This window comes from Billgrantia lactosivorans (assembly GCF_003254665.1).
GTDB lineage: Bacteria > Pseudomonadota > Gammaproteobacteria > Pseudomonadales > Halomonadaceae > Halomonas > Halomonas lactosivorans.
The window spans coordinates 1-108,958 of sequence record NZ_QHGY01000011.1 but is presented as its reverse complement, the minus strand read 5'-3'; the positions used below and the strand labels follow the sequence as shown (position 1 = coordinate 108,958).

Here is a 108,958-nt window from a genome sequence, read left to right as displayed (position 1 = left end):
CAGGCGCCCGGTACCACGCCCATGACAGGCGCCCGGTACCACGCCCATGACAGGCGCCCGGTACCGCGCTCACTTTCAACAGGTGCCGCGCCAAGGACAACGGCGCAGGCGGCAGAAGCCAAGAGAGGAGCGATACACCGCAGCTGTGCCAACGATAACAATGCCCAAGGGCAAGGAGGCACTCATGAGCCTGATGGACATGATCCAGCGCTGGTTCGGCGGCAAGCCCGCCCCACCGAAGGCCGCGTCTGGCAGCGCCAGAACCGCCGCCACGCAGAGCACGCCCCGTACGCCGCCTCCCGCGGCCAACCCCTCGACAACGACGACACAGGGGAGTCGATCCACCATGAGCCACCACAGCGTCCACATCCATCCCGCCGTCGACGACGGCGTCAAGCGCGGCAGCGACAGCTTCACCGGTGGCAAGCTCCACTGCCACTGCCCCAGCGACAAGGTCGAGGTGACGGTCGACGCCCAGTGCGCCCACAACCACGTCTGCGGCTGCACCAAGTGCTGGAAGCCTGAAGGTGCGCTGTTCTCGATGGTTGCCGTGGTGCCCCGCGACAAGCTGCGGGTCACCGCCCACGAGGAGAAGCTCCATGTGGTCGATCCCGCGGCCGCCATCCAGCGTCATGCCTGCAAGGAGTGCGGCGTGCACATGTACGGCCGTATCGAGAACACCGGCCATCCCTTCCACGGGCTCGACTTCATCCACACCGAACTGTCCCGCGATGAGGGCTGGGCCGGCCCCGAGTTCGCCGCCTTCGTCTCGTCGATCATCGAGTCCGGTGCCGACCCGGAGAACATGGGCGCGGTGCGCTCGCGGCTCCAGGAGCTGGGCCTGCCGCCCTACGACTGCCTCTCGCCGCCGCTGATGGACGCCATCGCCACGCACACCGCCAAGGCCAAGGGGGTGCTCTGAGCGGGATGGGGGCGCCATCTCCCAGCCAGGCACCATGGGCCCGCCGAGCGCGGGCCCATGGCGTCGCGACACCCGCCGGCCGGGCCGAGACCTCAGTCGGCCAGGTAGGCCAGGGCACCTGCCGCCATGGCCTCGATGCCGGTCCGGATGGTCCGCTCGTTGCCCGGAAAGTAGTAGGGCGAGTGCGGCATCTCCAGGTGACGCATCTTCTCCCCTACGCTGGCCCCCGGAGTCGCTTGCCAGCGATCCTCGGGCGTGGCGCCGATGAACCAGTAGACGCAGGGGATGTCGCCGCCACCGAACCCGCCGGCACCGGCATTGCCGAAGAAGGGGAAGTCCTCGCTGCCGTTGAGCCGCGGCATCGCATAGAGGCATGCCTCGCCGAAGTATCGCGCATGGGCCTGGCGCACACGGGCAACCGCCGTCGGGTCGTTGTGCAGGGCGATGGTCTCGTTGAGCACGCGAAACGTCGGCGGCTTCGGCGAGCGTCCGGCCTCGCACTCGGCGCGCACGATGCGCTCGATGGCGGTTACCACCTGGCGGTGGAGGGCGTCGTCGAAGCTGCGGATGTTGATCTCGAGTTCCGCCGAATGCGGGATGATGTTGGCCTGGGTGCCCGCCTGCAGCTTGCCGACCGTGACCACCACCGTCTCCTCCGGCGGCACCTCGCGGGCGACGATGGTCTGCAGGCGGGTCACCACATGGGCGGCGATCACCACCGGGTCCACCGTCTGGGCGGGCATGGAGCCGTGGCCACCGGCGCCGTGAAGGGTCACCGCCAGGTTGGTGCACGCGGCCATGGCGCTGCCGGCAATGTGACCGACCGTACCCGCCAGTGCCGGCATGTTGTGCTGCCCCAGGATCACGTCCGGGCGGGCGAAGCGCGCATAGAGGCCGTCGTCGAGCATCGCCCTGGCGCCGCCGAAGATCTCCTCGGCGGGCTGGCAGACCAGCATCAGGGTGCCGCGCCAGCGCTCGATGAGCGCCGCCATCACGCCGGCGGCACCCACCAGGCAGCTGCTGTGCAGGTCATGACCGCAGGCATGCATCAGCGGGACGGCATCGCCCCCCTCCGGGGTGGCGGTTTCCCGGCTGGCGAACTCGAGTCCGGTCTCCTCCCGGATAGGCAGTGCGTCCATGTCGCCACGCAGCATCACGGTGGGCCCCTCGCCGTTGCGCAGCAGCGCCACCACACCGGTGCCGCCGACGCCACGCGTCACCTCATAGCCCAGCTCCTCGAGAACGGTCGCGAGTCGCTCGCTGGTGCGGTGCTCCTGGAAGGGCAGCTCGGGATGCCGGTGCAGCTGGCGATAGAGCGCCTGGACCTCCTCGAAGCCTGCCTCCACCTGGGTGCGGATCAGACCCGCGAGGTCCGGTGCGGGAGATAACGTCGTCATCGTGGTCTCCATGGCGATTCAGTGACTGGGGGCGTTGGATACCGGGGGGCCGCTGCGGGCGGGCCTGGACACCCCCTGCCAGGCCGCCACCAGGCCGACGTTCAGCAGCATCGCCCACACGCCGGCATGCCAGCCCAGCGGCGAGTGCCACACGAACTCCATCAGCAGGTAGGCCAGGCTCCCCGCCAGGGCGCCGGCCATCACGCTGGCGCGACGCAGGCTCGGCAGGAACAGCGCGCCGATGACCATCGGCAGGAGCTGCACGATCAGCCCGTAGGCGCCGAGCAGCAGCAGCACCAGCGAGGCGGGATTGGCCAGGGCGAACAGGTAGGCCACCAGCGACAGGCCCAGCACGCTCCAGCGCGTCACGCTGACCGTGGCCCGCTCGCTGGCGCCCCTCATCACGGTGGGCCCGAGCACGTCGCGCACCAGCACGATGGCCGCGGTATGCGCCAGGTTGGCCCCGGTGGACATGGCCGCCGCCAGCGCGCCGGAGAGCATCAGGCCGATGACCCAGGGCGAGAAGTCGGCCACATCGATGACCATGCGCAGCAGTACGGTGTCGGCACGTGCCAGCGGCTGGTCGGCAAAGACGAGGATACCGGCGAAGCCGATGAACAGCAGCGGCACCAGCAGGTAGGCGTAGAGCGGATAGAAGACGCTGACCTTGCGCAGCGTCCTGCCGCTGTCGGCGGAGTAGAACTTCATGAACAGATGCGGCCACATGGCGCCGCCGAAGGCGCTGACCAGCACCGCCGTGCTGAAGTAGCCCCACTGCATGCCGTTGGCCCCCGGCATGGTGAGGTATTCCGGCGCAGCCTGCTGAAGCTGAGCGAACATCTCGCCGACCCCGCCATAGAGGCGCTCGGGGATGGCCAGCCCGAGGAACCAGGCGATGACGATCATCATGATGCCCTGGACCAGGTTGGTCCAGCCGATACCGCTCAGGCCGCTGCAGAACACGTAGGCCGCGACCACAACGAAGGCCAGCAGGGCACCCAGCCAGAAGGGGATCAGGCCGTCGGTGGCGGCCTGGAACAGCAGGCCGGCCCCGGCGATCTGGATGGTCAGGTAGGGAACCAGGGCGAGCACGCCGATCCCCCCGGCCAGCATGCCCAGCGGCTTGCTGCGGTAGTGGTCGGCGATCATGTCGCCCTGGGTCAGGTAGCCCTTCTCGCGGCCCAGCTCAGCAACTCGAGGCCCCAGCGCCCAGATGGTGATCGGAATCAGCGCCAGGTAGGCAAGGATGTAGAAGGCCGGCGAGCCGTGCTGGTAGGCCCAGCCCGGCGCGCCGAGAAAGGCGAAGGCGGAGAAGATCTCGGCGCCGAGGATGAAGAACAGGATCACCACGCCGACGTGACGTCCACCGGCCACGTAGCCCTCCAGGCTGGAGCTCGACTGGCCGCGCGCACGCAGCCCCACCCACAGCACCATGGCAAGGTAGGCCAGGGTGATGCCGACGACGATCAGCGAGTCACTCATGGCGGCCCCCTCCGTGGCGCACCACGTAGGCCACCCACATGCCGGCGAACAGCACCAGCATCCACAGGGCGTACCAGAAGAACAGGAAGGGAAGCCCCAGCACGGTGGGCTCGATGCGATTGGCGATCAGGGCGCCGGGCCAGATCATGGCCAGGGTGCATAGCGCGAAGTGCAGCCCCGTCAGGAGATGATAGGTCTTGGTCATGGGTCGTCCGGCTCGCCGTGGCGAGTCTTGTTATGGATTGTGACTTGACTATGGTCCAGGCTGAGCGATAGAAAAAATATCAATATTGGATTTCAGCCATATCGGCTCGGCATGGGCCAATGGAGGCCCCGCATGGAATTTCGTCAGCTTCACTACTTCGTCGCCGTGGTGGAGGAGGGCTCGATCTCGGCGGCGAGCCGCCGGGTGCATGTGGCCCAGCCCGCGCTGACCCGCCAGATCCGCCTGCTGGAGGAGGATCTCGACACACGGCTGTTCGATCGCCATGCCCGGGGCATGCGGCTGACGGTGGCCGGCCAGGCGCTCTACGAGGAGGCACAGGAACTGCTCGACCGGCGCACCCGGCTCAGGACACGCCTGTCGGCACTGGGACAGGGGGTGATCGGCAAGGTCAGCCTGGGCGTGACGGTGACCCACCTGTGGGTGCCGGACGTGGCAGGGCTGCTTGGACGCTATCGCGACCGCTATCCCCAGGTCGCCTTCGAGGTCTTCCCGCTGCTCTCGGGGCCGCAGCTGGATCGCCTGCGGGAAGGCAGCCTGGATGCCGGCATTCTCTACCTCGACGAAAGCGGCCCACCGGGGCTCGAGACCCGCCTGCTGCAGCACGACCACCTGATCCTCGCCGTGCCGGAAGCCTCGCGCTGGGCACACGAGCCACCAGCGACCCTCCCCGAGCTGACCGATGCCGACTTCGTGTGGGGCTTCCGTAGCGCCTCACCGGTCTATTTCGACCGCATCCAGGCCCATTTCCAGCGTCTCGACTTCCACCCCCGGGTGGTGCAGTACGGCGCCGACAACATCGCCATCCTGAGCATGGTAGCCGCGGGCCTGGGCATCGCCATCCTGCCGGCGGCCAGCAGCTGCCATCCCATGCCGGGCATCCGCTTCGTGAGCCTGCCGGAACTCGACGCCTGCGACATGCCGCTGTGGTTCGCCTGGCGGCCGGACAACGACTCGCCGGCACTCGGCAACCTGATCGCTCTGGTCGAGAGCTTCGACGCGCCCGCCGACACGGCCGGATAGCCTCCTGCTAGCCCGGCACCCCCAGCGCGGCAAACAGCTCGGCGAGCCCCGCCTCCCGGCGCCTGGCCTGCAGCAGCTCGGCATCCTCCACCGCGAAGCGTCCCGAGCCGGCGCGCAGGTACGTCTTGCCGCTCGTGGGGTCGACGAAGCGGACCTCCGGCACCTTGGCGAGGCACTGCTTGAGGAAGGTGCAGTTGTTGGCCACCGCGAGCACGTCGCCGCCGGGATAGACCTCCGCCGGGCACGTCGCCGCGGTGTTGATCTTCTTGTAGCGCTCGATGTCGACCAGGCCCTGCGGGTCCAGGATGTGGAGGACCTCACGGGTGCCGTGGGCGATGACCTCGGGCGGGGTATGCCTGGGCACGCTGTTGTCGAGAAACACGTACTTGAAGCGCGGTCGCGGGCTGTCCAGCCACTTGAAGAACACCCTGGGCATGCCGTCGTAGGCCTCCACGCAGTGCCCCAGGAAGTCCGACACCGCCTTGTAGCGCCCGCGCTCCAGCCCCCGCTGCCAGCCCCGCTCCACCGTGGCCTCCGGCGGGGTGATGACGAAGTACATGTGCATGGTGGAGACGTACTTGGCATAGGTGCCATCCAGCAATTGCGGCACCGTCTCCGACGAGAAGCTGTCGAAGCGAAAGCGGTCGATCAGCAGATGGGGAATGGTGCGATCCCGCTGCGCCTTGTCGCGGATGTAGCGGTCCAGCTTGGCGTCGATCAGCTTGACCTCCTTGCCCGCCAGGCGACCGGCATACTTGTAGGCTTCTGCCAACGCCTCATAGTCGAGCAGCAGGCGACGCCAGATATCGGGAGTGATGGTGCCGTACCGATCCGATGGCAGGCCCAGGTCCTGCAGCGTATGTCTCAGCAGGTGGCGCAGGGAGCTCTTGCCGGCCGCCGAGGCGCCCTTGAGGCTGACCAGGATCGGCTCGTCGGCAAGCGGCACCCTATCGTAGCCCTCCCGGTCGATAGCCCGCTCGACGTGCGGCGCCAGCAGGTGGCCGATCAGGCGGCTGCCGTAGTCGTTGCCGGCATGCCGGATGATCAATCGCGCCAGCACCTCGCGATCCAACCCGATATGGCCCTGGACCGCGGCAATCGAACTCAGCACCCGGTAGGCACTCTTGTAGACGGCCTGCTCCTGCTCGTCCTGGGCCGCCAGCCCCCTCTGCTTGATGGCCTGGATGGCATCGTGGTGACGCTCCTCCAGCGAGCGGCGATCCGGTGGCCGCGGCGGAGCGGGCCGCCTGCCCAGCCAACGCCCCAGCAAGGAGACGGGTTCGGGATCACCCGCCTCCGGTTCCGGGGCGAAGGCCTCCGCCAGGATCTCCTCCGCCCTGCCCCGTATCGACGCGCAGAGTCGGTCGAATGCCTGCTGGAATGCCGGCAGCTGGGGAGTGAGGTAGTCGGCCAGGATCCTGAGCACGATGCGGCGAAAGTTGTGCCCCAGCACCTCTTCCTGCTCGCCTTCGTGCACCAGGATGTCGGCGGTGACCCGCACGATCAGCTCGTGCAGCACCAGGCGCTCGGCGCGGAACGCGACCAGCTCCTCCTCCTCGAGCCCGGTGAGCACCCGCAGCTCAGGGATCTCGGCCAGGCGGGAGGAGACGTTCTCGGGACGATGAATGGTCTCCAGGGGCCGGTAGCGCCTGGGCAGGTCGGCCTCGAGGCCGGGGTTCCACGCCGAGTACTCGGCAGCCTCTCGATCAGGCATGGGCGCGACCCTCGTGCGGCGGTGTCGGGGGGCCGTCGTGCGGCGGTCATGCCCCGACATTGACCGAATTAGCCCCGCGGGGCAATCACGGCTTTTCCCCGGTGGCGAGAGCCCCGCGCCGCCGGGCCGGCGCCCAGGGCCGATGCAGGGCCAGGTATGCCGCGCCGCCGATCGCCACGCCCCAGAAGGCCGAGCCCAGGCCGAACAGGCTCATGCCCGACGCGGTGGCCAGGAAGGTGATGATCGAGGCCTCGAGATGCTCCTTCTCGGCGGCCGCCGCGCCGAGGTTGCCGCTGATGGCGCCGATCAGCGCCAGCCCCGCCAGCAGGGCGACGAAGGTCACCGGCAGCGAGGTGAACAGCAGCACGATGCTGCCCGAGAACAGCGCGCCGAGCAGATAGAAGCCGCCGTTGGCCACGCCGGCCACGTAGCGCTTGTCGGGGTCGGGATGGGCCGCCTTGCCGGTGCAGATGGCGGCGGTGATGGCCGCCACCACGGTGGTGATGCCGCCGAACAGCGCCATCGGCAGCGACACCAGGCTGGTGACGGTGAGGATCGGCCGCGCCTGGGTGGTGTAGCCGGCGCCGCGCAGGATCGCCATGCCCGGCAGGAACTGACCGGTGAGGCTGACCAGCGCCAGCGGCAGTGCCAGGCTCAGGGTGGCGCTCAGCGTCCACTCGGGGCGAATCGGTACGGGCGAGGCCAACTGCCACGACACGCCCGCCAGGCTGGCGCCTTCCAGCCCCACCGCCAGCACGATCCCCACCAGCAGCAACAGCACCAGGAAGTAGCGCGGGAAAAGCCGCTTGAACCCCAGGTAGGCGGCGAGCATGCCCAGTGCCAGCAGCGGCGACTCCTCCAGCGAGGTGAACACGCCGACGCCGAACTGGAACAGGATGCCGGCCATCATCGCCGCGGCGATGCCGGGCGGGATCAGCGCGACGATGCGGTCGAAGGAGCCGCTCACGCCGACCGCGAAGACGATCAGTGCCGCGGTGAGATAGGCACCCACGGCCTCGTTCAGCGACAGCTCGGGAAATAGCGTGACCAGCAGCGCCGTGCCGGGCGCCGACCAGGCGGTGACCACCGGCACCCTGAGCCACAGGCTCAGACCGATGCCCGACACCGCGGCACCGATGGAGATCGCCCACACCCAGGAACTCATCATCTGGGGGGAGATCTCCGCGCTCTGGGCGGCCTGGAAGAAGATCGCCAGCGGGCCGGCGTAGGAGATCAGCACGGCGATGAAGCCGGCGGTGATCGCGGGTAGGGAAGCATCCTTGAGTAGCGACATGGTCAATGGCCTTGGCGATTGTCAGTCAGCAGTAAAAAAGGCCTGAGCCAATGCCGCTCTCAGGCCAAGGAGGATCCTGCGTCGAGGGTCAGCGCGCCGAGGCGGCCGCCTCGCGCGAGGTGGAGGAGTCACGGGAGAAGTCGAAGTCGCGGAACTCCACCAGCATGGAGAGGCCGGCCCCCAGCACCAGCGCCCAGAAGGAAGAACCGATACCGAGGATCTGGATCCCCGAGACGGCGATCAGGAAGGAGAACATCGCCCCCACCTCATGCTTGCCGGAGAAGGTCATGTGCATGGCCGAACCGATCACCCGCAGCAGCGCCAGCCCGGCGACGATGGCGATGAAGTAGCTCGGCATCGCCTCGATCAGGCTGAACACGAAGCCGTAGAAGGGCGCGGCCGTGACGAAGATGATGCCGACGATCACCGCCGCCACCCAGCGCTTGTCGTGGCTGCCGGCCTCCGGCCCCGAGCAGATCCCGGTCATCGGCGCGGCGATGCAGGTGCTGTGCAGGTTGAAGAAGGCCGAGACCATGGTGCCGAAGCCCCCCAGTGCGGTGATCGCATTGGCCGGCGCGCTCTTGTAGCCCATGCCCTTGACCAGCCCCACCCCGGCGGGCGTCTCCATGCCGACGAGAATCAGTGCCAGCGGCAGGCCATAGGCCAGGAAGGCTTCCAGGGTGAAGGCGGGCATGATGAACTCGGGCAGCTTGAAGGAGAACGTCACGCTCGAGAAATCGGCGCCGGAGAGCGCCATGTAGCCGACGCCCACCAGCAGCGTGACCACCAGCGGCGGCACCCGGCGCAGGTAGCGCGCGGCGAAGAAGAAGGAGAGGATCATGATCGTCGCCGGCACCAAGGCATTCTGCAGCGGCATCACCATGTTGGTGCCGAACTTGAGCAGGATGCCCGCCACCATGCCCATGACGATGGGCATCGGGATCAAGCGCATCACCAGGCTCATCCACCCCGCCAGGCCCACCACCAGCGCGATGGCGCCCGCCATCAGCGTGGCGCCCAGCGCCTCGTTGAGCCCCACCAGGGGAATGATCGCGGCGAACAGCAGCGCGCCGGGAATCGAGTTGGCCATCGGCAGCGGCAGCCGGTAGTAGGCCGGCAGGAACAGCCCGAACAGGCCGTTGATCAACAGGTAGCTGATCACCCACAGCAGGGTGAACTCCTGGGGGAGCCCCGCCGCGGTGCCGGCGCTGATGTGGATGACACCGGCGCTGAGGCCGAAGATCCCGGCCACCACGCCGGCGCTCAGGTTGTCGGCGTTGAGATCACGAAGGAAGTCGCGTGGCGCCGTGGCGAGGCCGGCGCCCTTCTCGATATGTTTCACGTTGTGCTCCAGGGGATTTTTTATGATTGAAGTCATGGTGCGAGTAGAGAAGCTGTGGCGTGCGGCCGGTCAGCCGCTGTCACCGCCTGCCACCGGCAGCACGCTGCCGGTGATGTAACCGGCCTCGCGCGAGGCCAGGAACAGGATCGGGCCGGCCTGCTCGTCGAGGGTGCCGTAGCGCCCCATGAAGCTGGTGGCCTTGGTCTGGTCGACCAGTTGCTGATACCACGCCTGCTCCTGCTCGCTGGGCTCGGCCGCGTTGCGGGGTATCACCCGCGGCGGCGCCTCGGTGCCGCCGGGGGCGGTGGCGTTGACGCGGATGCCGTACTCGGCGTACTCGAAGGCCAGCGCCACGGTCATGGCGTTGACGCCGCCCTTGGCCGCGGCGTAGGGCACCCGGTTGATGCCGCGGGTGGCCACCGAGGAGACGTTGACGATGTTGCCCCTCGAGGCCAGCAGGTAGGGCAGCGCCGCGCGACAGCACCACAGGGTGGGAAACAGCGAGCGCCGCACCTCGGCCTCGATCTGCTCGGGCGTGTAGTGGGCGTAGGGCTGGGCCCAGATGGTGCCGCCGACGTTGTTGACCAGCACGTCGAGCCGGCCGTAGTGCTCCTGCACCTGACGCATCACGCCCTCGGCGCCCTCCCAGGTTTCCAGGTCGGCCATCAGCGCGATCGCCTCGAGGCCCGTCTCGCGCAACTCGGCCGCCACCCGTTCGACGTGCTCGGCACGGTCCACTAGCGCCAGCCGGGCGCCCTCGGCGCCGGCCCGCTCGGCGACGCGCCGGCCGATGCCCTGGGCGGCGCCGGTAATCACCATCACCTGCTCGGCAAAACGCGCGCTCATGCCACCGCCTCCTTCTTCGCCGCTTCCGGCGCCAGGCTCGGGGTGAACTTCTCGTAGTGGAAGCTGGCCGGCGAGATGCCCTGCTCGCGGAAGTGGGTGAGTACCGCATCGACCATCGCCGGCGGCCCGCACAGATAGACGTCGACGTCGCCGTCATGCAGCAGCTCGGGGGCCATGTGGTGGGTCACGTAGCCCTTGCGCATGTGCTCGCTCGCCGCGTCGGCCACCACCGTGGTGTAGGCGAAGTCGGGCAGCGCCTCGACGAAGGCATCGAGCTCCTCGAGCTTGACCAGGTGATCGTCGACGTTCACGCCGTAGAGCAGGCGCACCGGCCGGTCGCAGCCGCGCGCCTGCAGCTGGCGCAGCATGGCCAGGAACGGCGCCAGGCCGGTGCCGCCGGCCAGCATCAGCACGGGGCGCTCGACCTCGCGCAGGTAGAAGCTGCCCATCGGCCCAGTCAGGGACAGTGCATCCCCGGGCTTGGCCGCCCCGGTCAGGTAGCCGCTCATCAGGCCATTGGGCACGTTGCGGATGAGGAAGCTCGCGCGTCGCTCGCCGGGCAGCGAGCTGAACGAGTAGGAGCGGGCCTCGTCGCTGCCCGGCACCTGGATGTTGACGTACTGCCCCGGCAGGAAAGTGAGCCCCTCGCCTTCGTCGAGATCGACAACGAGCTCGAAGCTGTCCTCGGAGAGGCGCGCGACTTCGGCGACCCGGCCGGGGAACTCGCCGACGCCGGTCTTGCACAGGGTCGAGGCCACCGGCACCTGCACCACGCAGTCCGACGACGGCACCATCTGGCAGGTCAGCACCTTGCCTTCGGCGGCCTCCTCGTCGGAGAGCGCCTCGTCGATGTACTCGTCGCCCAGGTCGAAGGCCCCCTGCTCGCAGGTGCCCTTGCAGGTGCCGCAGACGCCGTCGGAGCAGTCCATCGGCAGGTTGACCTTGTGGCGATAGGCGGCATCGAGCACCGTTTCACCGGCCTTGCAGCTGATGAAACGGGTCACGCCGTCTTCGAAGTTGAGGGCTATGGTGTAGCTCATGCTCGTCTCCTCCCACCGGGATCTCGGTCGCTCAGACGTGGTAGATGTCGATGACCTGGTGGATGTAGTCGTTGTTCAGCACCACCTTCTTGCAGGTGATCAGCGGCGCGTCGCCGCTCACGTCCAGGGTGTAGAAGGAGGTGCCGAAGTAGGCCTGGGTCTGCTGGTAACGATGGCTCAGGGTGTGCCAGTTGAAGCGCAGCTCGACCGTGTCGCCCTGCTGCGAGAGCACCTCCAGGTTGGTGACCTGGTGGGTGGTGCGCGGCTCGGGGATGCTGGTCGCCCCGGAGCGCTCGGTCTTGATGCGGTAGACGCGGTCCTCGAGCCCCTCGCGGTTGGGGTAGTAGATCAGCGAGATCTCGCTCTGCGGGTCCTCGGTCAGCCGGTCGTCGTCGTCCCAGGCCGGCATCCAGAAGACCACGTCCTTGTGGTAGCAGGTCAGCCACTCGTCCCACTGGCGGTCGTCGAGCAGGCGGGCTTCACGGTGTACGAAGGCCTGGATGGCCAGATAATCGATGCTCATGGTGCCCTCCTCAGCATGCGCGTGTTTCAGCAGGCGTGGTGGCGATGAACTGGCTGCGCTCTTTCTCGATGGCGCGCAGCATCTCCTCGACCCAGTGCTTGTGGTGCAACACATAGAGCCCCTCGTCCTCGGGCGAGGCGCCGCTGAGCAGCGGCTTCATGTCGATGGCACGGGCGTTGTCGTCGGCGCCCTCGATCCACTGCCTGGCGCCGCGGGAGAGATCGTTCCACTCGGCGTCGAGGCCGGCGTAGCCGTTCTGGCAGGCGCGGAACTCCTCCAGGTCGTCGGGCGTGCCCATGCCGCTGACGTTGAAGAAGTCCTCGTACTGGCGGATGCGCAGGGCTCGGTTCTCGGCGGACTCGCCCTTGGGCGCGAAGCAGTAGATGGTGACCTCGCTCTTGTCCACGGCGAGCGGCCGGATCACGCGGATCTGGGTGGAGAACTGGTCCATCAGGTAGACGTTGGGGTAGAGGCAGAGATTGCGCGTCTGGTTGACGATGGCGTCGGCGCGCGCCTCGCCGAGCTCCTGCTCGATGCGCTCGCGCTGGGAGTAGACCGGACGCACCTCGGGGTTGAGCAGGCGCGTCCACAGCATCATGTGGCCATTCTCATAGGAGTAGAAACCGCCCATGCTCTTCGACCAGCCGTTGGCGTCCACCGCCTTGGTGCCCCCGGCGTCGTAGTTGCGCCGCTCCATGGTCGAGGCGTAGTTCCAGTGCACGGTGCTGACGTGGTAGCCGTCGGCCCCGTTCTCGGCGCCCAGCTTCCAGTTGCCGTTGAAGGTGTAGGAGGAGGTGCCGCGCAGGATCTCGATGCCCTCCGGCGCCTGGTCGACGATGTTGTCGATGATCTTGGTGGTCTCGCCGAGGTACTCGGTGAGCGGGGCGACGTCGGCGCTGAGGCTGCCGAACAGGAAGCCGCGATAGCTCTCGAAGCGCGCCACGCGCTTGAGGTCGTGGGAGCCCTCCTGCTTGAAGCCCTCCGGGTAGGCGCCGGTCTTCTCGTTCTTGGCCTTGAGCAGCTTGCCGTCGTTCTTGAACGACCAGCCGTGGAACGGGCAGGTGAAGGTGCCCTTGTTGCCGCGCTTCTTGCGGCACAGGGTGGCGCCGCGGTGGGCACAGGCGTTGATCAGCGCGTGCAGCTCGCCCTGCTTGTCGCGGGTGATGATCACCGGCTGGCGGCCCATGGTGACGGTCATGTAGTCGCCCGGCTCGGCGACCTGGCTCTCGTGGGCCAGGAACAGCCAGTTGCCCTCGAAGATGTGCTTCATCTCCAGTTCGAAGAAGGCCGGGTCGGTGAACATGCTGCGGTGGCAGCGGAAGATACCGTTCTCGGGGTCGTCGACGACGGCGCCGCGAACACGCTTCTCGAGATGGTCAAGCTGTGCGGTCATGGCTCCAACTCCTCGTTGCTCTTGTCTGGGTCGTGCGGCTCCCCTACCCGCCGGCCCGGGGCCGGCAGGCGGAGCTGCATGTTGGGATGGGGTCGGCTAGCGGCGGGCGCTCAGACCTCGGCGGTACCGGCCAGTTGGCTGGCCTGGTCCGCGGCGTCTTCCAGGGCCCGCGGACGCTTGTGGCGGACCTGCAGCTCGGCAGCCTCGGTGCGCGCCAGCTCGATGTCGAAGACCACCTCGGAGAACGGGCCGTCCAGCTCGCGCCTGGCGATCTCGGCCGGGTCCTCGATGCGGTTTGCCGGAACGACCAGCTCCTCGCGGGTGGCGAAGGCGAAGTCGTCGAAGGTGTAGGGGTCGCCGGCCAGGTTGATCTGGGTGGTCAGGTGGCGATGCCCCGGCGCGGAAATGAAGAAGTGGATGTGCGCCGGGCGCTGGCCGTGGCGGCCCAAGGCCTTGAGCACCTGGTCGGTGGGGGCGCCTTCCGGCACGCCGTAGCCGGAGGGGATGATGCTGCGCGCGGCATAGCGGCCCTGCGCATCGGTGACGATGGTGCGGCGCAGGTTGTATGCGCTCTGGGACTTGTCGAAGAAGGAGTAGCCGCCCTTGGAGTCGGCGTGCCAGATCTCGACCTTGGCGCCGGCCACCGGCTTGCCGTCGACGTCGCGCACCTGGCCGGTCAACCACATGGTTTCACCGTCCGGGTCCTGGCCGTCGTCCATGCGCGCGAAGCCCTCGGCCACCGGCGCACCGGCCACGTAGAGCGGGCCCTCGATGGTGCGCGGCGTACCGCCGTTGCGCTTGGCCTCGGCGTCGATGGCATCCTGGCGCATGTCGAGGTAGTGGTCGAAGCCGAGCCCCGGCGAGAGCAGGCCGAACTGGGTCTGGCCGCCCAGCGCATTGAGCAGGCTGACGGTCGACCAGTACTCCTCCGGGGTGACGTCGAAGTCGTCGATCAGCCGGTACAGGTCGGAGAGCAGGCGATGCATGATCTGCTTGGCGCGGTGGTTGCCGCCCTGCTCGTCGAAGCCGGACACGGCCTTCAGGAAGTTCTGCACCTCGGGAGTCTCGAAGATCTTCACGGTCATGGGTCATTCCTCGTTGTCGTTGGTTGCCCTACGGGGCTGGCGTGATGGTTGGTGAATCAGCTGTCGTCGTCGCGAATGGACGAGGGATGGCGGCACAACGGCTTGACGCCGATCTCCATCCACGGGAAGAGCGGCAGGCCCGCGACGATCTCCTGCAACTCGGCGTTGTCGCGCACGTCGAAGATGCTGACGTTGGCGTAGCTGCCGGCGACCCGCCACAGGTGGCGCCACTTGCCCTGGCGCTGAAGCTCCTGGGCGTACGCCTTCTCGCGCGCCTTGATCGCGGCGGCCTCCTCGGCCGGCATCGATGGCGGCAGCTTCACGGTCATTTCCACTTGGAACAGCATGGGGGGCGTCCTCCGGTTACTTGCGCGCGTAGTGCGCCAGCTTGTCTTCATCCAGGGCGATACCGAGCCCCGGCCCCGTGGGCAGCGTGACGCCGAACTCGCCGTAGGCGAGGGGCTCGGCGACGATGTCGTCCTTGAGCAGCAGCGGACCGAACATCTCGCTGCCCCAGGCCAGCTCGGGCAGCGTGGCCCAGGCGTGCAGCGAGGCGGCGGTGCCGATGCTGCCCTCGAGCAGGGTGCCGCCGTAGAGGCCGATGCCGGCCGCTCGGGCAACCTGGGCCAGCGCCAGGGCGCCGCGCGGGCCGCCGGCCTTGGCGATCTTCAGCGCATAGGCGCCGCTGAAGCCGGCCGCGGCCAGGGCGAAGCCGTCGCGGGCGTCGGCCACCGCCTCGTCGGCCAGCATCGGCACCTCGAAGCGGTTCGCCAGGCGCACCAGGCCCGCATGTTCGCGGGCGGGAATCGGCTGCTCGATCAGGTCGATGCCGGCGGCCTGCAGCGCGGCGATGCCGCGCACGGCGGCACTCTCGTCCCAGGCCTGATTGACGTCGACCCTGACGCTTGCCCGCTCGCCCAGCGCCTGCTTGATCGCGGCCACGTGGCGCACATCGTCGTCCACGGCGTTGGCACCGATCTTGAGCTTGAAGTCGCCGTGGCGGCGCTGCTCAAGGCGCTGGAAGGCCTCGTCGATGTCGCGGGCGGTATCGCCGCTGGCCAGGGTCCACAGCACCGGCAGGTGGTCGTGGCGCGCGCCGCCGAGCAGTTCGGCCATGGGCAGGCCCAGACGCTTGCCCTGGGCGTCGAGCAGCGCGGTCTCCAGCGCCGACTTGGCGATGGCGTTACCGCGGGCATGGCGATCGAGCCGGGCCCGCAGCGCGGCGACGGCGCCCGCCGGCTGGCCGATCAGCAGCGGTGCCAGGTAGCTGTCGATGTTGCGCTTGATGCTCTCGGGACTCTCGGGGCCGTAGGCGAGCCCGCCGATGGTGGTGCCCTCGCCCAGCCCCTCGACGCCATCGGAGTCGCGCAGACGCACGATGACCAGCGTCTGGCAGGCCATGGTGGTCATGGAGAGCTTATGGGGGCGGATGGTCGGCAGGTCGACCAGCAGCGTTTCAATGGTTTCGATCACGGATGACATGCGCGCTCCGGCGGTTCGGTGTTTCGATACCTTGGCAGTCTGCTTGCCCCGGCGCGGCCGAACCAATATCGTTTAGGTCGCTAGCCATACCCTGGAGGTATCATGGAGCTTCGACATCTGCGCTATTTCTGCGTCGTGGCGGAGGAGCTGAACCTGACCCGCGCGGCGGCCAAGCTGCACATGGCACAGCCGCCGTTATCTCGTCAGATCAAGCAGTTGGAGGAAGAGATCGGGACCGAGCTGTTCGAGCGGAGCGCACGCGGATTGCGCCTGACGCCGGCGGGTCAGTTCTTCCATGAGCATACCCTGCAGATAATGGACAAGCTCGACACCACCGTCGCCGCGACCCAGCGCCTGGCCCGCAGCAAGCGCGTGATCTTCGGCATCGGCTTCGTTCCATCGGTGTTCTATGGGCAGTTGCCGCTGCTGGTGCGCGGTTTACGACAAAAGGATAATGTCGAGCTGGTGCTGGCCGAGCTGACCACCGTGCAGCAGGTGAAGGCGCTCAAGAGCGGGCGCATCGACATGGGCTTCGGCCGCATGCGCATCGACGACCCCGACGTGGAACAGGAGAACCTGTTCGACGAACCGCTGATGGCCGCGCTGCCCGAAGGCCACCCGTTGGCCGAGACCACGCCGACCCTGGCCCAGCTCGCCGAATATCCGCTGGTGCTGTTCCCGGCCCAGCCGCGCCCCAGCCTGGCGGATATCACCCTCGGGCTGTTCCGCCGCCGCGGGCTCAAGGTCAGCGTGGCGCAGGAGGCCAACGAGCTGCAGACCGCGCTCGGCCTGGTCGCCTCGGGCCTGGGCATCACCCTGGTGCCGGAGCAGGTCAAGCGCGTCCGTCGCGACGGCATCGTCTACGTCTACCTGGCCGACCCGGGCCTGACCTCGCCGGTGATCTGCAGCCGGCGCAAGGGCGAGGCGCCCTCGCCGATCATGCAAGAGGCCAACGCCATCCTCGAGGTGCTGGTGGAGAATCGCCGCAGCGGGCGCTATCCCTAGGCGTCCCCCTGGGGCGCCGGCCGCGCTGGTGCCCGCACGCGCCGCCGCTCCACGAAGCCGCTACTGGGGCGTGGCCACGGCCAGGCACGACGCCCGGTTGCCGTGGCGCGACAGCACCCGGAATTCATCCAGCGCCAGGTCGGCGGCGTCGAGCTGCGCCTTGAAGACGTCCTCGTAGGTCACGCGGCCGAAGTCGATGCTGGTGAGCCGCTTGAGCAGGGGCTTGAGGCGCTCCATCGTGGGCGAAGGGCGCAGCTGGATCGTCTGGGTGAAATAGAGCTGCCCGCCCGGCGCCAGCAGCCCGGCGCTGTGGCGCAAGGCCCGCTCGGGCTCGGGCAGCAGCATGAAGCTGGCGGAGAAGTAGACCGCATCGTAGGGGCCACCTTCGTGATCGTAGATGGACTCGAGACGCACCTCGGCGCGCCCGGCCAGAGCAGAGTCATGCAGCCGCTTGCGGGCGCGCGCGACGTAATCGGCGTCGATGTCGATACCGACGATGCGCAGCTCCTTGCGCTCGACCGCCGCGGCGTTGGCCAGCAGCGCGCCGGCGGTGCCGATGCCCACGTCGAGCAGTGCCGCCCCCGCGGGCACCCGCGCGAGCACTTCGGCATACCAGCGGGCGGTGAGCCTGAGGATCAGGGTGTCGTAGAGGATGCCTCTCATTGGCTCAGCCTATCATGTCTCGTTGGCGGGAAGTCGTCCCGGCGCGCACGCAGGGTTTGACCAAGGTCGGGTTGTGATGCGGCTGCCGGAGCGAAACCATAGCGAACTAACGTACGCGTACCGCACACGACAGCCAAACGGAACCGAACATGAGTGAACCCTGCGCAATCGTCACCGGCGGCGCCCGCAATATCGGCCAGGCGATCGCCCTGCGCCTGCAACAGGACGGTTATCGCACCATCGTGCTGGACATTGTCGAGCCGGAGGCCGAGTCGCTCAGGGCCGACGCCCGCCGGGTCGACCTCGCCGAGGTGGAAGCCACCCAGGCGGTGCTCGCGGAGATCGTCGAGAGCCACAGCGTGGATTGCCTGGTCAATAACGTGGGAATCGTCGCGCCGGCGCTGCTCGACGACACGCGGGTGGAGGACTTCGACCGCCTGATGCACCTCAACGTGCGCTCGGCGCTGGTCTGCACCCAGGCCCTGCTGCCGGGCATGCGTGAACGGCGCCACGGTCGTATCGTGATCAACGCCAGCCGCGTGGTGCTGGGCAAGGAGGCGCGCAGCCTCTACAGCGCGACCAAGGGCGCGTTGCAGTCCATGGCCCGCACCTGGGCGCTGGAGCTGGCCGGCGACGGCATCACCGTCAACTGCGTCGCCCCCGGCCCCATCGCCACCAGCGCCTTCTGGGAGAACAACCCGCCGGACTCCGAGCGCGCGCGGCGCATCATCGACAACATCCCCGCGCGGCGCATGGGCCAACCCGAGGACGTGGCCCAGGCGGTGAGCTTCTTCTGCGATGCGCGCAGCGGCTTCGTCACCGGCCAGACCCTGTTCGTCTGCGGCGGCGTCAGCGTCGGCTGAGTGCCCTAGACGATACCGCGTCGGCGCAGCTCCGCGATCTGTTCGGCATCCTTGCCGAGCAGTCGCGCCAGCACGGCCTCGGTATCCTCGCCCAGCGCCGGCGGCGCCTTGCGGTACTCGATGCGAGAGCGCGAATACTTGATCGGATTGGCCACGCCGGGCACCGGTCCGTGGCGCGACTCCAGGTCGACCTTCATCTCGCGCGCCTTGACCTGGGGGTCGTCGAACACCTGGGCGATGTTCTGGATCGGCCCGCAGGGCACCGCGATCTCGCCCAGCAGCGCCATCCATTCGGCGGCGGTGCGGCGGCGCGTGATCTCGACCATGATCGGCACCAGCTCGAGGCGGTGGCGCACCCGCGCCGGATTGGTGGCGAAGCGCGGCTCCTCGGCCAGTTCGGGCCGCTCCACCGCCCGGCAGAAGCGCTGGAACTGGCCGTCGTTGCCGATGGCAATGATCACCTTCTCGCCGTCGGCGGTGGGAAACGGCTGGTAGGGCACCAGATTGGGATGGTACTCGCCGGTGCGGGTGGGTGGCGTGCCGCTGCAGAAATAGTTCTGCGCCTGGTTGGCCAGCCAGCTCACCTGCACGTCGAGCAGGGCCATGTCGATGTACTGCCCTTCGCCGGTCAGGTGGCGATGGTGCAGCGCGCCGAGGATGGCGATGGCGGCGTTCATGCCGGTGGTCAGGTCCGCCACCGCCATGCCGACCCGCTGCGGGCCGGCGCCCGGTTCGCCGTCGGCCGCCCCGGTGATGCTCATCAGCCCGCCCTGGGCCTGGATCAGGTAGTCGTAGCCGGCCATGGCGGCCATCGGCCCGGTCTGGCCGAAGCCGGTGATCGAGCAGTAGATCAGCCCGGGGTTGATGGCCTCGAGGGTGGCGTAGTCGAGCCCCTTGCGCGCCAGGCCGCCGCTCTTGAAGTTCTCCACCAGGATGTCGCTCTCGGCGGCCAGCGCGCGGACCAGCGCCTGGCCCTCGGGCTTGCCGATGTCGACGGTGACGGAGTGCTTGCCGCGGTTGGCCGACAGGTAATAGGCCGACTCGCGGGTCTCCTTGCCGTCGCGATCCTTGAGCCAGGGCGGCCCCCAGTGGCGCGTGTCGTCGCCACTCGTCGGGCGCTCGATCTTGATCACCTCCGCGCCCATGTCGGCGAGTGTCTGGGTGCACCAGGGGCCGGCCATCACGCGGCTCAGGTCGAGCACCCGCAGGCCGGTCAGCGGTCCTGCCATGTCATCGTCTCCGCTTGCTTTGGTGGTGCCCGTGCGCGGTGCTCAAGGCGTCTCCTGGGTCGTGTCGCTGCGCGCGGACTGATGACGCGCAGCGAAATAGCGATACAGCGCCAGCAGGATGGAGCCCAGCGTCAGGGCGATGAAGAACCAGGTGATCGGGCCGCGCACGAAGATCGACAGGTCGTTGCCGCCGATCAGCAGCGAGCGGCGCAGGTTGTCCTCGAACATCGGCCCCAGGATGAAGCCGATCAGGAACGGGGCGGCGGGAATGGCGGCGCGGTTGAAGACATAGCCCAGCACGCCGAAGCCCAGCATCAGCCACACGTCGAAGGTGTCGTTGTTCACCGCGTAGGCACCGTAGACGCAGAACATCAGCACGATGGGAAAGAGGATCTCCTTGGGAATGTCGGCGATCAGCGAGAAGTACTTGATGGCACCGTTACCCACCGCCAGCAGCACCAGCGAGCTGAACATGATGCCCATGAACAGCGCGTAGATCAGCGGCAGGTTCTCCTGGAACATGACCGGACCGGGCGTGAGCCCATGCACCATGAAGGCGCCGAGGATGATGGCGGTGATCACGTCGCCGGGAATGCCCAGCGACAGCAGCGGGATCATGGTCGCCCCCGCCACCCCGTTGTTGCCGGATTCGGAGGCCGCCACGCCCTCGACCTCGCCCTTGCCGAAATTGGCCTTGTTGGGCGAACGCCGGCGGGCATCGCTGTAGGAGATGAAGGCTGCCGCGGTCGCGCCGGTGCCGGGGATCGCCCCGATGATCACGCCGATCAGGCTGCCGCGGATGATGGTCTTCAGGCTTCGTTTCATCTCGGCGAGGGTCACGCTGGCGCCGCTTGCCTTGGCCTTGATGTGCGGCAGCGCCTTCTTGCGGTAGAACTCGATGATCTCGGGGATGGCGAACAGCCCGATGAGCAACGGGATGAACGAGATCGAGTCCATCAGGTTGTAGTTGCCGAAGGTCAGCCGCTGCGAGCCATAGACCTCGTCCAGCCCCACCAGCGAGAGCAGGAGGCCGCACAATGCGGCCAGCAGGCCCTTGATCATCGAGCCACTGGCCAGCGAGATGATGATGGTCAGCGAGAAGCAGATCAGCCAGAAGAATTCGGGGGCGCCGAAGTTCAGGGCAATCTTGGCCAAATAGGCGGCAAAGAAGATCAGCGCGATGTTGGAAATGAAGTCGGCGATCACCGAGGAGTAGAGCGCCATCTTGAGCGCCTTCTTGGCGTGCCCCTGCTGGGCCATCGGGTAGCCGTCGAGCAGGGTGCAGGCCGACGCGGGCGAACCGGGCGTGCGGATCAGGATGGCGGTGATCGAGCCACCGTACATGCCCCCCTTGTAGATCCCCACCAGCAACAGGATGGCGGCGACCGGCTCCATGGAAAAGGTGAAGGGCAGCGCCAGTGCCACCGCCATGGTGGCGGTCAGGCCGGGGATGGACCCCACCACCACGCCGATCACGACCCCCAGCGCAATGGCCAGGAAATTCTCCGGCTGGAGGAAGAGTTGCAGGACTTCCGAAGCGATATCCATACGTCAGCTAGCACCAGGAAAAGCGATCAGAACGGCATCAGCGGCAGCGGCACGTTCATGACCTTGACGAAGAGGAAGGTGACCACGACAGGGAAGACGATGGCCAGGCCATAGACCCACCAGGTGCGCACCGGATGGGCGACGAACAGCAGCAGCGTGGCGAGGATACCGCTGATCACCGCGCCCAGCGCCTCGAACAGCGCCACATAGACCACCAGCGCCGTCACCATCAGGGCAAAGCGCCGCCGTGGCCCCTTCTCGATGCGTCGGCCGTCCTCCTTGTCGCTGTTGTCGACCAGCAGCCCCTGCACGATCAGCAGCAGGGAAAAGCCGAGCAGCAGCCAGCCCACGATGCGCGGCAGCCAGCGCGGCGACATCATGGCACTCTCGAGGATCGGTGGCTCGCCGATGTAGTTGGGCACCAGATAGAACAACAGAATGGCGGAAGCGATCAGTGACACGACGCCGGCCAGGACGTCGCCCCGGTCGCGTATCGGCCCGACGCGCTTGTGAACGGGTGTCGTCATCACCACCTCCCTGGAAAAACAGGTGAGGCGAGGACATCGCCCTCGCCTCACCGCTGGTTGGAACAGTCAAGGCGTTACTGGCTGATATCCGCCTGGTCGGCGACGTCCTGCCAGCGCTCCACCTCCTCGGCGATGAACTGCTTGAACTCCTCGCCGGCGACCTGGCCGGGCTCGGCGCCCAGCTGCTCGGCGAAGTCGAGGAACTCCTCGCGCTGCATCACGGTATCGAGGGCCTCGCGCATGGCGTCCTGCGCCTCCTGCGGGAAGGATTCGTGGGCGATCAGGCCGAACCAGGCGGTAGTGACGAACTGATCCAGATTATGGTCGCCGACTTCGCTCAGCGTCGGCACGTCCGGCAGGTGCTCGGAACGCTCGGCGGAGGTGACGGCCAGGGCCTTCAGGTCGCCGGAGTTGATGTGCGACAGCACGGTCGGCATGTTCTCGAACGACACGTCGACGTCGCCGCCCAGCAGGGCCGGCAGCGCCGCGCCGCTGCCGGCGAACGGCACGGCCGTCATGTTGGTCTCGGTCAGGGTCTTGAACAGCTCGCCCGACATGTGGATCGAACTGCCCACCCCGCTATGGCTGAACGTCATGTTTTCCTGCTTGGCCGCCTCGACGAACTCCTCCACGCTATCGTAGGGGCTGTCCGCCGGCACTACCATCACGTTGGGGATATCGATCAGGTTCTGCAGGAAGACGAAGTCCTCGACCGGATCGTAGGCCAGGTCGGGATAGATCGCCGCGCCGATGGTGTGGCCAGGGGAGGCCATCAGGATGGTGTGATCGGCGTCGCGGCCACCGCGCGCCAGGCGGCCGGTGGCCACCGTGGAGCCCGCGCCCGGCCGGTTCTCCACCACCACGTTGGTGTCCAGTTCCTCCTGCAGCAGGTCGGCGACGCGGCGCGAGAGCACGTCGGTGGTGCCGCCCGGGGCATAGGGGACGACGAGACGGACGTCGTCGGTCGGCCACTCATCGGCCTGGGCCGTCGATACGGACACTGCCAGAGCCAGACCACCGCTGCATGCGGCCAGGCATGCCGTTTTCCATAAGCTAGTCATCACGCCACCTCATTGTAGTCGGTCCAATTGTTCGCCAAGCGTACATATATTCGCACTGTCAGCGAGAGTACTGTGTTTCAGGCGGCGTCCCAAACCCGACCTTAGTCTTAGCCTGGCAGTCGGCTTCTGCCATGAAAAAGCCCGGGCCAACCACCGGGACCCGGGCAAGGAGGAAGCTTGGGACGGCAGCCCTATTCCAGCGACTCGTAGGGCAGCCCGACGTAATTCTCGGCGATGGTCTTGAGGCCCGCTTGTGACGAGGCGAGGTAGTCGAGCTCGGCCTGCTGCATGCGGGTCTCGAAATCCTCCTCGTCGGAGAACTTGTGCAGCAGCGAGGTCATCCACCAGGAGAAGCGCTCGGCCTTCCAGATGCGCTTGAGGCAGGTCCGTGAGTAGTTGGGGATCAGATCGGTGCGGCCCTCGTGGTAGACCTTGACCATCAGCCGGTAGAGCGTGTTGACGTCGCTCGCCGCCAGGTTGAGGCCCTTGGCGCCGGTGGGCGGCACGATGTGGGCGGCGTCGCCGACCAGGAACAGCTTGCCGTACTGCATCGGCTCGACCACGAAGCTGCGCAGCGGGGCGATGCTCTTCTCGATCGAAGGGCCGGTGACCAGCTTGGCGGCGACCTCTTCGGGCAGGCGACGCTTGAGCTCCTCCCAGAAGCGCTCGTCGGACCACTCCTCGACCTTCTCGTCGAGCGGCACCTGCACGTAGTAGCGGCTGCGTGTCGGCGAGCGCATGCTGCACAGGGCGAAGCCGCGCTCGTGGCGAGCATAGATCAGCTCGTCCGAGACCGGCGGCGTATCCGCCAGCAGGCCCAGCCAGCCGAACGGATAGATCTTCTCGAATGCCTTGATGCGGTCCGCCGGGATCGACTGGCGCGACACCCCGTGAAAGCCGTCGCAGCCGGCCACGTAGTCGCAGTCGAGGCGCACGGTCTCGCCATCCTTCTCGTAGGTGAGATAGGGCGAGTCGGTGTCGAGAGCGTGGGGCCGGACGTTGGCGGCTTCGTAGACGGTGGTGCCGCCAATCGCCTCGCGGGCCTCCATCAGGTCGCGGGTGACCTCGGTCTGGCCGTAGACCATCACCGTCTTGCCGCCGGTCAGCCCGGCCAGGTCGACCCGTACCCGGCGGTTGTCGAAGGCCAGCTCGACGCCGTCGTGAGGCAGGCCCTCCTCGTCCATGCGCGCGTCGACACCGGCCTCGCGCAGCAGGTCGACCATGCCCTGCTCCAGCACGCCGGCGCGGATGCGGCTGAGCACGTAGTCGCCGCTCTTGCGTTCGAGAATCACGTTGTCGATGCCTTGGCGGCTGAGCAGCTGGCCGAGCAGCAGCCCGGAGGGACCGGCACCGATGATGGCTACCTGGGTCTTCATGGGAAAGGCCTCATCGTCTCGTCGGGGATGACATGAGTTGCATTTTTCAATGAACAAGGCCGAGTTTTAAGGCATGATCGACATCAACACTTGGACATTTTAGGCATCGACAATCGACTTTGGTCGTACTCGCCATCGAGGAGGCGCCACATGCAGCCCGTCTCGGAGACTGCCGTCCCCGTTTTCAAGCTCTACGGCGAAACCCGCCACTGGCCGACGCCGGACCTGCTGCACTGCGAGTCGATCCCCGAGCGCAGCCGGCTGCACGACTGGCACATCCGCCCCCACCGGCATGCCGATCTGGTGCACGTGCTGCATGTCGCCAGCGGCCAGGTCGAACTGGAGCTGGAGGGCACCCGGCACGCCCTGCGGGGGCCGCTGGCGATCGTGGTGCCGGCGCTGTCCATCCACGGCTTTCGTTTTTCGGAGGATATCGAGGGGCACATCGTCACCCTGGCGCAGCCGCTGGCCGAACAGCTGGGCCAGCGGCTCGGAGCACAGGCCCAGGTGCTGCGGCACGCCGAATATCACCTCCTGAAGCTGCCATCGCAGGCGCGACGCCTGGCCACCCTGGTGGCCGAGATCGACGCCGAGTATCGCCAGCCCGCAGCGGGGCGCGACCACATGCTGGGCGCGCTGATCGAGGCCCTGACGGTCGCGCTGGCGCGGCTGGCCGAACCTCACGGCTTGTCCGGCAGCGCCCCGGGAGTACGCCAGCGCGACCGCGGGCACGAGCATCTGGCGAGCTTCCAGGCGCTGATCGAGGCGCAGTATCGCCAGCAGCCCAGCGTCGAGCGCTTCGCCGAGCAGCTCGGCATGAGCAGCGCCCACCTCAACGCGCTGTGCCGCCGCCTGGCCGACCGCAGCGCGCTGCAGCTGCTGCATGAGCGCCTGCTGCTGGAGGCCAAGCGCCAGCTCACCTACACCAACATGACCATCAGCCAGGTCGCCGACAGCCTCGGCTTCTCCGAGCCGGCCTACTTCACCCGCTTCTTCAAGCGCAACACCGGGCTCTCGCCGCGCGACTTCCGGCTGCGGCAGCATGGGCGCGCGGGCGCCGGGCACGGCACACCGAGCAGGTGAGCCGTGCCCGCGGCTAAAGCATCCACAGGGACAGGATCGGGAAGGCGAGCAGCAGGCTCAGGCGCAGGAGATCGGAGACGATGAAGGGCGCCACGCCGCGAAAGATCTCGCCCAGCCCCACGTGGGGCGCCATCGCCTTGATGACGAAGACGTTCATGCCCACCGGCGGCGTGATCAGGCCCAGCTCGACGGTCAGCACGGTGATGATGCCGAACCACACCGGGTCGATGCCCAGCGCCTGGATGATCGGGAACACCACTGGCACGGTGATCACCAGCATGGCGATGGAATCCATGAACATGCCGAGCACGAAGTAGAGCAGCAGGATGCACAGCACCACGGCGAAGGGCGTCAGGTCCATGCCCCCGAGCAGATCGGTGATGGTGAACGAGATGCGCGACACCGAGATGAAGTAGCCCAGCATCTCGGCACCGACCAGCATGAAGAAGACCACCGCGGAGAGCGCCAGGGTCTCCTGCACGCTCTGCCACAGCCCGGCCAGCCGCATGCCCTTGTAGCAGGCGTAGAGCAGCGTGGCGAAGGCGCCGACGCTGGCCCCCTCGGTGGGCGTGAAGGCACCGAAGTAGATGCCCAGGATCATGACCAGGAACACGGCGAAGAAGGGCACCAGGCCACCCAGGGAGGCCAGTTTCTCCTTCAGGCCGGTGGGTTCGCCGGCCACGGCCAGCGAGGGCCTGAGGCGCATCACCACGCTGACCGTGAGCGCGTACATGACCAGCCCCATCAGCCCCGGCACCAGCCCGGCCATGAACATGTCGCCCACCGACTGCTCGGTGAGGATGGCGTAGATCAGCAGGGCGATACTCGGTGGAATCATGATGCCGAGCGTGCCGCCGGCGGCCAGCGCCCCGGTGGCCAGCCCCCGGTGGTAGCCGTAGCGCTCCATCTCCGGCAGGGCGACCCGGGTCATGGTGCTGGCGGTGGCCAGCGAGGAGCCGGAGATCGCCGAGAAGACGCCGCAGGAACCCACGGCGGCGATCGCCAGGCCGCCCTTCCAGCCGCCGCAGATCACCCGGGTGGAGTGGAACAGCTTGCCGGCCATGCCGGAGTGTGCCGCCAGTACCCCCATCAGGATGAACATCGGCACGGCGCTGAAACTGTAGTTCGAGAGCACCTCGACGGGCACGGTCTTGAGCTGGGCGATGGCCGCCCCCCAGCTGACGATCTGGGCGAACCCGACCACGCCGACGATCAGCATGGTCAACGCCACCGGCACCCTCAGGACCATCAGCAGCAGCAGCAGGCCAAGGCCCAGGGCACCGATCGTTTCACTCCCCATGGGAGACCTCCCCTTCGGCGCCGAAGACGGCGCTGAGTATGGCATTCAGCAGACTGCGCAGCCCCAGCAGCAGGCTCAGGCCGGCGGCCACCGTGTAGATGGGCCCCATCGGCAGGCGCAGGTCCTGGGTGACCTCGCCATGGCGGGCGGCCGCGGTGGCCGAGTCGAGCAGGCCGATGAAGAGCACCAGCCCCAGGCCCGCGAAGCCGAGCAGGTAGACCCCGTGCAGGCGATTCTTCAGGCCTTGGGGCAGCCCGTGGGAGAAGGCCTCGACCACCACCTGGCTCTTCTCCACGTTGGCCGCCATGGCAGCCAGCAGTGCGCAGAGCATCAGGTAGCTGACCAGCTCGACGCTGCCGCTGACGCGCAGCGACACGACCCCCTCGGTGGCGCGTGCCAGATAGCGGGTGCCGACATCGGCGATCGTCACCGCCAGCATCGCCGCCAGCGCAACGCCGGCGACGAAACGGCAGGCGAGGGCCAGCCAGTGGCTGGCCCTTTCCAGGGCGAGTTGCATAAGCGCTTACTCCTGGCCGGTAGCGCAAGCCTCACTGGCCGCCAGCGCCGCCTCGTAGACCTCCTGGCCCGGCAGGCCGCGTTCCTCGAGCTCGGCGAGATAGTCGTCGATGCCCTGCTGCAGCGGCGCACTCCACTCATCGTTCTCGAGGGGATTGTCGACGACGCGGATGGTGTGGCCAGCCTCCTCGGCCTCCTGCTTGCCCGCCTCGTCCAGGGCGTGGAAGACCTCGCCGGCCTTCTCGGCCCAGCGCATGCCGGAGTTGGCGTCGATGACCTCCTGCTGCTCCGGGCTCAGGCTGTCATAGGTACGCTGGCTCATGGTGGCGACGAAGATCAGGGTGTAGAACGGCACCTGGGTGTGGTACTCGGCCAGCTCGTTGAGGCGGAATACCTTCATGCCCTCCCAGGGGAAGCTGAGGCCGTCCAGCACGCCGCGCTGCATGGCGGTGTAGATGTCCGGCGCCGGCATGCCGGTGGGGTTGGCGCCCATGTTCTCGAGGATATCCCCGGCCACCGCGGTGGGACGTCGGATGCGCAGCCCTTCCAGGTCGGCCGGCGTCTGCACGTCGGTGTCGAGGGTGTGGATGTAGCCCGGCCCGGTGGTGAACATGAACAGTGGGCGGGTGTCTTCGTACTCGCTGTCGAGGTGGCCCTCGTCGAACAGGGTCTGCAGCACGCAGGCGCCCTGGGGCGCGGTGGTCGCCACCCCCGGCAGCTCGACGACCTGCGACAGCGGGAAGCGTCCGGCGGTGTAGCCCTGGGCAGTGGCGCCGATGTCGGCGATGCCGTTCTCCACCGCCTCGTAGATGGCGTCGGGCTTGGCCAGGGTGCCGGAGGGGAACATCTCGACCTCGAGCTCCCCGCCCGACTCCTCCTCGATGGTGGCCGCCCAGGCCTCGAAGATGTCCTCGTTGATGCCCGAGGCTCCCGGCCAGAAGTGGGCCATGCGCAGGGTGGTCGCGGCTTGCGCCGAGGCAGCGGTGACGCTGGCGATGGATGCCGCCAGCAGGCAGCGAGTCAGCAAGCGTTTCATGGGAGTCCTCCGGGAGATCGTTATAATGGACATATCGCTTGTTCGCTATACGAATTAACGTTCGTATAAATAGCTAAGCTAACCCACTCCCGGAGGTCCCGATAATCGACATTAGTCTATGATGCCTGGATTTTTGCCCCTCCCGGGCGGTAGCTGCCAAGTAGCCGCCACTTTCCAGGACTATCGGCACGCCTTCTTGGACTTTTCGTGGCTATGACTGACCTGCGCCTACCCCCCACGGCCGTTGGGCACCCAGGACCTCGTCGTGACCCACGGGTCAGCTTAGCCCCCCAGCCCGAAAAGCTCCCCGTAGCGCAGGCCGATGAAGGCGTGCTCGCGCATCAGCATCTCGGCGCGGGCGCCCTCGCCATGGCGCAGCGCCTGGACCACCAGCTCGTGCTGGGTCTGGGCCAGTTGAAGCTTGCGATACTCCCGATCCAGCGCCTCACTGTCGATGACGATGGAGTCGGCCGCGGCGAAGGGCAGATGGTTGTTGCGGGCGATGGCGTCGCCGATCACCGGGCTGCCGGCCGAACCGACGATGGTTTCGTGAAAGTGACGGTTGAGCTCGCTCCAGACATCGACGTCGCGCTCCTCCAGGTAGCCTTTGGCCAGCAGCTCACGCCCCTTTTGGATCCAAACCAACAGCTCGGCCTCCAGCGCGGCGGACAGGCCCTGCTCGGCCACGCGCCGCGCCGCCAGCCCCTCCAGCACCCCGCGCACCTCCACGGCGCAGAGCACGTCGGCCTCGGTGAACTCCCGCACCATGAAGCCGCGCTTGCCGGCCCGCTGCAGCAGCCCCTCCTGCTCCAGCGTGCGAAAGGCCAGCCGCACCGGCGTCCGTGAGACGCCCAACTGCTCCGATACGGCCACCTCGCCGAGACGCTCGCCCGGCCCGTAGGCTCCCTCGCCGATCAGCTTGCGCAGCCGGCTCACCACGCTCTTGTCGGTGTTGCTCACAGGTGCTCCCCGTTGTCTCTGCGATTCCCGCCACGCAAAGGAATGGATCCAACTAAAGCATAAGTTGACCGATTGCATGCCTCAGGTCTCTACTTTGGATCCAAACATAACATTTCCGACCCGAGAGGGTAAGGCGGTTCCATGTCGAGAGCAGGAACCCGAGACCCCGAGGAGAGCGCCGTGACACTCCAAGCCCCCTTTCCCAGGAATACCTGGTACGTCGCCTGCACCCCGGACGAACTGGCAGACAAGCCGCTGGGACGCACCATCTGCAACGAGCCGATCGTCTTCTTCCGCGGCGACGAGGGCCGCGTGGCCGCCGTGGAGGACTTCTGCCCCCACCGCGGTGCCCCGCTCTCGCTGGGCTTCGTGCGCGACGGCAAGCTGGTGTGCGGCTACCACGGCCTCGAGATGGGCTGCGACGGCAAGTGCGCCGGCATGCCGGGCCAGCGGGTGCGCGGCTTTCCCAGCATCCGCGCCTACCCGGTGGTGGAACGCCACGGCTTCGTATGGCTCTGGCCGGGCGACCCGGACAAGGCCGACCCGAGCCTGATCCCCGAGCTGCAGTGGGCCGACAGTCCCGACTGGGCCTTTGGCGGCGGTCTCTATCATATCCACTGCGAGTACCGCCTGATGATCGACAACCTCATGGACCTGACCCATGAGACCTACGTGCACGCCTCGAGCATCGGCCAGCCGGAGATCGAGGAAGCCGCCCCCGAGACCCGTGTCGACGGCGACGAGGTGATCACCAGCCGGCACATGGAGAACATCCCGGCACCGCCGTTCTGGCAGGCGGCCCTGCGCGGCTGCGGCCTGGCCGACGACGTCCCGGTGGACCGCTGGCAGATCTGTCGCTTCACCCCGCCGAGCCATGTCCATATCGAGGTCGGCGTGGCCCATGCCGGAAACGGCGGCTACGACGCCCCGGCGGCGGTCAAGGCGTCGAGCATCGTGGTGGACTTCATTACCCCCGAGACCGACACCTCGATCTGGTACTTCTGGGGCATGGCGCGCAACTTCAAGCCCGAGGACGCCGAGCTCACCGCCAAGATCCGCGAAGGCCAGGGCAAGATCTTCGCCGAGGACCTGGAGATGCTCGAAGCCCAGCAGCGCAACCTGTTGCGCTATCCCGACCGCCAGTTGCTCAAGCTCAACATCGACGGCGGCGGCGTCCAGGCGCGGCGCATCATCGACCGGATACTCGCCGAGGAGCGGGAACGCAGCGAGGAGACTTCGGCATGAGCAGCACGCCCCTGTCGCTGATCGTCGAGGTCAAGGCGCGCCACGACGAGGCCGAGGATATCGTCACCTTCGAGCTGGCCGACCCCCACGGCCGGCCGCTGCCGGCGTTCAGCGCCGGCGCGCATATCGACGTGCGAGTGAAGGAGGACCTCATTCGCCAGTATTCGCTGTGCAACCACCCGGAGGAACGCGATCGCTACCTGATCGGCGTGCTGCGCGACCCCGCCTCCCGTGGCGGCTCGCTGGCCATGCACGAGGAGATCCAGGTGGGCGACCTGGTCCAGGTCAGCGCGCCCAAGAACCACTTCCCGCTCAAGCCCGCCGGGCGCACCCTGCTGCTGGCCGGCGGCATCGGCATCACGCCGCTGCTGTGCATGGCCGAGCGCCTGGCCCGCACCGAGGCCGACTTCGAACTGCACTACTGCACGCGCTCCCTGCAGCGCACCGCCTTTCGCCAGCGCATCGCCGCTTCCGGCTTCGCCGAGCGGGTGCACTTCCACTTCGACGACGGCACGGCGGAACAGAGGCTGGACCTGGAAACCCTGCTGGCAACGCCGGAGCCCGACACCCGCGTCTACGTCTGCGGTCCCACCGGCTTCATCGACGCGGTACTGTCGACAGCCAAGGCCAGCGGATGGCCCGGCGAACGGCTGCACACCGAGTACTTCACCGGTGCCGTGGCCGACACCGCGGACGACGACAGCTTCGAGGTCAGGATCGCCAGCAGCGGCGCCAGCTTCACCGTGCCCGCCGACAAGACGGTGTACCAGGTACTGACCGAGAACGGCATCGACATCATGGTCTCCTGCGAGCAGGGGGTCTGCGGCACCTGCCTGACCCGGGTGCTGGAGGGCGAACCCGATCACCGGGATCTCTACCTGGACGATGACGAGCATGCCGCCAACGACCAGTTCACCCCCTGCTGCTCACGCGCGAAAAGCAAGGTACTGGTGCTGGACCTGTAAGCGCTTCAACAACATAACGACAAGAGGAATCCCCATGACTTCGAGCAAGACCCTGCCCGCGACCCCCATGCCCGGCGTCCTGGCCGGTATCCTGGCCGCCGCTCTCCTGGCCACGCCGGCCCTGGCCGAGGCGACCACCCTGCGCATCGCCCACGTCTGGCCCGGCGGCTCGCTGATCGACCGCGAGCTGTTCCAGGCCTGGGCGGAGAGCGTCGAAGCGGCCTCCGACGGCCGGCTAAAGGTGGAGGTCTACCCCAGCCAGACCCTGGCCAAGTCCGACAAGACCTACGAAAGCACCGCCAGCGGTGTCGCCGACATCGGCGCCTCGGCCCAGGGCTATACCGCCGGGCGCTTCCCCCTGACCCAGGTGGTCGAGCTGCCGGGCGTCTCGGCCAGCAGCCGCCAGGGCTCCTGCATCCTGCAGTCGCTCTACGAGCAGGGCCACTTCGCCGAGGAGTACGACGACAGCCGGCCGCTGTTCATGTTCACCACCGGGCCGGGCTACCTGCATACCCGCGAGCGCCTGATCGAAGCCCCCGATGACCTGGAGGGCCTGCGCCTGCGCCGCCCCACGCCGGTGGTGGGCGACATGTTCACCCGTCTCGGCGCCCAGGCCGTGGGCATGCCGGCACCGGACGTGTTCACCGCCATGCAACGCGGCGTGGTGGACGGGCTGAGCTTCAATTGGGAGGGCATGAAGACCTTCCGCCTCAACGAGCTGGCCGGCTACCACACCGAGGTGCCGCTCTACGACCTGTCGCTGTTCGCCACCATGAACCAGCGCACCTACGACAGCCTGCCCGAGGACTTGCAGCAGGTGATCGACGATCACAGCGGCATGGAGTGGTCGCTGCGCGCCGCGGAAGTCTACGACGAGTTGATTCGTCAGGGGCGCGAGGACGCCGAGGAAGCCGGGCATGAATTCCTGGTCATCGACGACGCGCTCGAGCATTCCGAGTGGGGACCGGTACTGCAGGAAACCATTGACGGCTACCTGGAGGAAGTAGGCGGCGAGGCCGGCGGGATCTACGAAGCCGCCATGGCCCTGCGGGACGAGTGCAGCGCCTGATTCGTCATCCCTACCTTCCAGCGGCGGCCTTCGGGCCGCCGTTTTCGTTCCCCCCGGCCTGCCGCGGCAGCGCCGGCAATCGTCCCGGGAGATCGTTTTCGACAAATGACCCCTTGGGGGGTAGTGCGGCGGCACCAATACTGTTTATACTCACAACAGTATTTGTTAACAACAAGCGCTCAGCCTGCCGAACGACTGCCGAGGCCCTCATGACCGAAACACTCGTCAAGACGACTCTGGACGACACCATCTACACCATCACCCTGGCGCGGCCCGAGAAGCGTAACGCCATCAGCGACCGCCTGCTCGCCTCCCTGGAAGAGGCACTGAGTGCCATCCCCAAGGAGACCCGGGTCATCATCCTCGCCGCCGAAGGCAAGCACTTCTGTTCCGGCCTCGACCTGGCAGAACACCAGCATCGCGAGCCCTTCGGCGTGGTGCAGCACTCCCGTAGCTGGCATCGCATCTTCGATCGGTTGCAGCACGGCGGCCTCCCGGTGATCACCGCCATGCAGGGCGCGGTGATCGGGGGCGGCCTGGAGCTGGCCAGCGCCACCCATGTGAGGGTCGCCGAGAGCAGTACCGTTTACCAACTGCCCGAGGGGCGCCACGGCATCTTCGTCGGCGGCGGCGCTTCGGTGCGAGTCGCCGGCATCATCGGCGCCGGCCGCCTGTGCGAGATGATGCTGACCGGCCGCGTCATGGCAGCCGAGGAGGGCCAGCGCCTCGGACTTTCCCACTATGTGGTCGGCGACGGCGAGAGCCTCGACAAGGCCCGTCAGCTGGCCTCCCGCATCGCCGAGAACGCGCCCATGGCCAACTGGGCCATGGTCTCCGCCATCTCGCGCATCGACAACATGGCCAGCGACGACGGCCTGTTCGTCGAGTCGCTGACCGCCGCCCTGACCCAGACCAGCCCCGAGGTGGCCGAACGTATCGGCAGTTTCTTCAAGCAGAAGGGCCAGGGACCACGCACCTGAGAAAAGGCTGATTTATTGCTGCGCTCGATAGCTTGGCCGCCGGCGGTGCTCACAATCCTCATTGAGCACCCAGTCAACTCCGGTTGCTGCGCGCCGGCGGCAGCCAACCTCTCATCGCTCGCGACATAAATCAGCGCTTTCCTAAAAACTCAGAGCTTCGGAGAATTGCCATGAAATTTCAGGACAATACCTTCATCGTCACCGGCGGTGCCTCGGGACTTGGCGAGGCCACCGCGCGCGCCCTGCACGATGCCGGCGGCAACGTGGTGATCGCTGATCTCAATGCCGAGCGCGGCGAGGCGCTGGCGAGCGAACTGAACGCCAGGAGCGCCACCGACCGCGCGCTGTTCCGGCGCACCGATGTCACCAGCGAGACCGATGCCCAGGCCGTGGTGGCGCTGGCCGTGGAGTCCTTCGGCGGCCTCCAGGGGCTGATCAATTGCGCCGGGGTCGGCGACCCCGCCAAGGTCGTCGATCGCCACGGCGAGCCCCTGCCGCTCGAAGCCTTCTCGCGCATCGTCAACATCAACCTGCTGGGCAGCTTCAACATGCTGCGCCTGGCCGCCGCCGCCATGGCCAAGGGCGAGCCCCAGGCCGACGGCGAGCGCGGGGTGATCATCAACACCGCCTCGGTGGCGGCCTTCGACGGTCAGATCGGCCAGCCCGCCTATGCCGCCTCCAAGGGCGGCATCGTCGCCATGACCCTGCCCATCGCGCGCGAGCTGGCCCGCCACGGCATCCGCGTCATGACCATCGCCCCGGGGCTGTTCAAGACCCCGCTGATGGAGGCGCTACCGGAAGAGGCGCAGCAGTCCCTGGCCGCGTCCATTCCCTTCCCCAACCGCCTGGGCGAGCCCGACGAATTCGCGCGCCTGGCCTGCCATATCGTCGACAACCCCATGCTCAACGGGGAGACCATTCGGGTGGATGGGGCGATTCGTATGGCTCCGAGGTAGTCCGTTCTGCCACAGCTCACTGAAGGAGATGAGCTTTTCCGACAACAAGCCTCCGCGAGGGCGCTGTGAACCCTTCCCTGGGCGCTACTTTTGCCTTGCTTCGCTCCCGCATCCTGCTCCACTTGCAGGACCAGGGCTGGCCATCCATGGCCAGCCCGTTCGGAGCATGCTCCTCACCCATGGCAAAAGACCCTCGCTTCGGCTTGTTCCCAGCGCTCATCTCGCCGGGCCAGTGGGAAAACTCAAGCCTCCATTGAACAGGTGACGGCAGCCTTCTCCGTTTCACGCCCGGCCACTATTCCAGTGTGAGAATGCCACCATGCTCGATTACCAGGCGCCGCTGCGCGACATGCAGTTCATCCTCGAAGAGCTGGCCGGTCTCGAGCGGATCGGCGAGCTGCCCGGCGGCGAGGACGCCTCGCCCGATCTTGTCAGCGCCGTGCTGGAGGAGGCCGGCAAGTTCGCCGCCGGCGTACTCGCCCCCCTCAACCCGGTCGGCGACCGCCAGGGCTGTCGCCTGGAAGGCGAACGAGTGGTCACCCCCGAGGGCTGGCAGGCGGCTTACGACCGGTTCCGCGAGGCCGGCTGGATCGGCCTCTCCCTGCCGCCGGAGCACGGCGGCCAGGGGCTGCCCAAGCTGGCCTCCGCTCCGGTATGGGAAATGTGGTTCGCCAGCAACATGGCCTTCGCCATGCTGCCCCAGCTCAACGTGGGCCAGACCGAGGCGCTGATGATCGCCGCCAGCGAGACGCAGAAGGCCACCTGGCTGGCAAAGATCGTCAGCGGCGAGTGGGCCGCCACCATGAACCTCACCGAGCCCCAGGCCGGCTCCGACCTGGCCGCCACGCGCATGCGCGCCGAGCCCGAGCCCGGCGGCGCCTACCGCCTGTTCGGCCAGAAGATCTTCATCTCCTACGGCGAACACGAGCTCACCCCCAACATCGTGCACCTGGTGCTGGCCCGGCTGCCCGACGCCCCGCCCGGGGTCAAGGGGCTGTCGCTGTTCCTGGTGCCCAAATATTTGCTGGATGATCAAGGCGAGCCGGGGCAGCGCAACGACATCCGCTGCATCGCCATCGAGCACAAGATGGGCATCCACGGCAGCCCCACCTGCACCCTGAGCTACGGCGACGACGGCGGCGCCCTGGGCTACCTGGTAGGCAAGCCGCACCAGGGCCTGGCCACCATGTTCGTGATGATGAACGAGGCCCGCTTCAACGTGGGCATTCAGGGCGTGGCCCTGGGCGAGCGCGCCTACCAGGCGGCCCTGAACTATGCCCGCGAGCGCGTTCAGGGGCGCGATATCGTCACCGGCGAAGTCGGCCTGCCGATCCTCGCCCACCCCGACGTCAAGCGCATGCTGGTCTCGATGCGTGCCCGGCTGATGGCCATGCGTGGCCTGCTCTACACCGCCGCCGGCTGGTTCGACCTCGCCCGCCACCACCCCGAAGCCGAAGTCGCCGACAAGCATCGCCGCTACATCGACCTGCTGATGCCGGTGGCCAAGGGCTGGTGCACCGAGGTGGGCAATGACCTGTGCGACGAGGCGATCCAGGTGTTCGGCGGCATGGGCTTCGTCGAGGAGACCGGGGTCGCCCAGCTGTTCCGCGATGCCCGCGTCACCACCATCTACGAGGGCACCACCGGCATCCAGGCCAACGACCTGCTGGGGCGCAAGATCCTGCGTGAGGACGCCGCCACCCTGCGCGAGCTGATCGGTGACATCCGTGAGACCGCCACGCAGCTCGACGCTCATGCAACGCTCGGCGACCTGGCGCAGCCGCTCCACGACCAGGCCACTCTGCTCGATGCAACCGCGGACTGGCTGCTGGCCCACAAGGCCGACACCGCCGAGCTCTACGCCGGCGCCGTGCCGCTACTGCACCTGCTGGGCATCGCCTGCGGCGCCTGGCAGATGGCCCGCCTGGCGCTCGCCGCCGAGGCCCGCCGCGCCGATGGCGACGACGACTACCTGGCCGGGCTGAGTGAACTGGCCCGCTTCTACATGGCCACCCAGGCGCCCCAGGCCCATGCCCACACTCATACCCTGCGCCATGCCGGGGGGGTGCTGAGCCGCTTCCCAGCAGCAGCGCTCTAGACCCGCGATTGCGCTTGAGGCTGCCCCAAGCCTCGCCAGGGAACTTTCGCCGTCCTCACAACGAAAAGAGGCGAATCACCGACGTATCGATGATTCGCCTCGCCAAGCGATCGAAACCGAGCGAAGGATCCGGCGACAAGCTCCCCTAGAACTTGTACATCGCCATCAACTCCACCTGCTGTCCACCCGGACGCAGCGGCATCGTCGTCGCATTGCGGTCGCGCCACTCGATGCCGAACTCCAGGTTGGGCAGGTAGGTGTAGATGAGGTTGACGTTCATCATCTCGAGGGTATCGTCGGCAACGGTCGGTGCCACCTCGTCCGCTTCCACCTGGGCGTAGCGAATGTTGCCGCGGAACTGCTCATTGAAGCGATGGCTCACCCCCGCCGTATAGCCGGTCGTGCTCACCAGGTCGCCGTCGGCATTGACCTCACCGCTCGCGGGCATGCTGACGGGACTCGTGGCACCGTTGTAGCCCCAGCCGGAGTAGACGTTGTTGCCTTTGCCCGTGTAGCCGCTCAGGGCAAGTGAGGTATTACCGAAGTTGAGCTTAGCGGCCAGGGAGAACGCGGCGCCGAATTCCGAATCGTCGATGCCGGTCTCGACCTCCCGCCCGGTGACGCCGGCATTGAAGGCGTGCCCCGACTCGGTGCGGTGCGTATAGGACGCCACCATGTCCGGGTAGTCGGCATCCTGGTAGATCGGGTCCTGGAGGCTGAAGCGGAACCCACCCGGGGTATAATGGAGCACCATATCGGGTCGTACGACCGCGCCGCTACCGGAAACGCTGCCGACCCCCGTGCCGTAGAAATCGAGGATCTCGACGTCGAATGGCGCGTTGGCAAAGAACTGGCCCGACCAGGTCTGCCCGAGGGTCAAGTCGTCGACCTGGATGTAAGCGTGGCGCAAGCGCATGGCATAGCTCGTATCCGTCTCATCCGTCGCGTTATCCCAGAAGTCGCCCTCGATGAAGCCCGTCACGCTATGGCCCTGAACCTCCTTGTCGACCTGGAAGTTGATGCGCGACTGGCGAGCGCTGGCATCGAAGTTCCGGTCTCCCTGATCCGGATCGGTAAAGATTCCCTCCGCCTTGATATAGCCTCCGATGCTGAGATTCGCACCGCCGAATTCACCCAGCTCCAGGGCGTAAGCCTGTGCAGAAACGGTCGAAAGCGCTACCGCCATGGCCAGCCTTTTTCCAGTTACCTTCATGGTTCATCTCCGTGTTGTTCTAGTTCGAAATCTGCTGCTTGCGACTCACTTCCCTTGCGTTCTCTCTTGCACCCCGCCAACTCCCTTGACGGGTTTTCCCGGGTGGAAGGACCGGGGGAGCTTTCAGCCCACCTTGACGATCAGCGCGGCAGCCGAATCGCCGGCCGCGCAGCCGGTCACCAGGGCGTAGCCGCCGCCCTTCAGCGCGGTCTCCTCGATGGCCTCGATCAGCAGGCGCGCCAGCGTCGGCGCCTGGGGGTGGCCGTAGACCAGCGAGGTGCCGTAGTTGTTGAAGGTGTGGGCGTCGAGCCCCAGCGCCTTGGCCAGGTGCAGGTCGTTGGCGATGAAGGGCGTGTGGTTCTTGATCGTCTTGATCTGGTCGAGGCCCAGGCCCGCCCGGTCGAGCGCACGCTTGACCGAGGTGGCCGGCGCCATGGGCATGTGGGCCGGCTTGGTCCGGGCATGGCCGTAGGCCACCACCTGGGCGGCCAGTCGGGGATCGGTGCTGAGCTCGGCGGCGCGCTCGCGGGTGGTGACGACGATGCCGGCGTTGGCATCGGCCGGGTGGGTCTGGGCCCCGTAGGTGTGAATGCCGTCGGGCTGCACCGCCCGCAGCCTGGCGAGGCCCTCGGCACTGGTCGCGGTGACCCCCTCGTCGGCCTCGACGCGCTTGGTCTCCCTGCGCGAGACCGCCACTTCGACGGGAAACATGTAGCGCCTCTGGAAGGCGCGCTCGTTGGCCAGCGCCTCGGCATACTGCTCGTAACGGCGCAGGGTCAGCTCGTCGGCCTGCTCGCGGCTGAAGCCATGCTCGCGCGCGACGTTCTCGGCGGTGGTCAGCATGTCCTTGCCGGTGGCCGGGTCGGCGGCGATGTTGTCCATGTTCCAGTTCTCGGCGATCACCTCGCCGCCCGGCCCGTTGGGGTTGGGCCAGATGGTGTGCGGGCCGTTGGAGGGGCGGTCGGCGAGCAGGCAGTAGGTGGTCTCGAAGCTGCCGGCATCCACCGCCAGGGCGGCATTGAACACCGCCGTGGTCGCGGTGGCACAGGCCTGGGTGACGTTCTGGCCGGGTGCCTGGCCGGCCCCCATCATGGCCGCGGCCCAGGGCGCGCCGTAGAAGATCGACTTCTGGCCCACCGACACGCCCAGGTAGAGGTAGTCGATGAGCGTGGGGTCGATGCCGCGGCTGGCGAACCAGCGCTTGCTGGTGGCCGCGCCCAGTTCGATGGCGTTGACGTTGGCCAGGCTGCCCATCCACTTGCAGAAGGGGGTCGTGTAGTAGCCGCCGTAGGGGATGTAGGCGTTCTTGAACATGTCTGATCTCCTGATGCTCAGTCGCGTGCCAGGTGCTCGCGCAGGCCGCCCCACTGGGGCTGGAAGAGCGCCTCCGGCATCTCGCGCAGCACTGCGGCGATACGCGGCACGAAGTCCATGGCCGCCAGGATGTCGCGTTCGACGTCGAGGCCCGGGGCGATCTCGGTGAGGGTGATTTCGCCGTCGATCAGCTCGAAGACGCAGCGCTCGGTGACGAACAGCACCGGCTTGCCGGTCTGCTGGGCATAGCGGCCGCTGAAGGTGATCTGGTCGACGCGCTGGACGAACTTGCGGCGGTGTCCCTCCTGGCGAATGGCGAGGCGGCCGCCCTCGATCGCCAGCTCGCCGCCGTTGGTGAAGGTGCCGCAGAACACCACCTTGCGGGCGCTCTGGCTGATGTTGATGAAGCCGCCCGGCCCCACCACCTTGTCGCCGAACTTGCTGACGTTGAGGTTGCCCTCGTGGTCGGTCTGGGCCAGGCCGAGGAAGCAGACGTCCAGCCCGCCGCCGTCGTAGAAGTCGAACTGGTAGCCGTGGTCGATGATCGCCTCGGCGTTGTACGAGGTGGCGAAGTCGCCGCCGCTGGCGGGCACGCCGCCGTAGGTGCCGAGTTCGGTGGTCAGGGTCATCAGGTCGCTGACGCCCTCCTCCGCCGCCACGCTGGAGACCCCTTCGGGCATGCCGATGCCGAGGTTGACCACCCCGCCCGGCACCAGCTCCATGGCGGCGCGCCGGGCGATCACCTTGCGCGGGTCCAGGGGCAGCGGCTTGATGCCGCCCAGTGGCATCCTCAGGTCGCCGGACAGCGCCGGGTTGTAGCCGGTGGTGATGGTCTGCATGTGGTGCTCGGGCTCGGCCACCACCACGTAGTCGACCAAGTCGCCCGGCACCTTGACCTGCTTGGGGTGCAGGCTGCCCTGGGTGGCCAGGTACTCGACCTGGGCGATGACGATGCCGCCGCTGTTCCTCGCCGCCTGGGCCATGGAGAGCTGCTCGAGGAACAGCGCCTCGCGCTCCATGCTCAGGTTGCCTCGCTCGTCGGCGGTGGTGGCGCGAATCACCGCCACGTCCACCGGAAAGGTGCGGTAAAGAAGCCACTCCTCGCCCTCGAGTTCGACCCGCTTGACCAGGTCCTCGACGGCCGCCGCGTTGGCCTTGCCACCCTCGAGGCGTGGATCGACGAAGGTACCCAGCCCCACCTTGCTGAGCACACCGGGCTTGTTGCCGGCGATGTGGCGCCACAAATGGGCCAGCACGCCCTGGGGCAGCAGGTAACCCTCGAGGCGGTTCTCGCGGATCAGCTCGCCCATGCGCGGCGCCTGGCCGGTGTGGCCGCTGATCAAGCGCTTGACCAGCCCGGCATGACCCAGGTGGTTCATGCCGCGGGTCTTGCCGTCGCCGCAGCCGCAGCTATGCGCCACGGTGAGGTCACGGGGCGCGCCGGTCTCAAGGAAGCGCCGCTCCAGCGCCGTGGCCACGGCCTCGGCGAAACCGCACAGGCCGGCAGTGGTCCAGATGACGGTGTCGCCATCCCGAATCAGGTCCGCCGCGCTGCTGCTGTCGATGACCTTGTTCACTCTCTCGGCCTCCTTGGGAGGGGTTGTGATTGAGACTTAAACATATTGTTTTATAAACAAACTATTTAGCTCGAAGGAAGGCTGACGATTGGCCGCACAGCCATCCTGGGCTCGTGAATCAGCCGCCGGTCAGTACCAGCACGATCTGGGGATAGAAGACCACCAGGGCCACCACGGCAATGTCGGCCACCAGGAACGTCGCCACGCCGCGGAAGATGTCCATCAGCGAGGCGTACTGGCCCGCCACGCCCTTGATCACGAAGATGTTCATGCCCACCGGCGGGGTGATCATGCCGATCTCCAGCAGCTTCACCAGCAGCACGCCGAACCAGATCAGGCTCACGTCATACAGCTCGAAGACCGGCAGCAGCACCGGCAGGGTCACCAGCATGGCGCCGAAGGGCTCCATGAACAGCCCCAGGAAGAGATAGATCAGCACCACCACCAGCATCAGCTCGAGATAGGAGAGCTCCCAGCCGGTCACCGCCCCGGTGATGTAGCCGGCCAGGCCGCTCAGGCTCAGGAACAGGGTGAACATGCTGGCCCCCACGCCGATGATCAGCAGCGCCGAGGTGGTGGAAAGGGTCTCGAGCAGTGCGGCCTTCATCGCCCGGCCGTTCAGGCGCCTGAGCAGCAAGCCGATGAGGATCGCCCCGGCGGCCCCCACGGCCCCCGCCTCGGTGGCGGTGAAGAACCCCGAGAAGAGGCCGCCGAACACCAGCACGCCCAGCACCAGCACCGGCCAGATGTCGAGCAGCGCCTGGCGGGCGGTGATGTCGCGGGCCCCCACGGCCTCCCGCGGTACGATGTCGGGTCGCCACCAGCTGACCAGGAGGATCACCAGGCTATAACTCAGCGCCGTCAGCAGGCCGATGGTGATGCCCCCGAGGAATACCTGCGTGATCGAGACCTGGGCGAAGACGCCATACACGATCATCAGGATACTGGGCGGGATCAGCGCGCCGATGGTACCGCCGGCGGCGATGGTGCCGCAGGCGAAGCTCGGCTTGTAGCCGCCCCGCACCATCTCGGGAATGGCGATGCGGCCCATGGCGGCCGAACAGGCCACGCTCGAGCCGCTCACCGCGGCAAAGCCTGAGCTGGCCACGATGCTGGAGATCGCCACCCCGCCGGGCAGCCAGCGAAAGACCACCTTGGCGGCACTGAAGAGCCCGTTGGTAAGGCCGGTGTGATAGCAGACGAAGCCCATCAACAGGAACATCGGCACCGCGCTGAGCGTCCACTTGGCGATGAACTCGTAGGGTGCCGAGGAAAGCTGCCCGATGGCGGTATTCCAACCTAGCATCACCGTCATGCCACCCAGCGAGACCACGACCAGCGAGAGCGCTACCGGTACCCTTAGCGCCAGCAGCAGCATGAGGATGGCGAGGCCATAGAAGCCAACGTCAACGGACATTAAGATCACCTTTCATCTGGCGTGCTGGAGGGAGGAGCCGCCCCACTGGCCAGGAACGGCAGCCGCACCACACAGACCACCGCCGCCAGGGCGAACGCGACGGGCAGGGCAAAGTAGGTCGGCCAGACCGGCATGGGGAAATTCAGCGACATCACGTAGGCGCCGATGTCGTACTGCTCCATCGCCTTGTTCCAGGTGGTAATGGCCAGCACGGCATAGACTCCGGCTGAAAGCAGCGACACCAGCACGTCGGACAGGCGCACCAGCCATGGCTTCATCAGCCCCTCCAGCGCCTCCACGGCAATCATCTGCCGGCGCCACTCCACCCAGCCCAACGGCAGAAGGGCCAGGGTAATCAGGTAATAGCGGGTCACCAGCTCCGCAGTGGCCGGGATCGACACGGACAGCGTGGCGCGCAGCAGCACGTCCAGGGTGATATGGATCACCATCAGCAGGATGCCGAGCGTTCCCAGCAGGGCCAGGCCGACGGCAGCCCGATTGGTGAGGCGGTAGAGAACATCCATCACGAGTCTCCGGCGTGGGAGCGTTTCGAAGCCGGCTTGCCGGCCTGGGGCTCAGGAGCCTGTCCGAATTGATGCCGGCCAGCCACGAAACTCGGCCAAGACCGACAGGCTCCGGGCGACGTCAGGTCCCGTAGGTAGAGAAGTCGACCTCACTCCAGATTTCGCGCTTCATCGCCTCGGCCACCGCATCCGGGTCCTCCTCGGCTTCCTCGACGATGGCGGTCCACTTTTCCACCAGCGACTGGAAGCGCTCGATCTTGGCTGCCGCCTCCTCTACGCCGTGGCGGCTTTCCGCCTGCTCCGCGGCATGGACCAGGTCCTCCTCGAGAAAGGCTTCGGTGGCCTCCAGCAGCTCGGGCTCGGGTTCCAGCATCTCGATGCCGCTCTCCTGCGCCACCTCCCGGGCCTCTTCGGCCATCTCGTACCCCCAGCGCTGGGTGATGGCGGCCGACGCCTCGACGGAGGCATGGATCAAGGCCTCACGCTGCTCGGCTGAGAGCGACCCCCAGGCCTGCTGGCCAACCGCATGGGAAATGGTGCTGTGGAACGTGCCCAGCTCGACATCGGTCACGTAGTTCAGCACGTCGTCCAGACGAAAGGAGATGATATCGGCAATGGAGGCGATGGTGCCTTCGATCACCCCCTGGGAGAGCGACTCGTAGGTCTCCCCTACCGGGATGGAAGATGGCGAGACACCCACCGATTCGGCCCAGCGAGAGTACTGCGGGCCGCCCACCCGCATGCGCAGCCCCTGAAGGTCGTCCAGGTTTCGTACCGGCTCGGTGCTCAGGATGCGGTAGAGGTCCGAGGCATGGGAGCTGGTATAGACGATGCCAAGCTCCTTGAGCTCCTCCTGGCACTCGTCACAGGTGACGATGTACTCGGTCACCGCCGCCCCCATGGCATGGGGGTTGGTGCCCAGGAAAGCCAGGTCTCCGACCAGGTTGATCTCGGGCAGGTCGGCCGGAAAGTAGGCCGGCAGGAAGAGACCGACCTCCACCAGTCCGCTGCGAATGGCGTTGCGCATGTTGCCGATGCTGGCCACCTCGGTCCCCAGCAGGTTGCCCGTCAAGTCGTCGCCGGTCTTCTCGGCCAGACGCTCGGCGAACTCGGTAAACATCGGATCATAGGCGGGGTGCGCCGGCGGCACTCCGGGGGCCATGCGCATCTCACGGGCGTGGGCATGGCCGGCCAGCGCCAGGCTACCGACGGCAGCGACAACGGCAAGGGTCTTGAGCGTGCGACGTGTCATGGGGCTACCTCGAAGGTTTGTATTTGTTTGTAGTGACAACAATGGTGCTTACCATCTATTTGAGTTCCGATTATAGTCCACTCATCGACACATCTCGATACCCGACTTTGGTATAGGCTTCGCCTCGCCGGCTCGTGCATTGTTCCAGGCACAGGAGCTCCGCCTCGGGACGAGGCAGAGCTCCTGTACTTGCTTGAACGGGATGTGTGCAAATTGCAGCGCTACAAGCGGCATTCAATCGAGCCGCAACACGCCCTGCGGCGGTGGCTCGCGATAAAGCGCCTCGACGATGGCGGCCCGGTTATCGAGCACGGCCCGCTGGTTGATCGAGCCCTTGTCGGTAATCTCGTGGGCGTCCAGCCGCGGCGGCTCGTCGAGCAGCACCAGGCGCCGCACCCGGGTGGAGCTGCCGGTGCAGTGGGCGTCCAGGTCCCGCAGCATCTGCAAGAACCGCTCGCGCACCGGCTCGCTGGCCAGCACCGTGGCGGCATCGATTTCGCTGCCCAGCCCCGCCAGCTCACGGCACTTCTCCAGGTCCGGGAACACCATGACTGCCACATAGGGCCGGTCGAGCCCGGCGATCACCACATCCTTTACATAGGGGGCACCGGCTTCGATGATGCGCGCCCGCAGCGGCCCGACGCTGACCCAGGTGCCGGTGTCGAGCTTGAAGTCCTCGGAGATGCGCCCGTCGAAGCGCATGCCGCGCTGGGGGTCGTCCGGGTCGATGAACTTGACCGCATCGCCCAGGCAGTAGAAGCCTTCCTCGTCGAAGCTCCTGGCGGTGACCTCGGGCTGGCGCCAGTAGCCCGGCATCACGCTGGGCCCTTTCACCCGGCACTCGAGCTTGCCGCCGTTGGGCACCAGCTTGATCGTCACCCCGCGCGCCGGCAGGCCCACCACGCCGGAGCGGGACTCCTCCAGCGAGGCGAACATCGCCGAGGGCGCGGTCTCGGTGGCGCCCAGGCCGGTCAGCATGCCCACCTTGCAGCCCAGGGTCTGGATGGCCAGGCGGTCGAGTTCGTCCCAGATGTGCTGGGAGAGCCCCGCCGCGGCGAAGAACATCAGGTTTAGCCGGGAGAAGAAGGTCTCGCGCAGGGCATCCTCGCGCTTCAGGTAGTCCACCAGGATCTCGAAACCCTTGGGCACGTTGAAGTAGACCGTGGGGGCGATCTCGCGCAGGTTGGCGATGGTCTTCTCGAACTCGCCCGGCACCGGGCGGCCGTCGTCGATATAGAGGCTGCCGCCGTTGTAAAGCACGATGCCGACGTTATGGTTGCCGCCGAAGGTGTGGTTCCACGGCAGCCAGTCGACCAGAACCGGTGGCTCGTCGCGCATGAAGGGCATCAGCGAAGCCAGCATCTCCTGGTTGGCGCAGAGCATGCGGTGAGTATTAATGACGCCCTTGGGCATGCCGGTGGAGCCGGAGGTGAACAGGAACTTGACAATGGTATCGGGGCCGACGGCCGCACGGGCCTCCTCCACCGCCGCGGTCACGGGGGTATCCAGCAGTTCGTCGAAGGTGCCCATGGGGAAGCCTTCGGCTTCTACCGCCACACAGCCGCAGTCGGCCGGCTGCACCGCCGCCAGGGCGGGGGCGAAATCCTTCGCCTTGTCGACCATCAGCAGGCCCGGCGTCAGCAGCTCGATGATATGGCGCAGCTTGCCGTAGTCGCGGCTGACCAGCGAATAGGCCGGCGAGACGGGGGCGAAGGGAATACCCACATACATCGCCGCCAACGACAGCAGCAGGTGCTCGATGGAATTACCGCTGAGGATGGCCAGGGGCCGCTCGACGCTCAGGCCGTGGTTCAGCAGCCCTTGCGCCAGGCGGCGTACCCGCGCCAGGGTCTGGGCATAGCTCAGGCGCTGCCACTCGCCGGCACCGTCGCGCCGCGCCACGAAGGTACGCTCCGGCGTCTCGTCGGCCCAGCGTTCCAGGCACTCGAGCAGCGTATCGGGGTAGTCGCCGAGGGGTTCCTCGACAGTGAGAAGTCGGGTTCCATCATCGCGCAGGATCAGCTTGGCAGTGGCAGTGCCCAGGCGGACATCGCGAAAGGAGGAAGACATGGGCGCTCCTGCTGTTTGTGATCGTTGTCAGGATCGAAAGGGGCATCTCGCTACCCTCGGCATGGGAGCCTTGGTAACATGGAGTCCAGTATTTTTTTAAACTGTTGGCATGTCAAACATTTTGCCGCCATAACATTATTCTTGGGAACCGAAGCAAGGCGAAATAAGCATTCAGTATCAAAAAGTTACTCTCATAACGCCGTGTCGCCGCGACGATTCTCACGGCCGAGGCACGACTAAAGTTGGAGACCGTGATAGGCCTCGCCGTCCGGTATCCGATAGGCTGTTTGCTGCTTGCCGCCTCGTGGCTCACCCAACCTCAGGGCCGACCAACCTATGAGCAACGACGACCAGAACGGTATCGATTACTCCATGCTGCAGTCCCGCCTCGGCTACAAGCTACGCCGGGCGCAGCTCGTCTACTTCGACGTGTTCTTCGAGGCTTGCGCCCAGGAGGGCATCACACCCGGGCTGTTCAGCATCCTCGCCATCATCTATCACAACCCCGGGCTGACCCAGTCGGCGGTCTCCACCGCCCTGGACGTGGACCGTTCCGCCATGGTGGCGGCCATCGACAAGCTGGAGAGCATGGAGGTGGTGGAACGGCGCAAGTCGAAGAACGATCGGCGCTCCTACGCCCTCTACCTCACCGACAAGGGCAAGGAATTCACCGAGCGGCTCAACCGCAAGGTCGCCGCGGGCGAAGACAACTTCGACAGCTTCATGAAAGAAGGCGAGCGCGAGTGGCTACTCGACCTTCTCGACCGTATCATCGCGGCCCGCAAGGGAGGCTGATGCCAGCCTCCCTTCATCATCGGATATAGCCAGATCGGCTAAATGGGCCTAGATGGGGTAGTGCCGCGGCCCCAGCTGCACCGTGATCCAGCGCAGCTCGGTGAACTCCTCGATACCCGCCTTGCCGCCGAAGCGCCCGTAGCCGCTGGCCTTGACGCCGCCGAAGGGCATCTGCGGCTCGTCGTGCACCGTCGGCGCATTGATATGGCAGATCCCCGACTGGATGCGCCCGGCGACCTTGATCGCCCGCGCCGTATCGCGACTGAACACCGCCGCCGAGAGGCCGTACTCGCTGTCGTTGGCGATGCGGATGGCCTCCTCCTCGCCCTCGACCCGGATCACCGCCACCACCGGCCCGAAGGACTCCTCGCTGTAGAGCCGCATCTGTGGCGTCACGCCATCCACCACCGTGGCCGGCATGATCACCCCATCGGCCCGGCCGCCGGCGGCCAGGCGCGCGCCGTGGCTCTCGGCATCGTCGAGTAGCGCATTGAGCTTCTGCCCCGACTCGGCATTGATCAGGGTGCCCAGGGCGTTGCCCTCGCCGCGCGGGTCGCCCGCTTTGAGCGCCGCGGCACGCGCGGCCAGCTTGTCGACGAAGGCGTCGGCCACCGAGGCATCGACGATCAGTCGTTCGGTGGACATGCAGATCTGCCCCTGGTTGAAGAAGGCGCCGAAGATCGCCGCGTCCACCGCGGCATCCAGGTCGGCATCGTCCAGCACCAGGAACGGCGCTTTGCCGCCTAGCTCCAGCAGCACCGGCTTGAGGTGACGGGCCGCCTTCTCGGCGATGATCCGCCCCACCCCGGTGGAGCCGGTGAAGTTGATGCGCGCCACGTCGGGATGGGCGATCAGCGCTTCCACCATCTGCGGAGCGTCGGCCGGCGCATTGGTGATCACGTTGACCACGCCGTCACCGAACCCGGCCTCCACCAGCACCTGACCGATCAGATGGTGGGTCGCCGGGCACTGCTCCGAGGCCTTGAGGATCACCGTATTGCCACACGCCAGCGGCGTGGCCACGGCCCGGGTGCCGAGGATGATTGGCGCGTTCCACGGCGCGATGCCGACCACCACGCCGCAGGGCACCCGTACGCCCATGGCCAGATTGTCGGGCACGTTGGAGGGAATCACGTCGCCCTGGATCTGGGTGGTCAGCGATGCCGCCTCGCGCAGCATGCCGGCGGCCACCATCACGTTGAAGCCGGCCCAGCCCGGCGTGGCGCCGGTCTCGCTCACCATGCGCTCGATGAACTCGGCCTGGCGCGCCTCCATCAGCTCCGCCGCCTTGAGCAGCTTGCCGCGCCGCTCGCCGGGGCCCGTTTGCGACCAGGTCGCGAAGGCCCGGCCCGCGGCATCCGCCGCCGCCTTGGCATCCTCCACCGAAGCGGCCGCCGCCGTGGTGGTGGCCTGGCCCGTAAAGGGGTTGGCGCGTTCGAAGGTGCGCCCCTGGGACGCAGCCTTGGCCCGGCCGTCGATCAGCAGTTCGAGGGTCGTCATGGGTCTCTCCTTGGCGTTGTTGTTGGCGTCGGCTGTTCTCATTTTCGCCGAAGCCAACCGCCGCATAAGGCAAAATCAGCGGGATTACTTGGACTTTTCACGTATCGGGCTGGGACTTTAGTCGTGTGTTGCGCAGGAGGCAGCATGGAGTACGCGGCTAGGCTGCCGACTCGTATTGGAAGGCAGGAGTCGGCCAGAAACGGTCTTTCGGGGAGTCCTCATGTAACGCCGCCAGAACGCTCGGCTTTGTAGTGAAGGCGCAGCCGCAACGAAAAAGCTGTCGCCGTGCCTAGCCTTGTTAGCGACTCTTCTTCGGAGGCTTGTCTTTTTGGTTCGTGATTATACGCTTTCTTTCGGCTTCAATTGGTTTCGGTGGTTCCGGGATGTTTTTCTTTCTATCATTCATATCATCACCTATAAATAGTAGTTAAATGAGAACACAATAAAGCCTAGCCCAAGTAGAACTGACGACGTCATCGTACCTATGGATGCGCACCGGAGCAAAAGCCCACGTTTCCCGTTCGTCTCGTTACCCACTATACACGCCTCGTCCGCACGTGTTAGCAATTCAGTTAAAGTCGCCTCATATACGGAATCGTGACAGTCTGACAGATTCTTGTGTGCTCGCTGAGCATATTCAGCCCAACTCTTATCATATAGGGGTTGGTACCCCCCAAATGCAGGTATCGAATAGACTGATAAGGTAAATGCTAGAACTCCGCTAACAATTGAAAGAACGAAGGCTATGTAGCAGCCCGTGAGTAGTGGGATAACATCAGGGAAAGATTCAACTTTTCGATACGTCCATTCTATGAGAGCAACATCAAAGCCAACAAGTATCACTGAGAGCCAAAGCAGGTTTCTAGCGACGGTCACTTGGTGGCGATTTATGTCGATAAGATGAGTGTAATACTCCTTCTCCGACATCAAGACCAGCCGCTCCAAGGACTTTTGATAGCCTTCATTGTCGTAATCTTCAGTATCATTCATCTGCCAAATCCCTGATGATCGCTAACGCCAGCCATCACCGGTGACAAAACCGGAGCGCAGCGGAGGTTTTGGCATCCGGTGTATGGCCTGGTTAAGTCATTCACTGCTCGAAGAACGCATTACCGGATAACTCGGACCATGACAGAGAACGCGCGGGCTTTGCCGGCCGTGCTTCTCTAGCTCCTCTTGCAGGTCTTGCACCACGCGCACCTCTGGCTGGTCGGGCAGCCCGGGCGGGACGAGCTGGACCACCGGTAGAGTTCTCAGTGAAAAATGCTGGCCGGCCGTTTCGGTCATAAAACCAACCATTATCAACCCACCCCAAGTAACGACCGCTGTATGCGAACACGGACTCTTCTGACAACCAGCCAACCGGCCTGCCGTTATATAAATAGATCGATTGACCATCATCGTCCACATAGGCCACGGCCTGACCAGACGAGCTGTAAAGTGTGACCATAACTCTGAATACTCCCTTTCAACTTAACAGGATTAGACCGCGCGCGTCATATTCAACTTGAACGCGCACGCGCGTTCAATAATATTATGCCGCGCGCTCGCCAACCTCTTATCTTATTGAAAACCCTATAAATTAAGTATATCTTGGCAGTATAGTCCGAAACGTCGTGCATGCCACATATCCCAATGAACGTGCCTGCTGCATTTGCCGGCATGTCGGCTTTGGGTCGTTAGCTGACATTAGCTTTTATTCAGCCCAGAGCAACCGCTACCATTGCTTACAAATGAACACATACAACCAGACTAGACGCTCGCCCAGCCCCACACCAGCGACCTATGTCAACGCAATGCCAAAAAAGCCGAGAGCCAGCGCAACGGCTGGCTCTCGATGCTGGCAACGCCCACTGATCTCGAAGGATGGCCTAGCTCTCCATCGCCGCGAACGCTTCGGCGATGGTGGGCGGTGCCGTGGGTCGGGCGTACATCGCCTTCAGGTACTCCCTCAGCCGCGGGGCGGCGTCGAGCAGGTTCTCTTCGTTCGCCCAGTCCAGCGTATAGGCGGCGTTGAAGTCGGCGACGCTGAGCCGATCGCCGACCATGTACTCGCGCTCCTGCATGTGCCGCTCCAGCACCGCCAGCATCTCCCTGCACTCCTGCCTGGCCTGGTCGACGTCCTGGGGCAGGCGCTTCTCGTCCGGGTAGAGGAAGGTGTGACGAGCGATGCGCCACAGCGGCTGTTCGATCTCGGTCACCATGAAGAAATTCCAGCGATGCATCTGGGCGCGTCCTTCCACAGCACTGGGTATGAAGCCCGCCTGTGGATATTTTTCGGCCAAGTAGAGCTGGATCGCGGCCGACTCGGTGATGACGTGGTTTCCATCGACCAGCACCGGGACCTTGGCGGCGGGGTTGAGCGCGAGGAAATCCGGCTGGAGGTGCTCCCCTTGCATCAGGTCCACCGGGACTAGCTCATATTCCAGGCCCAGCTCGTTGAGTAACCAGACGGCGCGCAGGGCGCGGGTCGGCGGCGTTCCGTAGAGTTTCATCATTTTCAGGCTCCATCGATTGGCAGGCATTTACCGTTTCGCATGTCTGGAACTCATCGGACGGGGGCGCGCGCTATCGACACACCATAACGAGAAGAGCCAGCGCATTCGCTGGCTCTTCTCGTCGTATCAGGTTGCCGGGCCGACTAGGCCAGGCACGGCCTCGGCCGTTAGAGGTAGTAGTTGTTGCGCAGGCGGGGCGCATGCTGGCGGTAGGCAGCTTCGCTCATCCGCTCGAGCAGGCGGTACGCGGCGGAGCCGATGCGCTTGCTCAGGGGAGCGCTGGTTCGGGTGGCGACTGCGGTATGGGGAAGCGTCTGGGTGGTCATGGCTGGGTATCTCGGTTACTTCATGAGGATGCTAACAGAATACCCGACGCCTAGACTTTAGTCTAATTCATTCGCCTTTAGTCGCATGACCTGCGTCATGCCAATAGCCAAAAAACCGAGAGCCGGCGCATAGGCTGGCTCTCGGTGTCTTGCGGCCCTCTTCGGGCAGATTCGCTGCAGCAGTCCAGGAAGCTAGTCGGCCGTCTGGGAGCCGCTACCCGGCCAGGTGGAAAGCGCGTGCTCTGTGATGACCACCAGCATGTCGCGGCTGAAGCCGGCCTTGGCCTGCACCGCCATGTCGTGCAGCACGGTCATGACATAGGCGGCGCTGAAGTCGGCGACGCTGAGTCGATCAACGACGACGTACTCGTTCTCCTGCATGTGGCGTTCAAGCACCGTCAGCATCTCCCTGCACTCCTGCCTGGCCAGGTCGACGTCCTGGGGTATGCGCATCTCGTCCGGGTAGAGGAAGTGGCGCTGGTTCTGCGAGAGCATCATTGCGGCGTTCCAAGGCAAGATTTACTGATTCATTGCCTCCTCTCGCTCCTGTTCATATTCGCTATACGTCTTGCTGGCATCCTCCATGCATTCGTCGTATTGAGAGTGCGGAAGCTTGGAGCATTCATAACGGTTGCTCGCTTGAATGCCCTCATAAGCCCCTCGGCTTGTACAGCCAGCCAGTATGCAAAGCATGATAAATAGAAGTCCTTTCTTCATCGCTTTACCCGTTTTCCTTTTTTGCGTAACGCCGCCAGAAGGCATCGAGGCCCGAGTGGCCGCTGTCGAAGCAGGTGCCCAGGCAATCATCGACAAGAGCTACAGCATCTGTGGCAAGAACTGCTCGCGGCGGTCGATGATCGCGCCGGCTACCATGAAGACGCCATCGCCGGTGTAGTGGAGCGTCTCGGGGTAGTCGGGCGATACCGATGCACGGGCCGACACGACTTCCCAGATGAAGAAGTTGTAACGCTCCACCAAAGCGTCGTCGAACAGCCGGCATTCGAAGTGCGCATGGCATTCAGCAATCAGCGGGGCGCCTACCCGCTCCGCCGACTGCGCGGTCAGCCCGAAATGCTCGAACTTGTCGACCTCGGCTCCGCTGCTATTACCGATGCCCACCACCTGATCGGTCAGGGCAGTCGTCGGCAGGTTGATGACACACTCGCGGCTACGGCGGATCATCTCGAAACTGTGGTTGCCGGCCGAGATGATGCAGCCCACCAGCGACGGAGAGAATGCCATCACCGTGTGCCAGCCCATGGTCATGATGTTCCGCTGCCCTTCCCAAGCAGATGAGACCAGCACGATGGGCCCCGGCTCCAGATAGCGACGCACATTTTCCAGCGGCACTGAGGCTTTCTCGGCGTGTTGGCTCATGACGGCGCAATCCACTCGCTAGCTAACGACACTGCAAGAAGTGTAGCGGATTGAGGGGCAAGATCACTCGATGCTGGCGGCCGTTCGGCGATCTCACCGAGGACGTCCTAGCTCTCCATCGCTACGAATGCTTCGGCGATGGTGGGAGGCGCCGTGGAACGGGCACATGCCTTCGCGGCGGTCCCGGGTCTTGCAAGTCAAGGGACAAGGACGACCCGGCCCAGAATGGAATTTTCCTCGGCATAGGCATGTGCCGCCGCGACTTCGCAAAGCGAAAACCGTCGATCGATGGGAACCTCCAGCTCACCGGTGGCGGCCAGGCGCAACATGTCGTCGACCGTTCTGTGGACTTCGGGTTTTTCGAGCTGGCTGCCCATGAACACACCCAGAAGCGTCTGGTTGGCCTGCAAGGCAGGCCAGAGGTCCAGGTCCAGCGACGCGCGCCCTGCATTGCCGACAAAGACCAGACGGCCCTCGGGCCGGAGTGCGGCAAGCGATCCCGCGAGCGTGGACCCGACGGGATCGACGACCAGATCCACGCCGCGGCCGTCGGTCAGCCGCATGACGGCCGCGGTCACATCCTCTGAGCGGTGGTCGATCGCTGCGTCCAGCCCATAAGCCAGCAGTCGCGCAGCGCGATCCGCGCCCGAGACGGTTGCCAATACCTTCGAACCGGCGCGATGTGCCAGTTGGATCGCCGCGACCCCGACGCTGCCCGCTCCGCCCTGCACGAGCAGGGTCTCGCCGTCGACCAGGTTTCCGCGCGCAAACAGGCTGTGATGGGCGGTTCCAAACGAAATGGGCAGGGCGGCCGCAGCCGCCATCTGCAACCCGTCCGGCACGATCCATGTTCGCGTGGCCTTCACGGCGCGCAATTCGGCATGGGACCCGCCCATGTCGAATGACGTCACCTTTTGCCCGATGAAGCGGCCGCGAACCTTCGCGCCAACCTCGACGATCTCGCCCGAGGCTGCATAGCCAGGAACGTGGCTTGCTGCCTGAGGCGCCGCCGTCGCCCGATTGATGAGATCGCCCCCCTCGATCGAGATTGCCTCCACCCGGAGGAGTACTCCATCCTCGGGACAAACCGGAGCCTCGACTTCTGTGTAGCTCAGGACCTCCGGTCCGCCTGGAACATCATAATATGCAGCCTTCATGTTCTGTCCTTCCATCGCCCAAGCAATAAAGCTCAGGATCTGGTTTGTACGGCCATCAGATTTGTGCGGCCCCGCCGTCAGCGAAGACCTCGCTACCGGTCATGAAGCTGCTTTCGTCCGAGGCAAGAAAGAGCGCCACCGCCGCCGTCTCCTCGGGGTGTCCGATACGACCGAGTGGTATCTGCGAGGCAAAGCCCTCCAGCAACGCATCTTCCTCGCCGGCATTTGCCAAGCCCTTGAGGCCGGGTGTCTCGGTGGCGCCGGGAGAGAGTACGTTTACGCGGATGCCTGTCCCTTTCAGGTCCAGCGCCCAGCTGCGGGCAAAATTGCGGATGGCAGCCTTGGTCGCGCTGTAGACACTGAACGCAGGCGTTCCCGTCGAGCCGGTGGTCGAACCGGTGAGGATGATGGATCCACCGGCCTGCATAAGCGGCAGAGCCTTTTGCACCGTGAACAGCGTTCCCTTGACGTTGACGTCGAAGGTCAAATCGAACGACGCCTCGTCGATGGTGCCAAGCGGAGCTAGCGTTCCAAGCCCGGCATTGGCGAAAAGAATGTCTATTCGTCCGCTCTTCGCACGCACCGTCGCGAACAACCGATCAAGATCGTCCAGTCGCGAAACGTCGCCCTGCACCGCGGTCACTCCGGAGCCGATCGTCTCCACCGCCCTGTCCAGCTCCTCCTGACGACGGCCGGTAATGAAAACCTCGGCACCTTCTGCCACGAACCGTTTGGCCGTCGCCAGACCGATGCCGCTGTTGCCGCCGGTTATGACGGCGATTTTACCTTCAAGCCTGCCCATCTCGATCTCCTGGAAAAATGGAATCCGCTTCGAGATAGAGAGTAGAGGCTTGCTTTCCTTTCTTAAAGTATGCACCTTTTGGTAAGTACTATCTGGAGCATGCGAAATGACAACATCTGGTTTTATCTGCGGGCTGGACGCTGCGTTGGCTGTCATCGGGGGCAAGTGGAAACCTTTGATCCTGTTCCACCTCGCCCACCAAGCGCGGCGTTATGGCGACCTGAGGCGCGCCATCGGCAATGTCAGTGACAAGATGCTCATTCAGCAACTCAAGGAATTGGAGGCTGATGGAATCGTCGACCGGCTCGACTTCAAGGAAATTCCGCCGAAAGTCGAATATTCCCTCACTGCGTTCGGCCAGACCCTCGCCGAAGCCTTGAAGCCACTCTGCGCCTGGGGAACGGAACATATGACTGAGGTTGAGCACCTTATGTCACGGCGCTCGGTACCGTGATCGCCGCCTGCTCGAAGACCCCGCGACCGTCGAGGTGATGCTCAATCCCGACGGCCGGCTCTGCAGGAATTCGGACGGTGGACGCATCATCTTCATCGGCTCGGGTATCGCCAGCCGTGGGGGTTTTCTGGGAGCCGGCACGTGCGCCGGCTCTCGGGGTCTTGCGGCCCTCGTCGGGCAGATTCGCTGCGGATCAGAAATCGAAGAACACGGTCTCGCCTTCGCCCTGCAGCCTGATGTCGAGGCGGTAGCGTACCTTGCCGTCGGCCTCTTCGCGCTTGGCGATGAGGGTCTGACGGCGGGTCGGCGACTCGATGCGGGAGAGCACCGGGCAGGCGGCGTTGGCCTCGGCTTCGTCCTCGAAGTAGAGGCGGGTCTGCAGCTGGATGTTGATGCCGCGGGCGAAGATCGCCAGGTTGATGTGCGGCGCCATGAGCTGGCCGCTGGGGTGGGCCACCGGGCCGGGCTTGACGGTCTTGAGCGACCATTCGCTGCCGTGGTCGAAGGTGGTGGCGGTGCGCCCGAAGCTGTTGAACGGCTTCTTGAGGTCGAACTCGGGCTGGTAGACGCCGTTGGCGTCGGCCTGCCAGGCCTCGAGGAAGGCGTCGCGCACCAGGTCGCCGTTGCCATCGATCACGGTGCCGACGACTTCGATCAGCTCGCCTTCGGCACCGGACTTGGCCATCTCGTTCCAGATCTCTTCGTCGCGGGTCGGGTTGCCCGCGGCGGCCAGGGCCAGGCCGATGTGCACGTAGGGCCCGGCGGTCTGGGAGGCGGTCTCACGCAGCATCAGCTCGCTGGTGGGAACGCTGTTTGGCTGTTTCATCTCTGTTCCCTCCTCACTGATTTTCGAAAAAGGTCTGCAGCTCACCGCGTACCACCAGGTCGAAGCGGTAGGCCAGGCAGTCCATGGGCTTGCTGCGCGCCATGTCGAGGCGGCCGATCATGGTCTCGACCGCGGCCGGGTCCTTGATGGTATTGACGATGGGGCACAGCGGAATCAGCGGATCGCCCTCGAAGTACATCTGGGTGATCAGGCGGGTGGAGATCGAGGGGCCCATCACCGAGACGTGGATGTGCGAGGGGCGCCAGCTGTTGGGGTCGTTGGGCCAGGGGTACGGGCCGGGCTTGATGGTGCGGAAGCGGTACCAGCCCTGCTCGTCGGTGAGGGTACGGCCCACGCCGCCGAAACCGGGGTCGAGCGGGGCGAGGTAGCGGTCGTTCTTGTGGCGGTAGCGCCCGCCGGCGTTGGCCTGCCACATCTCGACCAGGGTGTGCGGCACCGGCTTGCCGAACTGGTCGATCACGCGGCCGAACATGATGATGCGCTCGCCCACCGGCAGGCCCGCCGCGCCCACCAGTGTGGGGTCTTCACGGAAGTTGAGCAGCAGGTCGTTGTCGTGGGGGCCCATGCGCAGGTGGCGGAAGTCGGGGCCGGTGAGTTCGGAAGCGGTGGCTTGCTGCATGCTGGCCAGGGCCTGCTGCGGCGAGCGGGGCACGCTGGTCTTGTAGCCGGGGGCGTAGGCCGGAGGGTGCCAGTTACGGTCGCGCTCCACGAAGCGCTTGTTGTGATCTTGCATGGCGTGTCGTCTCTTGGGGAGAGTGGTCTTGTCTCGCCCAGTGTGGCCTCTCGCCAAAGGCCCGCCAATTGACGACTCGGGCACCCAACATAACCGCTGGGTTATGCTGCATTGCGCTATGACGGCTGCTTTCAGCTGCTCCCGGCGCCACGTTCCGCGCTCACCTCGCGCAGCACTTCGCAGAAGGCCTCCAGCGCCAGCGAGGGCTGCATGCTGGCGTTGTAGCACAGCCCGACGGAGCCGCCGCGGGGTTCCAGCTCGATGCCGAGGCGACTCAGCCGCCCCGCCGCCAGGTCCTCGGCCACGGCCTCTTCGGGCACGACCCAGATGGCGTCGCTCTCCAGGGTGTAGTGGCGGCTGATGGGCAACGAGAGCGTCTCCAGCCGCTGGCTCATCAGCGTCAGCGAGTGGCGCACGCAGAAGCTGTCGACCTGCTGGCGCAGGGTGGTCTGCAGGGGCGGCAGCACCCAGGGGAATTCGCCCAGCCGGGCGGCGTCGAGCGGCGCGATGCCAGCCAGCGGATGGCCGCGGCGCACGCACAGCAGCAGCGGCTCGTAGTAGAGGTGTTCGAAGGCCAGGTCGCGGATCTCGCGGGCCTCGGTCATGCGCCCCACCACCAGATCGAGCTCGCCGCGGCGCAGGCGTGAGAGCAGGAAGGCGCTGGCGCCGACCACCACGTTGACGCCCACCGCGTTCTGCCCGCCGGGCGCGGCGTGCCAGCGGCGGATGGCCTCGGGCAGCAGCCGGCTCTCCACCGTGGAGAGCGCTCCCACGCGCAGGTCGTGGGCGCCCAGGCGCACGTCGCCGACCGCCGCCACGCCCTCTTCCAGCGCGCGCATGGCCGGCCCGGCATGGCGCAGCAGGGTCAGGCCCGCCTGGGTCAGCGCCACGCCCTGGGGCGTGCGTTCGAACAGCGCCGCGCCGAGGCTCTCTTCCAGCTCGCGAATGGTCTTGGAGATACCCGGCTGGGTGATCGCCAGTCGCGCGGCGGCCCGGGCGAAGCTGCGCTGGCGGGCCACCTCGAGGAAGGCCTGCAGATGGCGCAGCTTGATACGGGCGTTGAGCATGGGGTCTTCCTACTGGCGTGAAGCGAGCAGCCGCGGGGTGACGCCCATGGCGACCAGGCTGATCAGCAGGGTCGGCAGGAAGGCCAGCGCCACGGTTCCCGAGAGATCGTTGAGCCAGCCGCCGACCACGGTGATGCCGAATACCAGAAGGTACCCGAAGAACAGCATGCCGGCCATCAGCCGCGGCAGCGCCTCGAGGCGCACCAGCCAGGCCGGCAGCGCCAGCACGAAGATGAACAGCGCGCTGGTGAAGAAGCCGAACACGCCCGCCGCCCACACCACGTGGCCGCCCGGCAGCCACAGCATCAGCGGCAGGGCCAGCAGCGCCAGGGCGGTGATGCCGATCAGCGGCCGGGGCCGCCCCATCAGCCGGTCGGCGTAGAAGATCAGCAGCCCCGAGGAGAGCATCTGGGCGCCGTTGAGCGCCGTGAGACTGGGCGCCAGCAGGTCGAGGCGCGCACTCGCCTCGAGCAGCGGCGGCAGGAAGACGTTGCCGGTGAAGTAGAGCGCCGCCGCCGCGCCGAGCAGGGCCACCAGGCGCCACGTGCGGCCATCGCGCACGTTGGGCAGGGTCAGGCTGGCGCTACGTGAGCCGTTGGCCATGGCCGGAAGCTGCCGGCAGCCGACGATCAGCGCCAGCATCAGCAGCGGCACCGGCGCCACCCACAGGGTGAAGGCCCACTGCCAGTAGGCGCCGAGCCAGGCCGCGGCCAGGGGGCCAGTGGCGCCCGCCGCCAGCAGCTCGCCCACCAGCAGGCCGTTGGTGTACACCGCCGAGGCGCGGCCGATGCGACCGGGCGCCCACAGCTTGGCGAGTACCGGCATCGCCGTCTGCATGAAGGCGATGCCCACCCCCATCAGCACGGTGGCCAGCATGAAGGCGATAAAGCCCTCGGGCAGGCTGCGCAGCGCACTGCCCAGCGCCATGACGGCGAGCCCCAGCAGCATGCTGGGCAGCGTACCGACCCGCGCCAGCAGCCAGCCGGCCAGCAGGGCGCCGAAGGCCAGGGTGACCAGCGGCAGGCTGGTGGCGATCGCCACCTCGCTGCTGGTAAAGCCCAGCACCGCCTTGAGCTGGGGAATCAGCGGCGGCACCACCAGCACTGTAAGGCGCAGGTAGAGCCCCAGGCACCACAGCAGGCCGTAGGCCAGCAGGGCCTGGCGCAGCTCGCTCGGCGGCGGTGGGGTGGTGGTGTCCTGGGTCATGCCCTGCTCTCCTGGTCACGAATGCCCTGCCCATAAAGCCGAAACCGGCCAAAGGCCGGTTCGGATCATGCCATGCGGCACGTCTTGTTAGCACTCTAACGAAAGTCTAGGGCGTCTCACGCCGAGTCAATTCAACTCCTCACCCCAGCCCAGCTCCTTGGCCAACGCAAACGCATGGTTCGCCGCCGGCACCCCGGCGTAGATCGCCACGTGCATCAGTACCTGGCGCAGCTCCGCTTCGGAGAGGCCGATGCGCTTGGCGGTCTTGAGGTGCAGCACCAGCTCCTCGCGGCCCAGAGCGGCGAGGATGCCGGTGGTGATCAGGCTGCGCTCGCGGCGGGTGAGGTCGTCGTTGCTCCACAGCTCGCCCCAGGCCAGCCGGGTGATCATCTGCTGGAAGGGGGCGTCGAGGCTGTTGGCGTTCCGGCTGGCGCGGGCGACGTGCTCCTCGCCAAGCACCTGCTTGCGGGTCTCGAGACCCTCGGCATAGCTTACGCCGCGCTCGCCGACGTCCTCACGCTCGCTGGCCATCCACAGCAGCAGCCGCTTGGCCATGGCGGCGGGCGCCTCCACCGAGGGCACGTGGGCGATGCCTTCGAGGATCTCCAGCGGCGCCCCGCCACACTCGGCGGCCAGGGCCTGCAAGGTCTCCGGCGGGGTGGCCACGTCGGCGCTGCCGCCGAGCAGGTGCACGCCGATGCCCGGATGCTCGGCGAGCGGCCCTTTCAGCTTGCCGCGGAAATCGGTGCGGCCGAGCATCTCGCACAGGCGGGCGTAGGATTCGTCGTCGCCACGCCCCATCTGGGTGCACCAGCCGGCCTTGAGCGCCGGTGCGGCCTCGAAGCAGGCCGGCGCGAACCAGCGCGGCACGATCTCCTCGGCCATGGCCGCCAGGCCTTCCTGACGAATGCGCTCGGCGCGTGTGCTCCACAGCTCCTGGTTGCCGATCACCGCGCCGGTATTGGTCAGAGTGACGGTGTAGAGCCGCTCGGCGTGTTCAGCGATCAGTTGCTGACCGACCACACCGCCGATGGAAGTGCCGACAAAGTGGAAGCGTGACGCACCGGCATGCTCGACCAGCGCCAGCGCCTCTCGGGCCAGCGCCGCCGGGGTGATCTCGCCGCCCTCGGCCGGCCAGGCCTGGCTGGCACCGTGGCCGGGCAGGTCCCAGGTCAGCACGCGGTAGCGTGGCAGCAGCGCCGGCAGCAGCTCGTCCCACACCGCCTGGCTCATGCCCAGCGGGTGCGCCAGCACCACCAGCGGCAGCGCCTCGGGGCCGAGCAGGCGATAGGCGACGCTGCGGCCGTCGACGTTCAGAAATGCCATGTTCCTTCTCCCTGCAGTGCAACGGGAAAAGCCGGCAGTTCATCCCCACCGGCCCCGGTTCATACTTTCAGTCTCGCTTAAGTGCGCTCAATCAGGGTAGCGATCCCCTGCCCCACGCCCACGCACATGGTGCACAGCGCGTAGCGCTTGCCGGTGCGCTGCAGCTCGTGAGCGGCGGTGAGCAGCAGGCGGGCGCCGGACATGCCCAGCGGGTGGCCCAGTGCGATGGCGCCGCCGTTGGGGTTGACCCGTGGGTCGTCGTCGGCGAGCCCCAGGTCCCGCGTGCAGGCGAGTGCCTGGGCGGCGAAGGCCTCGTTGAACTCGAAGATGTCGATCTCGTCCATGGTCACGCCGGTGCGCTCGAGCAGCTTGCGTACCGCCGGCACCGGGCCGTAGCCCATGATGCGCGGCTCGACGCCGGCCGTGGCCATGCCGATGATGCGGGCCATGGGCTTGAGCCCATGTTGCTCCACCGCGGCCCGGCTCGCCACCAGCATGGCGGCGGCGCCGTCGTTGACGCCGGAAGCGTTGCCGGCGGTGACGCTGCCGCCCTCGCGGAACGGCGTCGGCAGCCCGGCCAGCTTCTCCAGGGTGGTCTCGCGCGGGTGCTCGTCGGTGTCGAACACCAGCGGCTCCTGCTTGCGCCGGGGGATCTCGATGGGCGTGATCTCGATGGCGAAGCGACCCGCCTTCTGCGCGGCGGCGGCCTTCTGCTGGGAGCGCAGGGCAAAGGCGTCCTGGTCCTCGCGGGAGATGTTGAACTGTTCGGCCACGTTCTCGGCGGTCTCCGGCATGGAGTCGATGCCGTAGGCCTTCTTCATCAGCGGATTGACGAAGCGCCAGCCGATGGTGGTGTCCTCGATCTTCTGGCCGCGGGAGAAGGCGCTGTCGGCCTTGCCCAGCACGTAGGGCGCGCGGGACATCGACTCCACGCCGCCGGCCAGGGCCAGCTCCATCTCGCCGGCCTTGATGGCGCGGAAGGCGGTGCCCACCGCATCCATGCCGGAGCCGCACAGGCGGTTCATGGTAGTGCCGGGCACCGAGGTGGGCAGGCCCGCCAGCAGGGCGGACATGCGCGCCACGTTGCGGTTGTCCTCGCCGGCCTGGTTGGCGCAGCCCATGAAGACCTCTTCGATGGCGGCCGGGTCAAGGTCCGGGGCATCATTCAGCACCGCCTTGAAGATGGTGGCGGCGAAGTCGTCGGGGCGCACGCTGGCCAGGGTGCCGCCGAAGCGGCCGATGGCGGTGCGCCGCGGATGGCAAAGGAATACGTCGGTCATCGTTCTCTCCTGTCCGGCCTACTGGCCACTATGAGCGCGGGCGGTCCTGGCCTTGAGCTCGCGCAGGACCTCGAGCTCGCGGGCCGAGGGCTCCGGGGTGCTCTCCAGCGTGTCGGCGAAGCGGATCTCCCAGCCGGTGGCCTCGATCACGTCCTCGCGGCTCACGCCCGGGTGCAGCGAGACCACTACCAGCTCCCTGGTCTCGGGGTCGGGCTTCATCACGCACAGGTCGGTGATGACCCGGGTCGGCCCCTTGCCGATGTTGGGCACGCCGTCGCGGCCCTTGCCGTCGCGGCCGAAGCCCAGGGTGGTGACGAAGTCGACCCGGTCGACGAAGGCGCGCCTGGAGTGCTTCAGGGTGATGAACACCTCACCGGCGTTCGTCGCGATTTCCGGCGCACCGCCGCCTCCCGGCAGGCGCACCTTGGGCTCGCGGTAGTCGCCGATCAGGGTGGTGTTGAGGTTGCAGTAGCGGTCGATCTGGGCGGTACCCAGGAAGCCCACGTCGATCTTGCCGCCCTGCAGCCAGTAGCGAAACATCTCCGGCACCGAGACGGTGGTGAGCGCGGTCTCGGCCAGCTCGCCGTCGCCGATGGAGAGCGGCAGCACGTCGGGCTTGGTCTGCAGGGTGCCGGATTCGTAGATCAGCACCACGTCCGGCGCATGCGTCAGGCGCGCCAGGTTGGCCGCCTCGCTGGGCAGGCCGATACCGACGAAGCAGGTCATGCCGTTCTCCAGCGCGCGGGCCGCGGTGACGGTCATCATCTCCGCCGAGGTGTAGTCCAGGCACTTTTCGACGGTACTCATCAGGCGTTCCCCCCTGCGTTCATGACGTTCTCTTCGATCCAGCGGGTGAAGGTGTCGCGGTCGCGGGCGATGGCGTCCCACTCCTTGTAGAAGGCGTTGTTGCGCGGGTAGTAGCCGTGGGCATAGGAGGGCAGCGAGCCCTTCTCGGCCACGGCGATGGCGCTGATGGCCCAGCCCGGGATGATGCAGGCGTTGGGGTGATAGTCGGCCTCGGCGCGCAGATCGTCGACGATCTCCTCCACCGTGACAATGCTCTGCCTGGCCGCCAGCACCGCTTCCTTCTGCACGCCGACGATGCCCTCCACCAGCACGTTGCCGGCGCGGTCGGCCTTCTGCGCATGCACGATGGAGACGTCCGGGCGCACCGCCGGCACCGCGGCCAGGCGCTCGCCGGTGAACGGGCACTCGATGAACTTGATCTGGTCGTTGACGCTGGGCAGCTCGCTGCCCACGTAGCCGCGCAGCACGGCCAGCGGCAGCCCGGCGGCACCGGCCTCGAAGGCACAGGCCATGGCGGCGTGGCTGTGCTCGAGGATCTCGACCTTGTGCGGCCAGCCCTTCTCTACCGCATCGCGCAGGCGGTGCAGCGAGCCCACGCCGGGGTTGCCGCCCCAGGAGAAGATCACTTTTTTGGCGCAGCCGGCGCCGATCATCTGATCGTAGACCAGGTCCGGCGTCATGCGGATCAGGGTCAGGTCGCGCTTGCGCTGTCGGATCAGCTCGTGACCGGCGGCGAAGGGAATCAGGTGGGTAAAGCCCTCCATGGCCACGGTGGCGCCGTCTTCGACGTAGCGTGCCACCGCGTCATGCAGGCTCAGGAACTCGGCCATGGTCGTCCTCCTGGCGGGTGCTCTCGATCAAGTTCGTATATCGAACTTTGTTTTGTGATGCGAACAAGTTAACTCCCTGCCACTTCGTCGTCAAATTCGCGGCTACCGGGCAAAAGCCGGGGCGAGGCTGGGCCTCACCGGCTCGGAACAGGAAATTCCATGATTTTTCATTGCATAACGCCGCCTGCCGCCAAGCAGCGGCGAGCCGGATGCGGGCCCCACCCCTACCAAGGTATAGGCAGGGTCCGTACCGGGGCGCGGGCTGCCGGCTTGGGCCGGTGTCAGTGGCCCGCGCCGCCCTGCGGCGTGGAAGCTCAGGCGGACGCCAGGCCGAGGATCTCGCGGGCCTGCTGCCAGGTGGCCACCGGGCGCTCGTACTTCTCGCACAGGGCCACGGCACGCTCGACCAGGGCGGCATTGGACGGTGCCAGGGTGTCGCGGTCGAGCCGCACGTTGTCTTCCAGGCCGGTGCGGGTGTGGCCACCCGCGGCGATGGACCATTCATTCAGCAGGAGCTGGTTGGGGCCGATGCCGGCACCGCACCACTGGGCATCCGGCGCCAGGCGCTTCAGGGTCTCGATGTAGAAGTCGAAGGTCGGCCTGTCCGCCGGCATGGCGTTCCTGACCCCCATCACGAACTGAACGTAGAGGGGCGCCTTGAGCTTGCCCTGCCTGGAAAGCTGCACCGCCTGGTGGATGTGCGACAGGTCGAAGGCTTCGATCTCGGGCTTGATGGCATATTTCAACATCTCGTCGGCGAGCCACTCCACCAGCTGCGGCGGGTTCTCGTAGACGCGATTGGGGAAGTTGTTGGAGCCCACCGAGAGACTGGCCATATCCGGCTTGAGCGGCAGCATGCCGCCCCGCTCCTGGCCGGCACCGGAGCGCCCGCCGGTCGAAAGCTGGATGATCATCCCGGGGCAGTGCTTCCTGAGCCCCTCCATCAAGCGGGCGAACTTCTCGGGGTCCGACGTCGGGCTCTGGTCGTCGTTGCGCACATGACAGTGGGCGATGGTGGCGCCGGCTTCGAAAGCCGCCTGGGTGCTCTCGATCTGCTCCTCGAGAGTAATGGGGACGGCGGGGTTGTTCTCCTTGCGCGGCAAGCTGCCGGTGATGGCAACGCAGATGATGCAGGGGCTGGACATGATGACCTCTCGAGGAACCGGAGCGCAGCCAGGCATCGGAACTGGGCCTGGCGAGCCCCACGACGTTCGCATTACGAACATTATTTTGTGATACGAACAATCTAGCGCCATGTACCGCGCCCGTCAAATCGTCAACCGCGCATAAAGCAAAGGGGAGGCCAGGCCTCCCCTTTGCAGGAACGTGAAAAACAGCGCCGACTCGGGGCGTTATCCAGCCAGCCAGGCCATGGCGCGGCGCACCTGGGCTTGGCTGCTACCAAGGTATGAAGCAGGGTCGGTCGCCCGGCGCAGGGACTCGACGTCGAGCTGCCCCTGAGCCTGGGCGATCTCGGCATGCGCCGCGAGCGCCTCGGCATAGGGCACGCCCTGCCGGCGCGCCGTCTCGGCGGCCTCGGCGCTGATCCGCTTGGCGGCGTCCTGGCCCAGCACCGGTGCCAGCTGGCGCGATAGCGGCTCGGCCATGATGCCGCCGCCGGTGGCCGCCAGGTTGCGCCGCATCGCCTCGGGGTTCACCTCGAGCCCCTCGAGCAGCACGGCGGCCTGCTCCAGTGCGCCCTCCAGCAGCAGCGCGCTGTCGATCAGCGGCGCCCACTCGGCGTGCCACTCCCCCAGCCCGCGCTCCAACGGCTGGGCGGTGGCATTGAGCAATACCGTGGTGTAGCCGTGCACCTGCCGCGTCGCGCCGCGGATCAGCGCGCAGCGCACCGGATTGCGCTTGTGCGGCATGGAGGAGGATTCGCCCATGCCCGGCGCCGCCGGCTCGGCCACCTCGCCCACTTCGGTCTGGGTCAGCAGGGCAACATCCAGCGCCAGCTTCTCGGCGGCCCCGGCTGCGCCATCGAGCGCCGTGGCCAGCGCATGAACCGGCAGGCGATCGGTGTGCCAGGGCAAGACCGGGGCATCCAGGCCGAGGCGCTGCGCCAGGGCGTCCATGACATCGAGGCCCAGCGTCTCCCAGCCCGGCCTGTCTAAACCAGAGTGCACCCCCACGGCGCCGCCGAACTGCAGCGGCAGCTCGAGCGTGGCGAGGCGCCGGCGCGCCTGCTCCAGGCCGATGGCCCAGTGCGCCACCTTGACGCCGAAGGTGATCGGCAGGGCCTGCTGCATCAGGGTGCGCCCCACCATCACCGTCTGCTCATGGGCCTGCATGAGCGTGATCGCCGCCGCGCGACAGCGCAGTAGCAGGGCCTCCAGCGCGGCCAGCCGCGGCTTGAGCAGCAGCATCAGGGCGGAGTCGATCACGTCCTGGCTGGTGGCGCCCATGTGGAAGTAGCGCTTGAGTTCGTTCGGCAGCACGGCGCGCGCCTGCTTGACGAAGGGAATGGCCGCGTTGCCGCCGCTGGCCACGCCTGCCGCCAGCGCCGCGAGATCGAAGGCATGCGCTTTGAGCGCGCGCCGCATCGCCTCGCTCGTGCCCTCGGGCATGGCGCCTCGCGCCTCCTGCACCTCGGCCAGGCCCAGCTCGAAGGCGAGCATGGCCTCGATCATGGCCTGAGCGTTGCACTGGGTCAGGGCCGACTGGCCCATGAAGGGATGCCGAAGCAGCTCGTCAGGCATATCATGCACTCCGTGGCGGAAAGGCTCAGACTCTCGGCTTAGCCCATAGTCGTACATATGTTCGCAACACGAACACTATGCTAGATTGAAGCACTCCGATGGAGCAACTCATCCAGGACAATGACGGCACAGAAATGACAACAGAGGAAGAGGTTCTCAGCCCGGACGACCGGGACTTCGTCACCGCCCTGGCCAGCGGCCTGGAGGTCATCCTGGCCTTCGACGAGACCCATTCGCGCATGACCCTGAGCGAAGTCGCCAGCCGCACCGGGATGAACCGTGCCCGCGCCCGACGCTTCCTGCTCACGCTGCATGCGCTGGGCTACGTGAAGAAGCAGGGTCGCTACTTCGAGCTGGCCCCCCGGGTGCTTCAGCTGGGCTACGCGTTTCTCTCCGCCAACAACTATCGTAGCGTGATCCAGCAGGTGCTGGAGGACATCACCGCCGAGAGCGGCGAATCCTCCTCCCTCGGCGTGCTCGACGGCGACGACGTCATCTACGTGGCGCGCTCCTCGGCTCGCCACCGGCTGATGGCGATCACGCTCTCCGTGGGCACCCGCCTGCCCGCCGCGCATACCTCGATGGGCCGTGTGCTGCTGGCCCAGCTCTCCGATGCCGAGCTCGATGCCTATCTCGAGCGGGTCAGGCTGGAGCGCTACACCGACAAGACCGTGACCGACAGGAGCGCGCTCAAGAAGTGCATCCTCAAGGTGCGCCAGCAGGGCTACGCCATCGCCGACCAGGAGCTCGACTCGGGGCTGCGCTCGCTCGCGGTGCCGGCCTTCGATGCCAACGGCAAGCTGCTCGGCGCGATCAACATCAGCACCAACGCCGCGCGGGTGGATCTCGACACCCTGATGAAGGAGTACCTGCCGCTGCTGCAGCAGAAGGCCCGCGACATCCGCACCACCATCAGCTGAAGACGCACCTGCGGCATGACTTTTCCTGAACGCGATTCTAGAATAGCTCTTTTGGCCAGGGAGGCAATGTCATGGCGGGTAGTCTGATCGAACGCACCCTCGGGGTGCTTGAGGCCCTTTCCGAGGATGCCGACGGGTTGCCGCTGCTGGTCGTCGCCGAGCGCCTGGGCATCCCCAAGAGCGCGGCGCATCGCATCTGCCACGAGCTGATCCGCCTCGGCCATGTGCGCCAGGACCCCGCCAGCCAGCGCTATCAGCTCACCACCCGGCTGGTGGCCATGAGCTTGCGCTATCTCTCCAGCACCGGCGCCAGCGATATCGTCCAGCCGGTGCTCGACCGCCTGGCCGAGCAGAGCGGCGAGCTGGTGCGGCTGTCGATCATCGAGGGCTCGCGCCTGACCTGGATCGCCAAGGCCCAGGGCGCCCGCAGCGGCCTGCGCTACGACCCCGACATGGGCAAGGAGGCTCCGCTGTTCTGCACCGCCAGCGGCCATGCCTGGCTGGCCGCGCTCAGCGACGAAGAGGCCCTGGCGCTGGTCGACACCCAGGGCATGGACACCGACCACCCGCTCGGGCCCAACGCTCCGCGCAGCAAGCGGGCCCTGCTCGAACACCTGAACCAGGCTCGCCGGCGCGGCTACAGCTGGACCCACGACAGCATGGGCCCCGGCACCGCGGCCATGGCGGCCCTGGTGCGCCACCCGCTGGATGGGCACCCGCAGGGCGTGCTGAGCATCGCCGGCCCCAGTGTGCGGCTCGACGAACAGCGCGTGAAGGAGCTTGGCCCCGCGCTGGTGACCGCCGCCGAGGAGCTCTCCCAGGCCACGCCCTCCTCGCGCCTCTTCATCTGATCGTCACCTGCACGATGCGGCCGGCCGGGACCTCTCGGCCCGGCCGCGGCCGACCGGCTCGGAGGCCGACATGCTCGATATCCTCGCCATCACCACGCCGATCTTCCTGTTGATCGGTGCCGGCTACCTGGCCATGGGCACGCGCCTGGTGAACCGGGAGCAACTCCAGGGCGTGGCGATCTTCGTGCTCTACTTCGCGCTGCCCGCCCTGGTGATCCGCGCCCTGACCCAGAACCCGCTCGATGAGGTCATCCACAAGCCCTACCTGCTGGCCTACGGCCTGGGCTCCGCCGCCATCTTCGGCCTCGCCCTGCTGCTGACCCTGACGCTGCAGCGCAAGCCGCTGAGCGAGGCCGCCATGCACGCCCTGGGCATGTCCGCCTCGAACAGCGGCTTCATCGGCTACCCCGTCGCGGCCATGGTGCTGGGCACCTCGCCGGCGGCCGTCTTCCTGGCGCTGAACATGGTGATCGAGAACCTGCTGATCATTCCGGCGGCGCTGATCCTCGCCGAGGCGGGCCGCCAGAGCGGCGCCGGCATCGTCACCGTGGCACGCAAGACCCTGCTGCGGCTGGTGCGCAACCCCATCCTGATCGGGCTGGCCGCGGGCCTGCTGCTGGCCGTGACGGAGAGCGCCCTGCCGCGACCCCTGGCCCAGGTGGTCGAGATGCTGGCCAGCGCCGCCGGCCCCGCGGCACTGTTCGTCATCGGCGGCACCCTGTTCGGCCTGCAGGTCCGCGGCATGCTGCGCAACGTCGGTCAGATTGTCGTCGGCAAGCTGATCCTTCACCCCCTGGCCGTGCTCGGCCTGTTCCTGCTGATGCCGGACACGGACCCGATGCTGGTGGCCGGCGCCCTGCTGTTCGCCTGTGCGCCGATGATCAGCATCTACCCCCTGCTCGGCCAGCGCTACGGCATGGCCGGCGTCAGCGCCGCCGCGCTGATGGTGGCCACGCTGGCCGCCTTCGTGACGTTGAGCACGGGCATCTGGCTGCTGGACCTGTCCGGCCTGCTGCCGAACCGCTGAGCGCTCGCGGTAGGCCGGGAAACGATTGCAAAAAACTGGAACATTGTTCTAAATTATAGCAGAACACGTTTCCAGCGAGGGCCACATGGCCGAGACACAAAGCGATTACGACCTGGTGGTGGTGGGCTCCGGCGCTGCCGGGCTCGCCGCCGCGGTTACCGCCGCCTATCACGGCTTGCAGGTGGCGGTGGTGGAGAAAGCCGACGTGCTGGGCGGCGCCACGGCCTGGTCCGGCGGCTGGATGTGGGCGCCGCTCAATCCCCTGGCCCGCGCCGCCGGCATCGTCGAGGACGCGGAAACGGTGCGCACCTACCTGCGCGCAGAGCTGGGCGAGCGCTACGACGCGGCGAAGATCGACGCCTTCCTCGATGCCGCGCCGCGGATGGTCGCGTTCTTTCACGAGAAGACCGCGCTGCGGTTCGCCGACGGCAATGCCATCGCCGATATCCACGGCGACACGCCCGGCGCCGGCACCGGCGGGCGCTCGGTGATCGCCGCCCCCTTCGACGGCCGCGAGCTGAGCCGCGAGACGCTGGCCAAGCTGCGCACGACCATGCCCGAGACGGCCTTCCTGGGCATGCCGATCCAGGCCGGGCCGGACCTGGCGGCCTTCCTGACCGCGACCCGCTCGCTCAAGTCGTTCGTCCACGTGGCCAGGCGCCTGGGCCGTCACGTCCTCGACCTGGCGCGCTATCGCCGCGCCATGCAGCTGGTCAACGGCGTGGCCCTGACCGGGCGGCTGGCCAAGTCGGCCGACGACCTGGGCGTCGAGACCTGGGTCTGCTCGTCGGCGAAACGCCTGATCAAGGAAGGCGAGCGGGTCACGGGCGTGGTGGTGGAAACCCGGCACGGCGAGGTGACCCTCAATGCGCAGCGCGGCGTGGTGCTGGCCACCGGCGGCTTCCCCTGGGACGTCGAACGCCGCCGGGAGCTCTTTCCCCGCACCCCGACCGGCGAGGAACACTGGCCGCTGCCGCCGCCCTCGGCCAGCGGCGACGGCCTGCGGCTGGGCGAGGCCGCCGGCGGCGTGGTGGATACCGGTCTCTACTCCCCGGTGGCCTGGGCGCCGGTGTCGCTGGTGCCGTGGGGCGACGGCCGGGTCGGTCACTTCCCGCATATCATCGATCGCGCCAAGCCCGGCGTCATCGGCGTGCTGAGAAACGGCAGGCGCTTCGTCAACGAGGCCGGAGGCTACTTCGACTACGTGGACGCCATGGTCAAGGCGGTACCGGAGGGCGAGGAGGTCTGCTCCTGGCTGGTCTGCAGCCACCGTTTCCTGCGTCGCTATGGCCTCGGCATCGCCCGCCCCGCGCCGGTGCCCTTCCGTCACTGGGTCCGCAAGGGCTATCTCAAGCACGGCGGCACGCTCGCCGAGCTGGCGCAGGCGTGCGGCATCGACCCGCAGGGCCTCGCGGCCACGGTGGCCGAGTACAACCGCCACGCCGCCCGGGGCGAGGACCCCGAGCACGGCCGTGGCTCCACCCCCTACAACCGTAAGAACGGCGATCCGGCCCACGCCCCCAACCCCTGCGTGGCGCCACTCGATCAGGGCCCCTTCTATGCCGTCAAGGTGCACCCCGGCTGCTTCGGCACCTTCGCCGGCCTCGCGACCAACGAGCACGCCCAGGCGCTGGGCGGCGACGGCACACCGATTCCCGGCCTCTATGCCGCCGGCAGCGACATGGCCAGCATCATGGGCGGCCACTACCCGGCCGGCGGCATCAATCTCGGCCCGGCCATGACCTTCGGCCATATCGCCGGTTTGCATGCCGCGGGACGCAGACGACACGACGACGCGAACTCGGGAGCCGACACCGCCCATGCGTGAGCCGATCTTTTCCCTCGCCGCCCTCACCGTGCTCGAACTGGCGCCCCCCGAGATGGTCGAGGTCGCCGCCCGGGCCGGCTACCAGGCCGTGGGCCTGCGCCTCATCCCCGCCACACCGGAAGAGCACCACTTCCCGCTGGTGAAGGATGCCGCCTTGCTGCGAAACACCCGGCAGCGCCTGCGCGACACCGGGCTGCGGGTCCTGGACATCGAGATCCTGCGCCTGCGTCCCGACACCGACGTGGTCCGGGATTTCCGCCAGGTGCTGGAGATCGGCGCCGAGCTGGGCGCCAGCGAGGTGCTGGTGGCGGGCAACGACGACGATGGCGCCCGTACCGTCGACAACTTCACCGCCATGTGCGAACTGGCGGGCCCGCTGGGCCTGCACCCGCACCTGGAGTTCATGCCCTGGACCGGGGTCAAGACCCTGTGCCAGGCGCATCGCATCGTCGCCGCCGCGCGCCAGGCCGGTCACGCCAATGCCTGCCTGCTGGTCGACGCCTTCCACTTCAACCGCTCGGCCAGCCGCCTGGAGGACCTCGAGCGCGTGCCGCCGGACTGGCTGCGCTACGTGCAGCTGTGCGACGTGGCCGGGCCGATCCCCGCCAGCATGGAGGCGATCCTGCACGAGGCGCGGCAGCAGCGCGGCTTCCCCGGCGAAGGCGACATCGACCTGCGGGGCCTGCTGGCCGCCTTGCCAGCGGGCCGGCCACTGAGCCTGGAGATTCCCACCGAATCGCTGCGCCGCCAGGGCATCCCCGCGCTGGCGCGGGCACGACGAGCCCTCGAGGCGGCTCGCGCCGTGGTGGCCGGGCGATGAACGGGACACGGGGAGACGCCGCGCTGGCGTCAATCTGTTAGCCTGCTACTATTAAGCCTGCCCACCCTGATGCCGAGAGCCATGCCCACCCTGACCGCCGCCGCTTCCCCTGCCACCGCCGATCGCCCGCTGCTGGGCATCGCCTTCATGCTGGCCGCCGGGCTGCTGTTCACGCTGCTCGACACCGGCGTCAAGTGGCTGACCCAGAGCTACTCGCCGGTTCAGGTGGTGTGGGCACGCTATGCCGGCCACATGCTGGTGCTGGGGGGTTACCTGCTCATGCTGGGCTGGCCCCGCTGCCGCGAGATCATGGCGTCGGTCGAGTCGCTTCCCGGGCAGTTCGTGCGCGGCCTGCTGCTGCTCGCTGCCAGCACCTTCGCCTTCCTGGCCTTCCGCGAACTGCCGCTGCTGCAGGTCTACGTGATCAACTTCAGCGCGCCGCTGCTGGTGACGCTGCTGGCCATCCCGCTGCTGGGCGAGCGCGTGACGCTGGCCCGAGGGGCGGCGGTCGCCACCGGCTTCATCGGCGTGCTGATCGCGGTGGGCCCCGTGGAGTGGCGGGCCCAGCCCGCCGCGCTGCTGCCCTTCGGCATGGCGCTCTGCTTTGCCCTCTACCAGTTGGCCACGCGCCGCTTCGGGCGCAACGACCATCCGCTGGCCTCGCTCTTTTATGCGGGCCTGGCCGGCGCCGTGGTCAGCACGCTGGTGGTACCCTTCTTCTGGACGCCGATCGCCCTGGGCGACACGCCCCTGTTCCTGCTGGTCGGCACCCTCGGCGCCGTCAGCCAGCTCGGCCTGATCATGGCCATGCGCTGCGCGCCCGCCTCGCTGGTCTCGCCCTTCCTCTACCTGCAGATCGTCTGGGCCACGCTGTCCGGCTACCTGGTCTTCGGCGACATGCCGCTACTGGAAACCTATCTCGGCGCCGTGCTGATCATCGGTGCCGGGATCTTCCTGGCGGTACGCAAGCGCTGACGACACGCGACGGCGCCGCGGCGCTCACGACTCCTTGAGCAGCACGCGGCGGTAGTGGGCGTAGAGGGTGGCGGCCTGTTCGTCGGCGGCGGCACGCTTGGCCTCGTCCTCGCAGAAGCGCTTGAAGGCATCGACCCCCTGGAACACGAACAGGCCGACGCCGCTCATCACCGCCGCCCCGGCGGCCCGGGCGGCGGCGACGAACTCGGTCACGGCCGGCACGTAGACGGCATCGAAGATCCAGTGATGCGCCGCCACCAGCTCCCTGGGCAGCGGGCAGCCGGGGCTCTTCTCGTGGCCGATGGGGGTGCAGTTGACCAGGCCGTCGCAGGCCGGCACCGTCTCGGCCAGCCGCTCCGGCGCGATGGTGGAGGCAGCGAAGCCCTGGGCGATCAGCTCGTCGGCCAGCTGGCGCGACTTGGCCGCGTCGAGGTCCATCAGGATGACCTCGCTGGCGCCGAGCTTGCCCAGGCCGAAGGCGACCGCCTTGCCCACGCCGCCGGTGCCAATCAGCAGTACCCGGCCCGGCTCGCGCTCGCCGAGGGTGGCACGGTAGCCGCTGATGAAGCCGGTGAAATCGGTGTTGTCGGCGAAGATCCCGCCGCGCTCGAAGACCAGCGTATTGGCCGCCCCGACCCGCCGCGCCCCCTCGGAGACACGATCGGCCAGGCGCACGGCCGCTTCCTTCCAGGGATAGGTGACGTTGACCCCGCGGTAGCCGGCGGCCATCACCTTCCTGACCTGGCTCTCCAGGGAGGCGATGGGCTGCTCGTTGGCATCGAAGAGGTCGTAGGTGGTGGGAATGCCGGTCAGGTCGCCGAGCCGTACATGCAGGTCCGGCGAGCTGGAATTCATGATGGCCTTGCCGATCAAGCCGAGTTTCATACCGTGTCTCCAGGCTGCGGGGCGAACGCGTGGGTGGTTTCGTCGGAGCGGTCCGCTTCGCGCTAGCGGCGGGCGGCCTGGGCCGCCAGGCGGATGCCCGCGTTGGCCTCGCCGAATCGCTGGTAGTTGCCGCGTCGTTCGACGATCTCGAAGAAGAAGCGGCCCGAGAAGGTGTCGGTGTAGGCGTGCAGGAAATCGCCATCCTCGTTGCGATCGAACAGGATGTTGCGCGAGCGCATCGCCTCGAGCTGCGCGGCGTCGATGTCGTAGCGCGCCTCCAGGTCGTCGTAGTAGTTGCCGGGAATCTTCAGCAGGGGCAGGCCGCGCGCCAGGAGCTCGTCCACGGTGGCGAAGATGTCACGGCTCTCGAAGGCGATCTGCTGCACGCCGCCGCGGAACTCGCTGAGGAAGCGGCCGGGCTGGGTCTCCTGGGCCTGGGACACGGTGAGCGGCAGACGAATGCTGCGCTCCGGGCTGACCACCGCCTGGCTGATCATCATGCCGTGCGGGTCGACGATCTCGTTCTCGGCCTCGGCGTCGAAGCCGAACACGGTGCGATAGAACAGCTGCCAGCCCAGCAGCTGGGAGGCCGGCAGCACGTAGGAGAGGTGGTCGATGCGCACCAGGCCGGCTTCGTCTCGGCTCGCCTGGTCGAAGAGCTCGAAGTCGGTGCGCCACTGCAGGTCGTCGGCGGCCGCCTCGTCCACCAGATAGATCAGGCTGCCCTCGACGCCGCGAATCGCGGGGATCTCCATCTCGCCCTCGCCCACCTGGCCGCGGAACAGCTGGGCCTTGAAGGCGCGGGCCCGCTGCAGGGCGCGCTCGACGTCGTCGACCCGGAAGCCCACCGCGCACACCGAGGTGCCGTGCAGCAGCCGGAAGGTATGCGCGAAGCTGTCGGTCTCGAAGTTGAGGACCAGGTGGATATCACCCTGCTTCCATAGTTCCACGTTCTTCGAGCGATGACGGCCCACATGGCGGAAGCCCAGGGCGTCGATGAACTCCCCCAGCGGGCCGGCACTCTCCTCGTCGAGGGTGAACTCGATGAAGTGGATGCCGTGGTAGCGGGGCGCCGGCGGCAGCTGGCTCGCCGCCGCCCCGTTTCCGGCCAGGTTCTCGAGCCAGATCAGCGAGCGCAGGCCATCCAGGGCGGTGATCTCGGTAGGGGCGGCACGGAAGGCATCGCTGAAGATCTCCAGCGACAGCGGGCCGTCGTAGCCCACCTTGCCCAGCTCGGCCATGAAGGCGCCGAGCGGCAGGCGCCCCTGCCCGGGGAAGCAGCGGAAATGGCGGCTCCACTGCAGGATATCCATGTCCAGCAGCGGCGCATCGGCCACCTGCACGAAGAAGATCTTGTCGCGGGGAATGCAGCCGATGGCGGACAGGTCGTGCCGGCGCGAGAGGATGTGGAAACTGTCGAGAACCACGCCGAGGTTGGGATGGTCGGCCCGCCGCACCACCTCCCAGGCGTCGCGATAGTCGGCAATGTGGCGGCCCCAGGCCAGCGCCTCGAAGCCGACGCGGATGTTGCGGCGCGCAGCGCGTTCTGCCAGCTCGCGCAGGTCGGCCACGGCGCGCCCCATGTCGCCGACGGCCTGTGGCGAGACGTTGCTGCACACCAGCAGGAAATCGGTGCCGAGCTGCTCCATCAGATCGAACTTCCGCTCGGCACGCTGAAAGTTGCGGCTCCGCTGCGGCTCCGGCATCGCTTCGAAGTCGCGAAACGGCTGGAAGGCCACGATGGCCAGGCCCAGACGCTCGCAGAGCTGGCGCACCTCCGCAGGGGAGCCGTCGAAGGAGAGCAGATCGTTCTCGAAGATCTCCACGCCGTCGAAGCCCGCCCGGGCAATCGCTTCCAGTTTGGTCCTGAGGTCGCCGCTCAGGCAGACCGTGGCAATGGCACGCATCCTCATCTCTCCCGACTCCTGTCGCCGAGGAGCCTCGTGTACGACCGGAAACGGGTTTCCGGCAAAGACAATTGGAACATGGTTTCAATGTTCGCATGGCGGCCTAAAGTTCGCAAGACACCCTTGGGATCGCCTCGAGCCGGCGCCACGAGCAACTACTATAGGATAAGCCCGGGCTGGCCTGCGCCTGGCCGATTTCCAGCGGGCTCGGAACCCTTCATGAGTGAAGGGCATGCGACCTTCGTCGCAGTTTCGTGCTTTGCCATTGACAGTATTGGAAGCCAGTTCTAGTGTTCGCCTAAAGCACTCTAGTTCGTAAAGCGAACATTATAGCCTGCCCAGACAGGCACACCTGGCCTCGCGGCCGCCATAACAACCACCCCGGAGGAACCCATGTTCAAACCACTGCTTGTTTCCACCGCCGTCGCCCTCGGCTCCCTGGCCATGGCCGGCAGCGCCCTGGCCGAGTACCCCGAGCGCAACATCCAGGGCACCATCCAGTGGGGCGAAGGCGGCGCCACCGATAACGTGGCACGCAGCCTGACGCCCCACGTGGAAGAGATCCTGGACACCACCATCGTGCTGACCAACCGTGCCGGCGGCACCGGCGTGATCGGCATGAACCACGTGATGAACCAGCGTGCCGATGGCTACAACCTCCTGTATGGGGCCGAGAACCCTCTGCTGTATCAGCTGATGGGCCTGGCCGACTTCACCTACGCGGACATGCATACCGTCAACATCATCGGCCAGGGGCTGGTGGTGATCGCCGCCCCTGCGGACAGCCCCTTCGACAGCTTTGCCGACCTGCTCGAACACGCTCACGAGAACCCGGGCGAGCTGCGCATGGGCGGGACCGGCGCCGGCGGGCTGCCCAACACCGTGCTGGCGATGATCAATGCCGTGGACGAGCTCGACGTGCGCAACGTGACCTTCGGCGGCGACGGCCCCGGCATCACGGCCATGCTGGGCGGCCACATCGACTTCATGCCGCTGAGCCTGGCCGCCGCCGGCGAGCAGATCCGCGGCGGCAAGCTGAAGGGCCTGGCCGTGGTCACCACCGACGAGATCGAGGCGCTGCCCGACGTGCCGCCGATCACCGAGGCGCTGCCGGACATCGAATCCTTCCTGCCGTGGGGTCCGTTCTGGGGCGTGTTCGTGCACAAGGATACCCCCGACGAGGCCAAGGCCGCGCTCGAGGAGGCCTACGAGGAGGCCGTGGCCAGCGACGAGTTCCAGGAGTTCCTCGAGAGCTACGGGGCCGAATCGCTCAACCTCAACGGGGACGAAGCGCAGGAGTACCTGGACAGCTGGCAATCGGTCACCGCCTGGTCCATGTACGAGGCCGATGCCGAGTCACTGGAAACCACGCCGGAAGAACTCGGCATACCGCGACCCTAACATCCACCGTGCGGTGAAGGGGGAGCCTGGCCTCCCCCTTGGAGTCTGTTGATGAGCAAGAAAATAGAGCGCGTACAGGCGGGCGAGAAGGTCTTCGATTGGCTGCTGCTCCTGCTCAGTATCGGCGTCTTGGTCGAAGCCTATCGTATCGACGGCATCCCCGGCCTGAACTCCCCTGGCTCCTTTCCCGTGGGGCTCGCCCTCATCATGCTGGCCTCGTCGCTGGTCATCCTGTTCAGCCACCGTCGCAAGCGGCGCGACCCACAGATTCGCGGCGCCCTGCATGAGTTCCAGGTGTTCTGGAGCGAGCATTTCCAGCCCCACATCGTGGTCTTCACGCTGGTATCGGTGGCCTATCTCACGGCCATCGTCTGGGTCAGCTTCTACCTGAGCACCTTCCTGTTCCTGTCGGTCATGTTCATCTATTACCGGAACGGCAGGATCCTCAGCTCGCTGTTGCTCTCAGGCCTGGCCATCGCGGTGATCTATGTCCTCTTCACGCTGGTCTTCCGCGTCTACCTTCCCTGATCCCGAGGTTTCCGATGAGTGACACCTTTTCCTATTTCCTGATGGCGTGGCTGGATCCCCAGTTGCTCCTGCTCACGGCACTGGGGACCCTGGCGGGCATCTATGTCGGCGCCATTCCCGGGCTCTCGGTGACCATGGCGGTGTCGATCCTGATCTCCTTCACCTTCGCCTGGGACATCAACAACGCCCTGGCGCTGATGGTGGGGATCTACGTCGGCGGCGTCTACGGCGGCTCGCGTACCGCCATCCTGCTCAACATTCCCGGTGCCCCTTCCGCCGTGGTGACCGCCCTCGACGGCTACCCCCTGGCCCAGCGCGGCGAGGCGGGCCGTGCCATCGGCCTGAGCACGGTGATGTCGGTCATCGGCGGGCTGCTCGGCACCCTGGTGCTGGCCGGCACCGCCCCCTACCTGGCCGACATGGCGCTGGAGTTCGCCTCGCGCGACTATTTCCTGATCGCCGTGCTCGGCCTGCTGCTCGTCAGCACCCTGTCGGGGAAATCCCTGGCGCGCGGGATCTTCTCCGTCGCCCTGGGCGCCACCATCGGCCTGATCGGCATGGACCAGGTCACCGCCCAGCCGCGGTTGACCATGGGCAGCATGCAGCTGATGGGCGGCATCCACTACGTGGTGGTGATGATCGGCCTGTTCGGCGCGGCCGAGGCCTTCTACCAGTTGCACAACCTCAACAAGGTGCCGATCAAGCAGAAGGTCGACAAGATCATCCCGCCGTTGAGCATGGTGCTGAAGTTCCTTCCCCTGTCGGTGCGCACCTCGCTCATCGGCGTGATCGTCGGCGCCCTGCCCGGCACCGGCGGCGACATCGCCTCGCTGTTCGCCTACGACCATGCCAAGCGCAGCGTGAAGCACCCCAGCCGGCCGTTCGGCGAGGGCGCCTACGAGGGCCTGGTGGCCCCCGAGACCGCCAACAACGCCGCCGTCGGCGGCGCCTACGTGCCGATGCTCACCCTCGGCATGCCCGGCGACGCGGTGACGGCGGTGATCATCGGCGCGCTGGTCATCCACGGCCTAAACCCCGGGCCGATGCTGATGGTCGAGACCCCGCACATCTTCTGGTTCACCGTCGGCAACCTGGCGCTGGCCAACCTCTTCCTGCTGTTCTTCGGCCTGACCGGCATCAAGGTCTTCACCAAGGTCGTGGAGGTTCCCAAGGCGATCCTGATCCCGTTGATCCTGGTGCTCTGCGTGGTGGGCACCTACTCCATCAACAGCAGCATGATGGAGGTCTACTGGATGCTCGGCTTCGGCATCCTCGGCTACTGGCTCAAGGTGTTCGGCTTCCAGATGGGCCCCATCATCCTCGGCGTGATACTGGGCCCGCTGCTCGACGAGACCTATCGCCAGGCGATGTCCTCGGAGGGCGAGAGCCTGGGGGGCTTCCTGCTGGCCCTGGTCAGCAACCCGCTGTCCATCGTGCTGACGTCGGTGATCGTGCTGGTGTTGCTGAGCCAGACGCCCGCCAAGTCCTGGCTGCTGGCTCGCACACGGCGCAGTTGACCCTTTACCCACCCGAGGCGCGGGCCCCAAGGCCGCACCTCGGGTGGCCAAGATGCAGTGGAGCAAGCCCGTGGGAGACTCCCTACCTCGCACTATCGGGATGCTGGTGTTCGACTTCGATGGGGTCATCCTCGACTCGGCCACGCTCAAGCGGCAGGCCTTCGCCGATCTTTACCGTGACGAGGCACCGGAGCAGTACCGCGCCGTGCTCGCTTACCTCGGCCGCCGTGGCGGGCAGCCCCGCGAGGTCAAGTTTCGCCACATCGAGGGGCAGATCCTGGGGCGCGAGGCGGGGGAAGGGCGCATCCGCGAACTCTGCGCACGCTTCAAGGCCAGCGTCGAGCAGCGCCTGCTGCAGGCCCCGGCCATCCCCGGCGCGCTGGAGTTCCTCTCCCGCTGGGCCGGCGTGCGGCCGCTCTACCTGCTTTCGGCCACGCCCGAGGCCGAGTTGCGCAGCATCGTGCGGCAACGCGGCCTGACACCGTTCTTTGAGGAAGTGCTCGGCTCGCCCCCCGACAAGGTGACGGGCCTGCGATACCTGCTGGCGAGAAGGGGCCAGGCGGCACGGGAAACGGTGATGATCGGCGACTCCTACAACGACTACCGCGCGGCACGCTCCAACGGCACCCGCTTCGTCGGCGTCAGCGCCGACCCCGGCGCCTCGCCCTTCCCGGGGGACGTCATCACCGTGCGCGACCTGCATGGGCTGGAGGCCGCGCTGAGGCAGGCATGAGGCTGCCGCGACCGCGTTACGCCCCTCGCTCTCATGCCCACCGCGCTCAATCCTGCTCCATCTGCCCCGGCCGGATCGGCTGGCGAGGCTCGTCGAGGCCAGGCTCGGACGCCGTGTCGCCGCGCCCTTCCTCCTGGCGCCCCGTCACTTCGTCGTCCCGGGCCTCGCCGCCGTCGGCGTCGGCCGCGGCGTCAGCTCCGGTGCCTTGCAGGTCCCGCTCGGGCGCGTCCCGGGCGGTGCCGGCGTCGTCCTCACGCTCAGGCACCTCGCCGAGCGCCGCCTCGCCCGCCGAAGTGGCGTCTTCCGCGGCGCTGCTGGGTGGCGGTGAGGTATCCTGGGCCAGGGCTGCCGAGGCGAAGGCGATGGAGAGAATCGTGGTCAGAGTGCCCATCCATTTGCCGACTTGCTGCATCCTTCCTCCTCCTGCCGAGCGCTGCCCGGCGCTTCATTCCCAGCCCTCGACGCCCGCCATGTCGGGCAGCTCGTGGGCGATGCCCTTGTGGCAGGTGATACAGGTATCGTCGCCGTCGATCAGGCCGCGCCGGTGGGCCTCGGCCGCACGCGAACTCTGCCGGGTCAGGTCCATGGCATCCTCGTCGTGGCAGTTGCGGCACTCCAGCGAGTCGTTGGCCTCGAAGCGCCGCCACTCGCGGGAGGCCATCTCCAGGCGATGGTCGAGGAACTTCTCGCGGGTATTGATGGTGCCGAAGATCTTGCCCCAGACTTCCTTCGAGGCCTGCATCTTGCGCGCGATCTTGTCGGTCCAGTCGTGCGGCACGTGGCAGTCCGAGCACACCGCGCGCACTCCCGAGCGGTTGGTGAAGTGGATGGTGGGCTGGATCTCCTCGTAGACGTTGGCCCGCATCTCGTGGCAGCTGATGCAGAACTGCTCGGTGTTGGTCGCTTCCATGGCGGTATTGAACCCGCCCCAGAACAGCACGCCGCCGATGAAGCCCCCCACGGTGAGAAAGCCGAGGCTGAAGTAGCCGCTGGGAGAGTTGAAGACGCGCCAGAAGACCGAGAGCAGGTTCTTGATACGTTTTATCATGCAGCGAACCTCACTCTTGCGTCTCGCGCCGCTGGCGGAGGATTTCGGCGATGTCGACGAAGCGGTTCTCGACCGCCAGCGGTGCGTCGGTCTGCGGTACATGGCACTGGTCGCAGAAGTAACGGCGCGGCGAGAGTTCGGCGAGGAAGTTGCCGTCGCGGTCCATGTAGTGGGTCACGCTGATCATTGGCGCCTGGGTCTCCCCGACCCGCTGCCGGCTGTGGCAGCTCATGCAGCGGTTGGCATTGAGGTCGACCTGGTAGTTGTCGATCTTGTGCGGGATGGTCGGCGGCTGCATCGGGTAGGCCCGACTGCGCCGCCGGTCGTCGTTCTCGGCGTCGTAGAGTGGTTCGGGCGTGCGCTCCTCGAGCAGCGGCACCTGGCCGCGAAGGGCATCGAGCTGCCCTTCCTGGGCGAACACCCCCAGGCTGATCAGCAGGACGGCGCTGGCGGTCGCGATCATGCGCATCATGCTTCCCTCCCTAGACCGGTTCGATCCGGCAGGCGCACTTCTTGAAGTCCGTCTGCTTGGAGATGGGATCGGTGGCGTCCAGCGTGACCTTGTTGATCAGCTGGCTGGCATCGAACCAGGGCACGAACACCAGCCCGCGCGGCATGCGGTTGCGCCCGCGCGTCTCGACCCGGGAGTTCATCTCGCCGCGTGGGCTGACGATGCGCACCTCGCTGCCGCGGCGCACGCCGAGCTGACGTGCATCCTCGGGGTGCAGGTAGACCACCGCCTGGGGAAAGGCGCGGTGCAGCTCGGGTACGCGGCGGGTCATCGAGCCGGAGTGCCAGTGCTCGAGTACCCGGCCGGTGACCAGCCACAGCGGGTACTCCTGGTCGGGCGACTCGGCGGGCGGCTCGTAGGGCACGGCGTAGATGACGGCCCGGCCGTCCTGGTGGCCATAGAACTGGAAATCACGCCCCTCCTCCACGTAGGGGTCGTACTCGCCGTTGTAGCGCCACAGCGTCTCCTCGCCGTCAACCACCGGCCAGCGCAGGCCGCGCTCCTGGTGATAGCGCTCGAACGGGGCCAGGTCGTGGGCCTTGCCGCGGGTGAACTTGGCGTACTCCTCGAACAGCCCCTTCTGCACGTAGAAGCCGAAGTGCTGCGCCTCGTCGTTGGCGTACTCCTCGTCGAGCTCGTCGAGGCCGTAGGCGTCCACCTGGCCGTTGCGGAACAGCACCTCGAACATCGACTTGCCGCGGTAGTCCGGGTTGGCCTCGAGCAGTTCCTCCGGCCACACCTCCTCGATCTGGAAGCGCTTGGAGAACTCCATCAGCTGCCACAGGTCGGAGCGTGCCTCGCCCGGCGCCGTGACCAGCTGATGCCAGAACTGGGTGCGCCGTTCGGCGTTGCCGTAGGCGCCCTCCTTCTCGACCCACATCGCCGCCGGCAGGATCAGGTCGGCCAGCTCCGCGGTCACGGTGGGGTAGGCGTCGGAGACGACGATGAAGTTGTCCGGGTTGCGGTAGCCGGGATAGGTCTCCTCGACCAGGTTGGCCGCGGCCTGGACGTTGTTGTTGCACTGCACCCAGTAGACGTTGATGTCGCCGTCCTTGAGCATGCGGTTCTGCAGCACGGCGTGGGCACCGGGCTGGGCCTGGATGGTGCCCTCGGGGACCTTCCAGGCCTCCTCGGCGAAGCGGCGGTGGTCGGCATTGGTCACGACCATGTCGGCCGGCAGGCGGTGGGAGAAGGTGCCGACCTCGCGCGCGGTGCCGCACGCCGAGGGCTGGCCGGTCAGCGAGAAGGGGCTGTTGCCCGGGGTGGAGATCTTGCCCGTCAGCAGGTGGATGTTGTAGATCATGTTGTTCGCCCACACCCCGCGGGTATGCTGGTTGAACCCCATGGTCCAGAACGACATCACCCGGGTGTCGGGGTCGGCGTAGAGCTCGGCCAGGGCGTCGAGCTGGCGCTGGGGCACGCCGGAGAGCTCGGTGACCGTCTCGGCATCGTACTGCTGCAGGAACTCCCGGTAGCGCTCGAAGTCGATGTCGCGGGCTCCTGCCGCCTCGCTGGCGTTCGCCGCGGCCAGCTCCAGGCGATGCTCGGGGCGTAGCCCGTAGCCGATGTCGACGTTGCCCTCCATGAAGCGCACGTGCTCGTTGACGAAATCCCAGTTCACCCGGTCGTTGTCGATGATGTAGCGCTGGATGTAGTTGAGGATGGCGAGGTCCGCCTGGGGCGTGAAGACCATCGGCAGGTCCGCCAGCTCGAAGGAGCGGTGCTCGAAGGTGGAGAGCACCGCCACCTTGACGTGCGGCGCCGACAGCCGGCGGTCGGTGACCCGGGTCCACAGGATCGGGTGCATCTCGGCCATGTTGGAGCCCCACAGCACGAAGGCATCCGCCGCCTCGATGTCGTCGTAGCAGCCCATCGGCTCGTCCATGCCGAAGGTGCGCATGAAGCCGAACACCGCCGAGGCCATGCAGTGGCGCGCGTTGGGGTCGATGTGGTTGGAACGGAACCCCGCCTTCATCAGCTTGTTGGCGGCGTAGCCTTCCCAGATCGTCCACTGCCCGGAGCCGAACATGCCGATCCCCTGCGGGCCCTTCTCGCGCAGCACCGCCTTGTACTTGTCGGCCATGACGTCGAAGGCCTCGTCCCAGCTCACCGGAGTGAACTCGCCGTCCTTGTCGTACTCGCCGTTGGTCTTGCGCAGCAGCGGCCGGGTGAGACGGTCCTCGCCGTACATGATCTTGGACAGGAAGTAGCCCTTGATGCAGTTGACGCCCCGGTTGACCGGCGAGTTGATGTCGGCGTGAGTGGCGACCACCTGGTTGTCGCGGGTCGCCACGTTGACCCCGCAGCCCACGCCGCAGAAGCGGCACGGGGCCTTCGACCACTTCAGCTGGGACTGGCTGGCGTCGGTGACCACGTTCTGGGCCTGGCCGGTTGCACTGATACCCGCCGCCGCGGTGGCCGTCGTTGCCGCGGTGGCCTTGATGAAGTCACGTCGCGTCAGCGTCATCGCTCATCTCCTCCATCTCCCTGTCCAGTTCCTCGGCGCTTTCCGCATGGTGATAGACCAGGCTCACCGATAGCACGCCGGGCGCTCGCTGAAGTCCTTCGATGAATGCCACGATGTCGCGCTGCCCCGCCGTCTCCAGCACCAGCACCAGCTTGCCGCGCGGGTCCGTGGCGTGGATCTCGACCCCGTCATGGGCTCGGCAGTGACGGGCGACCTCCTCGAGGCGTCCGGGGCGCAGCTGCACGACCAGGCTCGAGATATGCACCTGAGCGTTCATGTCGCTTCCTGCCGGCGAGCGGGCCGAGGCGTGTCGGCATGGCTCGGGCCTGGCAGCGTCACCGCGTGGGTGGGGCAGACCGACACGCAGGCGCCGCAGCCGGTGCAGGCCTCGCTGTCGACCGTCGGTTCCGGCACGCACCGGGCATTGAACGAGAAGCGGATCGCGCCGACCTCGCAGCTCTCCCCGCAGCTACGGCAGTGGATGCCCTGCGACCCCAGGCATGCCGGCCCGATCGTGGCGGTATGCCACCACGGAGCCTCACGCCCGGCGTCGCGAAATACGTTCTCCGCGCAGGCCTCGACGCAGGCGCGGCAGAAGGTGCACTCGCCCAGCTCGAAATCGACGCGGGGAAAGCCGGCCGCATCGGGCACGATGATGTCGGTCTCGCAGGCCCGGACACAGTCGCCGCACTGGCTGCAATTCGCCAGAAACACGGGCTCTTCGCGGGCCCAGGGGGGACGCGGCACGGGGGGATATTGAAGGCGCCCTTTGAGCAGCGCGCGCCGCGTGGGATCCACTCCCATTCTGCTTCTCCACGGTCTTTGTATTGCGTTCTTGTTTGGTTATTTCCTGTTTTCTTGTTGGCCTGGCCTACCTTGCGCGAGGCTAGCCAGGCGGCCCGGGCGGCCCGGTAAATATCTGGAAAATCCAGACCGCAAAGCCGTAGCCGGAAACCACCAGCACGGCGAGAATCGGGAACAGAATGCCGGCAAGAAACAGGAAAACCAGCAGCTCTCGTTTCTTCTCCTGCCGCTCTTCCGGCGTCTGAGGCCGGCGCGTGCGGCTTGGCTTGTCGAGTGTTCTTTGCATGAATCGGCACCAGAGCGAGACGTCTTGTACTACCGTAGGAAGCAAAGAGGTATCGCGCAAACTTGATTCAACATCGCTCATCATTCAGGAAAAAAGCGGGAGCAATGGAATGAAAATCTTTCTCTCGAAGGGCGTGATCATTTTGGCGCTCGCATTGACTTGCCTGCTGGCCGGTCCGGCACTCGCGCAGCAGGACGCGGATCGCGAGACGCTCCAGGCCGATCTGCGCAGCCTGCACCAGCATCAGGACGAGCTGGCGGAGCTGGCGGAGGACCGCGCCGAGCGCGACGAGGTCGCGCAATTGGCGGCAACCCTGGCGCGCGATCACGCCATTCTCGACGAGTGGCTGGCCGAGGCCGCCGGGAATAGCGACCCCTCTGCCGGCGGGGAGATGATTCCCGACGGCGACCCTGGCGAGGGGCTGGGTGGGCAGGAAGGCGCGGCGTTCGACGAGGCGTTCCTCGACTACCAGGCGGAGCTGCACCAGGCCGCGATCGAGTACCTGGAGCAGAACCGCCCCGAGGGCGACGAGCAGCTCGACGAGTTCAACAACCACCTGCTGGTCACCCACGAGACGCTACTCGTCAACAGCGAGCTGATCGACTCGCTGCGCTGAGGCCGCGAGGCACGATGGCCCGCGGCCGAGGGAACGGCGGCGGGCTCAGGCGCGTTCGGCGGCGCGAATCACGGCGTCCAGGGCGGCCAGGTAGCCCTGGCTGCCGAGCCCGGCGATGACGCCGTCGGCACGCAGCGAGACGTAGGAGTGGTGGCGGAAGCTCTCGCGCTTGTGCACGTTGGAGAGGTGCACCTCGATCACCTGGCCCTCGAAGGTGTTGAGCGCATCGAGGATGGCCACCGAGGTGTGGGTATAGGCGGCGGGGTTGATGACGATCGCCGCGGTGCCGTCCTCACGCGCGGCATGGATGGCGTCGATCAGCACGCCCTCGTGGTTGCTCTGCAGGGCCTTGATGTCCCAGCCGTTGACGGCGGCCTTCTCATACAGCGCGTTGTTGATGTCGTCCAGGGTCTCGCTGCCGTAGATCTCCGGCTGGCGGGTGCCCAGCAGGTTGAGGTTGGGGCCGTGCAGTATCAGGACCTTGTTCATTGCTATCTCTCTGATGGGAACGATATCGGGCGGGTGAGACTCATGCCTGCGGCTCCAGCAGTCGCTGCCAGGCGTCGATGACCGCCTGGCGGTGGGTGTGGAAATCGGCCTCGCGGCCGCGGGCGGCCCCGCGGGTCAGCGAGGCACGGTGGGCGGCGCTGCGCAGGGCCAGGTAGGCCTCGCGCAGGCGCCGGCACATGTCGGCGGGCAGTCGGCCGGTACTCTCCAGGGTCTCGAGGATGCGCATGTTGTCGCTCCACTGCAGCAGCGCGGGCGTCTCGTGGCCCATGGAGAGCACCGCGAACTGGCACAGGAACTCGATGTCGACCATGCCGCCGGGGTCGTGCTTGAGGTCGAACTCACCCGCCCCGCTCTTGCCGCCCAGGTGGTCGCGCATCTTCTGGCGCATCTTGACCACCTCCTCGCGCAGGGCCCGGCAATCGCGCTCGCGCCCGAGGATCTCGCGACGCACCGCATCGAAGCCCTCGGCAAGACGGGGATGGCCGGCCACCACGCGAGCACGCACCAGCGCCTGATGCTCCCAGGTCCACGCCTCGCGGCGCTGGTACTCGCCGAAGGCCTCCAGCGTGGTGGCCAGCAGCCCGGCGTTGCCCGAGGGGCGCAGGCGCATGTCCACCTCGTAGAGCGTGCCGGCCGGGGTCACCGCGGTGAGCAGGTGGATGATGCGCTGGCCCAGGCGGGTGAAGAACACCGGGGTATCGATGGGCCGCGCGCCGTCGGTCTCGCCCTGGGTATCGGCATCGTGGATGAACACCAGGTCGAGATCGGAGCCGTAGCCCAGCTCGATGCCGCCCAGCTTGCCGTAGCCGACAATCAGGAATTCCGCCTCCGCCCCGGCGCGCGAGCCGTCGCGGCGCCGTGGATAGCCATGCTTGCGCACCAGGTGGCGCCAGGCCATGGCCAGTACCTTCTCCAGCAGCACCTCGGCGATGTAGGTGAGGTAGTCGCTGACCTTCATCAGGTGGCGGGTACCGGCGATGTCCGAGGCGGCGACACGCAGCACATGGGCATGCTTGAACACGCGCAGCGCCTCGAGCTGGGCCTCCTCGTCGTCCTCGGGAATGCGTCCCAGGGCCTGGCGCAGTTCGTCGGCCAGGCGCGCCTTGTCGGCGGGGGTGTAGAGGGTGTCCGGGGTCAGCAGCTCGTCGAGCAGGATCGGGTAGCGTGCCAGCTGCTCGGCGATCCAGGGGCTCGCGCCGCACAGCCCCATCAGGTGGCTGAGCGCCTCGGGGTTCTCGCGCAGCAGCGCCAGGTAGGCGGTACGCCGCAGCACCGACTCGATCAGCGGCAGCACCCGTTCGAGGGCGGTGTCGGGGGTGTCGCTTGCCGCCACGGCGTCGAGCAGCAGCGGCATCAGGGCCTCGAGGCGGTCGTAGCCGATGCGCTGCATGGCCTGCACCTGACGCGACTGGCGCAGGCTGGCGAGGCGCCGCTGGGCTACCTCGGGTTCGGCGAAGCCTGCTTCGGCCAGCATCGCCTGGACCTCCTGGTCATCGAGCTCGCCGCACCACAGCGCGCGCCAGTCGTCGAGCGGGATGCCGCCCCCCTGCTCGGGGACCGCACTGGCCACCTCGAGCTCCTCCTCGGGGTCGGCGACCACCGCATCGAAGTGATGGCGCACCCGGCCGCGCACCTCCTCGAGGCGCGCCACGACCGCCGGCCAGTCCTCCATGTCGAGCGCCTGGGCGACCCGTTCGCGGTCGAGGTCGTCCTCGGGCAGGCTCTGGGTCTGGCGATCCTCCAGCGCCTGCAGCACATGCTCGAGGTCGCGCAGGAAGACGTAGTCGGGCTCGAGTTCCTCGACCACCTCCTGGGGCAGCAGGCCCAGCGCCGGCAGGCGTGACAGCGCGGTGCGCAGCGAGGTGACCTGCAGCTCGGTATCGCGCCCGCCGCGGATCAGCTGGAAGGCCTGGACCACGAACTCCACTTCGCGAATGCCGCCCGGGCCGAGCTTGATGTTGGCCTGCATGCCGCGGCGCTTCACCTCGCGGTTGATCAGGGCCTTCATCTCGCGCAGCGACTCGATGGCGCCGAAGTCGAGGTACTTGCGGTAGACGAAGGGGCGCAGGTGGCCGAGCAGCTCGCCGCCCGCCCCCAGGTCGCCGGCCACCGGCCGCGCCTTGAGCATGGCGTAACGCTCCCACTCGCGGCCCTGGTCCTGGTAGTAGGCGGCCAGCGAGCTGAAGCTGCCGACCAGCGGGCCGCCCTCGCCCAGCGGGCGCAGGCGCATGTCGACACGAAAGACGAAACCGTCGGCGGTGACCGCATCCAGCGCGGCGATCAGCTTCTGCCCCAGCTTGGTGAAGTACTCCTGGTGTTCGAGCGCCTTGCGCCCGCCCTCGCTCTCGCCCTTCTCGGGGTAGGCGAAGATCAGGTCGATGTCCGAGGAGAGGTTGAGCTCGCCGGCGCCGAGCTTGCCCATGCCCAGCACCACCAGGCGCTGCTCGCTGCCGTCGGCGCGCGGCCCCGGGCGCCCCCAGCGCGGCTCGAAGTGCGCCTCGAGCCAGGCCAGCGCCCCCTCGAGGCACACCTCGGCCAGCCGCGACACCGAGGCGGCGGTCGACCACATGTCGATGCCCGCCGGCCGCGTCAGGTCGCGCCAGACGATGCCCAGCATCCGCCCCCGGCGAAAGCGACGCAGCGCCGCGTGCAGGGCCGCCTCGTCGTCGGCGCTCTCCAGGCGCTCGGCCAGCCAGGCGGCGAGCGTCTCGCCGTCGGGCGCCTCGTCCAGCTCGCCGCTGGCATCGAGATGCTGCAGCCAGTCGGGATAGCGCACCAGCGTATCGACCACGAAGTCGGAAATGGCGATCACCCGCGCCAGCTGGCGCCGCCGCTCCGGGTCGAGCGCCAGCCAGTTCTCCGAGGGGAGCTCCTGGCCGGTCATCTCGGCGACGCTGTCGCCCCGTGCCAGGCTTTCGCCGAGGCGTTGCCACGCCTTCTCCAGGGCAGGCGCGAGCGCCGGGGAGAGATGGTCGGCGGGCAGGAAGTCGTCGGGTATGGGCATGGCAACGCGCCTTGTCGCAGCTGGGGTACCCTCAGCATATCGAAGGCGCTGCCGCTGCGGCACCCCTGGCGCAGGGCACGGCGGAATTCAGCCGAAGAATTTCTGCCACGCCAGCAGGCCCCAGGCCAGGCCGGCGGCCAGCAGCGACAGCATCACCGCCGCCGAGCCGATGTCCTTGGCCCGCCCCGACAGCTCGTGGTGCTCGGTGCCGATGCGGTCCACCACGTTCTCGATGGCGCTGTTGAGCAGCTCCACGGTCAGCACCAGCAGGCAACTGCCCACCAGCAGGATCCACTCCACCGGCCCCGAACCGATCCACCAGGCCAGCGGCAGCATCACCACGCACAGGGCCAGTTCCTGTCGAAACGCCGCCTCGTGGCGAAAGGCGAACTTGAGGCCCTTGAGGGAATAGCCCGTGGCATCGATCAGGTGCCGCCATCCGGTACGCGCTGGTTTCATCGTCTCGCTATCCTTACTTGCGGGTAGACCTCAATGCGCCTCGATCATGCGCTCCAGGTCCTGGGACAGGGGGTCCAGTACCTGGGCCCAGTTGAGCCAAGGCGTGGAGGCGGTGCCGTTGACCAGGACCGTGAACACGCCCCAGCGCCCCGAGCGGGTGCGGAAGTATCCGCTGACGGCGCGCACCGCATAGGGCTGGTTGAGGGTGCCGGTCTTGAGCATCAGATGGTCCTGCACCAGCGGCGACCCGCGGCGAATGGCGCGCGACACGCCGTTGGCCGGTGACTGGAAGCTGGCGACGAAGCTGGGGAACAGCGAGGTGCGGTGGAACATGCTCTCCAGCAAGGCGTTGGCGCCTCGCGCCGAGGTGCGGTTCTCGGTGGTCAGGCCGCTGCCACTGAGCATGACCACCGGCCCATGGTCGGGCAGCCCGGCCACGTAGTCCTGGAGCGCTTCCCCCGCCTGCAGCAGGGTCGCGCGGGGCGTGTCGACCAGGTTGAGCGCCAGCACGTCGGCCATGAAGTTGTTGGAGTAGTTCATCACGTGCAGCAGCAGCTCCTGTAGCGGCCTGCCTTCCACCTCGGCCAGGCTGCGGGCGGTGGCGGGAGGCGGCTCGATGCTGGTGGCATAGCCCTGCCCCACCGCGATGCCGGCCTGCTCGAGCATCGCCAGCAGGGTACGTGCGGTCTGGCGCGCGGGGTCGCCGCTGGCGCGGTAGACGTCGCGAGGCGCGGCGCCGAGCGCGATGTGGCCGCGCAGCAGCATGACATCCCCCTCCTCGCGGGTCACGCGCTCGGCGCTGAACTCGCTGCCGCTGCCGGGCAGGCGCGTCTCGATGCGATTGTCGATTGCCACGATCGGGGACTGGCTGTCGCAGCTGGTGACCCGCGCCGGCTCGCCCGCCTTCCCCCCCGGGGCCACGTTGACGCACCAGTTGCCATGGTTGACCCCCGCCGAGGAGAGCAGCGCGCTGTAGCTGTTGGCGGCGCGCGCATGGGCCTCGCAGCGGTCGGTGGTGATGCACTCCACCGGGCCGAAGCGCCACTGGCTGACCACCAGGCGCCCTTCGACCTCGCTTACGCCGGCCTGGTGCAGCCGCTGGGCCAGGCGCCACAGGTCCTCGGTGGCCAGCGCGGGATCACCGCCGCCCTCGAGGATCAGGTCACCGCGCAGCACGCCCTCGGCGTCGGGCTCGGCGCTGCTGACCAGGCGTGTGGTGAAGCGGTGCTGGGGGCCCCAGCGGTCGAGCGCCGCCGCCGCCAGGTAGGCCTTGGACACCGAAGCCGGCGACAGCTGGCGGTGTGGCTCGATGGCGCCCAGCACCTCGCCGGGGCGACCGGCGTCCCCCAGCAGCCTGGCCTCGGCGCTGACGTGAAAGCCTTTGTCGAGGAGCCCCCCCAGCGCCGGGAAGCCCTCACCCGAAGCGGCCACGGGGAACCACAGCCCGCACAGCAGGACCAGGCAGCGTAGCCTGGCGGCAGCAAACGATAGCATCTCGGTCGAATCCATCCGGCCCCCAGGTGGCGCCGGTTCAATGAGCGGAAACGCGTGAAAACAGTTGGATCACCACCACCCCGGCGACGATCAGCCCGATACCCAGAATCGCCGGCGGGTCTGGCCGCTGGCCGTATACCACGACGCCCACCAGGGCCACCAGCACGATACCCAGCCCGGCCCACAGTGCATAGGCGATACCCACCGGGATGGTGCGCAGCACCAGCGAGAGCATGAAGAAGGCGAGCGCATAGCCGACCACCACCAGCAGGCTGGGACCGGGGCGGGTGAAGCCGTCGGTGGCCTTGAGCGCACTGGTCGCGACGACTTCGGCGACGATTGCCAGCGCCAGGTAGACGAATGCCATCAATCGACCTCCTGCGAGCCGCCGGGGACGAGCTGTGGGGCGTGGGGCAGGGCGGCCACCAGCCGCCAGAGAGACTGACCGCTGAGATGGTACTTGCGTTCAAAGGGGGTGAGGTAGTGCTCGCCGGGGACGAAGGGCTCCACGTCGGCGCTCACGCCGGTGACCTGCGTGAGCGCCTGAGCGAACTCCTCGACATAGAGCCGCCAGTTGGAGCGCAGCTCCAGCCGCCCGCCCAGCGCCAGGATCACCGGCAGCACCGGGTGGCCATGCCAGCGCTGCTTGAGATGCGCCGACTTGGGATAGGGGTTGGGATAGAGCAGGTAGTGCCGCGCCGGCTGCCAGCCGGCGGCCAGTGCCAGGCGCCAGAAGTCGACCAGGTCGGCGCGCACCAGCAGGGCGTTGTCGCCCACTTCGCCATGCTCCCGCGAGAGCCGTTCGGCGCTGCGGTCCACGCCGACCACCAGGTGGTCCTCGTGGCGCGCGGCCAGCTGCCGCGTCGACAGTCCCACGCCGCAGCCGGCATCGAGGATCAGCGGTTGGCGCCCGCCGCCCCGGTGCTCGTACCAGGCAAGGGCCCGTGCGAACGCCTCGCGGGTATGCTCGGCCACCGGCTTGCGCAGGGGGTGGCCGAGGGCGCGCGCGACGCGGCGTGCGACGTCCTTGTGCGGGCCGAGCTGGTTGGTGGCGATGGCGCGTGAAGTGGCGTGCATTGCGAAAGCGGTTCGGTGGCTGACGAACTGGCCATTCTAGCAGCGATGGCGCGCCAGGCGAGGAGCAAAAAAAAGGCGCATCCAAAGACAGGATGCGCCCACATACCCACTCGTATGACTCAAACAGCTCCGCCAGCCTAGCGCATCCGGCATCAGCTTTCAAACGTTTGTTTATCCCCGCGCCGCCGTAACTCGCACGCGACGCCCATGACGGCGTCCCGGGGCGGGTGCTATGATCGCCTCTCTTAATATCTACATTACCGACTCGCACGAACAGCATAACGAGGACAGCGGCTTGTCACACTTACCGGTGATCGTCGGCATGGGCGGCGTCAACGCCGCCGGTCGTACCTCAGGCCATCAAGCATATCGTCGCACCGTGATCGACGCCCTTCCCGAAGCCGAGCAGGAAGCGCTGCTGCTCGGCCTGGCCGCCCTGATGGGCCTGGGCAGCTGCCGGGAAGGCGCCTGGTACGATGCCGCCGGGAACCCCATCGGCGCCAGCCGGCTGGCCGAGAACTGCCGCGCGCAGGTGCTCGACCACACCCTGATCCGGCGCATCGAAGACCCGCGCTTCAATGACGACGGGCTGCCGGCCAATCGCCGTGCCGGCCTGGGCCTGAGTTCGGAGCTGACCTTCAGCATTCGCCGCCGCCAGCTGCCCGAACGGCTGCCGCCGACCTGGCAGGTGCGCGAGCTCGACCGCCACACCCTCGAGGTCACGGTGCCGCCGGGCGAACTCGACGTACTGCTGCCGGAGACCCGGCCGGCCCAGGTGCGGGCCGCCGGCCAGCTGCCCAGCGGCTTCGACCCCAGCCGCTACTACCGCAGCGTGCACCATCCGCGTGGCCTGTCGATGTCGATCTTCGCCGCCAGCGACTGCCTGGCGAGCTGCGGCCTGGAGTGGGAGACCCTGCGCGACCGCCTCGACCCCGACGAGATCGCCGTGTATGCCGGCAACTCCATCGGCCAGCTCGACGACGAAGGCTGGGGCGGGCTGCTCAAGAGCTTCGTCTCGGGCAATCGCGCCACCTCCAAGCAGATGCCGCTGGGCTACGGGCAGATGCCGGCCGATTTCCTCAACGCCTATGTGCTGGGCAGCGTCGGCGGGACCGGTGCCGTGCTCGGCGCCTGCGCCAGCTTTCTCTACAATCTGCGCCTGGGGCTCGAGGACATCCGCAGCGGCCAGCGCCGTGCGGTGATGGTAGGCACCTCCGACGCCCCGGTGACCCCCGAGATCATCGAGGGCTTCCGCGCCATGGGCGCGCTGGCCGACGACGAGAGCCTCAAGGCCCTGGACGCCCTGGAGCTGCTCACCGACGCCGACTACCAGCGCGCCTGCCGTCCCTTCGCGCGCAACTGCGGCTTCACCATCGCCGAGGCCAGCCAGTTCGTGCTGCTCCTCGACGACAGCCTGGCGCTGGAGCTCGGCGCCGAGATCCTTGGCAGCGTGCCGGGGGTATTCGTCAACGCCGACGGCTGGAAGCGCTCCATCTCCGCGCCCGGCATCGGCAACTACATCACGCTGGGCAAGGCGGCCTCCCTGGTGCGCGACCTGCTGGGCGAGGAGGCGCTGCGCGAGCGTACCTTCCTCCATGCCCATGGCACCAGCACGCCCAAGAACCGCGTCACGGAATCCCATGTCTTCGACCTGGTCGCCCGGGCCAACGGCATCGAGCACTGGCCCGTCGTGGCGGTGAAGGCCTTCGTCGGCCACTCCCAGGGCAGCGCGGCCGGCGATCAGCTGACCAGCGCCCTGGGCAGCTTCGCCCACGGCCTGCTGCCGGGCATTCCCACCCTCGACGCGGTGGCCGACGACGTTCACGCCGAACGGCTGCGCTTCTCGCGCACGCCGGTGCCCTTCGCGGCCGATGCCGCCTTCATCAACGCCAAGGGCTTCGGCGGCAACAACGCCACCGGCGTGGTGCTGTCGCCCGCCGTGACCGAGCGTCTGCTGCTGAAACGCCATGGCGAAGCCGCCGTGGCGGCCTGGCGCGAGCGCCGCGTGGCCACCCGTCAGGCCAGCCAGGCCTACCTGGCCCAGGCCGACGGCGGCCACTACCAGGCGCGCTACCGCTTCGGCGAAGGCGTGCTGGAAGGACCGGAGCTCGAGGTCAGCGCCACCGGCATCACCATTCCCGGCTACTCGCGCCAGGTGTCGCTGGCGGTGGACAACCCCTTCGGTACGCTGGACGATTGATTCGCCGCCCGCCCGGCACGGCATTGTCGCCCCGGCCCGGGGCGGTTACCCTGAGCCATCCCCAGCTGTGCAACTGAGCGGAGCGCCATGAAAATCGCGGTCTACCCCGGCACCTTCGATCCCATCACCCACGGCCATTACGATCTGATCGAGCGGGCCTCGCTGCTGTTCGACAAGGTAGTGGTGGCGATTTCGGCCAGCCCCGGCAAGAACCCCGCGCTGGATCTCGACACCCGCATCGCCCTGGCCCGCGAGGTGTCGGCGCGGCTCGACAACGTCGAGGTGGTCGGCTTCTCCGGCCTGCTCACCGACCTGATGAGCGACCAGGGCGCCCGCATCATCCTGCGCGGGCTGCGCGCGGTATCGGATTTCGAGTACGAACTGCAGCTGGCCAACATGTACCGCGCCCAGGCGCCGGAACTCGAGAGCGTCTTCCTCACCCCGGCGGTGGAGAACTCCTACATTTCCTCGACCATCGTGCGCGAGATCGCCAAGCTCGGCGGTGACATTTCGCGGCTGGTGCATCCGAGGGTCGCCGAAACCCTGCGCAAGCATTACAATACCTGACCGTAATACTCGGCAATTCCCGAGTCGCTTCATCCAGGGCACGGCCGGACGCGGCCTGCCCGTCCGCGAGGTAGACCCATGGCCCTGATGATCACCGACGAGTGCATCAACTGCGACGTCTGCGAGCCCGAATGTCCCAACGACGCCATCTCGGCGGGCGAGGAGATCTACGTCATCGACCCCAACCGCTGCACCGAATGCGTCGGTCACTACGACGAACCGCAGTGCCAGCAGGTGTGCCCGGTCGACTGCATTCCCCTCGACCCCGAACGCCGCGAGACCCAGGACGAGCTGATGGCCAAGTACCGCCTGATCACCGCGGCCTGACCTGCTTCCCCCTTCATCCCATGGCGCCCCGCTTCCTGAGCGTGGCGCCAGTGTTCTATGAAGCCCGGGGCACGAGGCCAGCTACAGCTCATTCGCACGACGGCTGACGGTACAGCCCAGGCAACGTCGGAAGGCCGCCTCAGCCGGTGTCTTGATGAGAGCCTCCGCCGCGGGCCCCACGTTGCCGCCCAGTGCAGTGAACGGCAGCGACGCAAGGAACACCGCCGTTCCCCCGAGGGTTGCCACGGCCAGCAACGGTCGAGCGATCAGCGCATCCGCGACCATGGCACCAGCGCTGGGTTGCGCCTCCAGCCGCTGCTGTGCCTGGGACAGCAGCGGCGTGCTGCCTAGCAGCACCCCCAGCACGAGTGCAGTAGCCACGCTCTTACTTGCCTTCATCCTTCCTCCATGATGCACGTCATACCATGCACGAATTCTACTTAACTTTCAGACGCACCATGGATACAATTTTTCGCATGGAGTTACAAAAAAAGGGTGGACGAAGCTCGCCGCCACCCAGCCCGCGGGTAGTACCCCGCCCATGCCAGAGGAGCGCACGATGAAGCGCCTGCTTGCCACTGCCGCCGTTACCACCTTGTTCGCCAGCCCCGTCTTCGCTCAAAGCCAGGCTTACAATCCTGACATGGGCCCCTACCTTGGAGCCGGGATCGGGCATGCAATGCTGGATAATTCCACAATGGATGATTTGGACGAACTCGGCTTCGATACTGATGACAACGACGTCAGTTTCAAGTTGTTTGCCGGCTATCAGTTCAACCCCTACTTCGCCGTAGAAGCGAGTTACGTGTATTTCGGCGACTATACAGCCAGCGGTAGCAATGGTACCAACAATGCCGACTTGAAGCTGAGCGCGGATGGCTTCACCGCTGCGTTGGTAGGTAAACTTCCGATCCAGAGCGGCTTCAGCCTCTATGGCAAGTTGGGAATGATCGCCTGGGACGCTGATCTAAATCTGAACGCAACGATTCAAGGCCAATCTATTCGCGAGACGGCCAGCGATGATGGCAGTGATCCGTTCTATGGCATCGGCGCGGAGTATGTCGTCAACCAGCTCGTGATGCGCGCCGAACTCGAACGCTACGACATCAGCGAAAGTGGCGAAGACTTCGAGATCGATATGATCTCCGGCAGCCTCGGCTATCGCTTCTGATTGGCTCTCGTCCTTCCCCACAGCCCCGCTTCGGCGGGGCTGTTGCATTGGGCCACCCGGCCCGCCATGCTGCTCGATTCGTCATTCACAGGGACAAGACGTGACGACCGCGCAAGCCGAGACCCCCGCCGCCGCCCGGCGGCGCATCTGGACACTGGCCTGGCCGATCATCCTCTCGAACATCACCGTGCCGCTGCTGGGGCTGGTGGATACCGCCGTGGTCGGCCACCTGCCGGATTCGCGCTACCTGGCCGGGGTGACGCTGGGCGCGACCCTGTTCGGCTTCCTCTACTGGGGCTTCGGCTTCCTGCGCATGGGCACCACCGGGCTGACCTCCCAGGCGGTGGGCCGCGAGAGCGACGAGGAGGTGCGCAACCTGCTGGGCCAGTCGCTGTTGCTGGCCATGGTCATCGGAGCCCTGCTGATCCTGTTCTCGAGCCCGCTGATCACCGTGGGGCTGTGGCTGCTCGACGGCAGCGCGGTCGCCACCGGGCTTGCCGAGGAATATGCGCGGATCCGCATTCTCTCGGCGCCGGCGGTACTGGCCAACTACGCCATCCTCGGCTGGTTCCTGGGCCAGCAGAACTCACGGGTGACGCTGGTCATCCTGGTGCTGACCAACAGCGTCAACATCGCGCTGGACCTGCTGTTCGTGGTCGGCTTCGGCATGACCAGCGACGGCGTGGCCTGGGCCACGGTGATCGCCGATTATACCGCGCTGGCCTTCGGCGTCTGGCTGGTCGCACGCCAGTTGAAGCTGTTGCAGGGCCGCTTCCTGCGCGCGCGTCTGTTCCGCCTCGCCGCCTACGCCGAGCTGTTCCAGGTCAACGCCAATCTCTTCCTGCGCACCCTGGGGCTGCTGTTCGCCATGGCCTTCTTCACCTCTCGCGGGGCGGTACAGGGCGACACCATCCTGGCCGCCAACGCCGTGCTGATGCAGTTCATCATGCTCACCAGCTATGCCCTGGACGGCTTCGCCCATGCCGCCGAGGCCACCACCGGACGCGCCGTGGGCAGGCAGCGGTGGGACGAGTTCGGCCTGGCCGTACACGCCGCCGCGCGCTTCTCGCTGATCACGGCCACCGGCGCGGCGCTCGCCTTCGCCCTGGGCGGCCATCACCTCATTGCCCTGCTGACCGGCCTGCCGGAGGTGCGCGAAACGGCCGGCGTCTACCTGCCCTGGATGGTGGCGATGCCGCTGATCGCGGTATGGAGCTACCTGCTCGACGGGGTCTTCATCGGCGCTACGGCGATCCGCGAGATGCGCAACAGCATCTTCATCGCCCTGGCGGCCTACCTGCCCGTCTGGTGGCTGGCCCGGGCAATCGCCGCGCCGGAGGCCGAGAATCATGCCCTGTGGCTGGCGTTTCTCTCCTTCGCCGTGGTGCGTTCGCTGGTACTGGCCGGCTACTATTGGCATCATCGGCGCACCCGCTGGTGCCACCGGGCGGGAGACGACACGATACGCAGGATACCCGATCGTTCCCGTGGCGCCCGGAATGATCCCTTTGATTAGGGCAAGCTGCTGCCTTTGCGCTATTTTGCTCAGACGCACTCCAGACTATCAGAAGAAGCGACGCCGCCATGCTAAGAATGCTGTCCAGACCCGCCGTCAAGCTGGTCGAACGCTATCTGCCTGACCCCTTCATCTTCGTGCTGTTGCTGACCATCATCGCCGCGGCCGCCGCCATCGGCGTGGAACGCCAGACGCCGCTGGCCGTGATGCGCTACTGGGGGGATGGCTTCTGGAACCTGCTGACCTTCTCGATGCAGATGCTGCTGGTTCTGGTCACCGGCTTCATGCTGGCCAGCTCACCACCGGTCAAGCGCCTGCTGCAGAAGATCGCCAGCCTGGCCAGCAACGCCGGCCATGCGATCCTGCTGGTGACGCTGGTCTCGCTGCTGGCCAGTTGGATCAACTGGGGTTTCGGCCTGGTGGTGGGCGCACTGTTCGCCAAGGAGCTGGCGCGCCTGGTACGGGTCGACTATCGCCTGCTGGTCGCCAGCGCCTACTCCGGCTTCGTGGTCTGGCATGGAGGGCTGGCCGGCTCCATCCCGCTGACCATCGCTACCGAGGGGCACTTCACCGCCGATCAGATCGGCGTCATCGGTACCGGCTCGACCATCTTCGCCTTCTTCAACCTGGCGCTGGTGGTCTGCCTGTTCATCGCCATACCGCTGGTCAACCGTGCCATGCTCCCCAACGACAGCGAGAGCGTCTACGTCGATCCCAAGCTGCTCGACGACGCCCCCGCCACACGGGTGCGCGTCACGCGTCCCGCCGAGCGGCTGGAGAACAGCGTCACCCTCGCCTGGCTGGTCGGCATTCCCGGGGTGATCTTCCTGCTCGACCACTTCATGCTGCGTGACGGTGGCCTGAACCTCAACATCGTCAACTTCATGTTCCTGTTCCTGGCCATCGTGCTGCATCGCACCCCGCGCAGCCTGCTGGAGAGCCTCAACGAGGCGATCAAGGGCGGCGCCGGCATCGTCATCCAGTTCCCCTTCTATGCCGGGATCATGGCCATCATGGTCGAATCGGGGCTGGCCGAGTCCATGTCCGAAGGGCTGATTGGCTTCGCCACCGAGACCTCGCTACCGTTCTGGTCCTTCATCAGCGCCGGTATCGTCAACCTGTTCGTCCCTTCCGGCGGCGGGCAGTGGGCGGTACAGGCCCCGGTCATGCTGCCGGCGGCAGAAGCGCTCGGCGCGGATGTCTCGCGCGTGGCCATGGCCGTGGCCTGGGGCGACGCCTGGACCAACCTGCTGCAGCCGTTCTGGGCCCTGCCGGTGCTCGCCATCGCCGGCCTGAAAGCCAAGGACATCATGGGCTACTGCCTGATCCAGCTGGTCATCACCGGGGTGATCATCTCGGTCGGCCTGACCTGGTTCTGAGCCAGCCCCTCGCTCGCTGAACGGCCCCCGGCTCTGCCGGGGGCCGACGCGGGAAGCCAACCAAGGGAACGCCCCGATGGACGAACCAGCCCTGCCCGGCCAGCACGAACTGACCATGACCGTGCTGATGACCCCCGACATGGCCAACTTCAGCGGCAAGGTGCACGGCGGCGCCATCCTCAAGAAGCTCGACGAGGTGGCCTACGCCTGCGCCAGCCGTTACGCCGGCCATTACGTGGTGACGCTGTCGGTCGACCAGGTGCTGTTCAAGCAGCCGATCCACGTCGGCGAGCTGGTCACCTTCCTGGCCTGCGTCAATCACGTCGGCCGCTCCTCGATGGAAATCGGCATCAAGGTGGTAGCCGAGGACATCCGGCGCAAGCTGATCCGCCACACCAACAGCTGCTACCTGACCATGGTGGCGGTGGACGCCGACGGCAAGCCAGCACGGGTGCCGCCGCTGACGCTGGCGACGCCGCTGCAACGGCTGAGGTTCGAGAAGGCCGCGCTGCGCAAGAAGCTGCGCAAGCAGGCCGAGGAGGCCGAGCGCCAGACCCAGGCGGCGCATGGGCAGAGCGGGCAGGAAGCGAAGTAGGCGCGGCGGGCACGCAGCGTCCGCCAGCGAGAAGCGACGCTCAGCCGCAGCCGATGTCGGTGATGGTGTCGTTGTCGTCGATATGGACGTTGATCCGGTCGCCCTGGTACTCCATGGTATAGGCATGCCCAGGACGGATGATCCGCAGGCTGGCGGCACCGCTCTCCCGGCGTATCGATTCGCCCAGCGCCTCGTCGAAGCGTCGGCCGATCCGATCCTGTACGCGCTGCGCGCCGCAGGCGTCCTCTTGCTCGCTGACCTGAGGCGGCCTGGGGGCGGGATCGTGAGAGGCGTTGTTGGCATTCGTCATGGACGTACAGGCTGTCAGTAGGGTCAGGCCGACAGGAACCAGGCACAACCGCAGTGGGATCACCATGCGCGGGGTCTCGCTAGAGTGGGGGAAAGGGCGGCAACACCGCCTTCAGGCCGCGCACGGGATCGACCAGGTCACCCCGTGCGCGGCCAGGCCGGACCGAATGCGTTATTCGGCGGCGTCCTGTACCGACTCACCACCGCGCTCGACGTCTTCGCCGGCGCCTTCCATGGTGTTGCACCCCGCCAGGGCTCCGGCGGTCATCAGCAGGGCAAAGCTCAGGGCAATTGCTCTCTTCATGGTCGTATCTCCTTGAAACGATATAGGGGAAATCCATTCCTTTCCGTGAAGCAATGGCCACCTAAGCGTAACAGCCATCCGCCGCTTTGCATAACCACTAATATGAGGACGACTGCCGCTGGATCGCCTCGCCGCCTTCCTCGATATCCTCGCCCATGCCGCGCATGGTATTGCAGCCGCTGAGCAGCGACATCGCCAGGAGTGCTGCCAGCAACACCGCCAACGCCTGCTTCATCTTCCTTCCCTCCTCTCCGCCGGGGCTCGTATCTACACTCTAGTCGCTGTCGACCCGCTGCGCTTGCTTCCCGTGCCGGGCGATTGTCGCTCGCCTGTGTCATGATGTTGGCGATCGTCACCGAGGGGAGGGGAACCATGTCGTCAGTACTGCTGGATGAACGCCTGGTCAGGGACAGCTACCCGGTCACGGAGCTGCCGCTGTGCCAGTTGCGCCTGATGGACGATACCCGCTTCCCGTGGCTGATCCTGATTCCTCGGCGCGCCGATGTCAGCGAGGTGTTCGACCTGGACGCGGCGGATCAGCGCCAGCTGTGGCACGAGGCCAGCGAGGTGGGGCGCATGCTCAAGGCCCTGACCCGGGCCGAGAAGATCAACGTGGCCAACCTGGGTAACGTGGTCGCCCAACTGCACGTCCATGTCGTCGCCCGCCTGCGTGGCGATGACGCCTGGCCGGGGCCGGTATGGGGGAACGGCCAGGCGCAACCCTACGACCTCGATGGCCTGGCCAGCATGCGCGACCACCTGCTGGCGCGGCTGGATGGGCTGAAGCAGCGGCTGTGAGCGCCGTCAGCCGCCGAAGGGATGCCCGCCCGGCGGCGATGCTCGCTCTGCCGGGCTGTCCCGGACGGGCGGCTCCCCCAGCAGCGGCGCCGACGAGGGCTGGGACACGCCGGTGATTGCCAGCGAGATCCCCAGTGTCATGATGGCCAGCCCGCCACCCAGGGCAGCCCAGCTCAGCAGGCGGCCCACCCGCAGCATGCCGCTCTGCCTCGCCAGTTGCCGCTCGGCCCAGCCGCGCGCCAACACGCTGGCCAGCGCCAGGCCGGAGACGGTCAGCGCCGTACCCAGCGCCATCACCATGACCGCCGCCACTCCGACGACGAACTGACCCAGCAGGGTCGCCGCCCCCAGCAGCAGCACGCCGCCGCTGCAGGGGCGAATGCCGATGGCGACCACCGTGGCCAGGGCGGTTCGCCAGTCGGCAGCCTGATGCGGGTCGACGTGGTGCTGACCGCCGCAGCAGGCGTGGTCGTGCGCATGGTCGTGGTCGTGGTCGTGGTCGTGATGCGCAGCATGATGCTCATGGCTCCCGGCCGGGCGGCGCAACTGCCGAACCGCCCTCAGGCACAGCCAGGCGCCCAGCAGCGCCACCATCAGGAAGCTGGCCTGCTCGACCCACGCGACGCTTCCCATTGCCTGGCGGGTTACCCAGCCCAGGCCGTGCACCAGCACCACGACCAGGCCGATGGCCACCAGCCCCTGCAGCAGCGAGGCGGCGAAGGAGAGCCCCAGCGCGCGGCGCACCGCACCGCCCTGCGAGAGCAGGTAGGTCGTCAGCACCGCCTTGCCATGCCCGGGGCCGGCGGCATGGAAGACGCCGTAGCCGAAGCTGATGCCCAGCAGCCCCGCCCAGGCCCCCGGCGAGGGCGTGCCGGAGAACTCGGTGATGGCAAGGGTCAGGGCGCGGTGGAAGTCCCGCTGCCAGGCCAGCAGCTGCAGGCTCAGGCCTTGGAGCCCGCCCCGGCCGAGGAAGAGCAGTGTCAGCGCGACGAGCGCCAGCAGTCCCAGCCCGAGCAGCCAGGTTCGGCCCGGGACCTTGGCGATACCCCTGGCCATCACTCGCATGTCACCACCCCGGTCTCGGCGAAATGCCGCCCCAGGCCGGGCTCGGCCTCGTCGTCCACGTCGAGCATGGCGGCTTCCGCCACCTGCTCGGGGTCGGGGTCGGCGGGCAGGATGCGGGTGGTGCAGCTCAGCTCGCCGCCGACCGTCAGCGCCTCTTCCCGCGGCGTGTCGTCCTCCGCCTCGTGGACGACTTCCAGATAGTAGGTGGGATCGAAGACTTGGTATTCCAGCGTCCGCTCGCCCAGCGCCTGCGGCTCCGCCAGAGGCAGCAGGAAGACGAACTCCACCCGGCCGTCGCGCTCCATCACGGTGTATTCGGTCACGTCACCGAGGCTCAACTGGTCGTCGCCCAAGCGCATCTCGGTGAAGAAGTCGAACGGCGCCAGGTTGCCGCGAATCTCGCCGCCCAGCCGGTCGAGGCCCGCTTCCAGCCCGCCTTCGGTCTGGCTCAGTTCCTCGATGAGCACCAGGCTGTAGAAGGGGTCCATGCGCCATGCCTGGTGCAGCGCTTCGAGCCGCCCCTCCTCATCGACCACCAGGCGTACGCGGATGTCGATCCAGCCGTGGGGGTGGGCCAGGGCGAGGCTTGGCAGCAGCAGGGCAAAGAGGCCCAGCAGCCGGGCTCGGCTCGCGGCAGCGCGGCACAGGCAAAGCAAAGATGTCATGGTGTCCAATAGCTCATGCGAACGGGTTGTGAATCATCGTGGGGCCAGCCCCAGGCGGCGCTGCAGCTCGGCGAGCAGCGGATCGAGCAGGTGCGGCGGCAGCGGCCTGCCGCCTCGGGTGGCCGTCAGCGAGGCGCGCACGACCTGGCTTTCGGCAGTCACCTCGGCCCGCACCCGATAGCCTGGCCAGCGCGCGAGCACCGCCTCGACGCGGCCCAGTTCGGCATCGGCATGGCGGATCACGTAGCCCTCCTCCATCAGCAGGCCGACGATCTCCTGCAGCACCGCCTCGGGCGCCGCCGCGAGAGTCAGCTCACGCGGCTCCGGTGCCGGCGTGGGGGTGGCACAGCCCGACAGCACGCCGAGCAGCAGCGCCATGACAAGCACGCGCATCAGGGACCCTCCTCTACGCTGGCGGCCTGCATGGCCTGGCGCAGCGGTCCGCAGAAGGCGGAATCGCTGCCGCTTCGCGTCTCGCGCAGCTCGCCCCGCCAGTCGATCACCTGGAGGTCGCGACTGACCCGCACCCAGCCGTCATCGGCGACGACCGAGACGCGCTCGAGCTGCGTGGCATCCTGGGTGATGCTGCCACCGGCGCCGCCGAAGCCGATCATCACCCCGGTGGAGACACCGCGGCCGCCACCCAGGCCGAAGCCGCCGAAGAAACCGGTCCGTTCCCAGCTGTCATAGCGGTCGCCGTAGCCCGGAATGGTCCGGGTGCGCTCGGCGCTGACCACTCCCAGCGCCAGCTCGGTGTCGCGCACCACGAAATCGTCCGCCTCCAGCGCATCGAGGGCACGACGTACCCACTCGCGGGAGCCGATGCCGCCGCTCTCCCAGCGGCACTCGGCGGCGGGCCGCGGGTCGGCGGAGGGCAGTTCCGACGGCATCGTCTGGCAGCCGGCCAGCAAGGCCAGGCCAGGCATCATCCACCACCACACACGCATGGAGGTTCTCCTGTTGGTGATCGGCCGCACTCTACGCCGCCCGGCCCACCTTGCAAGGGCCGCTCTGAGGCCTTGAGAGTCCAGGAAGGCCCAGGGGTTCCCGAGTGCCCGGCCGCGGCGGGCACGACTCGCGCGCGCAGCGCCTTGACAGCGCCCCCGGTCGGGGCATCATGCACCCAGTCTATCGCAACCATGGGCAGATATTGCTTATGTCTCGTCCCTCTGCGCCCTAGACAGGGTCATCACTTCCATCGTATGCGAAAAGGGGTACCCGCATGAGCGATACCAACGCCATCGGCCTGCATCGGGACAGCGCCAATCAGCTCGCCGAGAAGCTCAATGTCCTGCTGGCGAACTACCAGGTCTTCTACATGAATGTCCGCGGCTATCACTGGAACGTGAAGGGCCCGCAGTTCTTCGAGCTGCATGCCAAGTTCGAGGAGTTCTATACCGATCTGCTGACCAAGGTCGACGAGGTGGCCGAGCGCATCCTGACCCTGGGGCACAAGCCGGTCCACGCCTACAGCGACTACGTCTCGATGGCGCAGATCCGCGAAGACAAGAACGTGCACGATGGCGAGGCTTGCGTGCGCGGCGTGCTCGCGGGCTACCAGACCCTGATCGAGCTGCAGCGCGACCTGCTGGCAACGGCCTCGGATGCCGACGACGAGGGCACCGCGGCGCAGGCCAGCGATTACATCCGCGAGCAGGAGAAGACCGTGTGGATGCTCAACGCCTACCTGGGCTGAGCGGCATCCCGCCGGAGCCGGGCAGCGCTCGGCTCCTGTCTCCCCGGCCACAGGCCGACATCCAGCTTGACGTTTCGCAACATTCCCGCCCTTGTCGTCGGCGCCATCTGCCACAACCCTGTTAAGGGCATGCAATGCGACTCGCCACTCATGCCGGCGGAGCCGGCGTTCCACGATTGCAAGGAGATAGCTCATGAGCGAGAAGCTGAAAGGCAAGACCGTCGCCATCCTGGCCACCGATGGCTTCGAGGAGTCGGAACTCAGCGAACCCAAGGCGGCACTCGAGCGCGCAGGCGCCACGGTCCACGTGATCGCCCCGGAAAAGGACAGCATTCGCGCCTGGGCGAAGACCGACTGGGGCCCCTCCTACGACGTCGACCGTCGCCTCGAGCAGGCCGACGCCGACGACTACGACGCGCTGGAACTGCCCGGGGGCCTGTTCAACCCCGACGCCCTGCGCCAGAACGCGCAGGCGCTGGCCTTCACCCGGCGCTTCTTCGAGAGCCACAAGCCGGTCGGCGCGATCTGCCACGGCCCCTGGGTACTGATCGACGCCGGTGTCGCCAGGGGCCGCCGCATGACCTCCTACCCCTCGGTGCAGCAGGACCTGCGCAACGCCGGGGCCGAGTGGGTCGATCAGGAGGTCGTGGTCGACAGCGGCCTGGTCACCAGCCGCAAGCCCGACGACCTCGAGGCGTTCTGCAGCAAGCTGGTCGAGGAGATCGCCGAAGGCAAGCACAGCCGCCAGCACGCCTGAAGCGCCCCCCGCCGCTCGCCACCGCGAGCGGCACCCCCCGTTCAGATCTTCCGCACCGCCGCGTCGTCGGCCAGGTCTTCGATCAGCGCCCGCAGCAGCGTCCAGAACTCCTCCACCGAGCTCAGCTCGACCCGTTCGTCGGGTGAGTGGGCGCCGCGGATCGAGGGGCCGAACGAGATCATCTCGAGATGGGGGTACTTGCCGGCGAGAATGCCGCACTCCAGCCCCGCGTGGATCACCTTGACCGCCGGCTCGCTGCCCACCTGCTGCCGATGCAGGCGCCGGAAACGTGCCAGCAGGTCGCTGTCGGGCGCCGGCGTCCAGCCGGGATAGGCATGCTCGACCCGGGTGCGCGCCCCGATGAGGTCGAACAGGCCGCGGAAGCGGTCGGCCATGGCGCTCACCGCGCTGTCACGCAGCGAACGCACCAGGGCGCAGAGGTGGAAGCGGCCCTCGTCGAGGCTCACCACGCCCAGGTTGTTGGAGGTCTCCACCACGCCGGGCACCGTGCTGCTCATGCGCTCGACCCCGTAGGGTGCCGCATTGAGAGCCGCCAGCAGCATGCCGCTGGCGTGAGCGTGCAGCGCCTGGGCGGGGCGAGCCTCGAGCGGCGTCAGGGCCAGCGCCAGCTTCTCGTCGACCCCGGCCAGCTCGCCGCGCAGCTCCTGCTCCAGCGCCGCCACGCGGTTCGTGGCCGCGGCGACCTCGTCGGCAGGGAGCACCAGAGTGGCGAAGGCCTCCCGCGGGAGGGCGTTGCGCAGGGTACCGCCACGATAGCTCACCAGGCGGATGTCGTAGGCTTCCAGTGCCCTGAGGACGCGAACCAGCAGACGGTTGGCGTTGCCCCGGCCGCGATGGATGTCGATGCCCGAGTGGCCGCCCACCAGCCCGGTCAGGGAGAGCCGAACGGCGACCTCGTCGGCCCCCGGCCCGGACATGGGCAATTGGGCCTCCACCACGACGTCGGCACCGCCGGCGCAACCGATGAAGACCTCGCCACGGTCCTCCGAATCGAGGTTGAGCAACACCTTCCCCTCGAGCCAGTTCTCCGCCAGCTGCAAGGCGCCGCCCATGGAGGTCTCCTCCTCGAGGGTGAACAGCGCCTCGAGCGGGCCGTGGACCAGCGTCCCGTCCTCCAGGATCGCCAGCGCCGCCGCCACGCCGAGACCGTTGTCGGCGCCCAGCGTGGTGTGCCTGGCGCGCAGCCAGCCGGCGTCCACGTAGGTCTCGATCGGGTCGCGGGTGAAGTCATGGGGATGGTCGGCGTTGGCTTGGGCCACCATGTCCAGGTGGCCCTGCAGGATGACGCCTGGCGCCGCTTCCCGGCCCGGCGAGGCCGGCTTGCGAATGCGCAGGTTGCCGAAATCATCGCGGTCGTGGGCGAGACCCTGGCGCTCGGCCCAGCGCTCGAGGATGGCCACCAGCCGGGCCTCGTGCCCCGAGGGCCGCGGCGTGTTGCACAGGGTCCGGAAGTGGCGCCACAGCGGCTGCGGCGCGAGTTGCTCGAGATGTTCGTTCATGGTCCGTCTGCTCGGGGATAACCGCGCTACCTTACCGGGCCGCAGGCGCCGGGAAAAGCCCGCCCAGGGCACGCCCGGGTCGGCTTCGTGCAGGCCGGCCACGACGTCGCGCAGCCGCTGCATGACCTGGCGCCGGCCCTTGGCACCGCAGCGGGCCGCCAGCCAGGCCACGTCGCGGCCCTGGAAGGCCCAGGCGGTCAGCCAGGCCAGGTCGGGCTCGCGGCAGCCCGCTACCGCCGCCCGTCGCACCAGCTCCTGCACGGCCGGGCGCGCCAGGGCCGGCTCGCGGTGCCCATGGGCCACGTCGGCGATGTCGCTGCGCTCGGCCGCATCCAGTGCCGGGCGCGGGCCCTCGGCCAGCAGCGCCAGCGCCACCTCGGGGTCGAGTTCGGCCAGCTCGAAGGCCAGCAGGGCGGGCAGCAAGCGCTGGAAGCGCTGCGCCAGGGCGTCGGCAAGTCGCTCCCCTCCGGGGCCGAGCGGGGCGACGACCATCACGGCGTGCTCGCCGGTCGAAGTCTCCCGCGATAGCCCCAGGCGCACCGTGCGAAAGCCCAGTGCCTGCCAGAACGCCAGCAGCCCCGGCTCGGCGCCGAAGCTGGCCCCCAACAGGTCGATGCCGGCCTCGCGGGCGGCGTCACGCTCGTGCTCCAGCAGCCGTCGGCCCAGCCCCTCGCGCCGCCGCCGGGGGTGCACCGCGATGCGCTGCACCCGGCGCAGGCGGGCCATCAGCGCCTCGCGGCAGCCGGCATGGGCGGCCAGCGACTGCGCCAGCAGGTGTCCCGGCAGGCGACGCTCGCCCCGGGCCACCCGCTCGGCCAGCCCGGCCTCGAAGCCGCCCTCGTCGGCACACACCATCACCGCCTGGGTGTGGCCACGATCCGCCAGGGTGGTGACGGCGAGCTGCGGCTCGTCGAGCAGGCGCTGCAGGTCGGCCGGCGTGGTGCGATAGTGCGCCTGCACCAGCAGGCCGAAGGTCTCGCGCAGGGCGGTTTCGTCGGCGGCAAGCGCCGTCCGCTGCCAGCGCACAGGCGTCGGCGAGGCGGCGGCCCGGCCTGGCAGCGGAGGCGGCTCGGCATCGAGCAGCAACAGGTCGCCGACCAGCCGCTCGAGCGGGTCGCCCGCGGCCCAGCGCACCGGCGTGGCGAGGTGGAAATCGCGCCAATCGGGGGCCTGCCGCTCGAGCCGCTCGCGAAAGCGCAGGGCGAATCCGCGCCCGGAGCCCTCGTAGCCATGCACCGTGGTGGCGAAGGCAATGCGCGGAAACGCCGTCAGCCACTCGCCCAGCATGGCGGCAGGGATGGCGGCGGCCTCGTCCACCAGCAGCCAGCTGCCTCGGCCCCCGGCCTCGCCTCGCTCGACCCGCCTGCTCAGCTCGTCGGGCGCGACGAACTCCACGCCTCCGCCGCCTGCATCGGCAAAGCGGTTGCCCACGCGCCGACCCTGCGGGCGCAGTGCCGCCAGGCGCTCGAAGAGGGCCACAACCGCCTCGGGTCGCGGTGCCGTTACCCAGATTTCCTGCTGGCCCGCCTGCATCAGGCGCGCCGCGGCAATGCCGAGCGCCGCACTCTTGCCGCGACCGCGGTCGGCGGTGAGCACCAGCGGGCGACGCCGCCGCAGGCCGACCAGGCGCCTTACCGCCTCGGCCTGATCCGGCGTCAGGCAGTCGCGATCCCCGCTGGCGCCACCCTGGCGGTCCCGGCATGGGGGCAGAGCGGGAAGCTCGGGGTCATCGTCCGCGGGCCAGCGCACCACACCGTCGTCCTGCGCCAGCCGCCGTCGCAGGCGGGCCAGGTAGCGGCTGGGCTCGGCCTCGCCCGTCGGCAGCAGCAGGACCAGCAGGCCACCGGCACGCAGGGTGCCGCTCACGGCACCGAAGGCATCCGCATCGAAGCTCGCCCCTGGCGATGCGGCATCGAAGACGATCAGGTCGTGCTCGCATCCCAGCCGGGTCCTGGCCTTGGCCGGCGGTAGCCATGCCCCGTGCAGAGCCGCCTCGGGCGGCAGCGACGCTACCCAGCAGGGGGCTTGCCAGTCACGCGCCTGCCACAGGGCGATGGCCTGGCCAATGGCCGCTTCCGCGCCGGCATCGAGCCACACCAGGCCGCGCCAGCCGCAGGCTTGCAGGCGTGTGCGCCAGCCGCTGATGCGCTGTGCGGCCGCCGCCTCGGCTCTCTCTCGTGCCGCTGTCTCGATATCCGCCAATGGACCTCCTGACCACTCGGTCATGTCAAGTCGCCGCTGCGGCGCTGATTCGCTTATAACTTTAGTCTACTGCGATATTTCGACCGTAACTTCCCGATCTTCGAGTTCTAACAGAAAACTCGCGAATAAAGGCGCATCGTGCCGTGGATTTTCCATATCTCGCTGTTGCTGATAAAAAAAGCATGCTGGCCGATACCGACGTCTCGCGCCGGTGCCCTATCGATTCCCTCCATGCAGCGTGCTAGCTTGTCGATGTTTGCCGAGCGGCCGTGGCGATCAGCGCGGAGGCCCGGGCGCCTCCCGTGCACGTCGGCATGGCGTTTCCATCGCGGCAATACAACAAGACACATAAAGGGAGCACGACATGAAAAAAATGAAGACGCAGTTTGCCCTCACCGGCCTGGCCGCTGGCATCGCCCTGGCGGCGTTCACTTCCACCGCCCAGGCCCAGGAACAGTGGACCATGACCTCGACCTGGCCCGACAACCTGGACCTGATCGAGATCGANGCGCCGGCGGCACGCTGATGCCCGGCACCGAGGTGTTCGACGCCACCGAGACCGGCAGCATCGAGGCCGCCGGCGACTGGCCCGGCTACTGGGCCGGCCGCTCGCCCGCCTTCTCGCCGCTGGCCACCACCACCAGCCTGTTCAACGGCATCGACTACCTCAACTGGATCAACCAGTGGGGCGGCTGGGACCTCTATCAGGAGGTCTACGGCGAGTTCAACATGGTCTACCTGCCCTACGGTATCACCAACAACGAGTCGGGCTTCATGGGCGGCACGCCAATCGAGAGCCTGGCCGACCTCGACGGCAAGCGCCTGCGCCTCTCCGGGCGTGACCAGGGTCGCGTGCTCGAGGAGCTGGGCGGCTCCCAGGTCACCCTGGCCGGTGGCGA

The 108,958-nt window shown here is 67.3% G+C and carries 105 protein-coding genes and 3 pseudogenes; 35 read left to right on the top strand and 73 right to left on the bottom strand.

The window, feature by feature from the left end; genetic code table 11:
• Nucleotides 1–184: 184 nt before the first annotated feature.
• Nucleotides 185–922, top strand: coding sequence for an S-(hydroxymethyl)glutathione synthase (gene gfa, locus DIS04_RS17320; protein ID WP_245904595.1), 738 nt, complete (start codon nucleotides 185–187; stop codon nucleotides 920–922).
• 92 nt (nucleotides 923–1,014) lie between these two features.
• Here the strand turns inward: gfa and DIS04_RS17315 are convergent, their stop codons facing one another.
• Genes DIS04_RS17315 through DIS04_RS17305 form a run of 3 tightly spaced genes read right to left on the bottom strand, consistent with a single transcriptional unit; the run spans nucleotide 1,015 to nucleotide 4,006 of the window.
• Nucleotides 1,015–2,319, bottom strand: coding sequence for an amidohydrolase (locus DIS04_RS17315; protein ID WP_111415038.1), 1,305 nt, complete (start codon nucleotides 2,317–2,319; stop codon nucleotides 1,015–1,017).
• A gap of 18 nt (nucleotides 2,320–2,337) precedes the next feature.
• Complete coding sequence (locus tag DIS04_RS17310) at nucleotides 2,338–3,801, bottom strand: sodium:solute symporter family protein (protein ID WP_111415037.1); 1,464 nt, start codon at nucleotides 3,799–3,801, stop codon at nucleotides 2,338–2,340.
• Nucleotides 3,794–4,006 carry a DUF3311 domain-containing protein gene (locus DIS04_RS17305; RefSeq protein ID WP_111415036.1) on the bottom strand — a complete coding sequence of 71 codons (213 nt, stop codon included), beginning with the start codon at nucleotides 4,004–4,006 and terminating at the stop codon, nucleotides 3,794–3,796. The genes DIS04_RS17310 and DIS04_RS17305 overlap by 8 nt, the downstream gene beginning before the upstream one ends.
• A gap of 132 nt (nucleotides 4,007–4,138) precedes the next feature.
• Here DIS04_RS17305 and DIS04_RS17300 point away from each other — a divergent pair, with 132 nt between their 5' ends.
• Nucleotides 4,139–5,047, top strand: a complete 909-nt coding sequence (locus DIS04_RS17300; RefSeq protein WP_111415035.1) for a LysR family transcriptional regulator — start codon at nucleotides 4,139–4,141, stop codon at nucleotides 5,045–5,047.
• A 7-nt stretch (nucleotides 5,048–5,054) separates the two neighbouring features.
• Here the strand turns inward: DIS04_RS17300 and DIS04_RS17295 are convergent, their stop codons facing one another.
• From DIS04_RS17295 to DIS04_RS17250, 10 genes are all read right to left on the bottom strand, one after another.
• Nucleotides 5,055–6,761 (bottom strand): DEAD/DEAH box helicase family protein, encoded by a 1,707-nt coding sequence (locus tag DIS04_RS17295; RefSeq protein WP_111415034.1) that lies wholly within the window; start codon nucleotides 6,759–6,761, stop codon nucleotides 5,055–5,057.
• A gap of 85 nt (nucleotides 6,762–6,846) precedes the next feature.
• Complete coding sequence (locus DIS04_RS17290; RefSeq protein WP_111415033.1) at nucleotides 6,847–8,055, bottom strand: benzoate/H(+) symporter BenE family transporter; 1,209 nt, start codon at nucleotides 8,053–8,055, stop codon at nucleotides 6,847–6,849.
• 88 nt (nucleotides 8,056–8,143) lie between these two features.
• On the bottom strand, nucleotides 8,144–9,397 hold the full coding sequence (locus DIS04_RS17285; protein WP_245904594.1) for a benzoate/H(+) symporter BenE family transporter: 1,254 nt from the start codon (nucleotides 9,395–9,397) through the stop codon (nucleotides 8,144–8,146).
• A gap of 69 nt (nucleotides 9,398–9,466) precedes the next feature.
• Nucleotides 9,467–10,243, bottom strand: coding sequence for a benzoate diol dehydrogenase BenD (gene benD, locus DIS04_RS17280; protein ID WP_111415031.1), 777 nt, complete (start codon nucleotides 10,241–10,243; stop codon nucleotides 9,467–9,469).
• On the bottom strand, nucleotides 10,240–11,283 hold the full coding sequence (gene benC / locus DIS04_RS17275; protein ID WP_111415030.1) for a benzoate 1,2-dioxygenase electron transfer component BenC: 1,044 nt from the start codon (nucleotides 11,281–11,283) through the stop codon (nucleotides 10,240–10,242). The genes benD and benC overlap by 4 nt, the downstream gene beginning before the upstream one ends.
• Nucleotides 11,284–11,314: 31 nt before the next feature.
• Complete coding sequence (gene benB, locus DIS04_RS17270) at nucleotides 11,315–11,806, bottom strand: benzoate 1,2-dioxygenase small subunit (RefSeq protein WP_111415029.1); 492 nt, start codon at nucleotides 11,804–11,806, stop codon at nucleotides 11,315–11,317.
• A 10-nt stretch (nucleotides 11,807–11,816) separates the two neighbouring features.
• Nucleotides 11,817–13,199 carry a Rieske 2Fe-2S domain-containing protein gene (locus DIS04_RS17265; protein ID WP_111415028.1) on the bottom strand — a complete coding sequence of 461 codons (1,383 nt, stop codon included), beginning with the start codon at nucleotides 13,197–13,199 and terminating at the stop codon, nucleotides 11,817–11,819.
• A 110-nt stretch (nucleotides 13,200–13,309) separates the two neighbouring features.
• Complete coding sequence (catA, locus tag DIS04_RS17260) at nucleotides 13,310–14,284, bottom strand: catechol 1,2-dioxygenase (RefSeq protein ID WP_111415027.1); 975 nt, start codon at nucleotides 14,282–14,284, stop codon at nucleotides 13,310–13,312.
• A 56-nt stretch (nucleotides 14,285–14,340) separates the two neighbouring features.
• Nucleotides 14,341–14,631: a muconolactone Delta-isomerase gene (catC, locus tag DIS04_RS17255; RefSeq protein ID WP_111415026.1), complete on the bottom strand. Its 291-nt coding sequence runs from the start codon at nucleotides 14,629–14,631 to the stop codon at nucleotides 14,341–14,343.
• A gap of 16 nt (nucleotides 14,632–14,647) precedes the next feature.
• A complete protein-coding gene (locus tag DIS04_RS17250; RefSeq protein ID WP_111415025.1) occupies nucleotides 14,648–15,766 on the bottom strand; it encodes a muconate cycloisomerase family protein in 1,119 nt (372 codons plus the stop codon).
• 102 nt (nucleotides 15,767–15,868) lie between these two features.
• Between DIS04_RS17250 and DIS04_RS17245 the strand changes: the two genes are divergently transcribed.
• On the top strand, nucleotides 15,869–16,771 hold the full coding sequence (locus DIS04_RS17245; protein ID WP_111415024.1) for a LysR family transcriptional regulator: 903 nt from the start codon (nucleotides 15,869–15,871) through the stop codon (nucleotides 16,769–16,771).
• Between the two features lie 60 nt (nucleotides 16,772–16,831).
• On the opposite strand, the gene DIS04_RS17240 is transcribed toward DIS04_RS17245, so the two are convergent.
• Nucleotides 16,832–17,434 carry a class I SAM-dependent methyltransferase gene (locus DIS04_RS17240; protein ID WP_111415023.1) on the bottom strand — a complete coding sequence of 201 codons (603 nt, stop codon included), beginning with the start codon at nucleotides 17,432–17,434 and terminating at the stop codon, nucleotides 16,832–16,834.
• Between the two features lie 149 nt (nucleotides 17,435–17,583).
• On the opposite strand from DIS04_RS17240, the gene DIS04_RS17235 reads away from it, so the two are divergent.
• The gene (locus DIS04_RS17235; RefSeq protein WP_111415022.1) at nucleotides 17,584–18,297 is read left to right on the top strand and encodes an SDR family NAD(P)-dependent oxidoreductase; all 714 of its coding nucleotides are present in this window, start codon (nucleotides 17,584–17,586) and stop codon (nucleotides 18,295–18,297) included.
• Nucleotides 18,298–18,302: 5 nt separating this feature from the next.
• Here DIS04_RS17235 and DIS04_RS17230 read toward each other — a convergent pair whose 3' ends face one another.
• From DIS04_RS17230 to pobA, 5 genes are all read right to left on the bottom strand, one after another.
• Nucleotides 18,303–19,526 carry a CaiB/BaiF CoA transferase family protein gene (locus DIS04_RS17230; RefSeq protein WP_111415021.1) on the bottom strand — a complete coding sequence of 408 codons (1,224 nt, stop codon included), beginning with the start codon at nucleotides 19,524–19,526 and terminating at the stop codon, nucleotides 18,303–18,305.
• 42 nt (nucleotides 19,527–19,568) lie between these two features.
• Nucleotides 19,569–21,074, bottom strand: a complete 1,506-nt coding sequence (locus tag DIS04_RS17225) for a tripartite tricarboxylate transporter permease (protein WP_111415020.1) — start codon at nucleotides 21,072–21,074, stop codon at nucleotides 19,569–19,571.
• A 26-nt stretch (nucleotides 21,075–21,100) separates the two neighbouring features.
• Nucleotides 21,101–21,601, bottom strand: coding sequence for a tripartite tricarboxylate transporter TctB family protein (locus DIS04_RS17220; RefSeq protein WP_111415019.1), 501 nt, complete (start codon nucleotides 21,599–21,601; stop codon nucleotides 21,101–21,103).
• A gap of 74 nt (nucleotides 21,602–21,675) precedes the next feature.
• Complete coding sequence (locus DIS04_RS17215; protein ID WP_111415018.1) at nucleotides 21,676–22,662, bottom strand: tripartite tricarboxylate transporter substrate-binding protein; 987 nt, start codon at nucleotides 22,660–22,662, stop codon at nucleotides 21,676–21,678.
• A 191-nt stretch (nucleotides 22,663–22,853) separates the two neighbouring features.
• On the bottom strand, nucleotides 22,854–24,038 hold the full coding sequence (pobA, locus tag DIS04_RS17210; RefSeq protein ID WP_111415017.1) for a 4-hydroxybenzoate 3-monooxygenase: 1,185 nt from the start codon (nucleotides 24,036–24,038) through the stop codon (nucleotides 22,854–22,856).
• 150 nt (nucleotides 24,039–24,188) lie between these two features.
• On the opposite strand from pobA, the gene DIS04_RS17205 reads away from it, so the two are divergent.
• On the top strand, nucleotides 24,189–25,121 hold the full coding sequence (locus tag DIS04_RS17205) for a helix-turn-helix domain-containing protein (protein WP_111415016.1): 933 nt from the start codon (nucleotides 24,189–24,191) through the stop codon (nucleotides 25,119–25,121).
• A 13-nt stretch (nucleotides 25,122–25,134) separates the two neighbouring features.
• On the opposite strand, the gene DIS04_RS17200 is transcribed toward DIS04_RS17205, so the two are convergent.
• The 4 genes from DIS04_RS17200 to DIS04_RS17185 form a co-directional block, all read right to left on the bottom strand.
• Complete coding sequence (locus DIS04_RS17200) at nucleotides 25,135–26,421, bottom strand: TRAP transporter large permease (RefSeq protein ID WP_111415015.1); 1,287 nt, start codon at nucleotides 26,419–26,421, stop codon at nucleotides 25,135–25,137.
• The gene (locus DIS04_RS17195) at nucleotides 26,411–26,938 is read right to left on the bottom strand and encodes a TRAP transporter small permease (RefSeq protein ID WP_111415014.1); all 528 of its coding nucleotides are present in this window, start codon (nucleotides 26,936–26,938) and stop codon (nucleotides 26,411–26,413) included. Before DIS04_RS17195 ends, DIS04_RS17200 begins: the two co-directional genes overlap by 11 nt.
• Before the next feature lie 6 nt (nucleotides 26,939–26,944).
• Nucleotides 26,945–27,973, bottom strand: a complete 1,029-nt coding sequence (locus DIS04_RS17190; protein ID WP_111415013.1) for a TRAP transporter substrate-binding protein — start codon at nucleotides 27,971–27,973, stop codon at nucleotides 26,945–26,947.
• A gap of 282 nt (nucleotides 27,974–28,255) precedes the next feature.
• Complete coding sequence (locus DIS04_RS17185; RefSeq protein ID WP_111415012.1) at nucleotides 28,256–28,933, bottom strand: GntR family transcriptional regulator; 678 nt, start codon at nucleotides 28,931–28,933, stop codon at nucleotides 28,256–28,258.
• Between the two features lie 180 nt (nucleotides 28,934–29,113).
• On the opposite strand from DIS04_RS17185, the gene DIS04_RS17180 reads away from it, so the two are divergent.
• From DIS04_RS17180 to DIS04_RS17155, 6 genes are all read left to right on the top strand, one after another.
• The gene (locus DIS04_RS17180) at nucleotides 29,114–30,178 is read left to right on the top strand and encodes an aromatic ring-hydroxylating dioxygenase subunit alpha (RefSeq protein WP_245904592.1); all 1,065 of its coding nucleotides are present in this window, start codon (nucleotides 29,114–29,116) and stop codon (nucleotides 30,176–30,178) included.
• Nucleotides 30,175–31,143, top strand: coding sequence for a PDR/VanB family oxidoreductase (locus DIS04_RS17175; protein ID WP_111415010.1), 969 nt, complete (start codon nucleotides 30,175–30,177; stop codon nucleotides 31,141–31,143). The genes DIS04_RS17180 and DIS04_RS17175 overlap by 4 nt, the downstream gene beginning before the upstream one ends.
• 67 nt (nucleotides 31,144–31,210) lie before the next feature.
• A complete protein-coding gene (locus tag DIS04_RS17170; protein WP_111415047.1) occupies nucleotides 31,211–32,212 on the top strand; it encodes a TRAP transporter substrate-binding protein in 1,002 nt (333 codons plus the stop codon).
• A 209-nt stretch (nucleotides 32,213–32,421) separates the two neighbouring features.
• Nucleotides 32,422–33,192 carry a crotonase/enoyl-CoA hydratase family protein gene (locus tag DIS04_RS17165; RefSeq protein ID WP_111415009.1) on the top strand — a complete coding sequence of 257 codons (771 nt, stop codon included), beginning with the start codon at nucleotides 32,422–32,424 and terminating at the stop codon, nucleotides 33,190–33,192.
• A gap of 170 nt (nucleotides 33,193–33,362) precedes the next feature.
• Nucleotides 33,363–34,148, top strand: coding sequence for a 3-hydroxyacyl-CoA dehydrogenase (locus tag DIS04_RS17160; RefSeq protein ID WP_111415008.1), 786 nt, complete (start codon nucleotides 33,363–33,365; stop codon nucleotides 34,146–34,148).
• A gap of 319 nt (nucleotides 34,149–34,467) precedes the next feature.
• Nucleotides 34,468–36,246: an acyl-CoA dehydrogenase gene (locus DIS04_RS17155; RefSeq protein WP_111415007.1), complete on the top strand. Its 1,779-nt coding sequence runs from the start codon at nucleotides 34,468–34,470 to the stop codon at nucleotides 36,244–36,246.
• Between the two features lie 145 nt (nucleotides 36,247–36,391).
• Here the strand turns inward: DIS04_RS17155 and DIS04_RS17150 are convergent, their stop codons facing one another.
• The 7 genes and pseudogenes from DIS04_RS17150 to DIS04_RS17120 form a co-directional block, all read right to left on the bottom strand.
• The gene (locus DIS04_RS17150; protein ID WP_111415006.1) at nucleotides 36,392–37,459 is read right to left on the bottom strand and encodes a hypothetical protein; all 1,068 of its coding nucleotides are present in this window, start codon (nucleotides 37,457–37,459) and stop codon (nucleotides 36,392–36,394) included.
• A 123-nt stretch (nucleotides 37,460–37,582) separates the two neighbouring features.
• Entirely contained in the window at nucleotides 37,583–38,773 is a 1,191-nt protein-coding gene (locus tag DIS04_RS17145) for a thiolase family protein (RefSeq protein ID WP_111415005.1), read from the bottom strand.
• Between the two features lie 17 nt (nucleotides 38,774–38,790).
• Entirely contained in the window at nucleotides 38,791–40,350 is a 1,560-nt protein-coding gene (locus DIS04_RS17140; RefSeq protein WP_111415004.1) for an acyl CoA:acetate/3-ketoacid CoA transferase, read from the bottom strand.
• Between the two features lie 118 nt (nucleotides 40,351–40,468).
• On the bottom strand, nucleotides 40,469–41,767 hold the full coding sequence (locus tag DIS04_RS17135) for a TRAP transporter large permease (protein ID WP_111415003.1): 1,299 nt from the start codon (nucleotides 41,765–41,767) through the stop codon (nucleotides 40,469–40,471).
• A 5-nt stretch (nucleotides 41,768–41,772) separates the two neighbouring features.
• Nucleotides 41,773–42,291: a TRAP transporter small permease gene (locus tag DIS04_RS17130; RefSeq protein WP_111415002.1), complete on the bottom strand. Its 519-nt coding sequence runs from the start codon at nucleotides 42,289–42,291 to the stop codon at nucleotides 41,773–41,775.
• Nucleotides 42,292–42,412: 121 nt separating this feature from the next.
• Nucleotides 42,413–43,543, bottom strand: a complete 1,131-nt coding sequence (gene dctP, locus DIS04_RS17125) for a TRAP transporter substrate-binding protein DctP (RefSeq protein ID WP_111415001.1) — start codon at nucleotides 43,541–43,543, stop codon at nucleotides 42,413–42,415.
• Nucleotides 43,544–43,777: 234 nt separating this feature from the next.
• Nucleotides 43,778–45,616: pseudogene (locus DIS04_RS17120) on the bottom strand (feruloyl-CoA synthase); the annotation flags it as partial.
• Between the two features lie 333 nt (nucleotides 45,617–45,949).
• On the opposite strand from DIS04_RS17120, the gene DIS04_RS17115 reads away from it, so the two are divergent.
• On the top strand, nucleotides 45,950–46,408 hold the full coding sequence (locus tag DIS04_RS17115) for a MarR family winged helix-turn-helix transcriptional regulator (RefSeq protein ID WP_111414999.1): 459 nt from the start codon (nucleotides 45,950–45,952) through the stop codon (nucleotides 46,406–46,408).
• A 48-nt stretch (nucleotides 46,409–46,456) separates the two neighbouring features.
• Here the strand turns inward: DIS04_RS17115 and DIS04_RS17110 are convergent, their stop codons facing one another.
• The 8 genes from DIS04_RS17110 to DIS04_RS17080 form a co-directional block, all read right to left on the bottom strand.
• The gene (locus tag DIS04_RS17110) at nucleotides 46,457–47,908 is read right to left on the bottom strand and encodes an aldehyde dehydrogenase (protein WP_111414998.1); all 1,452 of its coding nucleotides are present in this window, start codon (nucleotides 47,906–47,908) and stop codon (nucleotides 46,457–46,459) included.
• Nucleotides 47,909–48,998: 1,090 nt separating this feature from the next.
• On the bottom strand, nucleotides 48,999–49,358 hold the full coding sequence (locus tag DIS04_RS20975) for a 4-fold beta flower protein (RefSeq protein ID WP_422668154.1): 360 nt from the start codon (nucleotides 49,356–49,358) through the stop codon (nucleotides 48,999–49,001).
• A 421-nt stretch (nucleotides 49,359–49,779) separates the two neighbouring features.
• Nucleotides 49,780–50,406, bottom strand: a complete 627-nt coding sequence (locus tag DIS04_RS17105; RefSeq protein ID WP_111414997.1) for a glutathione S-transferase family protein — start codon at nucleotides 50,404–50,406, stop codon at nucleotides 49,780–49,782.
• A gap of 167 nt (nucleotides 50,407–50,573) precedes the next feature.
• Complete coding sequence (locus DIS04_RS20570) at nucleotides 50,574–50,732, bottom strand: hypothetical protein (protein WP_179951296.1); 159 nt, start codon at nucleotides 50,730–50,732, stop codon at nucleotides 50,574–50,576.
• A 192-nt stretch (nucleotides 50,733–50,924) separates the two neighbouring features.
• Nucleotides 50,925–51,230, bottom strand: a complete 306-nt coding sequence (locus DIS04_RS20565; protein WP_245904591.1) for a glutathione binding-like protein — start codon at nucleotides 51,228–51,230, stop codon at nucleotides 50,925–50,927.
• 318 nt (nucleotides 51,231–51,548) lie between these two features.
• Nucleotides 51,549–52,109, bottom strand: a complete 561-nt coding sequence (locus tag DIS04_RS17090) for a flavin reductase family protein (protein ID WP_111414995.1) — start codon at nucleotides 52,107–52,109, stop codon at nucleotides 51,549–51,551.
• Nucleotides 52,110–52,306: 197 nt separating this feature from the next.
• Complete coding sequence (locus tag DIS04_RS17085; RefSeq protein WP_111414994.1) at nucleotides 52,307–53,266, bottom strand: quinone oxidoreductase family protein; 960 nt, start codon at nucleotides 53,264–53,266, stop codon at nucleotides 52,307–52,309.
• Nucleotides 53,267–53,321: 55 nt separating this feature from the next.
• Nucleotides 53,322–54,068 carry an SDR family NAD(P)-dependent oxidoreductase gene (locus DIS04_RS17080; RefSeq protein WP_111414993.1) on the bottom strand — a complete coding sequence of 249 codons (747 nt, stop codon included), beginning with the start codon at nucleotides 54,066–54,068 and terminating at the stop codon, nucleotides 53,322–53,324.
• 106 nt (nucleotides 54,069–54,174) lie between these two features.
• Here DIS04_RS17080 and DIS04_RS17075 point away from each other — a divergent pair, with 106 nt between their 5' ends.
• Entirely contained in the window at nucleotides 54,175–54,522 is a 348-nt protein-coding gene (locus DIS04_RS17075) for a winged helix-turn-helix transcriptional regulator (RefSeq protein ID WP_111414992.1), read from the top strand.
• 193 nt (nucleotides 54,523–54,715) lie between these two features.
• Here the strand turns inward: DIS04_RS17075 and pcaG are convergent, their stop codons facing one another.
• From pcaG to DIS04_RS17025, 10 genes are all read right to left on the bottom strand, one after another.
• Entirely contained in the window at nucleotides 54,716–55,348 is a 633-nt protein-coding gene (gene pcaG / locus DIS04_RS17070; protein WP_111414991.1) for a protocatechuate 3,4-dioxygenase subunit alpha, read from the bottom strand.
• 13 nt (nucleotides 55,349–55,361) lie between these two features.
• Nucleotides 55,362–56,102, bottom strand: a complete 741-nt coding sequence (gene pcaH / locus DIS04_RS17065; protein ID WP_111414990.1) for a protocatechuate 3,4-dioxygenase subunit beta — start codon at nucleotides 56,100–56,102, stop codon at nucleotides 55,362–55,364.
• 131 nt (nucleotides 56,103–56,233) lie between these two features.
• Complete coding sequence (gene pcaQ, locus DIS04_RS17060) at nucleotides 56,234–57,169, bottom strand: pca operon transcription factor PcaQ (protein ID WP_111414989.1); 936 nt, start codon at nucleotides 57,167–57,169, stop codon at nucleotides 56,234–56,236.
• 9 nt (nucleotides 57,170–57,178) lie between these two features.
• Nucleotides 57,179–58,375: an MFS transporter gene (locus DIS04_RS17055; RefSeq protein WP_111414988.1), complete on the bottom strand. Its 1,197-nt coding sequence runs from the start codon at nucleotides 58,373–58,375 to the stop codon at nucleotides 57,179–57,181.
• A 126-nt stretch (nucleotides 58,376–58,501) separates the two neighbouring features.
• On the bottom strand, nucleotides 58,502–59,701 hold the full coding sequence (locus DIS04_RS17050; protein ID WP_111414987.1) for an alpha/beta fold hydrolase: 1,200 nt from the start codon (nucleotides 59,699–59,701) through the stop codon (nucleotides 58,502–58,504).
• A gap of 77 nt (nucleotides 59,702–59,778) precedes the next feature.
• Nucleotides 59,779–60,981 (bottom strand): 3-oxoadipyl-CoA thiolase, encoded by a 1,203-nt coding sequence (pcaF, locus tag DIS04_RS17045; protein ID WP_111414986.1) that lies wholly within the window; start codon nucleotides 60,979–60,981, stop codon nucleotides 59,779–59,781.
• A gap of 18 nt (nucleotides 60,982–60,999) precedes the next feature.
• A complete protein-coding gene (locus DIS04_RS17040) occupies nucleotides 61,000–61,788 on the bottom strand; it encodes a CoA-transferase subunit beta (protein WP_111414985.1) in 789 nt (262 codons plus the stop codon).
• Nucleotides 61,788–62,618 carry a CoA transferase subunit A gene (locus DIS04_RS17035; protein WP_111414984.1) on the bottom strand — a complete coding sequence of 277 codons (831 nt, stop codon included), beginning with the start codon at nucleotides 62,616–62,618 and terminating at the stop codon, nucleotides 61,788–61,790. The genes DIS04_RS17040 and DIS04_RS17035 overlap by 1 nt, the downstream gene beginning before the upstream one ends.
• A 314-nt stretch (nucleotides 62,619–62,932) precedes the next feature.
• Nucleotides 62,933–63,763 carry a 3-oxoadipate:acetyl-CoA acetyltransferase gene (locus DIS04_RS17030; protein WP_111414983.1) on the bottom strand — a complete coding sequence of 277 codons (831 nt, stop codon included), beginning with the start codon at nucleotides 63,761–63,763 and terminating at the stop codon, nucleotides 62,933–62,935.
• Between the two features lie 207 nt (nucleotides 63,764–63,970).
• Nucleotides 63,971–65,320 (bottom strand): class-II fumarase/aspartase family protein, encoded by a 1,350-nt coding sequence (locus DIS04_RS17025; protein ID WP_111414982.1) that lies wholly within the window; start codon nucleotides 65,318–65,320, stop codon nucleotides 63,971–63,973.
• Nucleotides 65,321–65,454: 134 nt separating this feature from the next.
• Between DIS04_RS17025 and DIS04_RS17020 the strand changes: the two genes are divergently transcribed.
• The 6 genes from DIS04_RS17020 to DIS04_RS16995 all read left to right on the top strand — a co-directional run bounded on the left by DIS04_RS17020 (nucleotide 65,455) and on the right by DIS04_RS16995 (nucleotide 71,741).
• Nucleotides 65,455–66,240, top strand: a complete 786-nt coding sequence (locus DIS04_RS17020; protein ID WP_111415046.1) for an IclR family transcriptional regulator domain-containing protein — start codon at nucleotides 65,455–65,457, stop codon at nucleotides 66,238–66,240.
• Nucleotides 66,241–66,311: 71 nt separating this feature from the next.
• Nucleotides 66,312–67,091 (top strand): IclR family transcriptional regulator, encoded by a 780-nt coding sequence (locus DIS04_RS17015; RefSeq protein WP_111414981.1) that lies wholly within the window; start codon nucleotides 66,312–66,314, stop codon nucleotides 67,089–67,091.
• A gap of 70 nt (nucleotides 67,092–67,161) precedes the next feature.
• Nucleotides 67,162–68,118, top strand: coding sequence for an AEC family transporter (locus DIS04_RS17010; protein ID WP_111414980.1), 957 nt, complete (start codon nucleotides 67,162–67,164; stop codon nucleotides 68,116–68,118).
• An 85-nt stretch (nucleotides 68,119–68,203) separates the two neighbouring features.
• Nucleotides 68,204–69,946, top strand: a complete 1,743-nt coding sequence (locus tag DIS04_RS17005; RefSeq protein ID WP_111414979.1) for an FAD-dependent oxidoreductase — start codon at nucleotides 68,204–68,206, stop codon at nucleotides 69,944–69,946.
• Complete coding sequence (locus tag DIS04_RS17000) at nucleotides 69,939–70,766, top strand: sugar phosphate isomerase/epimerase family protein (protein ID WP_111414978.1); 828 nt, start codon at nucleotides 69,939–69,941, stop codon at nucleotides 70,764–70,766. The genes DIS04_RS17005 and DIS04_RS17000 overlap by 8 nt, the downstream gene beginning before the upstream one ends.
• An 81-nt stretch (nucleotides 70,767–70,847) precedes the next feature.
• A complete protein-coding gene (locus DIS04_RS16995) occupies nucleotides 70,848–71,741 on the top strand; it encodes a DMT family transporter (RefSeq protein WP_111414977.1) in 894 nt (297 codons plus the stop codon).
• A 24-nt stretch (nucleotides 71,742–71,765) separates the two neighbouring features.
• Here DIS04_RS16995 and DIS04_RS16990 read toward each other — a convergent pair whose 3' ends face one another.
• Both DIS04_RS16990 and DIS04_RS16985 read right to left on the bottom strand, forming a co-directional pair.
• Complete coding sequence (locus DIS04_RS16990) at nucleotides 71,766–72,626, bottom strand: shikimate dehydrogenase family protein (RefSeq protein ID WP_111414976.1); 861 nt, start codon at nucleotides 72,624–72,626, stop codon at nucleotides 71,766–71,768.
• A gap of 62 nt (nucleotides 72,627–72,688) precedes the next feature.
• Complete coding sequence (locus tag DIS04_RS16985) at nucleotides 72,689–74,539, bottom strand: bifunctional sugar phosphate isomerase/epimerase/4-hydroxyphenylpyruvate dioxygenase family protein (protein WP_162623106.1); 1,851 nt, start codon at nucleotides 74,537–74,539, stop codon at nucleotides 72,689–72,691.
• Between the two features lie 387 nt (nucleotides 74,540–74,926).
• On the opposite strand from DIS04_RS16985, the gene DIS04_RS16980 reads away from it, so the two are divergent.
• From DIS04_RS16980 to DIS04_RS16965, 4 genes are all read left to right on the top strand, one after another.
• Entirely contained in the window at nucleotides 74,927–75,934 is a 1,008-nt protein-coding gene (locus tag DIS04_RS16980) for a tripartite tricarboxylate transporter substrate binding protein (protein ID WP_111414975.1), read from the top strand.
• Between the two features lie 51 nt (nucleotides 75,935–75,985).
• Nucleotides 75,986–76,462, top strand: a complete 477-nt coding sequence (locus DIS04_RS16975) for a tripartite tricarboxylate transporter TctB family protein (RefSeq protein ID WP_111414974.1) — start codon at nucleotides 75,986–75,988, stop codon at nucleotides 76,460–76,462.
• A 14-nt stretch (nucleotides 76,463–76,476) separates the two neighbouring features.
• Nucleotides 76,477–77,979, top strand: coding sequence for a tripartite tricarboxylate transporter permease (locus DIS04_RS16970; RefSeq protein ID WP_111414973.1), 1,503 nt, complete (start codon nucleotides 76,477–76,479; stop codon nucleotides 77,977–77,979).
• A 70-nt stretch (nucleotides 77,980–78,049) separates the two neighbouring features.
• The gene (locus DIS04_RS16965) at nucleotides 78,050–78,712 is read left to right on the top strand and encodes an HAD family hydrolase (RefSeq protein WP_245904590.1); all 663 of its coding nucleotides are present in this window, start codon (nucleotides 78,050–78,052) and stop codon (nucleotides 78,710–78,712) included.
• Nucleotides 78,713–78,758: 46 nt separating this feature from the next.
• On the opposite strand, the gene DIS04_RS16960 is transcribed toward DIS04_RS16965, so the two are convergent.
• The 7 genes from DIS04_RS16960 to napE form a co-directional block, all read right to left on the bottom strand.
• Complete coding sequence (locus tag DIS04_RS16960; protein ID WP_111414971.1) at nucleotides 78,759–79,124, bottom strand: hypothetical protein; 366 nt, start codon at nucleotides 79,122–79,124, stop codon at nucleotides 78,759–78,761.
• A gap of 33 nt (nucleotides 79,125–79,157) precedes the next feature.
• Nucleotides 79,158–79,760, bottom strand: a complete 603-nt coding sequence (locus DIS04_RS16955; protein ID WP_111414970.1) for a NapC/NirT family cytochrome c — start codon at nucleotides 79,758–79,760, stop codon at nucleotides 79,158–79,160.
• Nucleotides 79,761–79,770: 10 nt separating this feature from the next.
• A complete protein-coding gene (locus DIS04_RS16950; protein WP_218938185.1) occupies nucleotides 79,771–80,232 on the bottom strand; it encodes a nitrate reductase cytochrome c-type subunit in 462 nt (153 codons plus the stop codon).
• 10 nt (nucleotides 80,233–80,242) lie between these two features.
• The gene (gene napA, locus DIS04_RS16945; RefSeq protein WP_111414969.1) at nucleotides 80,243–82,738 is read right to left on the bottom strand and encodes a nitrate reductase catalytic subunit NapA; all 2,496 of its coding nucleotides are present in this window, start codon (nucleotides 82,736–82,738) and stop codon (nucleotides 80,243–80,245) included.
• Nucleotides 82,719–83,015, bottom strand: coding sequence for a chaperone NapD (locus DIS04_RS16940; RefSeq protein WP_111414968.1), 297 nt, complete (start codon nucleotides 83,013–83,015; stop codon nucleotides 82,719–82,721). The genes napA and DIS04_RS16940 overlap by 20 nt, the downstream gene beginning before the upstream one ends.
• The gene (gene napF / locus DIS04_RS16935; protein WP_111414967.1) at nucleotides 83,012–83,542 is read right to left on the bottom strand and encodes a ferredoxin-type protein NapF; all 531 of its coding nucleotides are present in this window, start codon (nucleotides 83,540–83,542) and stop codon (nucleotides 83,012–83,014) included. The genes DIS04_RS16940 and napF overlap by 4 nt, the downstream gene beginning before the upstream one ends.
• Before the next feature lie 82 nt (nucleotides 83,543–83,624).
• Nucleotides 83,625–83,828 carry a periplasmic nitrate reductase, NapE protein gene (gene napE / locus DIS04_RS16930; protein WP_111414966.1) on the bottom strand — a complete coding sequence of 68 codons (204 nt, stop codon included), beginning with the start codon at nucleotides 83,826–83,828 and terminating at the stop codon, nucleotides 83,625–83,627.
• A gap of 109 nt (nucleotides 83,829–83,937) precedes the next feature.
• On the opposite strand from napE, the gene DIS04_RS16925 reads away from it, so the two are divergent.
• Complete coding sequence (locus tag DIS04_RS16925) at nucleotides 83,938–84,444, top strand: DUF4142 domain-containing protein (RefSeq protein ID WP_162623105.1); 507 nt, start codon at nucleotides 83,938–83,940, stop codon at nucleotides 84,442–84,444.
• Between the two features lie 45 nt (nucleotides 84,445–84,489).
• On the opposite strand, the gene aroQ is transcribed toward DIS04_RS16925, so the two are convergent.
• The 6 genes from aroQ to trmB all read right to left on the bottom strand — a co-directional run bounded on the left by aroQ (nucleotide 84,490) and on the right by trmB (nucleotide 90,988).
• Nucleotides 84,490–84,933, bottom strand: coding sequence for a type II 3-dehydroquinate dehydratase (gene aroQ, locus DIS04_RS16920; protein ID WP_179951295.1), 444 nt, complete (start codon nucleotides 84,931–84,933; stop codon nucleotides 84,490–84,492).
• 40 nt (nucleotides 84,934–84,973) lie between these two features.
• A complete protein-coding gene (glnE, locus tag DIS04_RS16915; protein WP_111414963.1) occupies nucleotides 84,974–87,958 on the bottom strand; it encodes a bifunctional [glutamate--ammonia ligase]-adenylyl-L-tyrosine phosphorylase/[glutamate--ammonia-ligase] adenylyltransferase in 2,985 nt (994 codons plus the stop codon).
• An 87-nt stretch (nucleotides 87,959–88,045) separates the two neighbouring features.
• Nucleotides 88,046–88,417, bottom strand: coding sequence for a diacylglycerol kinase (locus DIS04_RS16910; protein WP_111414962.1), 372 nt, complete (start codon nucleotides 88,415–88,417; stop codon nucleotides 88,046–88,048).
• 30 nt (nucleotides 88,418–88,447) lie between these two features.
• Nucleotides 88,448–89,911, bottom strand: coding sequence for a D-alanyl-D-alanine carboxypeptidase/D-alanyl-D-alanine endopeptidase (gene dacB, locus DIS04_RS16905; RefSeq protein WP_111415043.1), 1,464 nt, complete (start codon nucleotides 89,909–89,911; stop codon nucleotides 88,448–88,450).
• A gap of 37 nt (nucleotides 89,912–89,948) precedes the next feature.
• Nucleotides 89,949–90,281, bottom strand: a complete 333-nt coding sequence (locus DIS04_RS16900) for a DMT family transporter (RefSeq protein WP_179951294.1) — start codon at nucleotides 90,279–90,281, stop codon at nucleotides 89,949–89,951.
• Nucleotides 90,278–90,988: a tRNA (guanine(46)-N(7))-methyltransferase TrmB gene (gene trmB / locus DIS04_RS16895; RefSeq protein WP_111414960.1), complete on the bottom strand. Its 711-nt coding sequence runs from the start codon at nucleotides 90,986–90,988 to the stop codon at nucleotides 90,278–90,280. Before trmB ends, DIS04_RS16900 begins: the two co-directional genes overlap by 4 nt.
• Nucleotides 90,989–91,310: 322 nt before the next feature.
• On the opposite strand from trmB, the gene DIS04_RS16890 reads away from it, so the two are divergent.
• From DIS04_RS16890 to DIS04_RS16880, 3 genes are all read left to right on the top strand, one after another.
• Nucleotides 91,311–93,188 carry a beta-ketoacyl synthase gene (locus DIS04_RS16890; RefSeq protein WP_111415042.1) on the top strand — a complete coding sequence of 626 codons (1,878 nt, stop codon included), beginning with the start codon at nucleotides 91,311–91,313 and terminating at the stop codon, nucleotides 93,186–93,188.
• An 87-nt stretch (nucleotides 93,189–93,275) separates the two neighbouring features.
• Nucleotides 93,276–93,755: a pantetheine-phosphate adenylyltransferase gene (coaD, locus tag DIS04_RS16885; RefSeq protein WP_111414959.1), complete on the top strand. Its 480-nt coding sequence runs from the start codon at nucleotides 93,276–93,278 to the stop codon at nucleotides 93,753–93,755.
• Nucleotides 93,756–93,833: 78 nt separating this feature from the next.
• On the top strand, nucleotides 93,834–94,082 hold the full coding sequence (locus DIS04_RS16880) for a YfhL family 4Fe-4S dicluster ferredoxin (RefSeq protein WP_111414958.1): 249 nt from the start codon (nucleotides 93,834–93,836) through the stop codon (nucleotides 94,080–94,082).
• A gap of 81 nt (nucleotides 94,083–94,163) precedes the next feature.
• Here the strand turns inward: DIS04_RS16880 and DIS04_RS16875 are convergent, their stop codons facing one another.
• On the bottom strand, nucleotides 94,164–94,481 hold the full coding sequence (locus DIS04_RS16875) for a hypothetical protein (RefSeq protein ID WP_111414957.1): 318 nt from the start codon (nucleotides 94,479–94,481) through the stop codon (nucleotides 94,164–94,166).
• Nucleotides 94,482–94,641: 160 nt separating this feature from the next.
• Between DIS04_RS16875 and DIS04_RS16870 the strand changes: the two genes are divergently transcribed.
• The 4 genes from DIS04_RS16870 (at nucleotide 94,642) to DIS04_RS16855 (ending at nucleotide 98,743) form a co-directional block, all read left to right on the top strand.
• The gene (locus tag DIS04_RS16870; protein WP_162623104.1) at nucleotides 94,642–95,253 is read left to right on the top strand and encodes an outer membrane beta-barrel protein; all 612 of its coding nucleotides are present in this window, start codon (nucleotides 94,642–94,644) and stop codon (nucleotides 95,251–95,253) included.
• Nucleotides 95,254–95,353: 100 nt separating this feature from the next.
• Nucleotides 95,354–96,769 carry an MATE family efflux transporter gene (locus DIS04_RS16865; protein WP_111414955.1) on the top strand — a complete coding sequence of 472 codons (1,416 nt, stop codon included), beginning with the start codon at nucleotides 95,354–95,356 and terminating at the stop codon, nucleotides 96,767–96,769.
• A 68-nt stretch (nucleotides 96,770–96,837) separates the two neighbouring features.
• Complete coding sequence (locus DIS04_RS16860) at nucleotides 96,838–98,148, top strand: short-chain fatty acid transporter (protein ID WP_111414954.1); 1,311 nt, start codon at nucleotides 96,838–96,840, stop codon at nucleotides 98,146–98,148.
• 76 nt (nucleotides 98,149–98,224) lie between these two features.
• The gene (locus DIS04_RS16855) at nucleotides 98,225–98,743 is read left to right on the top strand and encodes an acyl-CoA thioesterase (protein WP_111414953.1); all 519 of its coding nucleotides are present in this window, start codon (nucleotides 98,225–98,227) and stop codon (nucleotides 98,741–98,743) included.
• 40 nt (nucleotides 98,744–98,783) lie between these two features.
• Here DIS04_RS16855 and DIS04_RS16850 read toward each other — a convergent pair whose 3' ends face one another.
• From DIS04_RS16850 to DIS04_RS16840, 3 genes are all read right to left on the bottom strand, one after another.
• Nucleotides 98,784–99,053, bottom strand: a complete 270-nt coding sequence (locus DIS04_RS16850; protein WP_111414952.1) for an I78 family peptidase inhibitor — start codon at nucleotides 99,051–99,053, stop codon at nucleotides 98,784–98,786.
• A 171-nt stretch (nucleotides 99,054–99,224) separates the two neighbouring features.
• The gene (locus tag DIS04_RS16845; protein ID WP_111414951.1) at nucleotides 99,225–99,356 is read right to left on the bottom strand and encodes an entericidin A/B family lipoprotein; all 132 of its coding nucleotides are present in this window, start codon (nucleotides 99,354–99,356) and stop codon (nucleotides 99,225–99,227) included.
• Between the two features lie 97 nt (nucleotides 99,357–99,453).
• Nucleotides 99,454–99,591, bottom strand: a complete 138-nt coding sequence (locus DIS04_RS16840) for an entericidin A/B family lipoprotein (RefSeq protein ID WP_111414950.1) — start codon at nucleotides 99,589–99,591, stop codon at nucleotides 99,454–99,456.
• A 137-nt stretch (nucleotides 99,592–99,728) separates the two neighbouring features.
• On the opposite strand from DIS04_RS16840, the gene DIS04_RS16835 reads away from it, so the two are divergent.
• The gene (locus tag DIS04_RS16835; protein WP_111414949.1) at nucleotides 99,729–100,154 is read left to right on the top strand and encodes an HIT domain-containing protein; all 426 of its coding nucleotides are present in this window, start codon (nucleotides 99,729–99,731) and stop codon (nucleotides 100,152–100,154) included.
• A 6-nt stretch (nucleotides 100,155–100,160) separates the two neighbouring features.
• Here DIS04_RS16835 and DIS04_RS16830 read toward each other — a convergent pair whose 3' ends face one another.
• The 4 genes from DIS04_RS16830 to DIS04_RS16815 are packed head-to-tail and all read right to left on the bottom strand — an operon-like array spanning nucleotide 100,161 to nucleotide 102,831.
• Nucleotides 100,161–101,219, bottom strand: coding sequence for a nickel/cobalt transporter (locus tag DIS04_RS16830; protein WP_245904588.1), 1,059 nt, complete (start codon nucleotides 101,217–101,219; stop codon nucleotides 100,161–100,163).
• Entirely contained in the window at nucleotides 101,210–101,884 is a 675-nt protein-coding gene (locus DIS04_RS16825; protein ID WP_111414947.1) for a DUF1007 family protein, read from the bottom strand. Before DIS04_RS16825 ends, DIS04_RS16830 begins: the two co-directional genes overlap by 10 nt.
• Nucleotides 101,885–101,917: 33 nt before the next feature.
• Entirely contained in the window at nucleotides 101,918–102,277 is a 360-nt protein-coding gene (locus tag DIS04_RS16820; RefSeq protein ID WP_179951293.1) for a hypothetical protein, read from the bottom strand.
• Nucleotides 102,277–102,831, bottom strand: a complete 555-nt coding sequence (locus tag DIS04_RS16815) for a hypothetical protein (RefSeq protein WP_111414945.1) — start codon at nucleotides 102,829–102,831, stop codon at nucleotides 102,277–102,279. The genes DIS04_RS16820 and DIS04_RS16815 overlap by 1 nt, the downstream gene beginning before the upstream one ends.
• 275 nt (nucleotides 102,832–103,106) lie before the next feature.
• Between DIS04_RS16815 and DIS04_RS16810 the strand changes: the two genes are divergently transcribed.
• Both DIS04_RS16810 and DIS04_RS16805 read left to right on the top strand, forming a co-directional pair.
• Entirely contained in the window at nucleotides 103,107–103,580 is a 474-nt protein-coding gene (locus tag DIS04_RS16810; RefSeq protein ID WP_111414944.1) for a Dps family protein, read from the top strand.
• Between the two features lie 193 nt (nucleotides 103,581–103,773).
• On the top strand, nucleotides 103,774–104,337 hold the full coding sequence (locus DIS04_RS16805; protein ID WP_111414943.1) for a type 1 glutamine amidotransferase domain-containing protein: 564 nt from the start codon (nucleotides 103,774–103,776) through the stop codon (nucleotides 104,335–104,337).
• A gap of 41 nt (nucleotides 104,338–104,378) precedes the next feature.
• Here DIS04_RS16805 and DIS04_RS16800 read toward each other — a convergent pair whose 3' ends face one another.
• A complete protein-coding gene (locus tag DIS04_RS16800; protein WP_111415041.1) occupies nucleotides 104,379–105,857 on the bottom strand; it encodes an aminoacyl-histidine dipeptidase in 1,479 nt (492 codons plus the stop codon).
• 486 nt (nucleotides 105,858–106,343) lie between these two features.
• A pseudogene (locus DIS04_RS16795) lies at nucleotides 106,344–108,083 on the bottom strand (GNAT family N-acetyltransferase); the annotation flags it as partial.
• A gap of 340 nt (nucleotides 108,084–108,423) precedes the next feature.
• Here DIS04_RS16795 and DIS04_RS16790 point away from each other — a divergent pair.
• Nucleotides 108,424–108,958: pseudogene (locus DIS04_RS16790) on the top strand (type 2 periplasmic-binding domain-containing protein); the annotation flags it as partial.

Bases quoted from the DNA above. Each gene is read 5' to 3' on its own strand.
- gfa (WP_245904595.1), top strand. From the start codon at position 185: ATGAGCCTGATGGACATGATCCAGCGCTGGTTCGGCGGCAAGCCCGCC.
- DIS04_RS17315 (WP_111415038.1), bottom strand. From the start codon at position 2,319: ATGACGACGTTATCTCCCGCACCGGACCTCGCGGGTCTGATCCGCACC.
- DIS04_RS17310 (WP_111415037.1), bottom strand. From the start codon at position 3,801: ATGAGTGACTCGCTGATCGTCGTCGGCATCACCCTGGCCTACCTTGCC.
- DIS04_RS17305 (WP_111415036.1), bottom strand. From the start codon at position 4,006: ATGACCAAGACCTATCATCTCCTGACGGGGCTGCACTTCGCGCTATGC.
- DIS04_RS17300 (WP_111415035.1), top strand. From the start codon at position 4,139: ATGGAATTTCGTCAGCTTCACTACTTCGTCGCCGTGGTGGAGGAGGGC.
- DIS04_RS17295 (WP_111415034.1), bottom strand. From the start codon at position 6,761: ATGCCTGATCGAGAGGCTGCCGAGTACTCGGCGTGGAACCCCGGCCTC.
- DIS04_RS17290 (WP_111415033.1), bottom strand. From the start codon at position 8,055: ATGTCGCTACTCAAGGATGCTTCCCTACCCGCGATCACCGCCGGCTTC.
- benD (WP_111415031.1), bottom strand. From the start codon at position 10,243: ATGAGCGCGCGTTTTGCCGAGCAGGTGATGGTGATTACCGGCGCCGCC.
- benC (WP_111415030.1), bottom strand. From the start codon at position 11,283: ATGAGCTACACCATAGCCCTCAACTTCGAAGACGGCGTGACCCGTTTC.
- benB (WP_111415029.1), bottom strand. From the start codon at position 11,806: ATGAGCATCGATTATCTGGCCATCCAGGCCTTCGTACACCGTGAAGCC.
- DIS04_RS17265 (WP_111415028.1), bottom strand. From the start codon at position 13,199: ATGACCGCACAGCTTGACCATCTCGAGAAGCGTGTTCGCGGCGCCGTC.
- catA (WP_111415027.1), bottom strand. From the start codon at position 14,284: ATGACCGTGAAGATCTTCGAGACTCCCGAGGTGCAGAACTTCCTGAAG.
- catC (WP_111415026.1), bottom strand. From the start codon at position 14,631: ATGCTGTTCCAAGTGGAAATGACCGTGAAGCTGCCGCCATCGATGCCG.
- DIS04_RS17250 (WP_111415025.1), bottom strand. From the start codon at position 15,766: ATGTCATCCGTGATCGAAACCATTGAAACGCTGCTGGTCGACCTGCCG.
- DIS04_RS17245 (WP_111415024.1), top strand. From the start codon at position 15,869: ATGGAGCTTCGACATCTGCGCTATTTCTGCGTCGTGGCGGAGGAGCTG.
- DIS04_RS17240 (WP_111415023.1), bottom strand. From the start codon at position 17,434: ATGAGAGGCATCCTCTACGACACCCTGATCCTCAGGCTCACCGCCCGC.
- DIS04_RS17235 (WP_111415022.1), top strand. From the start codon at position 17,584: ATGAGTGAACCCTGCGCAATCGTCACCGGCGGCGCCCGCAATATCGGC.
- DIS04_RS17230 (WP_111415021.1), bottom strand. From the start codon at position 19,526: ATGGCAGGACCGCTGACCGGCCTGCGGGTGCTCGACCTGAGCCGCGTG.
- DIS04_RS17225 (WP_111415020.1), bottom strand. From the start codon at position 21,074: ATGGATATCGCTTCGGAAGTCCTGCAACTCTTCCTCCAGCCGGAGAAT.
- DIS04_RS17220 (WP_111415019.1), bottom strand. From the start codon at position 21,601: ATGACGACACCCGTTCACAAGCGCGTCGGGCCGATACGCGACCGGGGC.
- DIS04_RS17215 (WP_111415018.1), bottom strand. From the start codon at position 22,662: ATGACTAGCTTATGGAAAACGGCATGCCTGGCCGCATGCAGCGGTGGT.
- pobA (WP_111415017.1), bottom strand. From the start codon at position 24,038: ATGAAGACCCAGGTAGCCATCATCGGTGCCGGTCCCTCCGGGCTGCTG.
- DIS04_RS17205 (WP_111415016.1), top strand. From the start codon at position 24,189: ATGCAGCCCGTCTCGGAGACTGCCGTCCCCGTTTTCAAGCTCTACGGC.
- DIS04_RS17200 (WP_111415015.1), bottom strand. From the start codon at position 26,421: ATGGGGAGTGAAACGATCGGTGCCCTGGGCCTTGGCCTGCTGCTGCTG.
- DIS04_RS17195 (WP_111415014.1), bottom strand. From the start codon at position 26,938: ATGCAACTCGCCCTGGAAAGGGCCAGCCACTGGCTGGCCCTCGCCTGC.
- DIS04_RS17190 (WP_111415013.1), bottom strand. From the start codon at position 27,973: ATGAAACGCTTGCTGACTCGCTGCCTGCTGGCGGCATCCATCGCCAGC.
- DIS04_RS17175 (WP_111415010.1), top strand. From the start codon at position 30,175: ATGAGCAGCACGCCCCTGTCGCTGATCGTCGAGGTCAAGGCGCGCCAC.
- DIS04_RS17170 (WP_111415047.1), top strand. From the start codon at position 31,211: ATGCCCGGCGTCCTGGCCGGTATCCTGGCCGCCGCTCTCCTGGCCACG.
- DIS04_RS17165 (WP_111415009.1), top strand. From the start codon at position 32,422: ATGACCGAAACACTCGTCAAGACGACTCTGGACGACACCATCTACACC.
- DIS04_RS17160 (WP_111415008.1), top strand. From the start codon at position 33,363: ATGAAATTTCAGGACAATACCTTCATCGTCACCGGCGGTGCCTCGGGA.
- DIS04_RS17155 (WP_111415007.1), top strand. From the start codon at position 34,468: ATGCTCGATTACCAGGCGCCGCTGCGCGACATGCAGTTCATCCTCGAA.
- DIS04_RS17150 (WP_111415006.1), bottom strand. From the start codon at position 37,459: ATGAAGGTAACTGGAAAAAGGCTGGCCATGGCGGTAGCGCTTTCGACC.
- DIS04_RS17145 (WP_111415005.1), bottom strand. From the start codon at position 38,773: ATGTTCAAGAACGCCTACATCCCCTACGGCGGCTACTACACGACCCCC.
- DIS04_RS17135 (WP_111415003.1), bottom strand. From the start codon at position 41,767: ATGTCCGTTGACGTTGGCTTCTATGGCCTCGCCATCCTCATGCTGCTG.
- DIS04_RS17130 (WP_111415002.1), bottom strand. From the start codon at position 42,291: ATGGATGTTCTCTACCGCCTCACCAATCGGGCTGCCGTCGGCCTGGCC.
- dctP (WP_111415001.1), bottom strand. From the start codon at position 43,543: ATGACACGTCGCACGCTCAAGACCCTTGCCGTTGTCGCTGCCGTCGGT.
- DIS04_RS17115 (WP_111414999.1), top strand. From the start codon at position 45,950: ATGAGCAACGACGACCAGAACGGTATCGATTACTCCATGCTGCAGTCC.
- DIS04_RS17110 (WP_111414998.1), bottom strand. From the start codon at position 47,908: ATGACGACCCTCGAACTGCTGATCGACGGCCGGGCCAAGGCTGCGTCC.
- DIS04_RS20975 (WP_422668154.1), bottom strand. From the start codon at position 49,358: ATGGTCACACTTTACAGCTCGTCTGGTCAGGCCGTGGCCTATGTGGAC.
- DIS04_RS17105 (WP_111414997.1), bottom strand. From the start codon at position 50,406: ATGATGAAACTCTACGGAACGCCGCCGACCCGCGCCCTGCGCGCCGTC.
- DIS04_RS20570 (WP_179951296.1), bottom strand. From the start codon at position 50,732: ATGACCACCCAGACGCTTCCCCATACCGCAGTCGCCACCCGAACCAGC.
- DIS04_RS20565 (WP_245904591.1), bottom strand. From the start codon at position 51,230: ATGATGCTCTCGCAGAACCAGCGCCACTTCCTCTACCCGGACGAGATG.
- DIS04_RS17090 (WP_111414995.1), bottom strand. From the start codon at position 52,109: ATGAGCCAACACGCCGAGAAAGCCTCAGTGCCGCTGGAAAATGTGCGT.
- DIS04_RS17085 (WP_111414994.1), bottom strand. From the start codon at position 53,266: ATGAAGGCTGCATATTATGATGTTCCAGGCGGACCGGAGGTCCTGAGC.
- DIS04_RS17080 (WP_111414993.1), bottom strand. From the start codon at position 54,068: ATGGGCAGGCTTGAAGGTAAAATCGCCGTCATAACCGGCGGCAACAGC.
- DIS04_RS17075 (WP_111414992.1), top strand. From the start codon at position 54,175: ATGACAACATCTGGTTTTATCTGCGGGCTGGACGCTGCGTTGGCTGTC.
- pcaG (WP_111414991.1), bottom strand. From the start codon at position 55,348: ATGAAACAGCCAAACAGCGTTCCCACCAGCGAGCTGATGCTGCGTGAG.
- pcaH (WP_111414990.1), bottom strand. From the start codon at position 56,102: ATGCAAGATCACAACAAGCGCTTCGTGGAGCGCGACCGTAACTGGCAC.
- pcaQ (WP_111414989.1), bottom strand. From the start codon at position 57,169: ATGCTCAACGCCCGTATCAAGCTGCGCCATCTGCAGGCCTTCCTCGAG.
- DIS04_RS17055 (WP_111414988.1), bottom strand. From the start codon at position 58,375: ATGACCCAGGACACCACCACCCCACCGCCGCCGAGCGAGCTGCGCCAG.
- DIS04_RS17050 (WP_111414987.1), bottom strand. From the start codon at position 59,701: ATGGCATTTCTGAACGTCGACGGCCGCAGCGTCGCCTATCGCCTGCTC.
- pcaF (WP_111414986.1), bottom strand. From the start codon at position 60,981: ATGACCGACGTATTCCTTTGCCATCCGCGGCGCACCGCCATCGGCCGC.
- DIS04_RS17040 (WP_111414985.1), bottom strand. From the start codon at position 61,788: ATGAGTACCGTCGAAAAGTGCCTGGACTACACCTCGGCGGAGATGATG.
- DIS04_RS17035 (WP_111414984.1), bottom strand. From the start codon at position 62,618: ATGGCCGAGTTCCTGAGCCTGCATGACGCGGTGGCACGCTACGTCGAA.
- DIS04_RS17030 (WP_111414983.1), bottom strand. From the start codon at position 63,763: ATGTCCAGCCCCTGCATCATCTGCGTTGCCATCACCGGCAGCTTGCCG.
- DIS04_RS17025 (WP_111414982.1), bottom strand. From the start codon at position 65,320: ATGCCTGACGAGCTGCTTCGGCATCCCTTCATGGGCCAGTCGGCCCTG.
- DIS04_RS17020 (WP_111415046.1), top strand. From the start codon at position 65,455: ATGACAACAGAGGAAGAGGTTCTCAGCCCGGACGACCGGGACTTCGTC.
- DIS04_RS17015 (WP_111414981.1), top strand. From the start codon at position 66,312: ATGGCGGGTAGTCTGATCGAACGCACCCTCGGGGTGCTTGAGGCCCTT.
- DIS04_RS17010 (WP_111414980.1), top strand. From the start codon at position 67,162: ATGCTCGATATCCTCGCCATCACCACGCCGATCTTCCTGTTGATCGGT.
- DIS04_RS17005 (WP_111414979.1), top strand. From the start codon at position 68,204: ATGGCCGAGACACAAAGCGATTACGACCTGGTGGTGGTGGGCTCCGGC.
- DIS04_RS17000 (WP_111414978.1), top strand. From the start codon at position 69,939: ATGCGTGAGCCGATCTTTTCCCTCGCCGCCCTCACCGTGCTCGAACTG.
- DIS04_RS16995 (WP_111414977.1), top strand. From the start codon at position 70,848: ATGCCCACCCTGACCGCCGCCGCTTCCCCTGCCACCGCCGATCGCCCG.
- DIS04_RS16990 (WP_111414976.1), bottom strand. From the start codon at position 72,626: ATGAAACTCGGCTTGATCGGCAAGGCCATCATGAATTCCAGCTCGCCG.
- DIS04_RS16985 (WP_162623106.1), bottom strand. From the start codon at position 74,539: ATGAGGATGCGTGCCATTGCCACGGTCTGCCTGAGCGGCGACCTCAGG.
- DIS04_RS16980 (WP_111414975.1), top strand. From the start codon at position 74,927: ATGTTCAAACCACTGCTTGTTTCCACCGCCGTCGCCCTCGGCTCCCTG.
- DIS04_RS16975 (WP_111414974.1), top strand. From the start codon at position 75,986: ATGAGCAAGAAAATAGAGCGCGTACAGGCGGGCGAGAAGGTCTTCGAT.
- DIS04_RS16970 (WP_111414973.1), top strand. From the start codon at position 76,477: ATGAGTGACACCTTTTCCTATTTCCTGATGGCGTGGCTGGATCCCCAG.
- DIS04_RS16960 (WP_111414971.1), bottom strand. From the start codon at position 79,124: ATGCAGCAAGTCGGCAAATGGATGGGCACTCTGACCACGATTCTCTCC.
- DIS04_RS16955 (WP_111414970.1), bottom strand. From the start codon at position 79,760: ATGATAAAACGTATCAAGAACCTGCTCTCGGTCTTCTGGCGCGTCTTC.
- DIS04_RS16950 (WP_218938185.1), bottom strand. From the start codon at position 80,232: ATGATGCGCATGATCGCGACCGCCAGCGCCGTCCTGCTGATCAGCCTG.
- napA (WP_111414969.1), bottom strand. From the start codon at position 82,738: ATGACGCTGACGCGACGTGACTTCATCAAGGCCACCGCGGCAACGACG.
- DIS04_RS16940 (WP_111414968.1), bottom strand. From the start codon at position 83,015: ATGAACGCTCAGGTGCATATCTCGAGCCTGGTCGTGCAGCTGCGCCCC.
- napF (WP_111414967.1), bottom strand. From the start codon at position 83,542: ATGGGAGTGGATCCCACGCGGCGCGCGCTGCTCAAAGGGCGCCTTCAA.
- napE (WP_111414966.1), bottom strand. From the start codon at position 83,828: ATGCAAAGAACACTCGACAAGCCAAGCCGCACGCGCCGGCCTCAGACG.
- DIS04_RS16925 (WP_162623105.1), top strand. From the start codon at position 83,938: ATGAAAATCTTTCTCTCGAAGGGCGTGATCATTTTGGCGCTCGCATTG.
- aroQ (WP_179951295.1), bottom strand. From the start codon at position 84,933: ATGAACAAGGTCCTGATACTGCACGGCCCCAACCTCAACCTGCTGGGC.
- glnE (WP_111414963.1), bottom strand. From the start codon at position 87,958: ATGCCCATACCCGACGACTTCCTGCCCGCCGACCATCTCTCCCCGGCG.
- DIS04_RS16910 (WP_111414962.1), bottom strand. From the start codon at position 88,417: ATGAAACCAGCGCGTACCGGATGGCGGCACCTGATCGATGCCACGGGC.
- dacB (WP_111415043.1), bottom strand. From the start codon at position 89,911: ATGCTATCGTTTGCTGCCGCCAGGCTACGCTGCCTGGTCCTGCTGTGC.
- trmB (WP_111414960.1), bottom strand. From the start codon at position 90,988: ATGCACGCCACTTCACGCGCCATCGCCACCAACCAGCTCGGCCCGCAC.
- DIS04_RS16890 (WP_111415042.1), top strand. From the start codon at position 91,311: ATGGGCGGCGTCAACGCCGCCGGTCGTACCTCAGGCCATCAAGCATAT.
- coaD (WP_111414959.1), top strand. From the start codon at position 93,276: ATGAAAATCGCGGTCTACCCCGGCACCTTCGATCCCATCACCCACGGC.
- DIS04_RS16880 (WP_111414958.1), top strand. From the start codon at position 93,834: ATGGCCCTGATGATCACCGACGAGTGCATCAACTGCGACGTCTGCGAG.
- DIS04_RS16875 (WP_111414957.1), bottom strand. From the start codon at position 94,481: ATGAAGGCAAGTAAGAGCGTGGCTACTGCACTCGTGCTGGGGGTGCTG.
- DIS04_RS16870 (WP_162623104.1), top strand. From the start codon at position 94,642: ATGAAGCGCCTGCTTGCCACTGCCGCCGTTACCACCTTGTTCGCCAGC.
- DIS04_RS16860 (WP_111414954.1), top strand. From the start codon at position 96,838: ATGCTAAGAATGCTGTCCAGACCCGCCGTCAAGCTGGTCGAACGCTAT.
- DIS04_RS16855 (WP_111414953.1), top strand. From the start codon at position 98,225: ATGGACGAACCAGCCCTGCCCGGCCAGCACGAACTGACCATGACCGTG.
- DIS04_RS16850 (WP_111414952.1), bottom strand. From the start codon at position 99,053: ATGACGAATGCCAACAACGCCTCTCACGATCCCGCCCCCAGGCCGCCT.
- DIS04_RS16845 (WP_111414951.1), bottom strand. From the start codon at position 99,356: ATGAAGAGAGCAATTGCCCTGAGCTTTGCCCTGCTGATGACCGCCGGA.
- DIS04_RS16840 (WP_111414950.1), bottom strand. From the start codon at position 99,591: ATGAAGCAGGCGTTGGCGGTGTTGCTGGCAGCACTCCTGGCGATGTCG.
- DIS04_RS16835 (WP_111414949.1), top strand. From the start codon at position 99,729: ATGTCGTCAGTACTGCTGGATGAACGCCTGGTCAGGGACAGCTACCCG.
- DIS04_RS16830 (WP_245904588.1), bottom strand. From the start codon at position 101,219: ATGCGAGTGATGGCCAGGGGTATCGCCAAGGTCCCGGGCCGAACCTGG.
- DIS04_RS16825 (WP_111414947.1), bottom strand. From the start codon at position 101,884: ATGACATCTTTGCTTTGCCTGTGCCGCGCTGCCGCGAGCCGAGCCCGG.
- DIS04_RS16820 (WP_179951293.1), bottom strand. From the start codon at position 102,277: ATGCGCGTGCTTGTCATGGCGCTGCTGCTCGGCGTGCTGTCGGGCTGT.
- DIS04_RS16815 (WP_111414945.1), bottom strand. From the start codon at position 102,831: ATGCGTGTGTGGTGGTGGATGATGCCTGGCCTGGCCTTGCTGGCCGGC.
- DIS04_RS16810 (WP_111414944.1), top strand. From the start codon at position 103,107: ATGAGCGATACCAACGCCATCGGCCTGCATCGGGACAGCGCCAATCAG.
- DIS04_RS16805 (WP_111414943.1), top strand. From the start codon at position 103,774: ATGAGCGAGAAGCTGAAAGGCAAGACCGTCGCCATCCTGGCCACCGAT.
- DIS04_RS16800 (WP_111415041.1), bottom strand. From the start codon at position 105,857: ATGAACGAACATCTCGAGCAACTCGCGCCGCAGCCGCTGTGGCGCCAC.